This window comes from Phocaeicola sp. HCN-6420 (genome assembly GCF_037890145.1).
In the GTDB taxonomy this organism is placed as follows: Bacteria; Bacteroidota; Bacteroidia; order Bacteroidales; family Bacteroidaceae; genus Phocaeicola.
On record NZ_JBBKBJ010000001.1, the window covers coordinates 230,687 to 346,029 of the forward strand.

Annotated in this window: 114 protein-coding genes, 2 tRNA genes and 4 pseudogenes (2 of these 120 running past the window's edge); 63 read left to right on the forward strand and 57 right to left on the reverse strand. The window is 44.2% G+C overall.

Features of this window, described 5'->3' with window-relative positions:
• Both WKT12_RS01020 and spt read right to left on the reverse strand, forming a co-directional pair.
• Window positions 1–79, reverse strand: the 5' end (the start) of a protein-coding gene (locus tag WKT12_RS01020; protein WP_340318521.1) for a ferredoxin domain-containing protein. The gene continues 455 nt to the left of window position 1, outside the view; the window shows 79 of its 534 coding nt (coding positions 1–79); its start codon is at window positions 77–79; its stop codon lies beyond the left edge, outside the window.
• Between the two features lie 272 nt (window positions 80–351).
• Window positions 352–1,539 (reverse strand): serine palmitoyltransferase, encoded by a 1,188-nt coding sequence (gene spt, locus WKT12_RS01025; RefSeq protein ID WP_340318522.1) that lies wholly within the window; start codon window positions 1,537–1,539, stop codon window positions 352–354.
• Between the two features lie 228 nt (window positions 1,540–1,767).
• Between spt and WKT12_RS01030 the strand changes: the two genes are divergently transcribed.
• Window positions 1,768–2,802: a diacylglycerol/lipid kinase family protein gene (locus WKT12_RS01030; RefSeq protein WP_340318523.1), complete on the forward strand. Its 1,035-nt coding sequence runs from the start codon at window positions 1,768–1,770 to the stop codon at window positions 2,800–2,802.
• Window positions 2,803–2,968: 166 nt separating this feature from the next.
• Here the strand turns inward: WKT12_RS01030 and WKT12_RS01035 are convergent, their stop codons facing one another.
• Window positions 2,969–3,679 carry a tRNA1(Val) (adenine(37)-N6)-methyltransferase gene (locus tag WKT12_RS01035; RefSeq protein ID WP_340318524.1) on the reverse strand — a complete coding sequence of 237 codons (711 nt, stop codon included), beginning with the start codon at window positions 3,677–3,679 and terminating at the stop codon, window positions 2,969–2,971.
• A gap of 197 nt (window positions 3,680–3,876) precedes the next feature.
• On the opposite strand from WKT12_RS01035, the gene lon reads away from it, so the two are divergent.
• From lon to WKT12_RS01050, 3 genes are read left to right on the forward strand one after another with little or no spacing between them, the layout of a single operon-like run.
• Entirely contained in the window at window positions 3,877–6,366 is a 2,490-nt protein-coding gene (gene lon, locus WKT12_RS01040; protein ID WP_340318525.1) for an endopeptidase La, read from the forward strand.
• Window positions 6,367–6,384: 18 nt separating this feature from the next.
• Window positions 6,385–7,515 (forward strand): tRNA guanosine(34) transglycosylase Tgt, encoded by a 1,131-nt coding sequence (tgt, locus tag WKT12_RS01045; protein ID WP_021970665.1) that lies wholly within the window; start codon window positions 6,385–6,387, stop codon window positions 7,513–7,515.
• 12 nt (window positions 7,516–7,527) lie between these two features.
• Complete coding sequence (locus tag WKT12_RS01050; RefSeq protein WP_021970664.1) at window positions 7,528–8,658, forward strand: LptF/LptG family permease; 1,131 nt, start codon at window positions 7,528–7,530, stop codon at window positions 8,656–8,658.
• A gap of 310 nt (window positions 8,659–8,968) precedes the next feature.
• Here the strand turns inward: WKT12_RS01050 and WKT12_RS01055 are convergent, their stop codons facing one another.
• On the reverse strand, window positions 8,969–9,463 hold the full coding sequence (locus WKT12_RS01055; protein ID WP_340318526.1) for a thioredoxin family protein: 495 nt from the start codon (window positions 9,461–9,463) through the stop codon (window positions 8,969–8,971).
• Between the two features lie 291 nt (window positions 9,464–9,754).
• Between WKT12_RS01055 and serB the strand changes: the two genes are divergently transcribed.
• The 12 genes and pseudogenes from serB (at window position 9,755) to WKT12_RS01115 (ending at window position 21,451) form a co-directional block, all read left to right on the forward strand.
• A complete protein-coding gene (gene serB / locus WKT12_RS01060; protein ID WP_340318527.1) occupies window positions 9,755–10,990 on the forward strand; it encodes a phosphoserine phosphatase SerB in 1,236 nt (411 codons plus the stop codon).
• Window positions 10,991–11,009: 19 nt separating this feature from the next.
• Window positions 11,010–12,255 (forward strand): annotated as a pseudogene (locus tag WKT12_RS01065) (DEAD/DEAH box helicase).
• A gap of 9 nt (window positions 12,256–12,264) precedes the next feature.
• Window positions 12,265–13,350: an AraC family transcriptional regulator gene (locus tag WKT12_RS01070; RefSeq protein ID WP_340318528.1), complete on the forward strand. Its 1,086-nt coding sequence runs from the start codon at window positions 12,265–12,267 to the stop codon at window positions 13,348–13,350.
• A 200-nt stretch (window positions 13,351–13,550) separates the two neighbouring features.
• Window positions 13,551–14,633 carry a DUF3575 domain-containing protein gene (locus WKT12_RS01075; RefSeq protein WP_445323108.1) on the forward strand — a complete coding sequence of 361 codons (1,083 nt, stop codon included), beginning with the start codon at window positions 13,551–13,553 and terminating at the stop codon, window positions 14,631–14,633.
• Between the two features lie 70 nt (window positions 14,634–14,703).
• The gene (locus tag WKT12_RS01080) at window positions 14,704–15,591 is read left to right on the forward strand and encodes a FimB/Mfa2 family fimbrial subunit (protein ID WP_340318529.1); all 888 of its coding nucleotides are present in this window, start codon (window positions 14,704–14,706) and stop codon (window positions 15,589–15,591) included.
• A 281-nt stretch (window positions 15,592–15,872) separates the two neighbouring features.
• Entirely contained in the window at window positions 15,873–16,178 is a 306-nt protein-coding gene (locus WKT12_RS01085; protein WP_340318607.1) for a type II toxin-antitoxin system RelE/ParE family toxin, read from the forward strand.
• 10 nt (window positions 16,179–16,188) lie between these two features.
• Window positions 16,189–16,533, forward strand: coding sequence for a HigA family addiction module antitoxin (locus WKT12_RS01090; RefSeq protein WP_021970084.1), 345 nt, complete (start codon window positions 16,189–16,191; stop codon window positions 16,531–16,533).
• Between the two features lie 137 nt (window positions 16,534–16,670).
• Window positions 16,671–17,555 carry a fimbrillin family protein gene (locus WKT12_RS01095; protein ID WP_340318608.1) on the forward strand — a complete coding sequence of 295 codons (885 nt, stop codon included), beginning with the start codon at window positions 16,671–16,673 and terminating at the stop codon, window positions 17,553–17,555.
• Window positions 17,556–17,594: 39 nt separating this feature from the next.
• Window positions 17,595–18,479 carry a fimbrillin family protein gene (locus tag WKT12_RS01100; protein ID WP_340318530.1) on the forward strand — a complete coding sequence of 295 codons (885 nt, stop codon included), beginning with the start codon at window positions 17,595–17,597 and terminating at the stop codon, window positions 18,477–18,479.
• Between the two features lie 189 nt (window positions 18,480–18,668).
• Window positions 18,669–19,484 (forward strand): KilA-N domain-containing protein, encoded by an 816-nt coding sequence (locus tag WKT12_RS01105; RefSeq protein ID WP_340318531.1) that lies wholly within the window; start codon window positions 18,669–18,671, stop codon window positions 19,482–19,484.
• A 75-nt stretch (window positions 19,485–19,559) separates the two neighbouring features.
• Window positions 19,560–21,152 carry a fimbrillin family protein gene (locus WKT12_RS01110; protein WP_340318532.1) on the forward strand — a complete coding sequence of 531 codons (1,593 nt, stop codon included), beginning with the start codon at window positions 19,560–19,562 and terminating at the stop codon, window positions 21,150–21,152.
• A gap of 146 nt (window positions 21,153–21,298) precedes the next feature.
• Window positions 21,299–21,451, forward strand: coding sequence for a hypothetical protein (locus WKT12_RS01115; RefSeq protein ID WP_340318533.1), 153 nt, complete (start codon window positions 21,299–21,301; stop codon window positions 21,449–21,451).
• On the opposite strand, the gene WKT12_RS01120 is transcribed toward WKT12_RS01115, so the two are convergent.
• From WKT12_RS01120 to WKT12_RS01135, 4 genes are all read right to left on the reverse strand, one after another.
• Window positions 21,424–22,980: a sulfatase family protein gene (locus WKT12_RS01120; RefSeq protein ID WP_340318534.1), complete on the reverse strand. Its 1,557-nt coding sequence runs from the start codon at window positions 22,978–22,980 to the stop codon at window positions 21,424–21,426. The two genes, WKT12_RS01115 and WKT12_RS01120, sit on opposite strands and share 28 nt — an antisense overlap.
• Before the next feature lie 89 nt (window positions 22,981–23,069).
• On the reverse strand, window positions 23,070–24,296 hold the full coding sequence (locus WKT12_RS01125) for an acyloxyacyl hydrolase (protein WP_021970077.1): 1,227 nt from the start codon (window positions 24,294–24,296) through the stop codon (window positions 23,070–23,072).
• A 1-nt stretch (window position 24,297) separates the two neighbouring features.
• A complete protein-coding gene (locus tag WKT12_RS01130; protein WP_340318535.1) occupies window positions 24,298–25,263 on the reverse strand; it encodes a hypothetical protein in 966 nt (321 codons plus the stop codon).
• Between the two features lie 47 nt (window positions 25,264–25,310).
• Entirely contained in the window at window positions 25,311–26,129 is an 819-nt protein-coding gene (locus WKT12_RS01135) for a hypothetical protein (protein ID WP_021970075.1), read from the reverse strand.
• Window positions 26,130–26,407: 278 nt separating this feature from the next.
• Between WKT12_RS01135 and WKT12_RS01140 the strand changes: the two genes are divergently transcribed.
• The 7 genes from WKT12_RS01140 to WKT12_RS01170 all read left to right on the forward strand — a co-directional run bounded on the left by WKT12_RS01140 (window position 26,408) and on the right by WKT12_RS01170 (window position 32,814).
• The gene (locus WKT12_RS01140) at window positions 26,408–26,773 is read left to right on the forward strand and encodes a BlaI/MecI/CopY family transcriptional regulator (RefSeq protein WP_340318536.1); all 366 of its coding nucleotides are present in this window, start codon (window positions 26,408–26,410) and stop codon (window positions 26,771–26,773) included.
• 46 nt (window positions 26,774–26,819) lie between these two features.
• Window positions 26,820–28,097 carry a M56 family metallopeptidase gene (locus WKT12_RS01145; RefSeq protein ID WP_340318537.1) on the forward strand — a complete coding sequence of 426 codons (1,278 nt, stop codon included), beginning with the start codon at window positions 26,820–26,822 and terminating at the stop codon, window positions 28,095–28,097.
• 252 nt (window positions 28,098–28,349) lie between these two features.
• Window positions 28,350–28,826 (forward strand): hypothetical protein, encoded by a 477-nt coding sequence (locus WKT12_RS01150; protein ID WP_340318538.1) that lies wholly within the window; start codon window positions 28,350–28,352, stop codon window positions 28,824–28,826.
• A 338-nt stretch (window positions 28,827–29,164) separates the two neighbouring features.
• Entirely contained in the window at window positions 29,165–30,331 is a 1,167-nt protein-coding gene (locus WKT12_RS01155; RefSeq protein ID WP_340318539.1) for a clostripain-related cysteine peptidase, read from the forward strand.
• A gap of 30 nt (window positions 30,332–30,361) precedes the next feature.
• Entirely contained in the window at window positions 30,362–31,249 is an 888-nt protein-coding gene (locus tag WKT12_RS01160; RefSeq protein WP_340318540.1) for a DUF4377 domain-containing protein, read from the forward strand.
• A 144-nt stretch (window positions 31,250–31,393) separates the two neighbouring features.
• Window positions 31,394–31,840, forward strand: coding sequence for a GNAT family N-acetyltransferase (locus WKT12_RS01165; protein WP_340318541.1), 447 nt, complete (start codon window positions 31,394–31,396; stop codon window positions 31,838–31,840).
• A gap of 200 nt (window positions 31,841–32,040) precedes the next feature.
• Window positions 32,041–32,814: a hypothetical protein gene (locus WKT12_RS01170; protein ID WP_340318542.1), complete on the forward strand. Its 774-nt coding sequence runs from the start codon at window positions 32,041–32,043 to the stop codon at window positions 32,812–32,814.
• A 227-nt stretch (window positions 32,815–33,041) separates the two neighbouring features.
• Here WKT12_RS01170 and WKT12_RS01175 read toward each other — a convergent pair whose 3' ends face one another.
• The 14 genes from WKT12_RS01175 to WKT12_RS01240 form a co-directional block, all read right to left on the reverse strand.
• Complete coding sequence (locus tag WKT12_RS01175) at window positions 33,042–35,315, reverse strand: outer membrane beta-barrel family protein (protein WP_340318543.1); 2,274 nt, start codon at window positions 35,313–35,315, stop codon at window positions 33,042–33,044.
• A gap of 117 nt (window positions 35,316–35,432) precedes the next feature.
• Window positions 35,433–35,654, reverse strand: coding sequence for a hypothetical protein (locus WKT12_RS01180; RefSeq protein WP_340318544.1), 222 nt, complete (start codon window positions 35,652–35,654; stop codon window positions 35,433–35,435).
• A 157-nt stretch (window positions 35,655–35,811) separates the two neighbouring features.
• Window positions 35,812–38,373 (reverse strand): DUF5686 and carboxypeptidase-like regulatory domain-containing protein, encoded by a 2,562-nt coding sequence (locus WKT12_RS01185; protein WP_340318545.1) that lies wholly within the window; start codon window positions 38,371–38,373, stop codon window positions 35,812–35,814.
• A gap of 100 nt (window positions 38,374–38,473) precedes the next feature.
• Window positions 38,474–38,902, reverse strand: a complete 429-nt coding sequence (locus WKT12_RS01190) for an acyl-CoA thioesterase (protein ID WP_021970071.1) — start codon at window positions 38,900–38,902, stop codon at window positions 38,474–38,476.
• A gap of 1 nt (window position 38,903) precedes the next feature.
• On the reverse strand, window positions 38,904–39,470 hold the full coding sequence (locus WKT12_RS01195; RefSeq protein ID WP_340318546.1) for an outer membrane lipoprotein carrier protein LolA: 567 nt from the start codon (window positions 39,468–39,470) through the stop codon (window positions 38,904–38,906).
• A gap of 23 nt (window positions 39,471–39,493) precedes the next feature.
• Complete coding sequence (fabG, locus tag WKT12_RS01200) at window positions 39,494–40,222, reverse strand: 3-oxoacyl-ACP reductase FabG (protein ID WP_340318547.1); 729 nt, start codon at window positions 40,220–40,222, stop codon at window positions 39,494–39,496.
• Between the two features lie 8 nt (window positions 40,223–40,230).
• Window positions 40,231–41,697 carry a phytoene desaturase family protein gene (locus WKT12_RS01205; RefSeq protein WP_340318548.1) on the reverse strand — a complete coding sequence of 489 codons (1,467 nt, stop codon included), beginning with the start codon at window positions 41,695–41,697 and terminating at the stop codon, window positions 40,231–40,233.
• Window positions 41,694–44,183: an MMPL family transporter gene (locus tag WKT12_RS01210; RefSeq protein ID WP_340318549.1), complete on the reverse strand. Its 2,490-nt coding sequence runs from the start codon at window positions 44,181–44,183 to the stop codon at window positions 41,694–41,696. The genes WKT12_RS01205 and WKT12_RS01210 overlap by 4 nt, the downstream gene beginning before the upstream one ends.
• Window positions 44,180–44,518: a beta-hydroxyacyl-ACP dehydratase gene (locus WKT12_RS01215; RefSeq protein WP_340318550.1), complete on the reverse strand. Its 339-nt coding sequence runs from the start codon at window positions 44,516–44,518 to the stop codon at window positions 44,180–44,182. The genes WKT12_RS01210 and WKT12_RS01215 overlap by 4 nt, the downstream gene beginning before the upstream one ends.
• A gap of 41 nt (window positions 44,519–44,559) precedes the next feature.
• Window positions 44,560–45,015 carry a beta-hydroxyacyl-ACP dehydratase gene (locus WKT12_RS01220; RefSeq protein ID WP_340318551.1) on the reverse strand — a complete coding sequence of 152 codons (456 nt, stop codon included), beginning with the start codon at window positions 45,013–45,015 and terminating at the stop codon, window positions 44,560–44,562.
• Window positions 44,978–45,229 (reverse strand): acyl carrier protein, encoded by a 252-nt coding sequence (locus WKT12_RS01225; RefSeq protein WP_021970064.1) that lies wholly within the window; start codon window positions 45,227–45,229, stop codon window positions 44,978–44,980. The genes WKT12_RS01220 and WKT12_RS01225 overlap by 38 nt, the downstream gene beginning before the upstream one ends.
• Window positions 45,230–45,269: 40 nt before the next feature.
• Window positions 45,270–46,490 (reverse strand): beta-ketoacyl-[acyl-carrier-protein] synthase family protein, encoded by a 1,221-nt coding sequence (locus WKT12_RS01230; RefSeq protein ID WP_340318552.1) that lies wholly within the window; start codon window positions 46,488–46,490, stop codon window positions 45,270–45,272.
• 16 nt (window positions 46,491–46,506) lie between these two features.
• Complete coding sequence (locus WKT12_RS01235; RefSeq protein ID WP_340318553.1) at window positions 46,507–47,643, reverse strand: N-acetyltransferase; 1,137 nt, start codon at window positions 47,641–47,643, stop codon at window positions 46,507–46,509.
• Window positions 47,644–47,783: 140 nt separating this feature from the next.
• Window positions 47,784–48,680, reverse strand: a complete 897-nt coding sequence (locus WKT12_RS01240; RefSeq protein ID WP_340318554.1) for an AraC family transcriptional regulator — start codon at window positions 48,678–48,680, stop codon at window positions 47,784–47,786.
• 1,005 nt (window positions 48,681–49,685) lie between these two features.
• Between WKT12_RS01240 and WKT12_RS01245 the strand changes: the two are divergent.
• Window positions 49,686–49,767, forward strand: a pseudogene (locus tag WKT12_RS01245).
• 249 nt (window positions 49,768–50,016) lie between these two features.
• On the opposite strand, the gene WKT12_RS01250 reads toward WKT12_RS01245, so the two are convergent.
• From WKT12_RS01250 to WKT12_RS01260, 3 genes are read right to left on the reverse strand one after another with little or no spacing between them, the layout of a single operon-like run.
• Window positions 50,017–50,925 (reverse strand): hypothetical protein, encoded by a 909-nt coding sequence (locus WKT12_RS01250; RefSeq protein WP_340318555.1) that lies wholly within the window; start codon window positions 50,923–50,925, stop codon window positions 50,017–50,019.
• 50 nt (window positions 50,926–50,975) lie between these two features.
• A complete protein-coding gene (locus tag WKT12_RS01255) occupies window positions 50,976–51,488 on the reverse strand; it encodes a hypothetical protein (protein ID WP_340318556.1) in 513 nt (170 codons plus the stop codon).
• Between the two features lie 27 nt (window positions 51,489–51,515).
• Window positions 51,516–52,178: a S24 family peptidase gene (locus tag WKT12_RS01260; RefSeq protein ID WP_022354944.1), complete on the reverse strand. Its 663-nt coding sequence runs from the start codon at window positions 52,176–52,178 to the stop codon at window positions 51,516–51,518.
• 110 nt (window positions 52,179–52,288) lie between these two features.
• Between WKT12_RS01260 and WKT12_RS01265 the strand changes: the two genes are divergently transcribed.
• From WKT12_RS01265 to WKT12_RS01345, 17 genes are all read left to right on the forward strand, one after another.
• A complete protein-coding gene (locus tag WKT12_RS01265) occupies window positions 52,289–52,507 on the forward strand; it encodes a hypothetical protein (RefSeq protein WP_022354943.1) in 219 nt (72 codons plus the stop codon).
• 11 nt (window positions 52,508–52,518) lie between these two features.
• Window positions 52,519–52,713, forward strand: coding sequence for a hypothetical protein (locus tag WKT12_RS01270; RefSeq protein WP_022354942.1), 195 nt, complete (start codon window positions 52,519–52,521; stop codon window positions 52,711–52,713).
• A 66-nt stretch (window positions 52,714–52,779) separates the two neighbouring features.
• The gene (locus WKT12_RS01275) at window positions 52,780–52,995 is read left to right on the forward strand and encodes a hypothetical protein (RefSeq protein WP_302995053.1); all 216 of its coding nucleotides are present in this window, start codon (window positions 52,780–52,782) and stop codon (window positions 52,993–52,995) included.
• Between the two features lie 86 nt (window positions 52,996–53,081).
• Window positions 53,082–55,253 (forward strand): hypothetical protein, encoded by a 2,172-nt coding sequence (locus WKT12_RS01280; RefSeq protein WP_340318557.1) that lies wholly within the window; start codon window positions 53,082–53,084, stop codon window positions 55,251–55,253.
• A gap of 38 nt (window positions 55,254–55,291) precedes the next feature.
• Window positions 55,292–56,185: an AAA family ATPase gene (locus WKT12_RS01285; protein ID WP_302452168.1), complete on the forward strand. Its 894-nt coding sequence runs from the start codon at window positions 55,292–55,294 to the stop codon at window positions 56,183–56,185.
• Entirely contained in the window at window positions 56,178–56,846 is a 669-nt protein-coding gene (locus tag WKT12_RS01290) for an ATP-binding protein (protein ID WP_340318558.1), read from the forward strand. Before WKT12_RS01285 ends, WKT12_RS01290 begins: the two co-directional genes overlap by 8 nt.
• A gap of 32 nt (window positions 56,847–56,878) precedes the next feature.
• Window positions 56,879–57,322: a hypothetical protein gene (locus tag WKT12_RS01295; protein ID WP_118399818.1), complete on the forward strand. Its 444-nt coding sequence runs from the start codon at window positions 56,879–56,881 to the stop codon at window positions 57,320–57,322.
• A 1-nt stretch (window position 57,323) separates the two neighbouring features.
• A complete protein-coding gene (locus tag WKT12_RS01300) occupies window positions 57,324–57,911 on the forward strand; it encodes a helix-turn-helix domain-containing protein (RefSeq protein ID WP_302452166.1) in 588 nt (195 codons plus the stop codon).
• A gap of 2 nt (window positions 57,912–57,913) precedes the next feature.
• On the forward strand, window positions 57,914–58,090 hold the full coding sequence (locus WKT12_RS01305; RefSeq protein WP_302452165.1) for a hypothetical protein: 177 nt from the start codon (window positions 57,914–57,916) through the stop codon (window positions 58,088–58,090).
• Between the two features lie 182 nt (window positions 58,091–58,272).
• The gene (locus WKT12_RS01310) at window positions 58,273–58,806 is read left to right on the forward strand and encodes a host-nuclease inhibitor Gam family protein (RefSeq protein WP_286031950.1); all 534 of its coding nucleotides are present in this window, start codon (window positions 58,273–58,275) and stop codon (window positions 58,804–58,806) included.
• Between the two features lie 152 nt (window positions 58,807–58,958).
• Entirely contained in the window at window positions 58,959–59,246 is a 288-nt protein-coding gene (locus WKT12_RS01315) for a hypothetical protein (protein ID WP_302452164.1), read from the forward strand.
• On the forward strand, window positions 59,246–59,446 hold the full coding sequence (locus WKT12_RS01320) for a hypothetical protein (protein WP_302452163.1): 201 nt from the start codon (window positions 59,246–59,248) through the stop codon (window positions 59,444–59,446). The genes WKT12_RS01315 and WKT12_RS01320 overlap by 1 nt, the downstream gene beginning before the upstream one ends.
• A 186-nt stretch (window positions 59,447–59,632) precedes the next feature.
• The gene (locus WKT12_RS01325; protein WP_302452174.1) at window positions 59,633–60,115 is read left to right on the forward strand and encodes a DUF4494 domain-containing protein; all 483 of its coding nucleotides are present in this window, start codon (window positions 59,633–59,635) and stop codon (window positions 60,113–60,115) included.
• Complete coding sequence (locus WKT12_RS01330; protein WP_204433120.1) at window positions 60,112–60,321, forward strand: molecular chaperone DnaJ; 210 nt, start codon at window positions 60,112–60,114, stop codon at window positions 60,319–60,321. The genes WKT12_RS01325 and WKT12_RS01330 overlap by 4 nt, the downstream gene beginning before the upstream one ends.
• Entirely contained in the window at window positions 60,302–60,544 is a 243-nt protein-coding gene (locus tag WKT12_RS01335) for a hypothetical protein (protein ID WP_302452162.1), read from the forward strand. Before WKT12_RS01330 ends, WKT12_RS01335 begins: the two co-directional genes overlap by 20 nt.
• 342 nt (window positions 60,545–60,886) lie before the next feature.
• Window positions 60,887–61,576: a BRO-N domain-containing protein gene (locus tag WKT12_RS01340; RefSeq protein WP_302452161.1), complete on the forward strand. Its 690-nt coding sequence runs from the start codon at window positions 60,887–60,889 to the stop codon at window positions 61,574–61,576.
• Between the two features lie 3 nt (window positions 61,577–61,579).
• Entirely contained in the window at window positions 61,580–61,789 is a 210-nt protein-coding gene (locus WKT12_RS01345; RefSeq protein WP_340318559.1) for a hypothetical protein, read from the forward strand.
• Window positions 61,790–61,839: 50 nt separating this feature from the next.
• On the opposite strand, the gene WKT12_RS01350 is transcribed toward WKT12_RS01345, so the two are convergent.
• Both WKT12_RS01350 and WKT12_RS01355 read right to left on the reverse strand, forming a co-directional pair.
• The gene (locus WKT12_RS01350) at window positions 61,840–62,049 is read right to left on the reverse strand and encodes a DUF4248 domain-containing protein (RefSeq protein ID WP_204433104.1); all 210 of its coding nucleotides are present in this window, start codon (window positions 62,047–62,049) and stop codon (window positions 61,840–61,842) included.
• A 97-nt stretch (window positions 62,050–62,146) separates the two neighbouring features.
• Entirely contained in the window at window positions 62,147–62,560 is a 414-nt protein-coding gene (locus WKT12_RS01355) for an HU family DNA-binding protein (protein ID WP_340318560.1), read from the reverse strand.
• 243 nt (window positions 62,561–62,803) lie between these two features.
• On the opposite strand from WKT12_RS01355, the gene WKT12_RS01360 reads away from it, so the two are divergent.
• The gene (locus tag WKT12_RS01360) at window positions 62,804–63,055 is read left to right on the forward strand and encodes a hypothetical protein (protein ID WP_340318561.1); all 252 of its coding nucleotides are present in this window, start codon (window positions 62,804–62,806) and stop codon (window positions 63,053–63,055) included.
• On the opposite strand, the gene WKT12_RS01365 is transcribed toward WKT12_RS01360, so the two are convergent.
• From WKT12_RS01365 to WKT12_RS01390, 6 genes are all read right to left on the reverse strand, one after another.
• A complete protein-coding gene (locus WKT12_RS01365; RefSeq protein ID WP_270243228.1) occupies window positions 63,056–63,502 on the reverse strand; it encodes a hypothetical protein in 447 nt (148 codons plus the stop codon).
• The gene (locus tag WKT12_RS01370; protein WP_302995065.1) at window positions 63,499–63,987 is read right to left on the reverse strand and encodes a phage virion morphogenesis protein; all 489 of its coding nucleotides are present in this window, start codon (window positions 63,985–63,987) and stop codon (window positions 63,499–63,501) included. Before WKT12_RS01370 ends, WKT12_RS01365 begins: the two co-directional genes overlap by 4 nt.
• Before the next feature lie 238 nt (window positions 63,988–64,225).
• Window positions 64,226–66,856: a phage portal protein family protein gene (locus tag WKT12_RS01375; protein WP_302995066.1), complete on the reverse strand. Its 2,631-nt coding sequence runs from the start codon at window positions 66,854–66,856 to the stop codon at window positions 64,226–64,228.
• An 11-nt stretch (window positions 66,857–66,867) separates the two neighbouring features.
• On the reverse strand, window positions 66,868–67,296 hold the full coding sequence (locus tag WKT12_RS01380; protein ID WP_204433094.1) for a DUF1320 domain-containing protein: 429 nt from the start codon (window positions 67,294–67,296) through the stop codon (window positions 66,868–66,870).
• Window positions 67,297–67,300: 4 nt separating this feature from the next.
• Entirely contained in the window at window positions 67,301–68,920 is a 1,620-nt protein-coding gene (locus WKT12_RS01385) for a hypothetical protein (RefSeq protein WP_270243225.1), read from the reverse strand.
• A gap of 1 nt (window position 68,921) precedes the next feature.
• Window positions 68,922–69,365 (reverse strand): DUF1804 family protein, encoded by a 444-nt coding sequence (locus tag WKT12_RS01390; RefSeq protein WP_235301629.1) that lies wholly within the window; start codon window positions 69,363–69,365, stop codon window positions 68,922–68,924.
• Window positions 69,366–69,532: 167 nt separating this feature from the next.
• Between WKT12_RS01390 and WKT12_RS01395 the strand changes: the two genes are divergently transcribed.
• The 15 genes and pseudogenes from WKT12_RS01395 to WKT12_RS01465 form a co-directional block, all read left to right on the forward strand.
• Window positions 69,533–70,552 (forward strand): peptidase, encoded by a 1,020-nt coding sequence (locus WKT12_RS01395; RefSeq protein ID WP_270243224.1) that lies wholly within the window; start codon window positions 69,533–69,535, stop codon window positions 70,550–70,552.
• A 34-nt stretch (window positions 70,553–70,586) separates the two neighbouring features.
• The gene (locus WKT12_RS01400) at window positions 70,587–71,462 is read left to right on the forward strand and encodes a hypothetical protein (protein ID WP_302452088.1); all 876 of its coding nucleotides are present in this window, start codon (window positions 70,587–70,589) and stop codon (window positions 71,460–71,462) included.
• 23 nt (window positions 71,463–71,485) lie between these two features.
• On the forward strand, window positions 71,486–71,845 hold the full coding sequence (locus WKT12_RS01405; protein WP_270243222.1) for a hypothetical protein: 360 nt from the start codon (window positions 71,486–71,488) through the stop codon (window positions 71,843–71,845).
• A 3-nt stretch (window positions 71,846–71,848) separates the two neighbouring features.
• Window positions 71,849–72,247, forward strand: coding sequence for a D-Ala-D-Ala carboxypeptidase family metallohydrolase (locus WKT12_RS01410; protein WP_270243221.1), 399 nt, complete (start codon window positions 71,849–71,851; stop codon window positions 72,245–72,247).
• 45 nt (window positions 72,248–72,292) lie between these two features.
• Complete coding sequence (locus WKT12_RS01415) at window positions 72,293–72,679, forward strand: hypothetical protein (protein WP_270243220.1); 387 nt, start codon at window positions 72,293–72,295, stop codon at window positions 72,677–72,679.
• Between the two features lie 6 nt (window positions 72,680–72,685).
• The gene (locus tag WKT12_RS01420; protein ID WP_270243219.1) at window positions 72,686–73,111 is read left to right on the forward strand and encodes a hypothetical protein; all 426 of its coding nucleotides are present in this window, start codon (window positions 72,686–72,688) and stop codon (window positions 73,109–73,111) included.
• Window positions 73,080–73,397 carry a hypothetical protein gene (locus tag WKT12_RS01425; RefSeq protein ID WP_270243218.1) on the forward strand — a complete coding sequence of 106 codons (318 nt, stop codon included), beginning with the start codon at window positions 73,080–73,082 and terminating at the stop codon, window positions 73,395–73,397. Before WKT12_RS01420 ends, WKT12_RS01425 begins: the two co-directional genes overlap by 32 nt.
• A 13-nt stretch (window positions 73,398–73,410) precedes the next feature.
• Complete coding sequence (locus tag WKT12_RS01430) at window positions 73,411–73,947, forward strand: hypothetical protein (protein WP_270243217.1); 537 nt, start codon at window positions 73,411–73,413, stop codon at window positions 73,945–73,947.
• Window positions 73,944–74,426, forward strand: coding sequence for a hypothetical protein (locus tag WKT12_RS01435; protein ID WP_270243216.1), 483 nt, complete (start codon window positions 73,944–73,946; stop codon window positions 74,424–74,426). Before WKT12_RS01430 ends, WKT12_RS01435 begins: the two co-directional genes overlap by 4 nt.
• A gap of 38 nt (window positions 74,427–74,464) precedes the next feature.
• Window positions 74,465–74,722, forward strand: a complete 258-nt coding sequence (locus WKT12_RS01440; protein WP_270243215.1) for a hypothetical protein — start codon at window positions 74,465–74,467, stop codon at window positions 74,720–74,722.
• A 33-nt stretch (window positions 74,723–74,755) separates the two neighbouring features.
• Complete coding sequence (locus WKT12_RS01445) at window positions 74,756–78,226, forward strand: hypothetical protein (protein ID WP_302452089.1); 3,471 nt, start codon at window positions 74,756–74,758, stop codon at window positions 78,224–78,226.
• Between the two features lies 1 nt (window position 78,227).
• The gene (locus tag WKT12_RS01450) at window positions 78,228–78,674 is read left to right on the forward strand and encodes a hypothetical protein (protein ID WP_270243213.1); all 447 of its coding nucleotides are present in this window, start codon (window positions 78,228–78,230) and stop codon (window positions 78,672–78,674) included.
• Window positions 78,675–78,706: 32 nt separating this feature from the next.
• Window positions 78,707–85,567 carry a hypothetical protein gene (locus tag WKT12_RS01455; protein ID WP_340318562.1) on the forward strand — a complete coding sequence of 2,287 codons (6,861 nt, stop codon included), beginning with the start codon at window positions 78,707–78,709 and terminating at the stop codon, window positions 85,565–85,567.
• A 39-nt stretch (window positions 85,568–85,606) separates the two neighbouring features.
• Window positions 85,607–85,858 (forward strand): hypothetical protein, encoded by a 252-nt coding sequence (locus WKT12_RS01460; RefSeq protein WP_302452091.1) that lies wholly within the window; start codon window positions 85,607–85,609, stop codon window positions 85,856–85,858.
• Between the two features lie 66 nt (window positions 85,859–85,924).
• Window positions 85,925–86,059 (forward strand): annotated as a pseudogene (locus WKT12_RS01465) (site-specific integrase); the annotation flags it as partial.
• Between the two features lie 246 nt (window positions 86,060–86,305).
• Here WKT12_RS01465 and WKT12_RS01470 read toward each other — a convergent pair.
• The 4 genes from WKT12_RS01470 to lipB all read right to left on the reverse strand — a co-directional run bounded on the left by WKT12_RS01470 (window position 86,306) and on the right by lipB (window position 88,046).
• Window positions 86,306–86,381 (reverse strand) — tRNA-Lys (locus WKT12_RS01470).
• 44 nt (window positions 86,382–86,425) lie between these two features.
• A tRNA-Lys gene (locus tag WKT12_RS01475) sits at window positions 86,426–86,498 on the reverse strand.
• Window positions 86,499–86,614: 116 nt separating this feature from the next.
• Window positions 86,615–87,091 carry a nucleoside-diphosphate kinase gene (gene ndk / locus WKT12_RS01480; protein ID WP_021971556.1) on the reverse strand — a complete coding sequence of 159 codons (477 nt, stop codon included), beginning with the start codon at window positions 87,089–87,091 and terminating at the stop codon, window positions 86,615–86,617.
• Window positions 87,092–87,377: 286 nt separating this feature from the next.
• A complete protein-coding gene (lipB, locus tag WKT12_RS01485; protein ID WP_340318563.1) occupies window positions 87,378–88,046 on the reverse strand; it encodes a lipoyl(octanoyl) transferase LipB in 669 nt (222 codons plus the stop codon).
• A gap of 190 nt (window positions 88,047–88,236) precedes the next feature.
• Between lipB and WKT12_RS01490 the strand changes: the two genes are divergently transcribed.
• From WKT12_RS01490 to gcvP, 4 genes are all read left to right on the forward strand, one after another.
• Window positions 88,237–89,085 (forward strand): RsiV family protein, encoded by an 849-nt coding sequence (locus WKT12_RS01490; protein WP_021971554.1) that lies wholly within the window; start codon window positions 88,237–88,239, stop codon window positions 89,083–89,085.
• 13 nt (window positions 89,086–89,098) lie between these two features.
• The gene (rsmG, locus tag WKT12_RS01495) at window positions 89,099–89,725 is read left to right on the forward strand and encodes a 16S rRNA (guanine(527)-N(7))-methyltransferase RsmG (RefSeq protein WP_021971553.1); all 627 of its coding nucleotides are present in this window, start codon (window positions 89,099–89,101) and stop codon (window positions 89,723–89,725) included.
• Window positions 89,726–89,743: 18 nt separating this feature from the next.
• Window positions 89,744–90,382 (forward strand): MBL fold metallo-hydrolase, encoded by a 639-nt coding sequence (locus WKT12_RS01500; RefSeq protein ID WP_021971552.1) that lies wholly within the window; start codon window positions 89,744–89,746, stop codon window positions 90,380–90,382.
• Window positions 90,383–90,491: 109 nt separating this feature from the next.
• A complete protein-coding gene (gene gcvP / locus WKT12_RS01505) occupies window positions 90,492–93,341 on the forward strand; it encodes an aminomethyl-transferring glycine dehydrogenase (protein WP_340318564.1) in 2,850 nt (949 codons plus the stop codon).
• Window positions 93,342–93,418: 77 nt separating this feature from the next.
• Here gcvP and WKT12_RS01510 read toward each other — a convergent pair whose 3' ends face one another.
• The 20 genes from WKT12_RS01510 to WKT12_RS01605 all read right to left on the reverse strand — a co-directional run bounded on the left by WKT12_RS01510 (window position 93,419) and on the right by WKT12_RS01605 (window position 112,294).
• On the reverse strand, window positions 93,419–94,297 hold the full coding sequence (locus tag WKT12_RS01510; protein ID WP_021971017.1) for a F0F1 ATP synthase subunit gamma: 879 nt from the start codon (window positions 94,295–94,297) through the stop codon (window positions 93,419–93,421).
• A gap of 5 nt (window positions 94,298–94,302) precedes the next feature.
• Complete coding sequence (gene atpA / locus WKT12_RS01515; protein ID WP_340318565.1) at window positions 94,303–95,895, reverse strand: F0F1 ATP synthase subunit alpha; 1,593 nt, start codon at window positions 95,893–95,895, stop codon at window positions 94,303–94,305.
• A 51-nt stretch (window positions 95,896–95,946) separates the two neighbouring features.
• Window positions 95,947–96,501, reverse strand: a complete 555-nt coding sequence (locus WKT12_RS01520) for a F0F1 ATP synthase subunit delta (protein WP_021971015.1) — start codon at window positions 96,499–96,501, stop codon at window positions 95,947–95,949.
• Between the two features lie 6 nt (window positions 96,502–96,507).
• Window positions 96,508–97,011, reverse strand: a complete 504-nt coding sequence (gene atpF, locus WKT12_RS01525) for a F0F1 ATP synthase subunit B (protein WP_021971014.1) — start codon at window positions 97,009–97,011, stop codon at window positions 96,508–96,510.
• Window positions 97,012–97,025: 14 nt separating this feature from the next.
• Complete coding sequence (atpE, locus tag WKT12_RS01530; protein ID WP_021971013.1) at window positions 97,026–97,280, reverse strand: ATP synthase F0 subunit C; 255 nt, start codon at window positions 97,278–97,280, stop codon at window positions 97,026–97,028.
• A gap of 50 nt (window positions 97,281–97,330) precedes the next feature.
• Window positions 97,331–98,428, reverse strand: coding sequence for a F0F1 ATP synthase subunit A (atpB, locus tag WKT12_RS01535; RefSeq protein ID WP_340318566.1), 1,098 nt, complete (start codon window positions 98,426–98,428; stop codon window positions 97,331–97,333).
• Window positions 98,349–98,837: a hypothetical protein gene (locus WKT12_RS01540; protein WP_340318567.1), complete on the reverse strand. Its 489-nt coding sequence runs from the start codon at window positions 98,835–98,837 to the stop codon at window positions 98,349–98,351. The genes atpB and WKT12_RS01540 overlap by 80 nt, the downstream gene beginning before the upstream one ends.
• Window positions 98,838–98,907: 70 nt before the next feature.
• Complete coding sequence (locus WKT12_RS01545; protein ID WP_021971010.1) at window positions 98,908–99,153, reverse strand: F0F1 ATP synthase subunit epsilon; 246 nt, start codon at window positions 99,151–99,153, stop codon at window positions 98,908–98,910.
• A 17-nt stretch (window positions 99,154–99,170) separates the two neighbouring features.
• A complete protein-coding gene (atpD, locus tag WKT12_RS01550) occupies window positions 99,171–100,697 on the reverse strand; it encodes a F0F1 ATP synthase subunit beta (protein ID WP_021971009.1) in 1,527 nt (508 codons plus the stop codon).
• A gap of 424 nt (window positions 100,698–101,121) precedes the next feature.
• Window positions 101,122–101,532 carry a secondary thiamine-phosphate synthase enzyme YjbQ gene (locus WKT12_RS01555; protein WP_021971008.1) on the reverse strand — a complete coding sequence of 137 codons (411 nt, stop codon included), beginning with the start codon at window positions 101,530–101,532 and terminating at the stop codon, window positions 101,122–101,124.
• Between the two features lie 15 nt (window positions 101,533–101,547).
• Complete coding sequence (locus WKT12_RS01560) at window positions 101,548–102,735, reverse strand: ABC transporter permease (RefSeq protein WP_340318568.1); 1,188 nt, start codon at window positions 102,733–102,735, stop codon at window positions 101,548–101,550.
• Between the two features lie 10 nt (window positions 102,736–102,745).
• On the reverse strand, window positions 102,746–103,390 hold the full coding sequence (locus WKT12_RS01565) for an ATP-binding cassette domain-containing protein (RefSeq protein ID WP_021971006.1): 645 nt from the start codon (window positions 103,388–103,390) through the stop codon (window positions 102,746–102,748).
• 6 nt (window positions 103,391–103,396) lie between these two features.
• Complete coding sequence (locus WKT12_RS01570) at window positions 103,397–104,935, reverse strand: DUF4836 family protein (RefSeq protein ID WP_340318569.1); 1,539 nt, start codon at window positions 104,933–104,935, stop codon at window positions 103,397–103,399.
• A 12-nt stretch (window positions 104,936–104,947) separates the two neighbouring features.
• Entirely contained in the window at window positions 104,948–105,646 is a 699-nt protein-coding gene (locus WKT12_RS01575) for a 16S rRNA (uracil(1498)-N(3))-methyltransferase (protein ID WP_021971004.1), read from the reverse strand.
• Window positions 105,647–105,658: 12 nt separating this feature from the next.
• Window positions 105,659–106,240: a bifunctional nuclease family protein gene (locus tag WKT12_RS01580; RefSeq protein ID WP_021971003.1), complete on the reverse strand. Its 582-nt coding sequence runs from the start codon at window positions 106,238–106,240 to the stop codon at window positions 105,659–105,661.
• Entirely contained in the window at window positions 106,237–107,505 is a 1,269-nt protein-coding gene (locus WKT12_RS01585) for an MFS transporter (RefSeq protein ID WP_340318570.1), read from the reverse strand. The genes WKT12_RS01580 and WKT12_RS01585 overlap by 4 nt, the downstream gene beginning before the upstream one ends.
• 448 nt (window positions 107,506–107,953) lie before the next feature.
• Window positions 107,954–109,405 (reverse strand): ATP-binding cassette domain-containing protein, encoded by a 1,452-nt coding sequence (locus tag WKT12_RS01590; protein WP_021971001.1) that lies wholly within the window; start codon window positions 109,403–109,405, stop codon window positions 107,954–107,956.
• Between the two features lie 9 nt (window positions 109,406–109,414).
• Window positions 109,415–111,415, reverse strand: coding sequence for a type I pullulanase (gene pulA, locus WKT12_RS01595; protein ID WP_021971000.1), 2,001 nt, complete (start codon window positions 111,413–111,415; stop codon window positions 109,415–109,417).
• Window positions 111,416–111,422: 7 nt separating this feature from the next.
• Window positions 111,423–111,992, reverse strand: a complete 570-nt coding sequence (gene ruvC, locus WKT12_RS01600; protein WP_021970999.1) for a crossover junction endodeoxyribonuclease RuvC — start codon at window positions 111,990–111,992, stop codon at window positions 111,423–111,425.
• Window positions 111,989–112,294: a DUF4286 family protein gene (locus WKT12_RS01605; RefSeq protein WP_021970998.1), complete on the reverse strand. Its 306-nt coding sequence runs from the start codon at window positions 112,292–112,294 to the stop codon at window positions 111,989–111,991. The genes ruvC and WKT12_RS01605 overlap by 4 nt, the downstream gene beginning before the upstream one ends.
• 153 nt (window positions 112,295–112,447) lie before the next feature.
• Here WKT12_RS01605 and WKT12_RS01610 point away from each other — a divergent pair.
• Window positions 112,448–113,629: pseudogene (locus tag WKT12_RS01610) on the forward strand (AMP-binding protein); the annotation flags it as partial.
• A gap of 126 nt (window positions 113,630–113,755) precedes the next feature.
• Window positions 113,756–115,343, forward strand: partial view of a UvrD-helicase domain-containing protein gene (locus WKT12_RS01615; protein ID WP_340318609.1) — the start only. Its footprint extends 1,691 nt past the window's final position; 1,588 of the gene's 3,279 nt are visible here — the first part of the coding sequence; the start codon lies at window positions 113,756–113,758; its stop codon lies beyond the right edge, outside the window.

Sequence of the window (115,343 nt, forward strand, 5' to 3'; positions counted from 1 at the left end):
CAGTACGAGCAGCAATCATCATCTGCTGAGCAATCTGCAATACTTGCTCATGGCGGCTGTCTCTTTCATTCAGTATCATATCGCATTAAAGTTAAAACATAACAACAAAAGGGTTATATCCGAGCCCCTCTGCAACGCATCGGACGCTCTAAATATAACCCTTTTTCTAAAATAAACCGTCAGAACGATTTATTTCTTTTTTCCTTTTTTCAGGTCATTTTCATGAATGGCCTCTTCTACTTGATAAGCCGGAGCATGTTTTTTATGCATGCCTTTCGGTTTTTTATTACCTGCAGCTCCCATAGTAAAAACCTCCTTTCAAAATCCTTTAAAAAGTCAAATTATAATTTATTATTTCAATAAATCCAACTGTTTGAAGCATTTAACCAGCTTTTCGATAGCAAAGTCAACCTGCTCTTTAGTATGAGTAGCCATCAAGGCAAAACGTACCAGTGTATCCTGAGGCGCACATGCCGGCGGAATAACAGGATTAATGAACACGCCCTCATCGAAAGCCAGCTTGGTAACTTCGAAAGTCTTGTCCGTATCACGTACATACAACGGGATAATAGGACTTTCCGTATCACCGATTTCAAAGCCAGCCTCACGGAAGCTCTTCAAGGCATAATTGGTAATCTTCCACAAGTTTTCCTGACGCTGAGGTTCAGTTTTGAAAATATGCAGAGCCTCCATTGCTGCAGCAGTAGCAGCCGGCGTATTACTTGCCTGGAATATATAAGAACGGGCATTATGACGCAACCAGTTAATTACATCTTTGTCACCGGCAACGAAACCACCGATAGAAGCCAATGATTTGGAGAATGTACCCATAATCAGGTCAATGTCCTTGGTTACGCCGAAGTGATCGCATACACCTCGTCCGTTTCTACCAAACACACCCAGACCATGAGCTTCGTCCACATAAACACTGGCATTATATTTCTTCTTCAATCGAACAATCTCAGGAAGATTTGCCAAGTCGCCTTCCATAGAGAAGACACTATCCACTACAATCAGTTTGATAGCATCCGGCTCGCACTTCTGAAGCTCTTTCTCCAGAGCTTCCATATCGTTATGCTTATACTTCAGCTGAGTAGCAAAAGAAAGGCGGCGTCCGTCGACGATTGAAGCATGATCGCGGTCATCACAAATAATATAGTCACCACGTCCGGCCAACTGCGGGATAACTCCTTCATTAACGGTGAAACCGGTAGAAAAACAGAGAGCTTCGTCCTTCCCCACGAAATCGGCCAATTCCTTCTCCAGTTCAACATGAATATCAAGGGTTCCGTTCAGCAAACGTGAGCCGGCACATCCGGTTCCGTACTTGCGGGTAGCAGCAATCGCTGCATCGATGATACGTTGGTCGTGAGTCAGACCCATGTACGAATTAGAGCCGAACATCAAAACCTTCTTTCCATCCATCATTACCTCTGTGTCTTGAGCGCTGTCAATCTCGCGGAAGTAAGGATAAACACCTCTCTCCATGTACATCTGAGGTGTTCTGAATTTACTTAGTTTGTCTTGTAATAATCCCATATTCTAATATCTGGTAAGCCCGATGACTTACATTAATTATAATTAACCGGACTCTTTCATGCCGGCAATTTCATAAAAAGAGTGCGCAAAGATAATAATTTTCGTTGTTTTAAACGCCTGTTACGGCAAAAAAAACGTTTTAAACATCATTTCTGCACAAAATGTACCACGGAATAAACAAAATAGTCGTATTTTTGTTTACTGAAAAGACTAAGCTGCTCAGACAAGATGGACCCAAAGAAAGAAATAGTATTTATAGTCAATCCGATATCAGGTACTCATGGAAAAGAGTTCATTCTGCATCAGATAGAAAAAAGACTGGACCATACATTATATAATTATACAATCCGAAAGACTGAATATGCCGGACATGCCATAGAAATAGCACGGCAGGCCGCCGAAGAAAAGAAAGACATCGTTGTGGCCATAGGCGGCGACGGAACAATCAACGAAGTAGGACGTGCCCTGATACACACCGACACGGCTATGGGCATCATCCCATGCGGCTCAGGCAACGGACTGGCTCGCCATCTGCATATTCCGCTGGAAGCACGCGGTGCTATTGAAGTCCTGAACCAGGGACTCATCAAGACCATCGACTATGGCCTGATAGACTCTCACCCGTTCTTCTGCACCTGCGGGGTCGGGTTCGACGCGTTTGTAAGCCTGAAGTTCGCCGATTCCGGAAAGAGAGGCCTGCTGACTTATCTGGAAAATACCTTACACGAGAGCCTTACTTACCGCCCCGAAACATACGAAATAGAGAACGCATCGGGGACGGTACGCTACAAGGCTTTCCTGATAGCTTGCGCCAATGCCTCCCAGTACGGCAATAATGCCTACATCGCCCCTCAGGCATCGCTCACAGACGGTATGATGGATGTTACAATACTGGAACCGTTTACGGTACTCGATGTGCCTGCCTTGTCGTTTCAGTTGTTCAACAAGACCATCAACCAGAACAGCCGTATCAAGACCCTAAAGGAAAAAAAGATAACAATACATCGTGCACAGGAAGGTGTATTCCATTTCGACGGCGACCCTGCAATGGGAGGAAAGGATCTGGAAGTAGAAATTATCTCTAAAGGGCTGAAAGTCATTGCTCCTCAGAAGGGCAAGTCGCCCATTGAGGCCTTCAACGTGCTCCAGCACTTCACCGATTTTATAGGCAGCCGCCCTATTACATCGACCATCACACGCAAGCATAAAGAACTGCTTCAGATTAATCACAATCTGCTGCGCCGGCTTTCGAAAAGAGATTGACGGCACCGGTTCCGGAAAACGTCACCACGATATGAGAAAAACGTCCCGATGTTCTTCTAAAAACATCGGGACGTTTTCCTATTTTTTGTACAAAAACTCAGAAAATTTGTACAAATTTTCAAGAGAACTTCATAACGATTCAAGCCACATGCCTAAATGAAAATAATCACATGTTTAAATAAAAATCTTTTGTAAGCTCGATATATGCCGGACTATATACATGTCGCTCAAGTTCCACGACCAGATGTTCCGTATCACACACAGTTATCTTTCTGCCCAAAGCCAGCAGTACACGTTTGGGTACAGCGTCCGGTTTAGTGTGTATCAAGGTCTTACGCACCGGATATAAATGTACGTCGGCAGCCAGAAGCATAAAGTCGTCGGCAGCATCTGCCGGAATGATAACAGAAAATACGCCTTCTTCGGACAGCAGCTTCTCCACGGCTGCCAGCAGGTCGGCAAAGGTAAGACCGGCCGTATGCCGGGCTGCATTTCTGCGCGCGTCGGGGCAATGAACTTTTTCCACGAAGTAAGGCGGATTGGAAACAATCACATCAAACGTCCCGTCGGCTTCCCGGCACATCTGCCTCACATCCTTGCGGCAAATATCAATCCGTTCTCTCCAGGGAGATGACTTCACGTTTTCTTGCGCCTGTCCTACCGCCTGTTCATCAATGTCTATACCAACGACGGGAGCCTGCGAGCGCTGGGCAATCATCAGTGCTATCAGTCCTGTTCCCGTACCGACATCAAGAATTCTTTTGGCACCGGCAACTTCCGTCCATGCGCCTAAAAGCACTCCGTCTGTTCCCACTTTCATGGCACATCGGTCATGGTAAACAGTAAACTGTTTGAATTTGAAATATGGATTGGGCATATTACTTACAATTCTTATTTTCCGTCAAAAATAAATAAATTATGCAGCTTTCGGACGCAAAAATAGCATTTATTTTGTTAGCCACATTGTATTTGCAACAAATCTGCTTCCGTATTCGAAGCGGAATGTTTAACTTTGTACTCGTTTCTGAGCTTTGTAAAAATACGCTCTCATTTTAAATACACAAAAACGCGAATATGGTAAGAAGAAAAAAAATAGACACAGATAGTTTGATGAAAAAAGCAGGCGATGATGAACTCTCAATGGTTGCCGAAATAGATACTGCACCCGAAAATCTATCTGCCGATGAACTGGAGAAGGAAATTCCCATCATGACGTTGCGCAACATGGTGATGTTTCCAAGCGTGGTCATGCCTGTAACAGCAGGAAGACGCACTACGCTGAAACTCGTACACGAGGCGATGAAGGAAAAGAAACATATCGTCATTGCTACGCAGAAAGTCATGGAAGTGGAAGAGCCGGGACTGGCAGATTTATATCCTGTTGCTGTTATCGGACGCGTATTGCGCGTATTCGAAATGCCGGGCGGAAATACAACTGTAATCCTGCAGGCCAGCAATGTAAAGGTGCATCTGGATGAAGCAACGGAAACACGTCCTTACCTGAAAGGAAAGGTCAGCCTGATAGAAGAACAGATGGAGCCTAAGGATTCGGATGAATTCAAGGCACTCATGGATACATGCGTCGAACTGAGCAACAACTTTATTGATGTAGCCGACCACATGAGTCCCGACATTGCCTTTGCCCTGAAAAATCTGCCGAAGAACCACGTTCTTGTCAATTACATCTGTACCAACTTCCCTCTGTCGATAGAAGACAAGTTCCAGCTGATCAGCGAAAACACGTTAAAGGATCGCCTTTACAGCCTGATACAGATTTTGAACCGCGAAACGAAACTGGCCAATCTGAAACAAGATATCCAGATGCGTACACGGGAAGACCTGGACAAACAGCAGCGGGAATATTTTTTGCAGCAGCAGATCAAGAATATACAAGACGAACTGGGACGCGGTCAGGAAGACGAGATAGACGAACTGCGCGACAAGGGCAAGAAGAAAAAATGGAGAAAGGAAGTGGCCGAAGTTTTCGAACGCGAGGTTTCGAAACTGGAGCGAATCAACCCCCAGTCGCCCGATTATAACGTCCAGCTTACTTATCTGCAAACTTTACTGGCACTGCCCTGGGATGTATATACTACCGATGTACTGAACATTCCTAATGCCGAAAAGATATTGAACAAGGATCATTACGGACTGGAAAAGGTAAAGGAGCGCATCCTGGAACATCTTGCCGTGCTGAAACTGAAAGGAGATTTGAAATCACCGATTATCTGCCTTTACGGTCCTCCGGGAGTCGGTAAGACTTCGCTGGGACGATCTATCGCCGCAGCCCTGAAGCGTAAATACGTACGCATGTCGCTGGGAGGTGTACACGATGAAGCCGAAATACGCGGACACCGTAAAACCTACATCGGAGCCATGCCGGGACGTATCATCAAAAGTCTTATCAAGGCAGAAGCATCAAACCCGGTCATTATCCTCGACGAAATAGATAAGCTCAGCAGCGACCGTCAGGGAGATCCGGCTTCGGCTATGCTGGAAGTACTGGATCCGGAACAGAATAATGCTTTCCACGACAATTACATCGATCTGGATTACGACTTGTCGAAAGTAATGTTCATTGCCACGGCAAACAATCTGGGAACTATCCCTACTCCGCTGCTCGACCGTATGGAACTGATTGAAGTGAGCGGATACATTACTGAAGAGAAAATCGAGATTGCACGCCGCCATCTTATTCCAAAGGAAATGGAAGCTACCGGTCTGAAGAAAGAACATGTAAAATTCACCAAAGCGGCCATCGAGTATATCATAGAGAATTATACGCGTGAAAGCGGGGTACGTGAACTGGAAAAGAAGATCAGCAAGGTAATGAGAAAGATTGCTCTCGAAATTGCCAGCGACAAGTTCGAAGGATTGCACGAACTGAAGCCAGCCGATATCCGCCAATATCTGGGAGTTCCCGAATATTCGCGCGACAAATATCAGGGAAATGATTATGCGGGCGTAGTTACGGGACTTGCATGGACTGCCGTAGGCGGAGAGATTCTGTTCGTGGAAACGAGCCTGAGCAGAGGTAAAGGCGGACGCCTTACCCTCACAGGAAATCTGGGAGATGTCATGAAGGAATCGGCGATGCTGGCTTTGGAATACCTGAAAGCCCATACGCATCTGCTCGACCTGCCGGAGGGTATCTTCGAAAACTGGAACATTCATATCCATGTGCCGGAAGGAGCTATTCCTAAGGATGGACCGTCTGCGGGTATAACCATGGTCACCTCACTGGCTTCTGCACTTACCCAGCGCAAGGTGAAGGCTAATCTGGCCATGACGGGAGAAATAACCCTCCGTGGAAAGGTATTGCCGGTAGGTGGAATCCGTGAAAAGATTCTGGCGGCAAAACGTGCAGGCATCACCGATATTATCTTGTGCGAAGAAAACCGTAAGGATATAGAGGAAATTCAACCGTTATACCTGAAAGGACTGAACTTCCACTACGTAAAAGATATTAAAGAGGTACTTGCCTTGGCGCTGACAGACGAAAAAGTAGCCGATGCCATAGACTTTACTGTAACCGACGAAAAAGAAAAAGAGAAAGAAAAGTAAAAGCCTGTTTTTTAGAATATGAAATTCGAATTACAATATACTGATCCACGTTCGAATGCCCGTGCCGGACTTATCACAACCGACCACGGACAGATAGAAACGCCTATCTTCATGCCTGTAGGTACACTGGGCAGTGTAAAAGCCGTACACCTGCACGAATTGAAAGACGATATAAAGGCACAAATTATTTTAGGAAATACTTACCACCTCTACCTGCGTCCGGGACTTGATGTCCTGGAGAAGGCTGGTGGTTTGCATAAATTCAACGGATTTGACCGCCCGATGCTGACAGACAGCGGCGGCTTTCAGGTCTTTTCTCTTGCCGGCATCCGTAAGATGAAGGAAGAAGGAGTAGAGTTCCGCTCTCATATCGATGGTTCCAAGCACATGTTCACTCCTGAACGTGTGATGGATATTGAGCGTACCATCGGAGCCGATATCATAATGGCTTTCGACGAATGTACTCCGGGCACTGCCGATTACGAATATGCGAAGAAGTCGATGGAACGTACTCACCGCTGGCTGGACCGCTGTATCACCCGCTTTAATGAAACAGAGCCTAAGTACGGTTACCAGCAGTCGCTCTTCCCTATCGTACAAGGTTGCGTTTATCCGGACTTGCGCCGCCGCTCGGCCGAATACATCGCATCGAAAAATGCCGATGGTAACGCAATCGGCGGACTGGCAGTAGGCGAACCTACTGAAAAGATGTACGAAATGATTGAAGTAGTCAATGAAATACTACCGACCGACCGGCCACGTTATCTGATGGGGGTAGGTACTCCGGTAAATATTCTGGAGGGCATTGAACGCGGAGTCGATATGTTCGACTGTGTAATGCCAACCCGTAACGGACGAAACGGAATGCTCTTTACCAAAGACGGTATCATGAACATGCGCAACAAGAAATGGGAATACGACTACTCTCCCATCGAAGCCGACGGAGCTTCGTATGTAGACACAATGTATAGCCGCGCCTATCTACGCCACCTGTTCCACGCACAAGAGCTGCTGGCCCTGCAGATAGCTTCTATCCACAACCTGGCTTTCTATTTGTGGCTGGTGGGCGAAGCGCGTAAACACATCATTGCCGGTGACTTCTCTACCTGGAAACCTGCTATGGTGAAACGCATTTCTACAAGATTATAAAATATTCCGGTAATGAAACTGATAAGCAAACTCCAACTGAAAGAACTTTTAAAAAGGAAATGGCTGAAAAGACTTGACCGCTATATAATTGTCAAGTTTCTGGGAACCTACTTTTTCGCCATCGCCTTGATTATCTCTATTGCCGTAGTATTCGACGTCAACGAAAACATTGACCACTTTATCAATAATAAGGCACCGCTGAAAGCAATCATATTTGATTACTATCTGAACTTTATACCTTATTATACTAACTTGTTCAGCCCGTTGTTCGTTTTTATCGCGGTAATCTTCTTCACCTCAAAGCTGGCGGAAAACTCCGAAATCATTGCCATGTTTTCTACCGGAATGAGTTTTAAACGACTCATGGTACCGTATATGATTTCGGCTGCCATCATTTCGGCCGTGACATTTGTTCTGGGTACGGAAGTAATTCCAACAGGAAGTGTTACCCGTCTGAGGTTTGAAGAGCTCTACAAGAAGAAGAAATCGGCAGACTACGCACGAAATATCCAGTTGGAAGTAGACAGTGGAGTGGTCGCTTATATGGAAAGATATGACGCCTACAGCAAGAGTGGCTATCATTTTTCGCTGGACAAATTCGAAGATCATAAACTTGTATCACACCTTACAGCTCGCCGGGCAACGTATGATACAACCATGTATCACCGTTGGATCATCAGAGATTACATGATACGCGAAATGAAAGGTATGCGCGAACACATCACGCGGGGCGACCGTCTGGATTCTATCATCAATATGGAACCTCAGGATTTTCTGATTACACGTGGACAGCAGGAAACAATGACCAGTCCGCAGCTTCGGGAATATATCACCAAACAAAAGCAACGAGGTTTTGCCAACATTAAAGAATTTGAGGTAGAATATCATCGGCGTATTGCCATGTCGTTTGCCGCATTTATCCTGACATCTATCGGACTATCATTATCGTCCCGTAAGGTAAAAGGCGGCATGGGACTGCATCTGGGTATCGGACTGGGACTTAGTTTTTCGTATATTCTGTTCCAGACTATCTCATCGACCTTCGCCATAAACGGTAATATGTCGCCTGCCATTGCAGTATGGATACCCAATGTGCTATATCTTTTTATTGCCATCTACCTGTATCGTAAAGCACCTAAATAAAACAGTATACTATCTTTTCAGGCATATAATGCTATGGGGCTCACATTTTCCTCGTACATTATATGCCTGAAATATAATCTTCACATCCAGACCTTCTACTGACTCTTGTGTGAAGGGCGTGAAGGGTAAAAAGCCCTAATAAAAATCTTTAATAAAGGCAATAACTGAATATAGAAGGAAAAATTCACTATATACGATAAGATTTGATAGTAAAAAAGAAGTTGCCCACTCCCGGAAAATCCGTACAGAGGGCAACTTTTTGCTTTTTGTTGTATTCAAAAATTTTCTACCTCCACCTTCCTACCCGAAATCAATTCAGGAAAGAAGCCAATTCGGCTGTGGTAACGTTCTTAGCCACAATTATACCGCGGCTGTTTATCAGATAATTCTTAAAGCCACGCCCCAGGTCGTACGCCCGGAAAATCTCCGAATCGGAACCATCTGTTTCTACATAACAGTCGGATTCTGCCAATCCATCCTGCTTTACCGTTGCATTAAAAACCGATGCATAGCGGTCAAAAGAAACAGAAATCAACTTTATCTGGCTATATTTTTCTGCCAGATGCGCCAATGCAGCATTTTTTTCTCTGGACGCCGCATCGTAACTTGCCCAGAAGCTCAATAAAGTGTAACCCTCACGGGCATTGTGCAGATTGAGCAACTGCACAGAATCGCAAAGCATCAACTGAGGGGCTTCATCACCCAGCTTCAGTTTCTCTGCTGGAACGCTCTCCTTGCTAAAGCTCAGAGAGATTAGGGAACCTAAAATTAATACAACAAAAAACCATTTTACACTTTTAATCATGTAATTTGATTTTAGTTAATACTATCCGGGACTGCCCTTTCACAGTGATTTCTACCCGGAACATTGCCTGATGAAGTACATCTTTTTACAAAGAACAAACTTCATTATCTTGAGAAATCTGCCGCAAAGATAATTACTTTTTCTTTCATTGCCTAATAAAGATGCTACTTTTTATGTTTTGCAACATATTTTTATATTTTCATTTTTTAAGACAATTCACAAATCTGTGTGACTTTATGGGTAGAAAAGCAAGAAAACAGTATATTTGCAATTAATATCAGCATTATATACATGGATAAAACAACTACTGAACTCGTACTCATACGTATCAGCGGACTGGATCGTCCGGGGTTAACCGCTTCCATCACCGAAATTCTTTCGGGATACGATGTAGACATAATGGATATTGGCCAAGCTGACATTCACAGCACACTTTCGTTAGGCATTCTTTTCAAGTGCTGTGAAAAAGATTCAGGCAATATCATGAAAGATTTGCTTTTCAAAGCATCGGAATTAGGAATCAACATCCGTTTCTACCCCATTTCACGGGAAGAATATGAGGAATGGGTAAACATGCAAGGGAAAAACCGCTATATTCTGACACTATTGGGACGTAAACTTACAGCTCAGCAAATAGCTGGAGCAACTAAGATTCTGGCAGAACAGGGATTGAATATAGATGCTATCAGACGTTTGACCGGCCGTGTTCCCTTAGACGAGCGTAAGGCAAAAGTACGTGCCTGCATTGAATTTTCAGTTCGTGGTACTCCTCACGATATAGACGAATTGCAAAGAGACTTAATGCGGCTGAGCAGTACACTGGAGATGGATTTTTCATTCCAGAAAGATACCATGTATCGCCGGATGCGAAGGCTGATCTGCTTCGATATGGATTCCACTCTGATAGAAACTGAAGTCATAGATGAGCTGGCAAAACGTGCAGGTGTAGGCAAGCAAGTACAGGAAATAACCGAACGCGCCATGCGAGGGGAAATAGATTTCCGGGAAAGTTTCAAAGAACGTGTTGCCCTGCTTAAGGGACTGGATGAAAGCGTCATGAAAGATATTGCCGAACATTTACCTATCACAGAAGGAGTAGAACGCTTGATGTATGTATTGAAACGTTACGGATATAAGATAGCCATTTTATCAGGAGGATTTACATATTTCGGCAACTACCTGAAAGAACGTTTCGGCATCGATTATGTATACGCCAACAATCTGGAAATTGTAGATGGCAAGCTTACCGGACGTTACGTAGGCGATATTGTAGACGGGAAACGCAAAGCCGAACTATTACAGCTTATTGCACAGGTAGAAAACGTGGATATCGCACAGACAATTGCTGTAGGAGATGGAGCCAATGACTTGCCAATGCTTTCGGTTGCAGGCTTAGGCATTGCGTTTCATGCCAAGCCCAAGGTGAAGGCCAATGCCAAGCAGTCAATAAACACCATCGGACTGGACGGAGTATTATACTTTTTAGGATTTAAGGATTCATACCTCGACGAGCGAGGAAATAGTTAATTTATTTGAGAAACAATATATGAAGTTTTCAGAACTGAACTTAGAAGATAGTGTACTACAGGCACTCGATGCCATGAACTTTCAGGAGTGTACTCCGGTACAAGAGCAGACTATACCTGTCATTTTGGAAGGAAAAGATTTAAATAGGTGTAGCTCAAACCGGAACGGGCAAAACGGCAGCTTATTTATTACCTGTCATCAACCAGTTGAGTAAAGGAGGTTATCCGGCCGATGCCATAAATTGCGTCATCATGTCCCCTACCCGTGAGTTGGCACAACAGATAGACCAGCAAATGGAAGGCTTTTCTTATTTTATGCCGGTTTCAAGCGTAGCCATCTATGGAGGAAACGATGGAGTACGCTTTGAGCAGGAAAAGAAAGGTCTTACATTGGGGGCAGATGTGGTTATTGCCACACCGGGACGTCTTATCAGCCATTTAAGTTTAGGATATGTAGATTTATCGAAAGTTTCCTTCTTTATTCTTGATGAAGCCGACCGTATGCTGGACATGGGATTTGCCGATGATATCATGCAAATAGTTAAATATCTGCCCAAAGAGCGACAAACCATTATGTTTTCGGCTACAATGCCTGCCAAAATACAGCAACTTGCAAAAACGATACTGCAAAATCCGGTAGAAATAAAGCTGGCAGTATCAAAGCCGGCCGAAAAAATAATACAAGCAGCTTATATATGCTACGAAGCTCAAAAGTTAGGTATCATAGAAAGCCTGTTCAGCCAGCAAAAGCCTGAACGAGTTATCATTTTTGCATCATCCAAGTTAAAAGTAAAAGAAGTCGCTAAATCGTTGAAACGAATGAACCTGAATGTAGGAGAAATGCATTCCGACCTTGAACAGAGCCAGCGTGATGCCATTATGCATGAATTCCGTAACGGACGTATCAACATGCTGGTAGCAACCGACATCGTAGCACGTGGTATCGATATAGACGACATCAGATTGGTCATCAATTACGACGTCCCTAACGACAGTGAAGACTATGTGCACAGAATTGGCCGTACTGCACGTGCCAACAATGACGGATGTGCCATTACTTTCGTCAGCGAAACAGAACAAAGCAAATTTAAACAAATAGAAAATTTTCTGGAGAAAGATATCTACAAGATACCTGTTCCCTACGAACTGGGAGAATCCCCAAAGTACGCACCGAAGGAAACTCACAAAAAAAATTCTGCAGGCAGAAACAAAAGCAAGAAACGTACTTATAAAAAACATCCGGGAAATAAGCCTGAAAAAGCATAACTCAATTGTATGAACCACCTGTTATATGAATATTCACTTTGCACGGCATTGGCGCTAATGATTTTTTTCGGCTTCTATTTTATCTTTGCCCAGACGCCCGACAAATCTATTTTCAGAAATTACCTTCGCTCACGCCGTACAATGGGTACGGCGCTTCTTGTACTTTCGGCAAACTATGCAGTGCATCTGTTCTGTGGCATTCGCTTTACCAGCCACAATGCAGCCATTCTGATGAACTTGTCTACCTACTTTTTATGCTACTGGCTTTTCAGTTCTGCTCTGACTTCACTGCTTGACCGCTTTTACATCACGCGCCGACGTTTTATACAACACATAACGCTATGGGTGCTGTTTACAATTCTGGCAGGATGCGTACTGTTTTATCTGCCCAAGGGAACGATACAGAACTCCGCACTTCTATGTATGGCAACATGGCTGTTTGCGTATGGCATCCGGCTGGCACGCCGTCTAATTCTGGCATACCGGCGGGCTGTCAGACTTTTCGACGACACCCATGCCGATGATATTGGTGCATACATACGCTGGCTTTCCATCTTTACATACTGGGCTGCCATTTTTGGTGTAAGTTGCGGAATACTTACCTTCCTTCCAGACCGGTATATTTTTATATGGATTCTTTCTTCCATTCCTTTTTATATCTACCTGTATCATTCTTATATGAACTATTTATTGTTCTACGAACCGATAGAGCGTGCATTGGAAGAAGAAACATCAGAAAACAAAGAAACATTATCCCCCTCTTGTTACACAGATATAGCAGAAAACATAAAAAAATGGTTGGATGAAGATGGTTTCATACGCCAAGGTCTCACTATCAAAGAACTTGCTGAAACACTTCATACAAATCGTACATACCTCTCAAACTATATCAAAACTGCATACCATCAGTCTTTCCGCGACTGGATAACCGCTTACCGCATTGAATATGCTAAACGTCTGATGATTCAATATCCAGAGCAAACCATTGCCGAAATATCCGAAAAATCAGGCTTTTTATCTCTAAGCCATTTTATAAGAATCTTTAGAGAAAAAGAAGGTATTTCTCCTGCTAAATGGCGGAAATCAAGGTTCTGAAACAAAATAATTTTACAGTCTTCCTATAGCCTAAATAACAAAAAATAGCTCAAACGACAACCGGCGGGTTGCCTAAACAGCAAAAATTTGTCAAACGGACAAAACGATTTTTTTTATTATTCCAAGCCAAGGATTAATAATTTTTTTTATTTTACTTTGTCCAATAAGATTGACTAAGCTGTATTAAAAATCAATAATTTATGATGCTATTAAAAAGGTTAATGACTACTGTTTTACTAATGTTTGCACTATTATTGCCAACAATGGCACAGCAGAAAGCAGACACGACCTACACCTTCCGGTTCGTTCCGCAGAAGGATATGTTCTATGTGCCATGGAGTGGAAATAACATGGAGCTTGCCCGCCTGCTAAAATGCATCGAAAGCAACCGAACGGACATTCTTGACAGCAGACTGCCGCTACTGGTTGACGGCTATTGCAAGTCATTGGGCAGCGAAACCGAGAATCTGGCTACGGCGAAAATCCGTTCCAACCGTGTAAAATCGGAACTGATTACACGCGCAGGAATAAAAGAAGAAAACTTCATCACCCGCAACCATGCGACAGAGGGCGATTTCGTCACCGTGCGCCTGACGGTTCCTGTAAGGGAGGCTACTGTATCTGATGCGGAAGCAGAAGCAGAGGCACGACGCAAGGCTGAGGCCGAACGTCTGGCAGCCGAGAAGCGTGCCGAACAAGAACGGCTTGCCGAAGAACAGCGCAAAGCGGAAGAAGCCCAACAAAATACACTTGACGACACTCCGTCGGAAACCAAAATCACAACCGACTATCATTTCTCCTTGCGTGCCAACCTGCTGCGTTGGGCAACCCTGACACCCGATTTAGGACTTGAATGGCGCATCTGCCCGTCGTGGGGCATTGCCGTAAACGGCTCGTGGACTTCATGGACGTGGAGCGACAAAGACCGCCGCTATGCTCTGTGGGAAGTGGCTCCGGAAGTGCGTTACTACATGGGCGAGAAGAAAGTCTGGTATCTGGGTGCTATGTTCAAGGCAGGACAGTTCAACTACAAGCTCTCCGAAACGGGCAAGCAGGGCGACCTGATGGGTGGCGGCATCACCGCCGGCTACCGGCTGCGGCTGAACAAGGCATTAGATCTTGATTTCAACCTCGGTCTGGGCTACCTGAATGCAGACTATGAGAAATATGAAGTCATCGACGGTGTGCGCGTGCGCCGCGGCAACGAAACAAAGGACTGGTGGGGACCCATCAATGCCGGTGTGACATTGGTATGGAAAATTGGTGCAAGCCGAGCGCATTAAAGTTTACTTTAGAATGCCGAGGCGCAGCCCAATTTATGTAAGTTGTTCTAAAAACGGAGAATAATCGAATATGAAAGCAAGACAATATATCAATATGATGGGAATGGCAGCCGCCGTGCTGCTCTCTTCCTGCGTGAAGGACACGCTTTATGACACGCCGCATCCCGACTACGGGAAGATTGCGGTGACAGCCGACTGGTCGGCCCGCGGTGAGGGCATCGACATACCTGCCACATGGACGGTCACCATGGGCGACTATACGGATACGGAGACTTCCGCCACCCATGCTCCCGACCATCTGTTTGCTCCGGGCAGCTACACACTCGCGGTGTGGAACCCAGCTGAAGGAATCACGGTGAACGGTACCACCGCCACCGTTGCCGCCGCCACGGGAAACCGAGCAGGTACGGATGCCTTTGTGAACAATGCTCCGGGATGGTTCTTCACCTATACGGAACAGTTGAGCATCGAGAAAGACAAGGACTATCCGCTGACCGCCGCGATGAAGCAGCAGGTGCGCGAGCTGACGCTTGTCGTCGAACCGACGGGTGATGCCGCCGGACGCATCACGGAGATTGTTGCCCATCTGACGGGTGCAGCCGGGACACTCGACTTCGCTACCGATACCTACGGAGCCGCTTCGAACGTCGTGCTGCCCTTCACAAAGATTACCGAAGGGGCCGATGCCGGCAAGTGGAAAGCCACGGTGCGGCTGCTGGGTGTGACCGGCACGGAACAGTTGCTGACGGGCGAAATCCGCTATGCTGACGGCAACCCGACCTCCACCACGCTGAAAAGCGACCTTACGGAAGCTCTCGCGGCCTTCAACACCGGAAAGGGCGAATCGCTGACCCTCGGCGGAACGCTTGTAGAGACACCGGAAGAAGCCGAGCTCTCCACGTTCGAAATCACGGACTGGACACAGAGATACGGTGGAGACGTAGATGCGGATCTGTAGACAGTCATGCGATGGAACTAAGAAGGCGATCCAATTATGATTTGGAAAATGGACTCTGACTCTACTTACGCGTTCTTTGACATATTGGGAAAACGGGAAACTGATGGCAGACATGCAAAATAAATCCACTTAATTAGTGGACTATTGCAAATAATTTACTTTTTTTGTAAAAAATATGAGTCGCCTCGGCATAGAACAATCTGAAAACTGCGTTTTCGCTTGACTTTGCTCTCGCCTTTCACTATCTTTACCACGTGGACTAACCAGAACATATAGAAATCATATTCAACGAAAAATATTTGCAAGAAATGTATGTTACAGGACATACTGACAAAAAACACCGCTATCAACCGCAGGTGGTGCGCAAATATATCCGCGTAATCGATGTAATGATGGAGACATCCAACGTACAAGGGCTTATGAGATATAATTCGCTGAATTATGAGAAGCTGAAAGGCGACAAGGCTGGACTTTCGTCAGTAAGGGTCAATGACCAGTACCGCATCGAGTTTGAGGAACGGACAAAGGAAGGCGAAACCATAGCTACAATATGCAATATAACAGATTTGTCGAACCATTATAAATAAGTGACAGATTATGATTGAGATACAAGGAACAGATCCGAATATGATTGCCAACAACCTTAAGGCGGCATATCCTACTCACCCGGGTGAAGTGCTGAAAGAAGAAGTTGAGTACCGTAAACTGTCGCAGCGCAGGCTGGCAGAGCAGATGGGCATCTCATACAAGATGCTGAACGATATTCTTAACTGTCGCCGCCCTGTTACGGCTCAGACGGCCATGCTCTTCGAGGCGGTTCTCAATATACCGGCAGATTCGCTGATGCGTCTGCAGATGAAATACAACATGCGGCAGGCTGCCGACAACCCATCGTTCATGGAGCGGCTCAAGGAGGTGCGCAAGCACGCCGCCATGCTTTAAGACCGCTTTATAGGTCTAAGGTTTCCCGTCCCGCCATGTTCCTTTTGTGGAATATGGCGGGACGTTCGTTTTTCCCTTTATGCCAAGGAACGCTTATAAGAACTGATTATTAACAACTCTAACACTTATAAGCAATGATGAAGATAAGACACCTTGCACTTGCAGCGCTCGCCCTCGCACTGGCAGCCTGCAATAACGACAACGAGATTCTGAACAATGACGATCCCGTGGCCGCCCGGTTTATCGCCGACATCGCCCCCGCCACCCGCGCCAACGGAACTACCTGGGACGCCGGCGACCGTATCGGCATCACCGACATCGGTACGCGGTACGACAACGTGCCTTATATCCTGAAGAACGGAACATTTGAGGCAGAAGAAAAGGTCATCTATATCGAAGATGCAAAGACCCATACTTTCCGCGCCTACTATCCGTACAACGCGGCGGGAGGCACCCTCGCAGCCACGACCGATGCCACGGCGCAGCAGAACCAGCCTGCCATCGACTTCCTCTTTGCTTCAGGAGCCACCGGAGACAAAAACAGCCCGGTGGTGAGCTTCACCAACAAAACGAAGGATGGCGGTGCAGACAACTCCTTCCACCACCGCATGAGCCAGATAACCCTTACCTTCGAGGCGAGCGACGGCGTGGATTTCAGTGTGATCAAGCCTGAACGTTACACGCTGGACGGATTGATACTCACCGGTACGTTCAACACGGCCGACGGCATTGCCACCGCAGACGACGGGACACAGACCGGAGAACTGACCATGGAGCTGGCAGACGGCAACCTCACGTCATCGGTCATCCTCTTCCCGCAGACAACTGCATCCCTGCCGTTGACTGTGAATTACAGAAGTCAGAATTATCATGCCATACTCACCGTGCCCGAAGGCGCACTGCAGGCGGGCAACAACTATACCTATACCGTCAAGGTACGCAACAAAGAGCTCGAAGTCAGCGAAGCCACAATTTCACCGTGGCATGATGTGGAAGGTGGCGATGCCAGTGCGGAAATGTAACGCCCCCATGCAAATTAACAATTAAAGACTATAAACAGAATGAAGACAAGATTTTTTGCTTTTGCAGCGCTGGCATTGACACTTGCCGCCTGTAACAACGACAACGAGAACCTGAATGACGGCCCGGTAGCCGCCAAGTTTATCGCCGACATTACGCCCGCTACCCGCGTCAATTCTGAAGGAACCGAGTGGACCGAAGGTGACCGCATCGGCGTCACCGGCGCAGGCTTTACCAACGTGCCCTACAAGAGAGAGTACGGTATGTTCGTGCCTGACGGTACGGTCATCTATTTTGACGACACCGAAACCCATACCTTCCATGCCTACTATCCGTATCAGGCTGAGGGCGGAACGGTGACCGTCAGCACCGCAGCCGACAAACAGGGCACGGGCATCGACTTCCTCTTTGCCTCGGGAGCCACGGGCGACACCCGCAACCCGGAGGTGAGCTTCACCGACAAAACCGACAAAGGCGGCCCAGACAACTCCTTCCAACACTGCATGAGTCTCATCAAGTTCACCTTCAAGGCGGGCGACGGCATCATTTTCAACGGAATGGAACCTGCCAGCTACACGTTGGGCGGGCTGAAGCACGAAGGCACATTCGACACGGCTACCGGCGCGACTGCCGTAACCGCAGCCGCCAACTCGCCGATTACCATGCAGCTGGGCGGTGCCACCGCTTCGCAAGTCATCATTCTACCGCAGGGAGTGACTATTCCTCTTGACCTGAGCGTGTCTTACAACGGACAGAGCTACAAAGCCACACTGAAACTGCCTGAGACACCCACAGCCAATTTCTATGCAGCAGGCTATGCCTACACCTACAACATCACGCTCAATAATAAGGACATCGAGGTGAGCGAACCCACAATTACTCCGTGGAAAGACGGAGATTCGTTCAATGCAAACTCTACGCTGTAAGTTCCACACACCGCTGCCCCGGTGCAAGCGTCAAGCCGGAGCTGCCCATAGACAATATGGTGCGACGGCCGCCTTCGCAGGCGGCGGCAGCACAAAACAAGCGTTCTTTAAAAGATTGTATAGGAAACAGAATGATTATTGCCGGAAAAAGGTTATTTTTGTTAACGTAATCAAAAGAAAAAGAATACTATGGCAAAGAAATCGTCCCTCCAGGTGAAAGGTGCCACCATCAGGACCTTGCAGCATAACGGCATCGACTATATCTGCATCACGGACATCGCCCGCCAGAAAAATCCTACCGAGCCTAAAGACGTGGTGAAGAACTGGATGCGGCTGAAGAACACGCTGGAATACCTCGGACTGTGGGAGCAACTGAACAACCCTGCGTTTAAAGGGGTCGAATTCGACCCCCTTTTAGCAGAAGCGGGCAGCAATGCATTCACCATGAGTCCTTCAAGGTGGGTGGAACTGACCGGGGCTGTCGGCATCCTGTCGAAAAACGGTGCCGGAGGCGGGACGTATGCGCAGCGCGACATCGCGTTTAAGTTTGCCAGCTGGGTTTCCGTGGAGTTCGAGCTGTATCTTGTCAAGGAGTTCCAGAGGTTGAAAGAGCAGGAACAGGCTTTGCTGGGATGGTCGGCCAAGCGTGAACTCTCCAAAATAAACTACCACATTCACACGGATGCCATCAAGCAAAATCTCATTCCGGCGGAAGTGACGGCACAGCAGGCAAGCCGCATATATGCCAGCGAGGCTGACGTGCTGAACGTCGCTCTCTTCGGTATGACAGCACTTGAATGGCGCGATGCCCATCCAGACTTGAAAGGTAACATCCGTGACTATGCAGGCGTAAACGAACTGATATGCCTGTCGAACATGGAAAGCCTGAATGCAGTGCTCATCAACGAAGGATTGTCCCAGCGTGAACGGCTCGTCAAACTGAACCGGATAGCCATACAGCAGATGCGCATTCTGGAAGACACAAACCGGAAGTTGCTGAAATAATCATTTTCTTTCCTTATCATTCTTTTGTTCAGAATGCTTGTAAGTAGTATTGGAAACATAAAACTTAGAAGCGATATGAACTTATTGAAAAATTTTACTTACCCAGCTGCAGCCGCGCTGCTCCTTGCCACGGCTGCCTGCACGACGGACGAACTGGCGGACGGCAACCGTCTGCCCGAAGGACAATACCCCCTTGAGATAGCCCGCATCACCCTTGGCGTGGAGGGCGGCGAGGCGCAGCCCTGGGGCGCACCGCAGACGCGCGTCAGCGAGATTGCGGACGGCACGGGCAGCGTGTTCGACGCGGGCGACCGGTTCGCCGTGCAGATAGACGGCGAGGAAGAGGTCGGCACCTACGCCGTGCAGGACGACCACACCGTCAGAGCCGAAACACCCCTGTACTGGAGCGACCGCAACGACCACACCGTCACCGCCTGGTACCCCGCCACGGACGGCACCATCGACCTCGGCAACCAGAGCCAAGGTCTTGCTTATCTGCTGGGCGGTACGGGCACGGGCAAATATCCGGACCCCGTCACGCTGAACTTCACCCACGCTCTGGCGAAGGTACGCATCACGCCTTCGGACGATGCACTCGGCAAGGTGCAAAGCCTTCAGCTCTATACCTACACACTATGTACCTACGAAAAAGGAAAGACCGGACAGGGCTCGCAAGAGGGCTGGATAGAGATGAAGAAGTGCGAATACACCGAGAACGGTGCAACCATCACCTGCTGGGAGGCGAACGTGGTGCCCGGCTATGAAATCAAGAAACTGAGGGCAAACGGCACCGAGGAACGCAACATCTCCGCCGCCTTCACCCCTGAGGCGGGCAAGTTCTACAATATCACGCTGAATTATGACAAGGGATATAACCTGTCTGCTGACGGCAGGACTTACGAGGTTTACAACGCCGACGGTCTGCTGGCATGGAACAAAGCCGTACAGGGCAACCTCTCGCTGAACTGCACCCTGACCGACGACATCGACCTTACAGGCAAAGAGTGGACGCCGATAGGAGACTACGAGAACCGATACACCGGCACCTTCGACGGCGGCAACCATACCATCACGGGGCTGACTATCAACCAGTATGGAAGCTATGTGGGGATGATTGACTTCCTCGACTCCGGTGGCACGGTGCAGAACTTGACGCTGGAAAACGTGAATATAACCGGCAACAGGTATATGATCGGCGGTGGCGGCGACTGTGTTGGCAGCGTGGTGGGAGACAACTACGGCACCGTGACCGCCTGCACTGCCTCGGGCAACGTCTCCGGCACCTTCCATATCGGCGGCGTGGTGGGATGGAACAACGGCACCGTGACCGCCTGCTACCACGCCTCGGGCAACGTCTCCGGCACCTCCAATGTCGGCGGCGTGGTGGGATGGAACGACGGCACCGTGACCGCCTGCTACCACGCCTCGGGCAACGTCTCCGGCACCTCCAATGTCGGCGGCGTGGTGGGATACAACATATCTGGTACCCTGACCGCCTGCTACTGGAGCGGCCTCCCCGACAATGACAACGGTGGAGCCACGAAGGTGGATGGCACAACCGTTACCTGGCAGAACGCCGTTGATGCCATGAACACCGCCTTGCAGAGTGCAGGTTCAGAGTGGCGTTACGAACTCACTGGAGAATTGCCTACATTGAAGAAACAGTGAACCGTCGGGTGGGAAAAATTCCGCCCGTAACGGAACGATTTCGTAAGCCAGAAGACCCATGATGCTCGCATCAATGGGCTTGGCGAGAAATCGCACTTTCAAGAACGATAACCGAAGTATAACCTCGATAAAGAAAGGAGGACGTGATGGAACACACGGAGAATCCACCAGTGGGTTATATCGGCAAACAATGTCCCAACAAGCTGTTGGTTTCTCTCGTCAATCTGGAACACGAAACCAACAGCCCGTTGGCGACTACATATAAAGAAACTTATTTCGAAATAAAGTATCCGGACTGAATATGCTGCCCACTTTCTATGATGCGCACAAGTTCACTACGCATTTTTTGGACAAGTTCCTGATTTCCGTCTGCCACATTGATCCGTTCACCCGGATCGGACAACAAATTATACAACTGATCTTCAGTCGGATTATTTCCCAGTTCAGTATTGGTCTGTTTATTAATTGCCGGACCATTTGCCGCAGGAATATACTTCCACACACCATCCGTTATCGACAAGTTATTCTGCACATTATGTTCTACCGTCCAAATACGTCCCTTCGCATTAGATTCAAACCATGAATTCAAGTGATTTTCACTATCGGGTGCACTCCCTACCGGAAGCTCGACTCCACACATCGAAGCAAACGATGCAAACCAGTCAACCTGACTAACCAAATAATCCGAAACTCCGGGGGTAATCTGTCCCTTCCAGCGTATAATGCATGGGACACGTGTCCCGCCTTCATAACTGCTATACTTACCACCTCTATACACACCAGTGGCCTTATGATCCCCTAATAACTCTACTGCCCGATCCTGATAACCGTCATCTATAACGGCTCCATTGTCGCTCGAAAGAATCACAATCGTATTATCATCCAGATTCAGCTTTTTCAATGTTTCCATCACCTGCCCCACAGTCCAGTCGAAAGACAACAATGCATCCCCCCGAGGGCCTAACCCACTCTTACCGGCAAAACGCTGATGAGGTACACGAGGCACATGAATATCGTTTGTAGCCAAATAGAGGAAGAAAGGCTCTTTAGACTGCTGACTCTTCTCTATAAAACGGATGGCATGAGCCGTTATACTATCGGCTATGTCTTCATCCCGCCATAAAGCACTCTTTCCACCTTTCATATATCCGATACGTGAAATACCATTGACGATAGACTGATCGTGTCCGTGCGAAGGAAACATACGCAACAGTTCCGGATTATCCTTCCCTGTAGGTTCACCGGGAAAATTCTCTGTATAACTTACATACACAGGATCATTAGGGTCCAGACCAACCCCTCTGCCATTTTCCATAAAGATACACGGAGTACGGTCAGCAGTTGCCGCCATAATATAAGAATAATCGAAACCAAGATCTGCCGGATTAGGCTTAACTACTCCATTCCAGTCCTGCTTGCCGGTTTCATTCCCCAATCCGAGATGCCATTTTCCTACTACCCCTGTCTGATATCCCGCATCCTTAAACATATCAGCAATGGTATAACGTTCGGGGGTTATAATCATGGCTGCATTTCCTGCTGCAATGCCAGTTCCTTCTCTGCGCCAAGCATACTCACCGGTTAACAAAGCATAACGCGAAGGAGTACTTGTAGCAGCGGCACAATGAGCATTTGTAAAACGTATTCCTTCGGAAGCCAGTTTCTCAACATTGGGAGTACGTACAGCCGACGTACCATTACAACTTAAATCTCCATAACCGATATCATCGGCGTAAATAAGTAACACGTTAGGACGCTCAGGCATTTGTTGTGCAAAAGCCGATGAGTAAAGTGACAAAAGACCTATCGGCAGAATTAAATTTTTCATAGTATTTTAAAGTTGGTTATACATTTAATAAGCAAAAGTAAGGATAAACTATTGAACAGAAGAATTTTTAAAGCGATTTTCAAACAGCCTTATCGTTTGGCGTTAAGCCTGACTCCTATTCCCAGCATCAAGTTGTTCGGATCTTTAAACTTATAGAGCTGATACCCGACATGCAAAAATAAATTCTTGGTTATATCCGTTTTCAGGGCAATTATCTGATAAAACGAATTAGTATCTGCACCTTTACATATAATATTCCGTCCAATACCTAAGTTTATTGAAAAGATAGGCATAACGATTTCGGCCCGGGCCGAAAGTCCAACAGCAAACTGTTCCTTAAATGGGGGACGATGAAAACGAATATTTTCCGTATCGATTACCCCACCTGTATTTGCAACGTGATCGGATAAATTCGCGCTTTCATCATATTGTGCATCCAGCGAAAGTCCCGCGCGAAAATAATTGCTGAAATTATACATAGGAGTAAAGTTGAATCCGCCTACGGCAAAAGAACCGGGAACAAGTACCGGTGAATTATATGGCGGAAAGACACCTTTCTTTTTCAATGCACCATATATAATAAGATCATAACTTACATAGGGCTTAAATGTGTCCTTGTTCCGATAAGCAGTATAATAGGCCTTATTGTATAATTCCATTTTTTCCTTATTGCCAAAATAACGTATGATTCCAATACTTCCACCTATCGTATTAACTCCAGAGTTAGGATATCCTGTATTCCCATTCGAATAATGTGTAACTCCGACTCCTGCACGCAAATGAGTACAGGCATCAATCTGCCAGTTAAGCAACAAGCCGAAATTGATATAGGCATTTATTTTCGAGCCAACTACATTATTCATGGAATTTGTTTCTTCATCATATTTCTTCCATCCGAAAGAAGCCCCAAAGTTCCATTCATAGTCGAAAGACAAACGAGGGGTTATGCTGGCAATCCTATATGTTTGAAAGGCATAAACGGCCAGTGGATTGCCTATCTCGGAAGAATTGAAAAAGGTATTATATCCCACTCCAATACCTTGTATTGCATAAGGATAAATACGCCCCCAATAGGTATCGGGCGAGAATTTAAATCCATACTTCACGTGTCCCGAGAAAGTCTTCCTGACAGGAGTTTGTGCAGCATTCGCACCCTTAAAAAATTCATTGGTAGGAAATGTATAAGCAGGCCGGAAATCGACTCCAATTATATGAACTAATCGCTGACTTGTACTATCCTTGCTACTTGCCATGGTATAAACGGACAAGCATAAAAACATACACACAGCTATAAGCCTATTCGTTTTTCTATTCATCTTACTCTTGCTTTTCAGGAGTTATAAAAAATTCGTACGGACGTTTACTATAAATGGCACCTTCAAAAGTTTTCTTCCTTCCGCTAAAAGGATTGGAAGTGTACAATCTATAATTTATCCAATATTGCTCTATCAGATAATCGACAGAAATTTTCCATTTCTCACCGGGAGGAATCGTATATTTCTTCCCGACCAAGCTGGAATTGATGACACTGCGGATTTGCTGGAAATCACTTCCGACTTCCGCTTTTGTATCTTTCAATACGGGTTTTCCATCTATAAAATCAGGAACGACAACCAATGGCAAGGGAGTTCCTAAAAAGCATTTGTACAGTTTTTCTTCGTTCCAACCATCTTTATTCCTGAAAGAGATTTGACGCGGAAAAGATGATTCCATCGGATCGAAGTACCAACTCGTAGGTTGAGTGGACTGAGTATTATCGATCATCACGCAATAATCAGGCTCTAACAGATTGTCGGAATAAGATAAACTCTCCCAATCATACACGATACTGTCGACTTCATATTCCGAAGTCAGAGCTAATGATACAGGAATAGACTTGATTTCATATTCATTACCCACAACTATCTTGACATCAAGTGCTGCCCTATTCATATTATCACCAAAGAAAATACAGAGTTCCCTGCCATTCCTCTTCTCTACCCTGAAGTCACAATATTCGTAACCTAACTTAATTACGGCATTTTCGCCATTCTTTAAAGGCAAACTCCTGCCATCGGGATTCCCCTCAAGATCACAAATCGTTTCCCATACATTCTCATAATCCCCATATATATTCAAAATATCCCAATTGTCCGATTCAAAAACTATCCGGGCAACAGAGTCTGTTTCCGACAATTGTATTACAGGTACCTCTGGTAAATAGTCGTCTACAAAAACATTACTATTACATCCGGCTGCAAATACCCATAAACCCAACCACAATATTTTACATAGATTCTTCATAACAATCAGTATCAGAATTAATTTTCAAACTGTATATTTCTTCAGTTTCATCTTCCGGGTGGCATGATAACCGGTGAACCACCTCGCTTGTCAATAACGACACTTCTTAGTATTTCATACAGTATTCCACCCACATCAATGCCCAAATCAAATTTATTGAATTTATAATAAGGTGTAACAATCGGAATAGTCTGCCATCCCCGTTGTGGATCGTAATATCTCTGCACACCCACTTCCATACCAAACCGGTCTGTAAAATCATAACCGACAGCAGCTCCATACGTATTTCTGTTAAAGCCATAACGGCTATCCGGCGAATAAGAGCCAAAAGCACTTATCCGAAGTCTATCTGTAGGATGATAGGTTATACTTCCGAAAGTTCCCAAAGACTGTCCCACACTCATCGGGAAATTATACTTAACAGCATTCACCCCCGCCTGAATAGAAAAATAATCATTCAGGTCATAACGATAAAAAAGTGAAGCCTGATTAAGCCTTCCCAGCCCGGGCAATGTTTCCTGCATGCCACTACCATAGATATTAGGAAAAATCTGTCCTCCCGTCGTATAATCTCCATAAAATCTGGGTGAAGAATCTGTATAATAAGGAGGTATATAGAAAGGTTTATGCAATTTAAATTCTATTTTCTGATCCTTTGGTATTTCAGTTATTGGATCGCTTCCTGTATTTTCGTTGTAATCAAATGAATATCCGACAGCATCAGGAGAAACAAGACCGTCATCAAAAATTGCTTTCATACTGTCTTTATCAAACTTAAGACTATCACTCTTTATGCGTTCCTGCGCATAAAGTCCCGTACATGATAAATAAAGTACAGACAACAGAGCAATATTTCTCCACTTCATAAGTTTTCATAGTTTGAATTATTAATTCAAATATAAATGAAATAATTTGATTAGCCGCCACCTCCTAATCTATTTTAACAACAAAACAAGTTCAGCCCAACTAATCTGGGAGCGGCACACGAAGTTCAGAAACCTTATTATTTCCCCTGAAACAAACTCTCTTTACGATATGATTATAGAGAAATATTTTCCCGTTTAATATAATTAACTCTTTGAAAAGATAGCATTTACGATAAATTCGTAGATTTGCGAAAAGTTCGTAATAAAACTCATTCAATATGGAAAAGCTAACTTATCAAGAAGAAGAAGCCATGCGCTTTATCTGGAATTTAGGACCGTGTTTTGTGAAAGAAATCGTAACATGTTATGACGAACAGAAGCCTCCTTACACCACAGTAGCCTCGATTGTGAATAACCTGAAACGAAAAGGATACCTGAAAGCAGAAAGATTTGGAAATACGTACCGGTACACGCCATTGGTAAAGCAGGAAGAATATACCAGCAATTCCGTGGGAAACATCGTGCGCAATTATTTTGCCAACTCTTACAAGGAGATGGTTTCGTTTTTTGCCAAGGAACAGAAAATCTCCAAAGACGAGCTCAACGAGATTATCGACCTGATTGAAAAGCAGGAAAACAAATAAAAGTATGGGATTCACGAATAAATATCTACTTTAATATTTCTTTTATATGCTATATCTTCTTCAAGTCAATATCGGATTGATTCTGTTTTACGCATTGTACAAGCTGCTGTGTACACGGGATACATTCTTCCACTCACGAAGATTCATCCTGATGTTGTCGCTTGCATTGCCTTTTATCCTGCCTCTCATCGACATACGGGAATGGATGGAAAGTCGTGATAGCCTGATTATGCTCACTCATTTTGACTATTCGGTAGTGTTGCCAGAGATTGTAGTAGGAAGTAAAGCTGCGGGAACAGGAAATCAGGTATTCATTTTGTCCGAATGGATGAAATACATATACCTTGCTGGAGTAGCAATACTGACCATCAGATTCTTTATTCAGGTAGCCAGTCTGTCTCGTATCATTCTACACACGCCCACGAAGATGATAAACGGTATCTGCGTAAAATGCCTGAAAACTCCTTCCGGACCGTTTTCTTTCTTTGGATGGATTTTCATAAATCCAACCATTGTAAAGGAAAATGAAATTGGTGAAATCCTGACACACGAATTGGCTCACGTAAAACAAAAGCATTCCATCGATATCCTTTTTGCCGAAATAATCAGCATCTGCTGCTGGATGAATCCTTTTGCCTGGCTGATGAAGCGAGAAATCAGACTCAATCTGGAATTCTTAGCCGACAAGAAAGTGATGGAGGCAGGATTTTCCTCTAAAAGTTATCAATATCACCTGCTTGGATTGGCATACAATCACAAGTATGGTTTATCCAATAATTTTAATTTTTCTCATCTTAAACAACGTATCATTATGATGAACAAGAAAAAATCAAATGGTGCAGCGCATATTAAATATGCACTGTTCACCCTTCCGGCCTTTGCTCTACTCGTTGCCGGAAACATCTCCTGCTCGCAGGATGCATCAGAAAAGACAGATGCAAAAGAAGAGGTTGCCACACCAGTTAGTCCGGATGCAGCGGAAACTCCAGCAGAGAGCCCTGCGGAAGAAAAAGCACTCGATGTAGTAGAACAGATGCCTGAATATCCGGGAGGAATACAGGAACTGATGACTTTCCTTCAAGAGAACATCAAGTATCCCAAATCGGCACAAGAACGCAAAGTAGAAGGTCGCGTCATTGTTCAGTTTGTAGTAGAAAAAGACGGAACTCCTACCGAGTTTAATGTTGTACGTTCTATTGATCCAGACCTTGATGAAGAAGCTTTGCGTGTAATGAAAGCCATGCCGAAATGGAAACCGGGTATGCAGAAAGGACAGCCTGTAAGAGTAAAGTACACTATCCCTGTATCGTTCAAGCTTAAGTAATCTCTATTGTTGAGTCCGCTTTAAAATGTTTTTTCAGTTATATGTGAAAGAATGATTTTAAAGCGGACTCATTTTATAAAATGAATCGTCTTCAGTATAGAAGATGAAAAACCTTTGGCCTTCATAAATAAGATAGATAATTTTAAGGCGAATGATTGAGTGTCAAAGTAACAGAATAATTCATCTCTATAATTCCAAATCAATTATAAAAACTATATTTGTATGTTTCTGAATCAAATTGATAAATAAAGTATGGAAATAGTATTAGGAATAGTAACTTCCAGGGAGCTTTCAAGTTTTAGCTTCTATGATGATGCTCTCTATGCATTTAAGAGCGTACTATCAAAGGGGTTACTTGGGTTTAACTCTGATTTAGTGGAAACAATAAGTATAAGGCTTATATGCTTGTCACCTAAGTTCAGTAAATTCTTTCAAGCACATCGTCCTAAATACTATGAGGATAAAACTCTGAAATATAGAGGTTCGGTAACTCCTGAGGTTAGAATGTATAAATGTCTCACGGCAGATTTTGTGGTGGATTTCGAAGGTTATTTTAAATTGACTACGAAAGAAGAATGTCTTAGATATTTGGCCCTTTCATTCATAGACTTTTTAAAGAACTTAAAATATCCGGGCAAATTGAAGAAATTCGAAAAAGAGAAACTACTTCAGGCTGTAAAAGACATCTTTATAGAAAACGCCATCATATCAGAGCAGGATGGCGTATAGTTCACCTGAATTGAATCTATGCAATCATTTGACAAGCCGTGTCACCTTAAATGCGAACATATCAGCAAGCAGTAAACCACTAATCTCGATGATATTATTCTCGTAAAGTTAGAAAGATAAGTGTTGATTATATACCAATAAGTCAATTATAATATCTACATTTGTATTGTTAGAATTAGGCCTTGATAGTCTTATATGATTTATGTCTCGTAACGAAATCAAATTTCTTCAGGAGTATAAGGAAAAGGCACACCGTGAACTTTGCCATGTGCGTGATGAACAAAAAACAAAAGGGAAAAAAGTAAATATTGAATTATAAATCCAAAAATCGAAGTCTTATGAAGATAAACAATCTAATGTTATTTATACTATCCATATTCTTGTTTATCTCATGCGATAAAGAAGAATTTGAATTAGAAGTTAATAACCAAAGAACCGTCTTTATGTATCTCCCATGGTCAACTAATCTGACAAGCTATTTTTATAATAACATTTCTGATATGGAAGAAGCTATACAAGAAAATGGATTAGACAACGAAAGGGTTATCGTATTTTTATCTACAAGTTCTTCTGAAGCGGAGATGTTTGAGATAACTTTAAATAACGGTTCGTGCAAAAGGAATGTATTAAAAGAATATGTAAATCCTCCATTTACAACAGAAGTCGGCTTGACTAATATCCTCAGGGATATGAAAACATTTGCTCCAGCTGAAAGCTATTCAATGATTATCGGTTGTCACGGCATGGGGTGGCTGCCTGTGGTACAAAGCCGTAGCAAAGCAAAGGAAGAATTTGTTTATCACTGGGATTATGAGAATGTTCCTATGACACGCTTTTTCGGTGGATTAACAGCCGAATGCCAAACAGATATAAGTACTCTTGCCAAAAGCTTATCCAATAACGGATTGTTTATGGAGTATATTCTATTTGACGATTGCTATATGTCATCTTTGGAAGTTGCTTACGAACTGCGCCATGTAACCAACTATATGATTGCTTGTCCGACAGAAGTGATGGTTTTTGGTATGCCATATTCTACAATGGGCAAATATCTCTTATCAGAGAATCCTGACTATAAGGCAATATGCGAGTCTTTTTATCAGTTTTATTCCAACTATCAATATCCTTATGGAACACTGGCTGTAACAGACTGTTCTTATCTCGATGAACTAGCAGAACTGATGAAACAGATTCACTCCAATTATTCTTTTGATAGTACACAAACTTCACATATCCAGCGCATGGATGGTTACTCTCCTGTGATATTCTATGATTTTGGCGACTATGTACAGACTCTATGCGGTACAGATACAGAAGTATATAATGATTTCACAACACTAATGGAGAGAGTTGTCCCTCACAAGACACATACCGAAGAATTCTACACCGCATCAAGAGGGCCTATTGCAGTGGAAAAATATTCAGGAATAACGACCTCCGAACCAAGTACAAACAGTAAAATGGTGGATTACCCTCAAACATCATGGTATGTTGATACACATTAAATCTTTAAAGAAAATATAAGTTTAAGCAATATGAAAACAAAGAATTTATTGGAAATACTGATGTGGTTCTTCTTTGCTTGCAGTTTGATGAGTTGTCTTAAAGAAGACGAAGAAGGCAGAAAAATAACGGACTACAAAGAATACGTTCTGACTGTGGCATCGGAAATGAAACCGGGTGTAATGTGGTCAGAAGGACGTGATTATCTGAAAGAAGTATATCCCGTAAAAAAGGAAAATGCGGAAGAATGGGAAGCCTTGGGATATATTGACGGATTTGAATTTGAAAAGGGATATGAGTATAAAATAAAGATAAGTGAAACAAGTTATTTGGATCACAGCATGGGGCAACCTGCCTGGACGGAATATGACTTACTCGAAATAATATACAAAGAGAAAAAAGATTCCGAGGGGTTACCGAAACACTTTATTCCGGAAGTATTCTATAAAGACAAATTCCTTCCAGAGTATAGATATGCGGCAGAAGCTGATAACAAAGAGGTGATTGAAGAGGATTTGAGGAATAATTCTATTCTGCCATTGGATTATCACTATTTATACTATGGGAACAGTGAAGGACCGAAATGGTTTGCAATAAAAAACGACATCAATGCATTAGGTCCTGGTCTGATAAAAAGGACCGATAAGACTCAAGAAGAACTTCCCGAAGTGTATAAGATACTGCCACCGGAAGGACAAGTAAATGGTTTCATGGTATGGTCTTTTCTGGATGAAGACGGGAATGAGACAAGCTATCCCTCATTTGATGTATTTGTGGGTCCTGCTGCCAAATCAAAATCTGTCGATTTAACTCCCAATATAGTATATCTATATAAGGACTTGACGGAATACTATAAAAGGAAATATCCCGAGGCTGGAGTAAAAGCGGTCGTAGTATCTTATACTATTGCTATCAACTAAAATAAAACCTCCGAAAGGGTAACTTGCCGGGGCATCAGTTTACAAAAAAGTTTGTAAAAAACATACCGTGAACTATGCCGGGTACATGACGAGCAGAAAACAATAACGAAAGCAAAAGCAGATACAGAGCTGTAAAATAGTAACATGGAAATAAGACTTATTACTTCTAACAAGAAACAATTCTTGGATTTGCTGTTGTTGGCAGATAAGCAAGAGAGCATGATAGACAAATACCTGGAACGTGGTGAGATGTTTGCTCTCTATGATGATGGTCTTAAGGCAATCTCTGTGGTTACGTGTGAAGAAGGAAGTATCTACGAAATAAAAAACATAGCCGTTTATCCCTCTTCCCAACGCAAAGGATATGGGAAACGGCTCGTTGATTATCTTTTCGAATATTATCAGGGGAAATGTTCTATCATGTTTGTCGGTACGGGAGATACGCCTTCTGCTCTCTCTTTCTACAAACATTGCGGCTTTCGTATCTCACATCGACTGAAAAACTTCTTCATAGACAATTATGATCAACCTATTTATGAAGACGGGAAACAGCTCACCGACATGGTATACTTACGAAAAGACTTTTCATAATTCATGTTAGATATAGTCTGTAAAATATATAAATTCCCCTATTAGGAGGCCGTCTCAAAATAGAATTGCAAAAGTAAAAATCTTATAGATTGAAACTTAGAAGTAAAAAATCTCCTGCTTTTAGTCCTGTAATTGAATGAAATATATTGTTCTTCATAAATACTTTATAGTACCTTTATGTATTAAAAAATAATAGCTGTATGAAAACAAAGAATTTATTTGGAATACTGATGTTATTCCTATTTACATTAACCTTTATCAGTTGTGAAGAAGATACCGATAATGACAAACAGATATTTCACCTGTCATTTGAAAAAAACTATTACGAACGTCCTTTAACGGGGGCAAAGAATATCATGATAAGAGGAGGCAACAGAGATTATACTATAGATGTGAAAAACTCTGATATATTAGAAGTAACAGTAGATTTGTCTAGCCCTATGGGAATGGGTAATTTAGAAATACATCCCAAACAGACTGGAGAAACAATAGTAAAAGTCCATGATAATATTGTAAATGAGACTATAGAACTGAGAATAAAGATTGTTGATAACTATCTGAATTTAGTACTCGCCAATCCCATGCAATCGCCATATAATGAAGGGGATGAATTTTTCCTCATTAACAACGAATCAAGAAGTTTCTATTTGTACGATGATGATCAAGACTTAAAGCAGACCGGTAGTTACAATTTTATTGTAGAGAATAGTGTACCGTACATGGAATTAACCTTCAATGAGAAATTTGATAATAAATCTGTATATAAATATGACCTGACAGGTACAAGTGAAAATACCTTTTTTGCTTTAAAGATATTATTAGGATGGGATTGGCAAGAACAGATTGAAAGCATGAAGACAAAGGAAATCTCTCCTGCCACCATGAATGCTAAAGACATAGAAACAGGAGTTCAGTATTATTTTGTTGTCGGAAATCATGATATGCCAGAGAATATTTTAGGAACAAGCGATTAGGATTATCTTTGGTCGCTTTTATTTTTCCTAGCTTGAAATAGGTCTTGTCTCCCTTTTGCTGCCCCATTACGGGGATCATCACTCCCAGCAAAAGGAATTCAAGACCATATATCGTTGGACATTGTTCATTCGGCGTTTTCTATTGATTATCCATGTTCAATCGCGACATTTCACTTTCGGCCGCACTCTGATTATTCATTTTCTTTTCTGTGCGGAAGCGATAAGTTTTAGTGTCCGAATCGTGATGTATCCACTCCCTTCACTTCCTGCTTTTTATATCCACCCAAACGATATATAAAATTTAGAGATACGGTACGGCTGTAGAATGAGCTGTTCATATCCAAATACTGCCCTTTGAAGCGAACTTTCATATTCGGCATACTGGAATTAAAGATATCACTGCAACGTGCTGTTAGCGAACACTTGTTCTTGGCAAAGTTCCATTTCATTCCGGCAATAAGATTGAACGTACTTGCAAGATCCAGTGTACCCTGAATAAAAGGTGTCTGTATGTTACCCGTCAATTCAAACGAAAGGTTTTTGCCTATCTTGAAAGTATTGTCAAGTGTTCCGATAAATAACCATTTCTTTCGGTCGAAAGGTATGTCAAAGAACTGGTTACATTTTTCCCGTGCCTGCATTCCTACAAGTGTAAGTCTTGCATCGTACCAGTTTCTAAGACTGAACGGTAAAATGACATTTGCGCCTATCATACGCATATAATTCCAGTTGGTATTTTTGTATATCAATGCCAAACGGTCGGTAGCTTGATAGGGAGACTGGGCAAAGTAATCGGATGTATGTTTATAGAACAGACCAAATATATACTTCTGTTTTAATATATAGTTTCCATTCAGATTATAGGTTGTCATAGGCCGTAAACCGGGTGTTCCCTGAATTTCAGAATATCCGTTCAGGTAGGTGACTGAAGACTGCATATCCCAATAACCGGGATACGTCTTATCTGTTGACAGGGATAGCTGGAAAATATGTTGCGGGCTTTTCAGATATGTCAGTGAGGCTTGCGGATAGACTGCCCATTTGTGATAGTTCCCGATCGTGTAATATTCTCCCGTTGCAGAAACAGAGAACGAAGTACCGGTCGCCCAACTCTTACTCAGCGAAAAATAAAAATTAGTTGTCTGTTCTTCCAGCTTAGCGTCAGTATTTTCAGGTTTTATATTACCCGTCACATCGTCATAAGTCTGAAAATCATAGTTATTTGTATAGCGATACGATACGCCGTAACCTATGCCCCAGTTATTTGCCAGACTATGTTTCTGGTCTGCATAAACAGAGTAGCGGTCAATACGCTGCCCACCGGTCAGAGTATAAGCGTTCTCACTCTTATCGGCAAGCTGTGTTAACATGGCCTGAGTGTTATCGGATGTATAATGGGTATAATCACCACCAAGTTCAAGTCCGAAACCGGAACTGTATTGCAGGGCTATGTTATGCATCTTGTTTTCCGTAAACTTATCGAGAGTGGACTGCTGAAAACTTCCATCAGCTATGCTACGGCCGTATCTGTCGGGAGTAAAACTTCCCGTATAGGCAACGTTCAGATGATTCTTTTCATTGATGTTGTACTCCAGAGCTGTTCTTACATTATGTGTCCAGTTTTTAGTACTTAGTTTTTCATTCTGAGTTATTTCATAAACCCTATCACCCAATGTATGTCTGGAGAACAGGTCTGTATATTCCATTATTTTGACATTGTCGGCTCCATACATTACATCCAAAGTTACTTTAGGTATGGACAAACGGAAATTCCCGTTTGCACCACCACTGCTAAAATACCTGTTCTGATAATAGGTACTCAACTCTCCCTGAAATGAATAGTCATTCGAGCGTTTCATCACCACATTGATAGCAGCTCCACGTACATGAAATTCAGGAGGAGCACTATACACGACTTCTGCTTTCTCTACACGATCCACCGGTGTATTGCGCAACAATGTTTCCAGTTGGTCCGCTGTCATGGTGGTAGGCTTACCGTTTAGTATAATGGTAAGGGAACTTGCTCCGGCAAGAGAAAGCGCGCCGTTACTCTCTTGTACTCCCGGCAGTTTGGATATAGCTTCGTATGTGTTGTTTACAACCTGTCTCTCCGAAAGTACCGAAAGGTCATAGCCCAGCCGTCCGTCTTCTACTTTAACCAGCGGTCTTTCTCCCTTTATTACCACTTCCTCCAGATTATAGTCTTTCGGTTCCAGCGTAATAGTACCGGCATCACGCGCCTGCCCCTTTACCTGCTTGGTCTGATAAAGCAGATGCTGAACAATGAGCTGATACTTTTCCGGCTCCGGTTCAAGCCTGAATGTACCGTCGGCCGCAGAGATAGCTGCCCCCAGATAGGTTGAATCCGGAAGCTGCATAACAATGGTAGCACCGTCCACCGGCTGGTTACTCGTGTTTATTATTTTTCCTATTACCTGACTAAAGGCATAAACAGGCAATGCTATGAATAGCGATAAGCCGATTGATCGTTTTGATTTCATTACATCTATTTCTTACAATCGTTTCCTAAAAACAGCCTCTCTTCTTTCACGGTTTCCTGCTTTACCAGTTTTCCGTCGACAAAAGTAAAAGCGGTTGTTACGATAAACCATGCACCTTTATACAAACTCTTCTTTGTAGAAAAACTTTTCTTCCTGCCGGTTGTCATCGGTGTAAGAAATATCTTTATTGAAAGGCTCTCCGTATGCCTTTATAAAATTCCTTTTATTCGTACCTAAAGTGATGGTATCAGAGCTGAATCTGCTGACTTTCTTTGAAGTGTAACAACCGGTGAAAAGGAACAGACTGGCTGTTAATATCAGAAAAGATCGTATCTTCATAGTCCTATACATTTAAATGGATGTTTATCTAAAAAATCCCCACTACAAATGTATAAGATTATATCAGACAAGCTTACAATTTTTCTTTTTTTAAGAAAGCAGAAAATACATGTAATTTGAAAAGGCAATAAACACAACGATAGTCAATAAGACGATCTTAAAAGGATAATCTCATTGTCATACGTATTCCTGACTTCTGGATGTCCGGATGATTTCTATAATTTAATCTCCAGACATAATCAATCCGTAAGAACTTGAAAATATTTTCAATTCCTACCCCAGCTTCCATGTAAGGTGCTTTTCCCATCAGAAAAGAACCTTCAGGGAATTGGTATAACCCTTCCTTATTTAAAGCAGCCATAGGATTATTCTTGTCTGTCAGATTTCCCCACAGCCCTCTGAACGTAAATACTTCTCTCCATTTAAGTTTCTTGACCAGAGGAATCCGGTTCAGCAAATTTCCATTCATATAGTATGTCAAATCCCATGAAGCATACTCATCATTCAAAAATTCCAAAGCATTCATATTAGTATAGGCTTCAGGTTGTATGGTATAAGTTAAATTGGCATTAGGAAGTATCAACAAAGGATATGGCACCTTGCTCCATACCTTTCCTGCCTTAACAATAAAATCTATATAACCAAATGCAGAGAACCAGAAGCGTTTTTGTATGCCAATATCAGTTCGCTGAAAATCATAAGAAGATCCCAGCAATCCCTTTTTAGCCATTATATGACTCAAGTTGAATATCAATGCATCGTAAGTAATAGGAATACGTTGAGTCCGGGTTTGATAATACTTTTCATCTTTCCCGTAACGGAACCGCAGTTCTAATGCTGTAAGGTCATAATGATTGACAGGACTCAAAGAACCGTCAGCTTCAAACCTGTTAAACTCGGCAAACGGAGTAGCATATTCCCGCTGATTACGGATAATAGCTTCGTAAGATATTCCATTATAATGTTCCCGCGTATAAGTAAGTTCAGCCTTTCGCAAATAAGTAGCAAACTTGTCTTTCTTACGACGAATAGCCAGCATCATATTATCCTTACTTGTATACATGTACTGTTGCCCCAGTTTATTCAGGTCATACATATATTCCATACGAATGGAATGAATCGGATACTCCAGCCTGTAATCTTTACGGTCGTTAAAAGAATATTCCAACAGAGCATCATATTTAATTTTACGGTCTTTGGTGCCATAAGCTAAATAGCCATCCCCAAACCATCTTTTACTAAGTACCGGAGTTGTTCCTCCACCCACTCGGAAACGTGCTCCCTCAATTGTATTCCCATTAAGCGTAGAGTTCATTGGGCCTAAATCGAATTTATTTTTGGAGGGCTCTTTATTTGTAGGAATATATCCTGATACCAGAACACTTATTACCTTTTCCGTAAAATAAAAGACTGGGACCGAACGCAATTTTGCCATTAAGTTGCTTACAGAATTCGGATTCTTCCGTACAGCTTCCACAGGTCGAACCATTTTCCAGTAATTGTCCGATTGCCTGTAAGCATCTGCACTGACAATAGTGGGTGCGCTTTCCTGAAAGACCTTAGCTGTTTTTGTATCAGGTGCATGAAACGAATGGTTGCGATAAATACTCAACCTCCTTGCATACATTCCTTTCGATTTCTCGCTCAACTTAAAATTTACTTTAATATCATCTTTGGTCATCAGACGGGTACTGTCTGCCGTACGTTCAAAAGTCTGCTCAATCGTCATATGTGAAACGAAATTCAGATTGATGTCTTTCGGTACGTTTAGTATAACCTTCTTGACAAAATAGGTTGAATCAAGTGCTACATACAGATGTCCGGTAAATCCAAAGGTTTCCGAATTGAAAGGAACGAACCCTAAATCAGCACAAGGTTGTCCAGCTATATCCAATGTATCGAGTAAATAATATTTGTAATAATTAGGACCGATAGCAGAAAGCGGACTAACAAATCGCTGTAAAAACAATTGTACGTCATTTTTAAATATATCTACTTCATGGAAAGCTTCTCCCAGGAACTGCCGGACTCCATCCCGTGAAAACATTTCGTCTACGCCCGACGACTGGCTGCCCTCCACTACATGCTTTTCCGACTTTGGATGCTTACGATAATACACCGTTTCAACCAATTCTTTTTCAGATACAGGCAAAATAGTAGTTCCATCGGTCAATGTATCTACAAACTCTTCTACAAAGCTGAATTTATTTTTCTTGTTGGGCTTAGAAGGTTTGGGCGTATAATCGTTCATTGCAAAAAGAATCTTCTCATAATGTTCATAGCTGAAATAATCTTGCGAATAGGGACTGTTAAGATTTTTTCGTTCAATTATATTCCGGACAAACCGGACTGCAGGATTATCTTTCTTCTCATATTTTTCCCTCTGGGGCTTAACCACCACTTCCTTAAGATAAACCCCACTGGGTGATAAGGAAATTGACAGGTACGACATTTTTCCCGGAACCAGCTTCATCTTATATGACTCATATCCCAAATAGGAAACGACCAATGTTTTTTCCCCTGCCGGGACATTTAAGGAAAACTGTCCCTTATCATTTGTTGTGGTCCCCAATGTACTTCCTTGAATAAACAACTCAGCATATGGCAGTGCTTCGCCTGTTATCGAATCGGTTACAATACCTTTTACAGTAATATTCTGTCCGTACAAGCCGGACAGAAACAAAAGCAGAAGAAATAAACAATAGATTCTCTTATTCATGATGCATTTACAAATCATATTTCTATTTATAACCTGAAATAATTATCGGCACAGCTTCTAATGGAAATACCCCCGTACATCAAACATAATCATATATATATCACTCATCCAACATCAGATATTTCTGCTGCCACGCCTGATAGTAAGCAGGAAGTTCGGTCATCAAGTTTCCCTGAGGATCAATAAATAACTGAATCGTACTTCCTTCGGCACATAATGTATGGTCACTGTCACGATATACCTGATAAGTATAATCCAGCCTTGCCCCCAGTTTATACACATAATGTGTATGGATTTCTACTTTGTCATTAATGAAAAGAGGTGCGTAATACCTTACCTTTACCTCATACACAGGCGCATAAATTCCGGCACGCTGCATGTCAGCATAACCAATACCCGGATAATGACGACCAAAAGATTCTCTTCCATCTTCAAAATAAGTGAGGTATGTTCCATGCCATACCCTACGCATGGAATCAATCTCACTAAACCTCACTTGTACGCAACAAACATCTTCAAGTTCTTTCATTTCAGTTCACATTAAAGACCACTGTATTAAAATGACTGTTTACCGCATAGTCTGACAGCGTATACAAAACATAATTTTCGCCCCTCTCGTTCATGCGTAAAGTTTTCAACTTATGACTATGAGCATCAAGAGTTATTACAAACGAAGTAAACGGCATGCGCCTTTTGGCTTTTGCATCCAGCACCGGAGTTATCTGGATAATTTCTCCTTCTTGTTTCACCTGAATAGTTGAGTTCTCAGCGACTTCCGGTAAAGATGTCTGACAAACAACAGCCTGCAAGACTTTTTGTAACGTGCCAAACAGTTCCTGCATTTTACCTTTTGCCACATTTTTCTTTCCGTTTTCCATCATGATATAAGTACTGCCATTCATTAGCAGCATGTCCTTATTATCACTGAAAATCATGCATATCTTATCGGGCTGCTGAAAATAAAAGTGCCCAGAAGTAACAACATCTTTTGCAATAAGTACGTTATGGCTGGTACGTGTAACATTGGCAAGCAATGTCGTTATGCCAGATTGAGCAGACAGTTCTGTAGTAAAAAAGATAAAAACTATCTGCCACATGATGTATTTGTAAATTCCCCTGCTCATGCGTACAGTCCTCCATTGACAGATATGACATCTCCGGTTATATACCCCGCTACATTCGAAACAAGGAAACCTACAACTTCAGCCACTTCTTCCGGTGTACCAAAGCGATTGGCAGGTATAGTTTTCCGTAATGCTTCTTCATCCAGCCCATCTACCATATCTGTTTTGATAAAACCTGGAGCTACTGCATTGACGGTAATATTTTTACAAGCCACTTCTTTAGCCAGCGCCTTGGTTGCTGCTATCAAACCTCCTTTGGCAGCCGAATAGTTTGTCTGTCCCTGTATGCCACTCAGACCACTGACACTTGCCATGTTGACAATACGTCCATATTTACGTCGCATCATAGGTTGTAAAAGCTGCTGAGTGACATTGTAAAAACCTTTGAGAGTAATATCAAGTACCTGATCCCAATTCTCTTCCGGCATAAGCGCGAGTATATTATCTCGTCTGATGCCGGCATTGTTTACCAGCACTTCAATGTAACAGTCTGGATGAGCATCCTGCCACTCGCCAATTGTTTTTCGGACTTGTTCGCCGTTACTCACATCGAACATCATAATTTCCCCGTCCTGTCCTGCTACTCTTATCAATTCTAACGTCTTCAGAGCTTCCGGTAAATTATTGACACAATTCACGATTACGTAATAGCCCATACACGCCAGCTTTACACACACGGCACGCCCTATTCCCCGGCTGCCTCCGGTTACTAATGCATATTTCATAAAAACAATTATTTTAATTGGTTATACATATATTCTTTTCCAAGTATCTCAGCACAAGTATACATGGCAGTCATCGTTACCCCATGTATTCCGTGCAACACTAAATTCTGCCCTGTAAGCAACAAATTATGCAGAGGAGTCCGCGGCGAAAGTACAGTCATCATCGGATTGTGGTAATCTTTCCGTATGCCATAAGCCGAACCTTCCGGAGTTCCCGTATAATCACGGTAAGTCAACGGAGTGCTGACATAAAATTGTTCAACCATCTTTCCGAGCTCAGGAATAAAATGTTCGGCCAGTCTGATACACTCCGCTGCCAGCCGTCGCTTCATTTCAATGTATTCTTCTCCCCGATGTCCGACGGAAGTTTGTGCCCATCGAGAACATTTATCCCATGACATTGGAGTTAGCAAGTCTATTTGCCGCAAATATTCACCGCCATCTTCCGGCAGACGGGCCGTTATCAGAAGTCTGTCTACAGACGGATTATCCTGATAAAAAGTCCATACATCACTTTGTTTATAGATATACTGATTCCAGTTAAAGTATTTTATCTGCTGAGGCTTAACAGCCAAGGAAACAGTAAGCATGCCAAACGTGTTATCCAAGGCTCCGATACGCTTAAGGTAAATGCCTCTCATAACCTTACTTTGCTTTATCCAGCTACAGGTTACGGCGGGATGTACGTCGCTGATAAAACATTCTGCTTCATAAACTTGTCCGTCCGAACAACGGGCACAGACTACTTTTCCATCTTTCTCAACCAGTTCTTCTACGGCAGCCCGACAGATTATATCGCCACCCTGTTTACGGATATCCCCTATTAAGGAATCAACAATAAGAGAACCCGGACCTTTTAAACGCCAGCTACTCTCAATAAAACTGGCGTTTCCATGCAAAAAAGTAAACAACGGCAAGGAATCCTTCCGCAACTCCAACTTCAGCGAAGTTGCACTCAGCACATCAACCAGCAGTGGATTATGAAATGTTTTTACCAGATAGTGCCATGCGCCGGTTTCAAAAAGAGCAAAAGATGATGAAGCCTGATCCGACTTTAACAGGCTTATCTGTTCTTGCTTTGTCTGTTTAAGTAAATGGATATATTGTGCCAGAGCCTCCTTCTCAGCCGGAAAGCGTTCTTGCAGGTTCTCCATAAAGTTTTCATATCCCTGCAAAAAGGAAAAATTCTGGTTGCCAATTTGTATTCTGTCAAAAGCTTCATCCATTTTTTCCCAAGGAAGATTTTCCAGTCCAAGCATCTTAAACGCTGCATACAGAGATTGTCCCTCTTCAAGTCCTCCTACATAATGAAAGCCTGTATCGAATGTAAATCCGTTACGCTTATAGCTCTGAAGGCAACCTCCCGGTTGTGCTTCTTTTTCGAGTACCAGCACACTTTTGCCTGCTTTCGACAAAATGTGAGCACACGCCAGTCCGCCCAGTCCGCTTCCAATAATAATTACATCGTACTTCATTGCTGTTTTCTTTTTTGAATTATTCTGAATACGGCGGGCTGCACAACATACGATAAGACTACCGAAGAAATCAGTCCTACCAAAGTACAGAAGCCAACTGAAGAAATGGCCGGATGTTTGGCAAACAGCATGGAGCCGACAGTAATAATCAGGATAACTGCACTGAAAAAGATAGCAGTCTTATGATATTTCAATAAATCCGGATTCTGCCCTTTATCTAAAAGTCCGCTCATGATAAATATGCTGTAATCTACTCCTATTCCAAAAATAAACGTAGATATGACCACATTAATGAGATTAAACTGCTTGTCGAAGATAACCATGGCGCCCAATACGATAAACCAGCTCAGTAATATAGGCATAAAGCCCAGTAAGGCATAACGAATATTCCCGTGAAAATTTAACAACAAAATGACAAATACAAAAAGCATGGAAAGCCATTGCAACAGATTGAAATCCTTATTCAGCTGGGTAAGAGTATCTGTAGTATAATAATACGTATCAAGTACCAGCAAATGAGGCAAGGAAGCTACGGCATCACAAATCCGGTGATAATCACTGTGACTGCTTCTTATGGAGTCATTGGCACATCTGACAGACGTAAAGCAAAGATACTCGCCATTGTATGACTGCTCCATCAAGGTCGACAAGTAACCTTGTGGAATAATTCCAGCCTTGTAAAGCGCATCCGGTTTATAGTCGGCTGTCACCCAGTCAAAGAAAGGCTGAAATGCCTCCGGACGTAATCCTGCCTGGGGAGCCGTTTCCTCTATCAACTTCCGTACAAGCTGCAAACGCTGGCTCGTCCAAAAGTTCTTCCATGCATCAATACGTTGCTGCTGTACGTCAAGCGGGACAAAAAGCATCCCGGTATGGGTGTAGCTCTTTACCAATCCCTCTTTTTGCAAAGAATCCAACTTGCTATTTAATCCCTCAAAACGATGAATCGCCTCTTCCATCGTATGCCCGGAACTTGCAAAATACTTTTGCTTATCGCCTGTATAAGTTTTATTCCGCAGTAAATTTTCCGAATAGGAAGTAATTTCCGATTTATAGCCGAGATCATGCATATCAGCATCGAACCGGGTTCCTCCCTTTATATAAAATGCAATACATACCACTGTAATAATTAGCAATACAGCAATAAGTGGTTTACTGCGATCGAAGGGGAAAGCATTTATTTTTTCAATAAACAAGAATGCCCGCTTATTGATTTTATTTGCAGCAGGATTAAGAAACTGAGGTAAATATAAAAGACAAAACGCCGTAGTACCGACAATACTTAGTGAAGCGAACAAGCCGAAATCTCTCAGCAATTCTGTTTGCACAAAAACAAGTCCCATAAAAGAACCGATAGTCGTAATGCACCCCAAGCAGACAGGCCGTACCTGATCACGCAACATCTGTTCCGGATTGTTGACAAATTTATAATGCGTCAGCACATGAAGTACATAACTGAAGGCTACACCCAGTACAACAGCTCCTATTCCAAGCGCAAGCAAAGAGAACTCACCTCTGATAAAATACATACCTGCCAGTCCGAACAATACGCCAAAAACCAGCGGCAGCAATAAAAGAGGTAATGTATCATAATTGCGGAAGCAAAATAAAATAAACAGCAATACCAGTATCATAGCTCCGGCAATTGTCGTCTTCAAATCAGACTTTATTTGCGATGCGTTATAAAAGCCGCTTGCCGGAGTTCCATGATAACATATCTTTACATCAGGAACAGAAGTAGAGAATGCCTCTATCTGCTCATTCAGCATCTGGAATAAAGCTGATCCCTGCCCTGTATTCGTTGCCGAATAGCGGGGAGTAAGGAAAGCTACACACACTGTAGAATCGGGCACGAAGAAATGTCCATCAATAATTTTATAGCCACTTCCACCTCCTTCTACCAAAGGCTTGAAGCGGGACATCAGTTCCTTGCGCAGTCCCAAAGGATCTACTTGTATTAATTCGGGATACATACTGCCAAAAGAAGAACTCAGATCCCTGCGGTTCTCTTCCATCTGCCGCTCCAGATGAGAAGTGGTCAGCATTGTATCGAGTCCAGCATAAAAGCTTGTATCAATGTAAGCAGGCAAATGAGTTTCCAAATAATCAATGGCATCAGGCAACAATTCATCCGGCAAACAATAAAAAATATCCTCCAATGTCCGGGACGAGGAATCCGATACAGCATCCTTACGCAACAGAGAATCAACAAAAGCATCACATGTTTCTACAATGTGTGCCACAGAAGCTCCATTTTTCCCCTCAAAAAGCAAGAAAGTCTTATCCTTTATTTTCAGATTAGCAAAAGCCAGCTTGGTACTTCCATCTTCGTTGGTAGAAGCCGGAAGCAACTTATTTATATCTTCTTCCAAATGAATTTGAAAGGCGAAGAAACCGCAACATACGAACCAGATAATCATAGAAATCCAGCAAACCGCACGATGGTTGCGAAAATAGTGATAGACCTTTATACAAAATTCTGTCATACCGTCATTATTCCTTTAAAATCAGCATAAACTCTCGTATCATCAGCTATTCGGGCTGTTACCTTAAATCCTTCTTCCACCGGACAGATATCCATCGTAACATTTACCTCCGAACATACGGAAGGGGTTGCAACCGAAAGAAAACGGCATTGCCTGATAGTATGAATAGACATTTTCTTCCCCATCAGGCGCATGGCACATTCCTTTATGGTTTCGATATGGCAGACACCCGGACAAACTGGATGACCGGGGAAATGACCACGATAGATATCGCAATCGGGCAACAGACGGATGCGGAACGTACCTTTCATTCCGCAGACTGTTGCATCTTCCATTTGATAATACTTGTTTTCGAGAAGCATCTTGTACAGATTTTTTAAGTGTTAGGAGTGATATATATTTTCATCTGAAGTTCTGCAATGCGTTCATCCGATACCCATGACTCGCCCGTTATGCAGGCAATGTCGCCAACTACTTCTTCACGCGTCACAGTGGTCTTCAGAGTTTCTCCCACACACGCAGAACGATAACAATGAAAGTTACGAATCTCACCAATATAACCTACCGGAACATACGAAGCACCTTCTTCGCGAACCAGATAACCGGCAAGTGCCGAAGCAGACTGAGCAATATGCTCAATCACTCCGGCTTCTGCCAACGTTCCATCAGATTCTAAAAAATAATTATCCGGCAGAATAAGAAGAAGAGTAACAGCCGTTTCTCCATTCACGCTCAACAGTTTATCGACCATCTTAAAAGGTGAACGTTGAGGAATCAGCTGCTCAATGTCGTAGTTATTCATTTGCAGATAGATGAGATTCAATATAGTCATACAAATCGTTAAACGTCTTGATATTCCGCAAGTCGGCTACCGGAATCTTAATCTTATATGTGTGCTGGATAAGAGCCACCAGATCCACCAGACTCAAGCTGTCCAACGATAGTGTATCGCGCACGTTAGCATCAGGGCTAAAGAGTGCAGATTCTACTTCAAATTCTTCAGATAATAATGCGTTTACTTTTTCAATAATGTCATTACGTGTCATAATCAGTATTATTTTATTATTACGGTTATATATTATTTAGTTATATATTTTTTACTATCAGAGTGGAGTTTGTACCACCAAACCCAAAAGAATTAGACAGGAACATGTTGAATCCGATTTCACGCGTTTCAGGCAAGATATTCAGACAAGCAGTATCCTCGTCCGGACGTTCAAAATTGATATTTCCCGCGATGAAACCACTTTTCATCATCAGTATTGAATAAATCAGCTCACTGGCTCCCGCCATCCACATTTCATGTCCGGTCTGACTCTTGGTAGAGGTTACCGGTACCCGATAATCACCAAAAACACGAGCAATAGCCTGCGCTTCACGAGCATCCCCGATACGCGTAGAAGTAGCATGAGCATTAACATAACCTATCTGACGCGGATCAATTCCACCATGTTGCAGACAAAGCTCAAGAGAACGTGCCGGCCCATCTACATTGGGAGTAGATATATGATTTCCATTACCGGAAAATCCCCAGCTTACGATCTCGGCCAGAATAGGTGCTCCCCGCTTGACGGCACACTCGTAACTTTCTACAACGAGCGTTGCAGCTCCGCCCCCGGGTACCAATCCGTCACGGTCCACATCAAACGGCCGGCTGGCTTTCGACGGTTCGTCTTCACGAACGGAAAACGACTGAATGCCATCGAAAGCGGCTACTCCGTAAAGGTTGGCTTCCTGTGCTCCACCGCATACAATACAATCCTGCAATCCGTCGCGAATCAACAGATAAGCCAGTCCTACAGCCTGCGAACCGGAAGCGCATGCAGCCGAAGATGTCAGATTAATTCCTCTCAACCGGAACAGACAAGCCAGATTCATGGTTACCGTAGAATTCATAGACTGAAAAATAGCTCCGCTTCCACATGCAGCCGTATCCTTGTATTCACGGAAATTATCCAGCGAACGCATCGTTGCCTCGGCTACAGAATCGTTGCCATAAATAAGTCCGATTTCATGGCAGTCTATATAATCCTGGTCAAGCTGGGCGTGCTCCAACGCAGCCCGTGTAGCCATGTAAGCATATTGAGCTTCTTCGGGCATAAACTGACGAAAATTTCTTGAAACAAACGGCTTCAGGTCAGGCCGCTGTATTGAGGCACATAAGGCGGAACGAAATCCCGCATCCTTACGCTCCTGACTAAATATAATGCCGCTTTTCCCGGCGTATAGCGCATGGCATACGTCGGCAAGTGAATTACCCAGGCATGACCAAATTCCCATACCTGTAATCACAACTCTTCTTTCCATATTGTTATCGTTAATTTTATAATTTTTTCTTGTAACACCTTCTTCGCTTTGTATAAGCAGGATGCAACGGCCCCCACTGCGAAAGTTCCTTCACGTTATCTTCCAACTGAGGTCCGGTTTCGGCATAGCGGAAATGATATTGGTTATAGATGGGAATCAGATCATCGAAAAACAGGGCATTCACTCCAAGTCCCTGATAATCGGGCCGTACGGCGATAAGCAGCATATCTACCTTTTCCTCCCTCTTCCATTTCAAGGCTTTCAGCAAATGATACCACCCGAAAGGGAACAACCGGCCTTTTGCTTTCTGCAAGGCATGGGAAAGGCTTCCCATAGTAATTGCAACGCCTACAATTTCTCCTTTATCATTCTCTACAACAGGGATAAGACGTTTGTCAATCAAAGGCAGATAACGATTCACATATTCGTCTATCTGCCTGTCCGACAACTCTGTATAACCGAACAAAGGAGCATATGCCTGATTCAACAGTTCAAAAACCTTTCTTCCGTATCCTCTCTTATAGATATCTGCATGAGTCAGTTTACGGACGGTCAGGCCAAACATTTCTTTCGAAAGCCTTGCCACACGTGCGTACTTTTCCGGAACTTCTTTGGGAATTTCGATACATACCTGAATCCAGTCTACTTCTTTCTCATAACCCAACGCTTCCAGATGGGCAGGATAATAAGGAGGATTATAAATGGTAATCATGGAACTCAGCTGGTCGAAATCTTCTACCAGCATACCTTCCTTATCAAAGTCGAATATTCCCATCGGACCTTGTATCTGTTCCATCCCATGTTCCTTGCCCCATGTTTCCACAGCAGAAAGTAACGCGGCAGATACCCTCCTGTCGTCTACAAATTCGATAAGTCCAAAACGTACATTACGTGTATTCCATTTTTGATTTGCCCGATGATTGATGATACCTACAATGCGACCAACGGCATTTCCTTGTGCATCGTACGCCATAAACGGCATAATGTCCGTAAATTCCAATCCTGAATTTTGCGAAGGGTTGAACACATTGTAGATATCCGACTCAAGATCGGGAACATAGCAGGAATTACCCGCATACAACTTATACGGAAGTTGTACAAAATCTCTCAAATCTTTTTTTGTAGAAACTTTTCTTATATCGATTTCATTCATAACACAGTACCATTCTTTTACGTTATCAATCTGTCTATAACAACGGATATCTTCCGGCCACAACTTCAGGCCCAGACGTCATTCATAGACAAATCCGTCTTTCTATACCAGCTTTTGGGAATCACACTCCCCGGCAGATTTCACCTGTCCCTGCCTCGTTTATCTTCTTGAAACTGCTTGTTTCTATATGCCTTAGGCGACATTTTCAGGTGGTGTTTTACATACGTTCCAAAAAAAGAGAGGCTTGGAAAGTCCAATTCGTTTGAAATTTCCTTGATGTTCTTTTTGGAATCCTGTAATAACCTTATTATATCTTTCACCATACGCTGGTTAATGATTTCAGAAGCAGTCTTTCCACACTGCTGCTTACACACATATGTCAAATATTTTGGAGTAGTATTAAGCAGATTGGCATAATAGGAAACCTTCCTGTTGCACGGATATGATTCACTCAATATTTTAAGAAATTCCGGAAACAAATAATGCTCCGGCTTATTGCCGCACTGCAAATCAGGAGAAAGATAAAGCAGCGTCTGATACAGATCATAACTAAACGCATGAAGCAGTGCCAATAGCCGTTCCTTCTTATAGCGGTATACACCGTGAAAATTCAGGTACGTTTTTAAAAGATCATAGTACAAAAGGAACATCTTTATCTTTTGAGAATGGAGATGCCAAACCGGACATTTTTCTATAGCCTGTATCAGGCTCCAGCTTTCCGAAGTGGTAAATGCACATATCATATCTATGATTCGAGAAGAAACGACAATGACTCTCCATTCAAAATCGGGACTGAGCATATTAGGGCTGACAATGACATTCGGAAAACATATTCCCATATCATTAGGAAGTACATGATATATTTTGTTGTTCAATCTGAAACTACCTTTTCCCCTTAAACAAAATCCTATAATCCAGCTGTTCTCTATTTTTACAGTTTTGCCCTGTATATACTTCAATGTGTCTATCAGGAGTACGTCGTTTTTCATGTATAGTGTTTCCGCCGAAGAGAGTATTTCTACATTCAAGTTTTCCATATCAAAAGCATTTTCGACTTAATTTTCGTACAAAAATAAAAAGCGGAATTTAGGATGTAGTGTTTTGTTTTTCTGTTTTAGTTTTCGAATTTCCTCCATGGAATAAACAGAACATTTTATAGGAAAAATCAATATAATGAATGATTAAAAGTCTGTTTTCGCCTTACACGTAAAAACTTTAAACAGCTAATAATTAAGATAAAAAGGGAATATATCACTTACACATCATTACATTTACAGCCGATGTCACCAACAGCCATCAATCACAATTTACAAAACAGGTATTACTTGTTTGGGGATATACAATGCAGAAAAAAAGACTTTTAAAACCATGACAAAAGACTTATCAGAAACTTTTTTGATGAAAATGTACGGGCATCAGAACGAATTGTGTAAGATAGAACGGCGGTAAAAAGTTGTTGTGGTTTGTTTATCAACGAGTTAAACGAATACGGGCTTTCATGCAAACGCAAAACGAAATGTGACATTACTTTACATCGGCTTTACATCTAAACGGCCTAAACGCGGGCTTTAAATGCGTTTTTGTTACATCACCCTATAAATATCACCTAAACGGGGCTGGAATAGGCTGTAAAGGCTTATTTCGGCCTTTTTTTATGCCTGTTTATGTGTTTAGAAATCTGTTTAAGTACCCATTTAGACGGGAAAAACAAACGGTTTCAGAATCTCTTTCTTAAATGTTAAAAAAGGGGTTGGGGATACCTTTGGGGATACCAGTTGGGGATACCCTTTTTTATTTATTTTACGCGCAAAATAAAAAGTTGGGGATACCTTTTTAACTGGTTTTAAGTCGTGTATTTGGTAGGAGATTACTTTTTGTGTGTGATATTAGTGCGTTTTAATCTGTATTTTGATATAGATAGTATTATATATTTTCTCATTGATTATGTTGTAAAATTAATGTAAGTTGCTGATTTATAGTGTTTATTTGGATGATAATGCGTATTTTTACGGTGAAAACGTGTGTGTGCGTGTAGAAATGATGCAGAATAGTTCAGCAGGTAGAACAGCAGGATAAAATTCGCTTCCCTGTATGGTCTCCGGTTCGAGTCCGGGTTCTGCCCCAATACTTTTGTGAATTTGCGTTTTTATAGGTATTTGGTTTAAGGTGAACGCTCCCGGTGAAAGTCCGGGAGCTTGAGTTATGATTAAAAATTATTTACGGTGGCTTAATATAGTATTGGACCTAATGAGTTTGTCCATAGAAAGAATATGGTTGTGTGTCAAAGGTATGTCTTCTTATATAATCTTGTTCTTTTTATCTGTTTACCGATTTATATTCTATATGGTTTTAATACTATTTCCATATTTAATTCTATTCTTTCTTGGTGTCTTTCTCAGAGATGTCTGTCAATAATCCTTGAGATGAAACAGAAGAAGTAAGAAGCTTATAATCTATTTTATTTTCTTCTTTTTCTTCTAAAAGAGCAGATGGATGAATTTCCCCTCCTAATTCAATTAGCTTTGTTAAGTCAGATATTGCAGCCCTTATTCGTCCGATACGTTCAGGATCTGAATCTTGGCCTTTATAGTATTCTTTTTCTACATCCTCTGCCAGCCTGGCCATTTCAGATTGAATAATCTTTTCATTGGTCTCTTTTATTGTTTTCATTATTTCATTTCCCATAGAGTAACGCTCATACTCTTTAGCCATAAGTTTAATTCCATAATATTTTTTAGCGGCATAGAATGCAGCTTTAGCTAGTGCTATTACTAATGCTGCCGCACCACTCGTTACGACAGATATCGTAATCCACGAAGAGCCATAGTCTAATTGTTTGAATTTTACCTGTTGTCCATATTCAGATACTGTTTGTGATAAAGCTTTGTCTATGAGGGTACATATTTTAGACAATGCTCCTATATCTTGAACTACAGGCAGTTTTATGTTAATAATATCTTCAGAATCTTCCGTTGGTACATATCGGTTTATCCATTCATACATTATACCAATGGTATATTTCATTTTATCGAGTTCTTTTTTATAATTAGTGTATTGAGTTCCATCCAAGCTAAAACGGTCTCTTAAACTTTCTATTATTTGGGTATATATATCGATTTTTAATAGTGAATGTTCTAAAATACCGGAATCGAGCAAGGCTTTTATAGCCTTTTTTGTTTGCAATATATTGTCTAAATAGTAGTAGCTCCCGCTGGTTGAAAATTTGGGGTCAAAGTTTTCGTAAGCTATATTAATATATCGTTTTATATCAAGTAGTCTCATATTGTTCTTTATTTGTAATAAAATATCATTTGTGAAGTCACGTTATAAAATTATTTCCATTTCACAGCCTCATCAAGAAATTGTTTCAGTTGTTTTTTTGTTGATTCCATTCGCACAGAATCTGGGGATGAAATATATACAGAAGTTGCATTACTTTTAGTAATATCTCCATCAGCTCCAACTATATATGTATTGATGAATAAAGAATCCCCGAAATCTGTCGAGCATAAATAAGCATGAATAATCTTTTTACCTATATAATGCGGAGTAAATTTAGATTTAAGTTCTTTCATTTCTTCGTAATAGCCTATAGTTTCATCATGAATAAAAGCTGAGTCTAATTGTGCTTGGGCCTCTACAAGTTCTTGATACTGTTTAGTATCTTCAACCTTTGACATGGCACTATCAGTTGCGGAGTATGCAATCGGTTCATAAATCCATGTCTCAGGTAAAGAGGATTGAACAAAATCTGATATTGATTTTTCTATTCCTTCTTCAGATGTATTATTACATGAGCAAAAAAATAAAAATGCAGTGAAAAGTATATGTGTAAATATTTTCATACAAACTTTAATCATTAATGTACATAATTAAAAGAACTTCCTGATACTTCCCAGAACAGCATATACTTTTAGAATCATGCTGATGGGGATTTCCTGTTCACAAAACTCCTCGCTTTTATTAGAAGGAATAAGCCGTACATAACCTTCTTTTTGGCTTAACCTGACTCTTTTCACAGTACGATATTCCTCTGTGACAATACCGTATATTTCTCCTGCAGGAAGATATTGGATAGGTGTCGTTACTTCGCGTAAGGCGATAATGTCACCATTGCTTATCTCCGGCTCCATTGAGTGTCCGGTAAGGTTGCACCATACTACTCCTTCCTGATTGTAGGGAGGATAATTGATATAGAAATCAGGATTTCGTGTCTGATCATTCACAATCACATCAAAACCACCTATAAAATCTACATTAAAGTAGGGGGCTCCTTCGTAGATTTGGTTCACGGATGGAAGTTCGTCTTCTTTTTTGTCCTCTGAGCGGAGCATGTTTCCTTCTCCGAGAAGAAGCCAATCTGGTGATAAATTGGGATATTGGGTCAATATTTTGACTATTTTATCAGAGCCAAGTTCACTTTTCTTTGCGTCTCCTTTAAAGTTTGACGCAGAGACTCCTATAAGAGTGAAGAAATCAGTCTGTTTTATCCCTATTTCTTTTATAAAAATCAAAATTCTGTCTTTTGAAGTCATAATTTTGGCTATTTAATTTGTTTTGGTCAAAATATTGTCTACTTTTGCAAAGTATTCCAATAGGAACACGCCCTAAAGGTACAAAATAAAGACTATAAAACAATAGAATTATGGCAGAAACAAGAAAACTCATTAAAGCAAGCGGTGAACTTCAGGAGGAAATCGCCGCAAAACTGAAAGTAACAACCCGTTCTGTTCGTTCGGCTTTGGCATACGATACCAATAGCCCTACAGCAAGACTTATTCGTTCGTATGCCTTGAATCATGGAGCAAAACTCTATGAGCTGAAGGAAATGGAAAACCCGTATGCGGAAGTTATTAACCTTTAAAAACAATCTGTATGAATCTTACAAAGTACTCCTCTAAGAACATCGAATCACAGCTTGAACATGTATGCGAACTGATAGACTTAGTGAAAGGTGATAGAGGATTTCGCGAGGCTGTTCAAGACGAAGAGTTTTGTATGCTAATAAAGATGCAGGCGCAACTGTTCGAAGAAATTAAGAAAAGAGAAAAATATCAACCAACTGCATAAATGATTGCTCATTGCTATTCCGGTTTGTGAAAATAGGGATGGCACCAAACTCAAAATCATAGAATCATGAAACGAATCAATACAACCACACGCTATCTGCTGCTGATACTGGTAGCAGCCATACTGAACCGGCTGACAGACGGCACAATGAACCTGATCATAACAACCTGCCTCTGCCTTGCACTCATACCTGCTGCAATACGGATGGACAAGGAGGATAAAGAATACCAGGAATGGATGGATGAAGAAAAAAAGAAGCGGGAAGCACAGAAAAAGGAATAAATAACACACGGCTTGCAGAGCTTCACACATTCAGGATAACGACTGTAATTTGACATATTGGGCTGTTTTCAATAGGAATTGGGAATATGGTAAAAAGAAGGAGTGAAGCGGCTGCCATCCGGGTTCAAGCCCCGGAGCCGGACTACAATCTTAACGAATTAATCATGGAAATGTACGGAAACACATTATGCGTCAGCTTTACGGAACTTGTGGGGAGCGGACTTATCAGCCAGCCCACCTATAAGAAATACATTCGTGAAGGCAAGCTTACCCTCCTCCAGCGGGGAGGTAAAGGACGCGAGGCACTGATTGCCTACCGCTCCATGCCGGAACGGCTCCGTGCAGCATACGATGACACATTCAAGAATGCATACGAAGAAATGAAACAGCGTGAGCAGGAAAAGTACATCAACACACAGATCCGCTTCGATGCCGATGCGGTACGATTCTTCAAGGAGTTTGAGCCACGTATCGAGCCTTATAGACAGTTGGAATACATCTTGAACGCCCAGGTGATGAACGAAATGGTGCGAACAGAGAAGGCACGCAGTGTGGAACATGCCAAAGGAGGCTTTGCCCGCCGTGCGGAAACATGGAGCAGTGTGCAGATCTGCTGTGAGCGTCTCCGCGAAATCACAGGACACACGCTTCCGAAGAATCCGGCCCGCCTGCGCGAGAAGTTCAATGCTTACAAGCGTGAGGGATACGTGGTGCTGGTTAGCGGTAATCTGGGCAACAGTGCCGCACGCCGCATCGGAAAGGCTGAAGGTGCTCTTCTGCTGAAGCTCCGCCGGAGCAAGTTTCCTGTCTACACAGATATGCAGCTCTTTGAGGAATACAACCATCAGGCGGTGCTTCGCGGACTGAAAACCATCAAGAGTCCTACTACGATGCACACGTATCTGAATGATCCGGCGGTGATGGTGTGGTGGTATGCCGCGGTAAATGGCGAAAGGGAATTCAAGAACAAGTATATGCCAACCTTCGATACGGTAATGCCGTCCATGCCTAACTCGCTGTGGTATTCAGACGGTACGAAGATAAACCTTTACTACCGTGCGTACGATGACAGGCAGAAGCGATGGGTGGCACGAACAACGGATGTGTACGAGGTGATGGATGCCTGCACGGAACTGTTCCTCGGCTACTTTATCGGTGACGGCGAAAACTTCTACAACCAGTACATGGCGTACCGTATGGCACTGCAGACATGGAAGGTGAAGCCTTATGAGATAGTGACCGATAACCAGGGAGGACACAAGAAGCTGGCTTCGCAGGGATTCTTCAAGAAACTCTGCCATCTTCACAAAACCACGATGCCGCACAACGGCCAGTCCAAATCCATCGAGTCCGCTTTCGGACGATTCCAGCAGCAGGTACTTCACAAGCTTTACAACTTCACCGGTCAGAACATTACGGCCAGGAAGCTTTCAAGCCGTGTGAACATTGACCTGGTAATGGCGAACATTGACCAGCTTCCCACGCTGGAGGAACTGAAACAGCAATATGCCGACTGCCGCGAAGAATGGAACTTGATGCAGCATCCTACCAGCCCCACCGGCATGACACGCAGGGAAATGTACACCGCGATAGAGAATCCGCAGGCACAGCCGCTTGATGACTATGAGGCACACGAAATCTTCATGCTGTTCTCTCAGGCTCCGGTGCAATACACCAAGGAAGGTTTCATTTTCCGCATGAACAAGCAGGAATACAGCTACATGGTGTATGGCGATGACGGACTGGTAGATATGAACTTCCACCTGCAGAACGTGGGCCGTCAGTTCCTCTACCGCTACGATCCGGAAGACATGACCCGCATCGAGCTATGGGCGGTGACTGACACGGGAGCCAAGTATGCGGCCATCGCTACACCGAAAGTCACGATCCATCGTGCCACTCAGGAACGCACCGAAGAGGAAAACGCTTATCTGTTTGCCCAACTGGATGCCAACCGTCGCACTCGTGCAGCCATGCACATCGCCCAGGAAGACCTTTTCATGGAGGAAGCCATGGGCGAAGCATACACCCAACTTCGGATACCGCGTCCGGTGGCCGTGAGCGAAAAGCAGCTTGACGGATACCGCGAAGAAATGAAGCGTGGCACACTGGAAGCTCCGGTACCGATGCCCGAAACGGATATTCCGGAAGAGCCTGTACTGGCAGATGAACCGCTGACCTTCGCCTCATCAGGAGACTGGACAAAGAAAGTATCGAACCTGACGTTTGATGAACTGGACAGCTTGGGAAAATTCTAACGATTTGATTAAACAATACTTAAATACCTATTAAAACAATGAAAGGATTAACAACAGAAATGAAAGAACAGGTGCGCAGCGCACTGATTGCCTACCGTTCCAATTACCCTACGTTGAACCGTGCCGCAGAAAGTTTGCAGGGTGTAAGTTCGGCCACCGTGAGCCAGCTTTGCAACGGGAAGTATGAACTGATCAGTGATGAAATGTTTATCCGTATCGCTTCGCAGATAGGCTTTGCCTTCGACTCATGGAACCTTCACGAAGGAAAGACTTTCAAGGAAATCACTTTTGCGCTGAGTGACGCACAGGCATACAAGAACGTGACATGGATTGTGGGTGATGCCGGATGCGGAAAAACCACGGCAGCCATTGAATACCGCCGCACGCACCGCAACGTGTTCTACATCCTTTGTTCGGAAGATATGCGACGCTCAGACTTCGTTCGTGAGATAGCCAAACAGGTCGGCGCACCTACCGACACGACCAACCTCCGCGATATGCTGGAGAATGCCATCAGTATGATTTCTTTCCTGGGGAATCCGCTGCTGGTGTTTGATGAAGGCGACAAGCTTACTGACAGCGTGTTCAACTACTTCATCAGCATTTACAACCGTCTGGAAGGACACTCAGGTATCGTGTTTCTCAGTACGGATTACATCAAGCGCCGTATGGAAGCCGGTCTTCGCTACAACAAGAAAGGTTACAAGGAAATAAACAGCCGAATCGGACGCCGTTTCTTCGATGTGTCTCCCACAGAACAGAATGACATCTACGCCATCTGTCAGGCTAATAACCTGACCGACCGCGCCGATATCGAAGAGGTGCTGAAAGATGCCAGGCGAAGCGACAACGACCTTCGCCGCGTGAAACGATGCATCCACCGTCAGAAACGTATTATCGAAGCAAGAAGGAAAGGAGGAAGCAATGAATAGAGAGGATACTACACCGCCCCCACAGAAAAAGAAGTTCACCTTCGACCGCAACGCGAAAGGGGTTCGTGAGCTTCTTTCCATGAAGTTTGACGTGATGGATTTCGATGGTCCCTGGTACGATGCATTCGGCACTCCGGAACGCCGTGGAGTCTGGATCATCTGGGGAAACTCCGGTAGCGGAAAGACCAGTTTTGCCCTCCAGCTCTGCAAGTATTTGTGCCGTTTTGGCCGTGTGGCATACGACAGCATGGAGGAAGGTGCCTGCCGCACCATGCAGGATGCCATCCGCCGAACCGGGATGATGGAAGTAAACAAGAAGTTCCTGCTGATCGACAACGAGAATATGGATGAACTCAGCATACGACTCCGCCGGCAGAAAAGCCCGGACATCGTGGTTATCGATTCCTTCCAGTACACACGAATGACGTACCGTCAGTACATTGACTTTAAGGAACAACATAAGCGGAAGCTGCTCATCTTCATCAGCCACGCCGAAGGCCAGTTACCCAACGGACGTGCCGCCAAAGGAGTGACGTACGATGCCTCGCTGAAGATCTACGTGGAAGGCTTCAGGGCCTTTTCAAAAGGACGCTTTATCGGTCCCGTAGGACATTACGATATCGTGCCGGAGAAAGCCCGGCAATATTACGGAGAAGAATAATCTTTTCAATTTACAATTCATAATCAGAATACATGAGAACAATGATGAAAGACCGTCCAATCACACCGCAGCAGGTGAAGGCACTGCACGCTCAGTTCCGGAAAATGGGATTTGATGATGATGACCGCCATGGTTTTATCAGCCAGTTCACGGAAGGAAGAACCGACAGCACCGCCGGACTGACCAAAGAAGAAGCCGGACTGTTGCTAACACGGTTCAACCGTGAGGAAGCTGACCGCATCCATCGTGAGGCACGCAAAGTAGTGAAACAGATTTTTTCCCTTTCGTTTCATATCTCCTGTCTGAACAAGAATTACACGAACGAAACGGAAGCGGATTTTGAAATGAACAAAGCGAAGATAAACCAGTTCTGCCGTACACGCAGCAAGTTCCGCAAGCCTCTTACGGAAATGTCGCTGGAGGAACTGAAGGAAGTGAAACGACAATTTGAGGCAATGGCAAGAAAGGAGGAATGATATGAGAAAGCAATCAGAAATAAATCGTGCAATAGCGTATCTGGAAGAACGTAATTACGATCCGATATGTCGCATACAGAGGGAAGTTTTAGAAGAAAAACGCAGCGAATCATGGGTATTCAATCGGTATGTGCGCGACGTTCCGGAAGACGAGCGCAACGAAACTCTTTTCTATGCCGCACGCGATGCAGCCCAGTTCCTTGCCGGAAAGATTGGTATCAGTTCCATCTGTCCGGATCTGGAAGACGGACCGGAAGATGAAGAGCAGGAGGAAACAATTACCCTGAGCCTCTCGGAGTACAAAAAGCTTCTGCGCCGATTGGATCGTGTAGAAAGAAGATTAGGACTCAGGGTGGGTTCTTTAGAGAAAGTACCTAGAAAAGATATTTCAGAAGCACCGGATGATTTGATAGGTCAGGCTGACGCATGCAGATTAATAGGATGTGGAAAAACAACTATAAAAAGATGGGCTAACAAAGGGCTGATAACAGGATATCAGAAAGGACGTAGCGTGTATTACAGCAGACGCGAGCTGATTGGTAGCCCGGTAGTGAAAGATTACAAGGACAGTAAATCAAACAAGGAATAATCATGGAACATACAATCGAACAAATTCAGAATGACATTATGAACCGCATGCAGCAGTTTGATTTCGGCGACCGTGTAACGATACTCCGTGAACTGGAAAACTTCTGCGGACAACAGGCTGATGAGACCATGAAACTGGAATACGATTTGGCGGCAATGGAGGACATGAGGGATGAATAGGAAGAAATACATCGTATGGAGGATCATTTATTCTTTCCACGACAGACCGAATAAAAGCATCCGCTCATGCTGGCGAACCGACAACTTGACGGATGTAAGGAAATTGGCACAAGGGATTAATCCAGAAGCAAAAATACGTTTGTGTTATACAGAATTTAAATAACGATTAAAACTCAATTAAAATGGCAACAAAAAGAACCAAGAAAACAGTAATCAGCGGAGTAAGCCGCGAACAGTACGAACAGGCATTTGCCGAGTTTGCAATGGCCGACGCAAAGGCCCAGTCACTTACCGCGAAGATGGATCAGGAGATGACTAAGATCCGAGAGAAGTACGCCGACCAGCTGGCCGAGCTGAACGAAACGAAAGACCGCACCTTTGAAGTGATGCAAACCTACGCCACTGAGAATAAGGATACGCTTTTCAGCAAGAAAAAGAGTCTGGAGTCGGCACATGGTATCATCGGATTCCGCACCGGTAACCCGAAGTTGAAGAATCTGAAAGGCTTTACCTGGGCCTCGGTTACAAACCTGGTAAAAGAATTCCTTCCTGATTATATCCGTACCACAGAGGAACTGGCCAAGGACAAGCTGCTGGCTGACCGGGAAGTTCCTGAAGTGGCCGAATTATTCCCGAAAATTGGTATTCAGGTGGTACAGGACGAATCTTTCTATGTCGAACCAAAGAAAGAAAGCGATGCAGTCCAGACGGCCTAAATACACGTATGAACGACGTGGTCCTCTTTGGATTGTGTATCGCAATGAATACACCCAGTCCACATGTGAAGGCACTCCCATAGCGGAGTGTCATTCACCGGAGGAAGCACGAGAAAAGGTTTACCAATTAAATGGATGGAAGAAAAACAACCATGGCAGAACTAACCTTTAATTCACCCATCCGGCGCGACAAGTGGCCGCGCTGGATGATCAAGCTTCACGAATATCTTACCCGAATATATGACAGACCTATTCCGGAAGTCGATTATGACGATTACGACAGGCTCAGACGGATAATATTAGAAAAAATAGTCATACTCCGGAAAGGGATGATACTGAATAGGACTTCGATATTCGTGTACATCGTAAAAGGAGACAGCGGATATGGAGTTGTTATCCTTCGAAACAACAAAGTAGCAATAACCTATTACCTGGAATAATGAACAATCGCACACAAATTATCCTGTTCACCGCATTTTCCATCATCATCGGGCCGCTGATTATAATGGGATTCATTCTGAAACTTGCAGGAAGAATGCTCGATATACTTGGCTGGCTGTGCTGGATGGAACCACGCATGGCGCGGAAAGGATGGAATGAATTAATCAGAAAAATAAAAGAATCATGGAGCACAAATTAGGAGAAACATTCACATGGAACGGACATACGCTCGAAGTAGCCGAAGTGGAAGATCCGGAAAATGCTTGCAGCGGATGCTATTTTTTGAGCACGGCATAAGCTGCTACGGGAACGGACTTGAATGTATGGACGATTCAAGAAGAGACCACACTAACGTAATATTTAAACAATCAACAAAAACAGAAGAATTATGATGCACAACTGGTTTACATGCAAAATCCGTTATGAGAAAACGATGGAAAACGGAATGCAGAAGAAAGTAACAGAACCCTATCTGGTAGATGCGCTCAGTTTCACCGAAGCCGAAAGCCGTATCATCGAAGAAATGACACCTTTCTTTCAGGGAGAGTTTGTAGTTGCAGGTGTAGCAAGAGCAAATTATGAAGAAATTTTCCCAAGCGATGAGGAGTGTGCCGACCGCTGGTTCAAATGTAAACTCTGGTTTATTACACTGGATGAAAAGAGCGGAGCAGAAAAGCGTACTGCCAGCAACGTACTTGTACAAGCTTCCGACCTTCGCGACGCCATCAAGAAGCTGGACGAAGGAATGAAAGATACTATGGCTGATTACGTGATAGCTTCCGTATCAGAAACCGCCATCATGGATGTGTACCCATACGAAGCAGAACCTGATGTAAAACCCGAATTTGAAAACGCAGATAAGAGATGAATACAGAGAAGACTTATATCCATCGCCGCGTATGCCTCTGCCGCCAGTGCGGAGGAACCGGCTCAGTAACCGTGTATGCAGAGAAAGATGTGCGCCGGGAATATCCCCAGCAGAAAGTGTGTCCGCAATGTCAGGGCAGCGGACGGATCTGGCTCAGCGGAACAGTAATCAAACAGATTGAACCCTATGCAGAACCAGAACCTTAATCTGTTCAAGCCTCGCAGGGTGGCGGCAAAGATTCATTACAGCATGATCAGCCAGTTTATGTTCATCTGGGTGAAGTGGAACCGCCCCTGCGATCTGAAGGTGCAACGATCACAGCAGAACCCGGAATTACAGGGTATCTGCTTTGATATTGAGAATAATGACACACTTGACATGATTCGGGAACTGAAGCGTGATTTGAAGATTGAAATTATAGACCTTTAATAACCACTATCCCGGTGCGGCCTGACCACCTATCCGGGAACAAATTTCGGGATATTCCGAAAAAAATCGGGCAAGCGTGCTTGGATAATAAAAAAGAATTTGCATATTTGCGGTGCTCTAAGATTTTTGAATAACAACAAGGACAGCGAGTTCTGTCCGATTGCACTGCATCCGGGCATTTTTTATGCCTGTATGCAAACCGTCTATAAGATGGCGGCATCTAACCCCGCGCATACGTTGTAATGGCGTAGGCAAGTCCTTGTTGTATGGTCTTAGAGCGGCGGGTAGTGGATGCCGTTCTTTTTTATCATCCACACAAATGCTCATTAAAAATACAACATTATGTGTAACAAGAAAAATGAAGCCCCGATGACCGGGCAGGTTGAAGTGTTCAACTTCAGCCAAGAGAAAGCACCAATTCGTGTGCAGTTAATCAACAGTGAACCGTGGTTTGTGGCAAAAGATGTGTGTGAAGTGCTTGGCATAGCGAATCACAAAGATGCTGCGTCACGTCTTGATGAAGATGAACGGCGTGGGGTCGGCATTACCGACCCCATCGGAAGACCACAAACAGTCACAGCAGTTTCCGAGAGTGGTTTGTACTCTTTGGTATTCCAGAGCCGCAAGGCAGAGGCGAAGAAGTTCCGCAAATGGGTAACGAGTGAGGTGTTGCCGTCCATCCGCAAGAAAGGATATTACGGTATATACAAGCCGAAAACAGATTTCATCGACGCGCGAGATATTCCCTACGAAACACGTATGTTCAATAACAGTCCAGTACGTTGCGTAACCATAGATAATGAAACGTGGTACAGCATGAACGACCTGCATGCGGCAATGGGAAGCCGTACCGAAAGTACACAAGCTGCCAAGAAGCTTAACGCCAAACAAACATTAGCAAAGAAAATCCTTCTTTTTGGGGCAAACAATCCCGGATGGTTTGTAATGACACGCGGAGCAATGCTTCTGCTTAGTGCAAGCCGTAAAATGAACAACGTGAAACAGATGGAACTTGAATTCAAGGAGGACTGACCTATGGCAACAAAATTCAATTATGAACAATGGGAAAAGTATCTGAAGATAGCAGATTTTGAAGAAACCGTAGATTCGCTAGATAATATCCTTTTTACCGCAGTCATGAGATTGCTTGACATGGATGGTGGATGTCCGGTGGAACAAGACCAGACCGATGTGTCGAACGTGCGTTTCCTGCTGGAAAGCCTTCGTAAGTGTATCAGACAATAATACAGAAAAAATCCCCGACACCGAAAACCGATGCCGGGGATTGCTGTATATTATTCACCTGGTTCTCCAAGGAAATGACATATCGCTTCGTGCTGCAAGGGAGTCAGGCTTCGCTGTCCCTTATGGAAATGCAGTTCCGTAAGCCGTTGCTGTAAGTCTTCGTTCAACACTATCCAGCGGCGAAGCTGCGCTACGGCACTCCGGGTACTGGATTTAGGGAAATATTGCTGAGCCAGGTCTGTAAGGTATATCGCTTTCATATAGGTAAAGATACGAATTATTTTTTGTACTGCAAAAATTACCCTGCGGTAAACGTCCTGTTTCCGCAGGGTAATAGATCATTTTTCCGGCGGTAAATTATTCGCCTTCCAGCTCCTTATACGATTTTACCTTCTTAAACTGAAGGTTCTCCAGTGCCAGCGTGCTTTGCAGTCCCAGTCCCGGACGGAACTGAAGATGAACCTGACGGATGTAACTTTCGTTGAAGTCTTCCGACGTTTCCGAACCGTTGCTGCGTATCTGAGCCTGGAATGCTCCAAGATTCTCCAGTTTTACGATTTCTCCTTTGGCGATGTGGCGGTTTATCTGCTTGATCAGCGCACGGATCACGTTCAGCACGTCACCGTCGGTCAAGGTCGTACTGTAGGCGATATCATCCGCCAGCTCGTTGATTTCGACTGTTCCGCTCGCCTGTGCCTTGGCGTAATACTTCGCAGTGCCTTCCATATCTCCCGGCTTCTTGTAAGCCGCAATAGAATAGTTGATAGCCATGTGTCTGTCTTTTTTAAATGTTTGTAAAAATGTGGTTAACTTGTCTAGACAGTGCAAATCTACGGCTGTACAGGTCCGGGCTGTCGTAAAAGCAGTTATTATGTGCGTGAATAAGATAATGTCCGCATTTTTTTGTAATTTTGCGATAAATCGTTGTCTATGGATTCTCAACTGGAGCTGTTCCCGTCATATAAGCTTTCGCTATCGGAAATGACCCGAAAAGTCACTCTCCCACTAAAGCGTATGGCATCAGATAGAAAAGAACGTCTGATGCTACGCAACCGTGCGATGGTGGCACGCAAATATTATTGGGAGGAAATCATGCGCCGCCGTCCTGACGACGTGACTGTGATACTGGCTGAACATGAATTTTTTGTAGACGAACGTACCATCCAGAACGCGCTGATGGAAAACGCGGATTTCTATACAGATCTTTGCCGCCGTAAAGTGACGGCACGCCAGCTTCAGAAAATGTTTCCTACGTGGAAATTCTGATTATTCGATTACAGCCGCTTCAAATGCCATTTCATATACTTTCAGTCCGTCTTCCCTTTTCAGAGGTACACAGCTTCGGCGCATGTATGGTTGCTGGAAATGATCAAACCACCGCCCATGTATCGTTTGCTTTATCTTTTCCAGCAGGTCAAAACGTTTCAGAGCAGTATCCCGTACGGATTTCGGGGTACGGGTGTTCAGACTTGCACAATCATTGAAGGCAATGGTAAGCACAGCTCGCAGGGTACAGCGTTGGGGCACTGTCCCCATGGAAGACAGGTCACGTGTGTCGGGCATGGAAAATTCTACCAGACAACAAGGCCATGCCACAGGCGGACGTTCATCGGTGTAATAATCCAGCTGACCTTCGTCAGCATCAATCCAGCGGAGTTCTGGCACTTCCGTTTCAAGCAGTTCGAGCAAATCGCTCATGTATTCTTTCTTCATTTCAATATGGATTTAAAAAGTTGTTCGCTTACTGTCTTTAATTTACGTTCCAGTTCCGGACAGTTACCCATGAACTGTCTTTGGGGAATGTTCATTTTCCGTATATGACTTTTCACCTCGACAGTCTTTCTCTTTTTCTTTCCTTGTTTTTTCAGATTACGGGTGTGAGCCTTTACCACCACGCTTCCGGTAAAACCTTCGTTGTGAACCTGTGCGTAAGGGACCTTGCTGTTTCCGGCGGCAATGACCACCTTCTTTGGGGTTACCCTTACTATACGCACACTGCCTTGCAGTTTACCGCTGCGTACCAGCATAGTCCCTTTCTTCGGCTTGTATTTCGGACTCAGTGCCGGCCATGGTTTACCATCGAAAGACTTTTCTGAGAACCTGGTCCTGGAATATTCCTTGGCTTCTTCCGCTATCAGTTGAGGAAGCGCGCTCATTGCCTGGGCTATTTTTTTTGCAAATTCATCGTTTGTATTCATTTGTTTTTCAATTAAACAAGTGGTTTAAAATTAAAAACATTATCTTTGTAACGTTCTGACAACCGGACTAGATGGGGTCCTACCTTGGTTTGGCGGGGGGCAGCCGCAAGAAATGGAAAGACGCAAGGTTCGGTCAGAGTAATTCAAGTTGAGGTATGACACCGGCTATCCAATCCGGGCGGGCGGAGAACCACGGGATGGTTCTCCTTTACGGGCCGGACGGACGCAAGGACATACTTCAGCGTTTTTTTATGAGCAGTCCCCACCGGCGTTTATCCCAGATGTTCTTTTTCATATAGGCTACGGTCTTTCCTTTCAGATTAGTCTGCATGACGTACCATGTTTTCAAAACCAAAGCTTCACCCTCTATCTTGTAGTTTACTGCCACCACCTCATCGCGATAGAATTTCAGCAGGCAGTAGGTATCAAGCTGTTCTGCCTTTTCGAGCGAGTTCTTCTCTATCTCGTTGTTCAACCATACTTCGTCAGGATCCATCAGCGTATCGAGCATGGCATTCCACAGTGCGATACGGTTATCTCTTCCTTTTGCGGTAGTATGACCGAAAAACTGTTTTTCGTATATGACTACCTTCCGTCCGTCGTAATCGGTCAGCGAAATCACACCATCTACAGCTTTTTCTTCCCAAAGCTGTTTTTCATTGCGCTCCACACGGGGCGGCATATCGTCCTGAGCGTTGTCCTTCATCTGCTGTACGGTGGGAAGCTCCCAGCGGTCGGCGGTCATCTTTTTCAAATAGGATGCGGCCTGCTGCGGGAACTTGCGGATGTACATCTGGTCGGCAGTAAATATCTGTGCGGTGTCGCAACGGTTAACTCCCCATCCTTGGGCTGCCTGCATCTTCCATTCTTTGGTAGTCAGAAAGTCCAGTACCCTCTGCCGCATAGCAGACAAATCCTCACCTTCTACCTGAAATGTCATAAGCCCTCGTACACGGCAACGGCAGTTCCATCCATTCGGAGGATATATCTTGTTCCAAAGTTCGTCATTAGCCGGAAGAATCACTCCATGCAGTTTTTTATGTTCCTCACGTACACGGCCATCGGCTACGGTGAGGTATTGCCAGTAAGGGAAGACAGTCCTGTTCTGTACCAGTCTGCGGTACTGCGAAGTGGCTTCTGCTGTCAGTACGGCAGTATCGTATTCGGTTTGCTGCCACGTCCGGTTAAAGGCTTTTGTCACCTGCTGTGCCTTTTCCATAAATTCATTGTAACTTCCGCTTTCCCGGAACAGACGGTTGAGTTCCTGGATTTCCGCAAGCGTCTTGGCAGCACTGAAATGATATAGATTGGTTTCCATGGCAGTACGGAAAACATCATCGGGAGCATTGTAGGCAAAACCGGTATCAATGTTTCTTACGCCTGATTTAAATGATGTTTGAATTGCATTTAAAAATTCTCCGGAAAAGAACCTGAAAAGATCAGGTGAGAACAGTTCCTCACCGTTCCACACTTCATCGGCTATCTTTTCGTCAAGATCCGAATCATCCCTCATGCGGACTGCGCCAGCCCCGGCTCCCGTCGGGGCTTCTGCGAAAAAACCTTTTATCCATTCCCAAAGACTTTGTTTGTCCGTATTGCGTACAGGAGGCTCGTTCCCTTTTTCCGGATCTTTCTTCGGCTCCTGAACCTCTTCCGTACGAGGTTTCTTATTCCCGTTTGCAAAAGGCTGCTGTACGGATTCTGCCGGATTCAGGCTTTGCAGAATGTCCTCATCGTTTTTCGGTTCCGGTATGCCAAACTTCTCGTATACCCATGAGCGAGGAATGGGAAGTATTTCGCTCAGTGTTTTCAGGTCTGTTACGGAAAGTTCATCCTTCTTGTCTACAAAAGAGAACTTTCCACCACCTGCCGGATACCCGCGTTTCTCCAGTAACGGCACAAAGAACTTGTTCAGCATGCGGATAACAAAACGCCGGTCGCTGCGGTGCTTCTTTTCCTGTACGGCCAGATGTACCTGGCTTTGGCTGAGTGATGAACCGCTTTGCGTAGTCATGGTTTGTCCCAGAATCGTAATCAGTATTTCTTCGTTGCACGCTTTCCGGAAATCATCGTAAAGGGCTCCGTTGGTTGTTCCGCTCATCAGGGTGGTTTCTATCTCACTTTCTTTTGGTACTACCATATAAGGTGCGGAACCGGCCGTCTCGAATGCCTCAATCAACATCCTGCGGCTGGTATCGTCCAGTGAGTTATACTTACCGATACGGATGGGCATACCGAAAAGCTCGACAAACTGTGCCCAATCGCCAAAACCGCCCCGCTTATATATAACATATGGAGCGACTTTCAGCAAAAGCCCCAGATCATCATCGCGTCCCCACTGGATAATCATATCGTCACCGGCATAGCTGATTCCGTCACTGTCTCCCTGCTGTCGTACGATGACCTTTTCTTTGGGACGGATGTGTTTCCGTGGAATGGAGTTGAAGTCAAATTCCGGAGTGAATGTAAATTCATCCACAGATATACCCCAAAAGCGGCTCCACATGATGCTTTCCAGCAGCCGCTCGAACTCCAGCGAATTGATAAGGTTTTCCATCACATCGGACTGCTTTCCGTCTTTTGTGATAAAATTAATATCGGCATCGGTAATCGCCTCTATACGCTTGTTGATGGCATCCGTCACGGAACCGTCAAGCAGAATACTGGAGTACAGGTCATACAATGGGAAACGGATGCCTATATCGGCTGCACGCAAAGCCGATTTCCAATTCCCTATGTCATTTATTTCCCGTCTGGGAGGCGTAAGTACAAGAGTACTGTAAATAGGGGTAGGCAAAGCCTTGCTTACTGTTGTCGGATCAGGCATGGCAGCCTTTCCCCTATAATTCTTTTTATTTTTCTTTGCCATAATCGTATCGTTTAAAAATGATTGTCCCGCTTTCGGTTACTTCCGTAATCCATCTGGCAATGGCATCCCGGAGCATGTCCGCAGTCCGTACTGTCCGGTTTGGCAGGAAGATTAGGATTATTACGGTTCTGGTTGTTCTCCAGCCATTCTATTGCCCGGTTATACCGTTTTTCACGCAGTTCCATATCCACTCCGGCGTTGCAGAGGTTGACGAAGTGCCATGCCGCGATATCTTTTACGAACAGCAGCAGGATAGCGTTTCGTGCGCTGCCTGTTGCGGAAAAGATAGCTTGTGTATCGTATTTGGTAAGATAACCGGATGCTTCCTCTATGGCGGCATCAATGGCAGAAAGCATAATCGCCTCATCGCCATGACTTATAGTTTCAATGTTTTCCTGGTAGATATGTGTGTACATATCTTCTGTTGTCAGGTATGCCATAATCTTAGAATCTTTTTTTGTTTGTATGTCTTTTACCGTACCAGATACTTCCCGTTTCAATCTTGGCTGAAAGCTGCTGGCACATGTAGTATCCTCCCTCCACTGCATCAGGTCCGTCAGCCGGTGACGGGAGTCCGTCATCAAACAGATTAAACTGTTCCTGAAGCCGCAACATGTGAGGATTGTCTTTTTCTTTAATATTAAAAACCAGTCTTCCGGCACGGTGCAACGGTTCAAGATTACCTTCGATGCGGGCAAACTTCTCCGGTTTCTTCCGTTCGTCCGGACTGATATTAATGTAAAATCCACGTTCTTTTCCCTTGTTCAGGAAAATTGGTTTGAATACCTGCTCGTAAAACGGGTCCTGAAGGGTGTTGTTCTCAATGAAGCAACGCAGCTGGGCACGCTCCTTCACATAGTCTTGGAGATAGTAGTACCAGTTCACAAATTCATCGTTAGTGACATGCTGAAGGAAACAGGTGTACACATACAGCGTACCTTCATACAGTCCGCACAGGATGTTTGCCTTGAAGGAGTTTTGTGCGGCTTTCTTGCTGACCTTGTTACTGTATGCCGGGTCGCCGTAGCTGACAATGTATTTCAATTTATGTACAGGCGGACATTCTCCCCATTTAATTTCATCGAAATAATGTCCTTCAATGACAGGATTATTGAAACATTCCTTCTGACCGGCTGCCAGACTGACCTGAGCCAGCACTTCATCTACGGCTTCTTCACTGTTTTTTTCGGGCCATACCGATTTTCCGTTCCGATAGTCTTCCTGAGGGTCAGGATGGTTGATGTCTACCATACGCAGGTTGATGATGTCCCAATGTCCCAGCGGCTTTTCACGGTCAGCCAGTTCACGGGCCTTGTTTCCGGCACGCACCACGCAACAATCCTTGGCAATTATATTACCCGTCCAGATGGTCAGTAATGCCTCACTGATGGAACGGGTGAAGAATAAGGCATTCTCAAACCATCGCCACTTGTTGTTCAGCACTTCGATGTTCCGGCATTCCTCGTCGGTATCGTAGTCGTCCATGAGCAGCAGGTCAGGCCGCACTTCATCCAGCTTCACACCACGCGGAGATTGTCCCCATCCCATAGCCATAAACGAAGCCCGGTTTGACAGGATGAAATAATCTTCCGTCCATTTAGTTCCTCTCATGTCCCCGTAGAAGTATCGCAGGCGTTCGTTTGCTTCAAACTGCGCCCGGTACACATTGAGCAGTTTGATAGCCGCATCACTGGTAGCAGAAGCAAGGATTATCACCCGCTTGTTCTTTTTCACAATCACAAGGTATAGTACGGTCATCATTACAATGGTACTTTTTGCCAGCTCACGCGCCCACGAAAGTACCTCGTACCAGTTACCGTCGGAATGGTTTATGATACGACGAATTGCCTTCTTCTGGAAGCCCGCGAACTCATATTTGGCAAACTTATAGAAGAAGAATTTCATCCATGCTATCGGATCGGACTCCAGCTCTTTCAATTTTCGGGACTTCTCTGCATCGCTCATGGTAAAGTCCACCGCAGTCAGTGTGCGCACCTGTCGCAGGAATTCCTCCCAGTCTTCCACCAACTGCTTGTTCTTTCCGGTCAGTTTCTGTCTTGCCATATCATTTCAGTTGTGTCTTAATGAATTCGTCAAACTCGGATGAAATATCGATTGCCTTTTCCGGATTCCGGGCACGCAGCCATGTCAGGAACTTCTTGCTTACTCCGATAATGTCTGCGATGCCGAAATCGCCCTCCATTTTGGCGATGGCCGCAGACAGTTTGTTGATTGTGTCTGCCTGGGCAGGTGTGGCATATTTAGTATCCGATTCGCTGATTGCCTTGTTTATCTGGGCTATCTGCATATACAGATGTCGTATCTGTTCCTCACGGGTGGAGGTGACAGCCGCACGCAGCATCTCCCAGTTCTCCTTTTCCGCCCATCTTCCTACGGTTATACGGCTTACGCCCACTTTCTGCGCAATATCCTGAAAAGTCATGCCTTCCTGCATGAACAGCAACTTTGCCCAGTCCTTTTTCTGTTGGTTTGTCAGGTTGTTTGTCATGTCCGTTCGTGTTATATTTTAAAACAAAGGTAGACAGTTCCGATGAATTGTACCAATCGGTTTGTAATGCTTTCCCTATTTATGTAACTCCTTACATTACAGAATGTAACGCTTACAACCTGATTTGCCTGATTCATTTTTTCACCCGAATTTTGCGATAAACAAGCATGAGCACAATGAACAAATCATACAAATTCACAGTACACGATGAATCGGTCAACACCTACGGCTTCCGTATGCTGACTGATGGAGCCAACCTGACGGAATTTGAGAAAAATCCCGTCATACTGTATAACCATAACGACTGGGAAACGCCAATAGGCCGTGCTGACAGGGTATATAAGGAAAACGGAACCATAGTTGCAGAAATCGTATTTGATACAGCCGACCCGAAAGCCGCTGAGATAGCCGGTAAGGTAGAGCGTGGATTTTTGCGTATGGCATCTGTAGGTGCATGGCCTCCGGAAGAGGCTACGGACGATGAACTTATGAAACTGGACGGACAGACCGGACCGACCATTACACGCTGGACACTCCGTGAAATATCAATTTGTCCGATTGGAGCGAACCACAATGCTCTGGTCATGTACGACCGTACAACAGGCAAACGGATTGACCTGTCAGACCGGAGTACGGTCATACGTCTGGCTGACAATATTAAAAATATGAATCTCAACCCTAAAAAAGAAAACAATATGAGTGTGATTACACAAATGCTGCGCCTGTCCGACTCAGCCAGCGAACAGGCAATTGCCGAAGAAGTGCGCAAGCTCATCGCGTTGCGTGATCAGTATCAGTCGGAAATAGCCGGATTGAAAACAGAAAAAAAGAATTTACAGCTAAAACTGGACACCTACGAACAAAAGGAACGTAAAACCAGAAAGGCACAGGCTGTCTCTCTGGTGGATGCAGCCGTAAAAGACGGACGTATTGATGCTTCCGGACGTGATGCATGGCTGAAAGATCTGGAGAATGATTTTGAAAATGCTTCCGTACGTCTGTCTTCCATTACCAGACGGCAGGCTGTAGCCACACAGGTTATTCCCGAAGGAAAGTCAGGAGCAATAACCCTGCGTGACATGACTTTCCAGGATATTCTGAAAGCCGACCGACTGAAAGAACTGAAGCAGGATAAGGAACTCTACCGTCAGAAATTCCGCGAAGCCTACGGACATGAACCGGCTTAAACCATTTTTACAAACTATTTAAAACAGACAAAACATGGCAGGATTAAACAAAGAAATCTGGCTTCCCGGAATCGAGGAGCAGTTTATCCCGGATACCTCGTTCGTTGCAGAAGGTAGAAATCTCGATGCATGGACAGATAACGGTTTCCTGAACCTTCAGGAAGCGGGTGTAAATCCGGAAGTAATTGAGAACAATGAAGTATGGCCTATTCCTATTGTAAGACGTGAAGATATTCCACACAAACTGGAGATGAAACGCTTTGATACGGAAAATACCGTACACATCAACGCTATCGAAGTGGAGGAAGCGGCTGGTAAGCGCGAAAGCGTCATACGCGGACACCGTGTGTCTTTGCAGACTAAGTTTGCGAAGATGGCAGGATATAACTGGTCACCGGCAAAAAATACGGAAAACACTCCGGTAAATGTGGTCAGCACAGGAAACAAGAGCAGCATCAACAACACGTACTATGCCTTTACTTATGAAGAACTGCTGAAACTGGATACCCAATGCAACCTGATGGATATGCCAACAGAAGGCCGAATCCTCCTGCTTCATCCGTGGCACGCAGCCGACCTTCGCAAACAGGATCTGGAAATGTACAAAAGCTTCTTCAACGGCAGCTCAATGTTTAATTTCAAGGTATATATCACCGCAATGACTCCACGCTACAATGGGGAAAACGGACAACGTGTAGCATATGGAGCTCCTGTAAACAGTACAGACGCTATTGCCTCAACCTTCTTCTATAAGGAAGCGGTAGGAGCAGCAAAAAGCAATTTCGACATGTACTACCGTCTTAATGATCCGGAATACCGTGGTGACGTTATCGGCTTTAACATGCGCGGACTGGCACTGCCTACTACCGGAAAATACCTGGGAGCTATTGTAACTAAAAAGCATGAGTAACAAACCTTTAAAAAGATAGAACTATGAGTTATCTGAATAGTAAATCAGGACGTACATTTGATTTTACCGCCCCTTACACGGAAGAAGGAGAACGCTGCCAGCGTATTCCTTTTCCGATTGCAGTAAACCGTAAGCCAACCGACAGTTCACACATTACGCATGACACAAATCCGCAGGTAATGACGTTCGACAGTGCTGCTTCAGCAGGTTCTTATACTGTAAACACACTGGTACAGCCTGGCTCTTTGTTGATTGTAAACAACGAGCATGCTTCAAACAAACAAACGATAGGTGGCGTAGAATGCGCCGCAAACGACAGTACTGTACTGATGTGGACCGGAAAGAAGTATGTACAAATATCTAATGCAGGAGTAGGAGGATAAGTCATGAAACACTTTACAATGGGAGAACTTTGTGCCAGTACCACCGCCGACGCTCATGGAATCAAGAATACACCGCCTCTTCAGGAGGCGGGTAACTTGAAAGCCCTTGCCGACAATGTGCTTGACCCGCTCCGTGAATGGTACGGAAAACCGATTACAGTCAATTCCGGTTACCGCTGTCCGCAACTGAACCGGCTGGTAGGAGGTGCGGCAAGCAGCCAGCATCTGAAAGGAGAAGCTGCCGACATTACAGCAGGAAGCAAGGAAGAAAACCGTAAGCTCTTTGAGTACATCCGTGAGAATCTGCCTTTCGACCAGCTTATCGACGAAAAGAATTATTCCTGGGTGCATGTATCTTACAAGCGTGACGGAAAAAACAGAAAACAAATATTGAAACTATAACCATGGCGTAGTACGCCAAATGCTACGCCAATAAAGCACAACAAAATGAAACGGATTATCTTATTTTTCAGCCTGTGCCTGATTACAACACTGGCTTCTTTTGCGCAGACCCTACTTCCGGCTGCTGAACCTGAAACATCGTTCCTTATCGATCTGGGTAGCTTTACCGGAATCGTAGCCCTGATTTCTACATTAGTGACACAGATCATGAAAATTATTCCGGCTGTTTCCGCAAGCAAGCTGGCTAAAATTTTGATTTCATGCGGCGTGGGCATGGTGGTATGTATCCTTGCCTGGCTGTTGCAGCTCACTCCGTTACTTACAGGCTATATCTGGTGGCAGGTGCTGATTTACGGACTGGCGGCGGGACTCAGCGGATGCGGATTCTATGATGTGATTAAGGCTATCGGAGCACTGTTAAAAAAAGAGTAGAGCATTATGGATTGGACCCTGCTACAGTCACTATGGGACTGGCTTCTTCCTGCCGGATGGCTGGCTACGGTCATTGCCTGGTGGCGTGACAGGAAAGTATACCAGGTCCGTGCAGTAAAAGAAACCGAAGGCACTTACAAGGCTCTGTATGATGACCTCAGTGCCACGGTATTGGAACTAAGCAAACAACTACGGAAACAAAACGAACGGAATATCAATCATGAAACGGCTTTACGAAAACTGCATACTTGCAAGTATGCTGACCGCTGTCCTGTCATTATCTTCCTGCGCCAGCAGCAGAAAGGCCAGCTCGGAAACCGTCCGCTCGGACAGCCTCCGAACGAGCGTAACCGAGCAAACAACTTACGAGCCGGTCCCGAAGAGGACGGCGACCTGCTCGGTGAGTGCGGAGCAGTGGCTGAACCTGAGTAAGCTTCCTGCCGGATTCGGGCTGAGCTATCGGAACGACGGTCTGAGTATTGACATACAATCGGACGGAGAAGGTGGCGTGAACGTCACGGCAACAGCCGACAGCACAGGAAGACAGGTGACCGTGACTCGTACGGAAACCGACCACCGCATCCGTGATGAAACTGTGAACAGTGAAGTAAAGGAAACACGCCCCGCAGCCCAGGGATGGCTGACAGGAACAGCCCTGACCCTGCTGGGAATTATCCTTATTTGGCAACTGATTAAATATCATTTAAGCAAACATTAAAAACGACAAAATTATGGCAGATAAAAGCAACGGACTGATGTATGGTGTGGCCGCCGTAAAGTTCAAGACACCGGAAGGCGAGGAAAAGACGTTGGGCTGGCTGGATGAAAATGGGATGCAGCCGGCAGGAAATGCGCCTACCTTTATGGATGTGATGGCCGCACAGGTAACAGACGGACCCGTAGACAGCATCATGACCAATCCGGGAAGCGATGCATTCACGATGAACCTCATCAAGCTGGATGCACAAAGCATGGTCGATGTATTCGGTGGAAAGAAAGAAAAGGATGATTCTTATACTCCTCCGGTTAAGTTTGTAGCAAACGGTGTGCTGACAATATCCATGCATTCCGGACACAGCTTCCGCATATTCAATGCCCGTCTGAGCCGTAACGGCTTCCAGAACGGAATCAATATGCAGAATGTACTGGCAATGGGTATCCGTGTGGACATGCTGAAACCTACAGACGGAAAAGACAGACGCTACCGTACTTATCCTCCCGGTGTAACCCCGGATGAAAGTGATGCAACCGCAGATGCAGCAGGATGATGAAGACACAGGATATAGAACTGCTGGCAGGCATCTCCCTCAGTGACGGGGGAATCAGCCTGCCGCTTCATACGGTACTGCGGAAACATCCGTTCCGCATCACGATGAAGATACCTACCACACGCAGTCTGCTACGTGTCAGCAAACGTTACCTGCGCATCGGCGTTACTCCGGAAGAATATGATGCATATAATCTGGACCAGCGAATCCGGTTTGTCTACCTGCATGGGAAGGATATCAGCCGGATAGTGGCATACGGGATTGTTCGAGGACCGATACTGGGAAGGTTACTTAACCGCCCGGTGGCATGGATGCTTCGGGAACTGATGACACCCGATGAACTTTCCTCCGCCTGGCGACAGATACTGAACAGTACATCTACCACGTCTTTCGGGATTATTATCGCATCGGCAGCAGCACTGAACAAGATGCAGCCCTTAGCGAGCCGGAACGAGAGCGCAAACGAAACGAGGAGTTAAAGAAGGGACATACGGAACCTTCGCATAGCCTTTTCGGCGTGATAGGTCAGCTGGCCACAGAAACAGGTTGGAGCATTGACTACATTTTGGACAAAGTAAACGTTGTAACCCTGCAAATGATGATGGCAGACATGCCGCACTGGGTTCCACCGCAAAAGCCGGACATGATGCAGCAGATCCGTGAAATGGAGGAACGGGAGAAACAAAGAAACAGTCACAAACAAACAGAAAATTTAAATGCGACAAAGGGAATGAACCCGATGGAGTTCTTTACCCACTATGCGGTCAAGGACTGATTATTTATTTTTTATCATTAATTCATTGAAATCATGGCAGTACCTGTACAGCTCGAAATATTCATGAAAGACCTTACCAAAGCCGGATTACAGTCGGTTGGTAAAAATGTGGATGATGTGGAAACTCAGACTCGACAACTGATTTCTGCATTGCAGCAGGTAATTGCCGCACAAAAGAAACAACTTGAAGTAAATAAGGCTGCAGGTCTTAGCTATACTCAGGAGGCCGCCAACATCCAAGCTCTTACCGGACAAGTACGCGGACTGGAAGCTGGACTGAACAGCCTGAAAAAAGCAAAGGAAGAAACTGCAAAAACGCAGGCAATTGACATCGACACCGAAGCCGTTACCCGCAAGACCAACAATTTGAAAACGCAGTTCAGCCAGGTAGCTAGAGAGCTGCCTTCACTTGCCATGGGACCGCAGATGTTTATCCTCGCTATTTCCAACAACCTTCCTATGCTGGCAGATGCCATTGCCGATGTGCGCAAGCAGAACGAACTTCTGGCCGCATCCGGACAAAAGGGTGTGCCTGTATGGAAACAGCTGGCTGGTGCAGTATTCTCATGGCAGACGGCGCTGGTAGCCGCTATATCGCTGGGTATTGTGTTTGGAAAGGATATTGCGAACTGGGTAAAAGAGCTTATCAACGGGAAAAAAGCTATTGACAACAATAAAGAGGCTTTGGAAAATTATAAAAAGGCCATGCTTGATTCTCAGCAGGCAGCACAGGAAGAGATTGTGCAACTGAACTTACTATATCAGGCTGCTGTAGACAGTTCCAAAGGTATGAATGAACGCATATCAGCAGTAAAGGAGCTGAAAAAAGAATTTCCTCAATACTTCAAGAATCTTAGTGATGAAGAGGTGTTAGTGGGAAAAGCTGCTGACAAATACAATGAACTTGCCACAGCTATTATGGCATCAGCAAAAGCGCAAGCTGCAAAAGAGACACTGATTAAGAACAGTAAGGAAATACTGGATCTTGAATCAAAAATAACGGAAGAATACAAAAAACAAGAACTTAACGAGGTTAAAAGGACGGAGGCTGTAGGCAAGTTGAAGGAAGGACAAAATAGAACATTCCTTCCTGTAAGCAATGATGTAATTGATGCTGTAAACCGAGATTATGACAGATTCTTCAATCAGAGCGAAGAAAAGATTACTGAATGGAGAAAGAAAATATATGATTTGACCAAGTTTAATAAAAGCTTGGAAGATCAGGTAAACATAGAAGACCTTCTTTTTGAATCAAACGGAGGAGGTGGCGAAACCGGTACAGGTTCCGGAAAGACCGACTACGCTTCCCAGCTGGCGGATGCACGCGTAAAAGCACAACAAACCACAGAGAAACTCCGTATTCAGATCATGCAGGAAGGTATCGCCAAACGAAAGGCTTTGGCAAAACAGGAGTATGATGAACAGCTAGCTGATATCGACAAGCAGGAACGGGACACGATTGCCAAAATGGATAAGGCACGAAAGCAAGGTGACAACATCCCACAGAGTCAATATGATGAAGTGAAAACGGAAGCGGATGAACAAAGGCTTTTAGCGGAAAAAATATTAGCGGAAAAGATATACCAGATCAATAAAGAATATCTGGATAAGACACTGGACGCTGAAATAGAATATAACAAACAATATGGGACCTGGCAGGAAAAAAGAGAGGCTGTAGCTTTGGAGTATACTAAAAAAATTGCCTTGGCACAAACTGAAGCCGAAAAGAAGCTTTTAAAAGAAAAAGGGAAAGAAGCTGTTGCCGCTGTAGATTTTGAGGAGTTTAAGGAAAGTATCAATTGGGAATTGATTTTTGGAAATCTTGACAAGGTAGCGAAACAAGAGTTGCAGAAATTACGCGCACAACTGGAACAATTCCGCCAGTCGCCGGAATATAAAAACATGGCGATTGATGAGCGTAAGGTCTTGGATGAAGCCTTAAATGAAATCCAGCAGAATATAATTGAGAAAGGCGGATTGCTTGGAAATTTGCCGGAGCAGTTACAGGTATTGGCAGAGGCACAGAATGAGTTGGAAAAGGCACAGTCGGAATACAATAAATCCCTTATTTTGGGGACAGAAGCAGAGAAAGAAGCGGCTTTGAAGAAAAGAAATCAGGCTCAGGCTAATGTCGTCAACGCTCAGGCTAATGTTAACGCGGCCGCTGATCTGACCGGACAAAGATTCTCTAAAGTTACAGACAGTATGATTCGACTTAGCGAAGCAAGAAGTGACCTCTCCCAACTAGGAAATTCTATCGGGACACTGATAGACGCGTTTTCTGACGCAGACTCGAAAATAGGCGGTATAGTAGGTTCTATTATCGGAGTTTTGGAGCAGTTGGGAGATCAGGGAATATCCGGCTTTGTCGGAGGCATATTGGAGAATGTCAGTAATTTGGCCGGACATATGTGGGATACAATTGGAAGCTTTTTTGGAGTAAAAGGGCTTGGAGGTATTTTTTACGGCGCGGATTATTCTGAATATGAAAATATGAAATCTCAATATGAAACCTTGTCGGACATTTGGGATGAGCTGATAGACAAGAAACAACAATATATCGATATCAGTTATGGAGAAGAAGCGGAAAAAGCTTATCAGGAATCAGTTAACCTGCTGAATCAGAAAATGCAGCAGGCATATGCTCTTGCTGAAGCACGTAAATCTGCCGGCAGCAGTATGGGCTCTCATAGCATCGCATATCGGCAAAACCGAGATTTGGGTGGATATGCCTCAGAATTATATAAGTATGTAAATCAGAATGGTAACTATAATGATATAACTAACGCTTTGTTGGGGGCGTCAGCCGATCAGTTACGTAATGTCCGTGATAACATGTGGGCATTTTGGGCTGGACTGGACGCTGAATTCCGTAATGCCTTGGAACAGATTATCGCCTGTGATGACCAGATTGATGATTTGGGTGAAAAAATGAATGAAGTGATGACAGGTGTTGATTTCAGCAGCTTCCAAAACAGCTTTGTAGATATGCTGAATGATCTGGATTCTACCAGCCAGGATTTTGCTGACAACTTTGAAAAGTATTTGCAGAATGCAGTATTCTCATCACTTATTGCAAACAAATACAAGTCAAGGATTGAGGCTTTATACAAAGATTGGACCGAGAAAGCGGATGGCGGTTTAACTACTGATGAAGTAAATAAGCTCAGACAAGATTATCAGAATATAATAAACGATATGTTGGCAGAACGGGAGCAGATTATGAACAGTTTCGGCTGGGAAAGCTCATCCTCCGGTAGTAGCCAGTCGCCCGGAAGCGGTGCGCTGACTACAATGAGCCAGGACAGCATATCTACCTTTGAGGCAATAGGAAGAAACATGCAGACGCATCTGGCCAATACAGACAAATTCGTACAGGAAATCCGTAACACACAGAAACTGGATAGCCAGACGCTCGCAACCATAGCATCGCATACGGCATACATTGTGCTGATATACGACTTGATGGAAGACTTGAAGTTGAACGGAATACAGTTGAAATAATATGGACTTGACAGGATACCTTACAATCAACGAAACAGACGTATGGACGGAATACGGTGCGTTCCTTGGCGAAACGGAAGCGGGCGGACATGTGAACATGGACGCTTTGCTCCGTATGCCCAAGGCGAAGGACATTACCACAGTAGACTTCCGCGAACGGAACGGAGTGGAGTTGCCTCAGAACCCGAACGTGAAGCTGAACAGCATCGAACGTACCTTGCAGTTCTTTCTTCGCGGGAACTCGAAAGATGACCGGCTGGACAAGTACCAGCGCATGATGACGCTGATCACGTCCGGAATGCTTGCCATCGCCGTAAAGAATTACCGAACCTACAATATGGTATATCAGGATATGCCGGCAGAACCGGACTGGTACGAAAGCTACGAAGGCAACCGTTTCTATGTGCTGTTCTCCGTAAAGTTCCTGGAGCCGCAGCCTTCCGTTTAGAAATTGATTAAATATAGATAAATGACGATAAAATGGAACTGAAAATATACGATAAAGCAAATAACCTTCGACTGACAGCCAGCCCGAACACTTCTTCTTCTGTCACAGAAGAGATTGGCGGGGAATGCAGCGTATCTGCATCGTTCACACACACGGAATACATTCCGCTGGATGTAGATGATTACATAGAACTTGAAGGCGTGCGTTATAAAGTAAAGTCCCGTTATCGTCCAAAACAAAAGAACACACAGACTTACGAATACAGCGTGAAGTTCTATGCGCCGATACACGATGCGGAAGACACGCTGATGCTGTTCCAGGAAGGCGGAACCACCTCTGAATTCAGTTACGACGGTGGTCCGCGCGAACACCTTCAGCTTTGGATTGATAACATGAACCGCCGTGCAGGCGGAAATCTGTGGAGCATCGGAACAGTGATTACCGCAGATAACAAGACTATTGATTATCGGAATGTGAAGTGCTGGGACGCGGCTTTCGGCAGCAACGGCATCGCCGCCACATTCGAAACGGAAATGTGGGCGGACGGTTATGCGATAAATCTCTGCAAGGCAGAACGCGGCGAAATGGTAGAGCTTGGCTACCTTCAGGGGCTTACCAATCTGGCACAGGAAGATAACGGGGAAGTGAAATTCTTTACCCGTCTGTTCCCGCTGGGCAGCACACGTAATATTGACGCGACAAAATACGGATATTCCCGTCTGCAACTTCCTGATAGATCTATATATGTAGACAAGAACGTCGACCTGTACGGAGTGAAGGAAGAAACGGAAGAAACAGCCTTCTCGGAGATATACCCCAAATACATCGGTACTGTTTCCTCTGTACGTACGGAAGAGAAAACCAGCGAGGAGGGACGGAAGTACACCGTATATTACTTCAAGGACAACGGTATGAACTGGAATCCGAAAGACTACGAGATTCCGGATCTGGACTACATGTTGAAATTTCAGACAGGCGAGCTGGCAGGGCGTGGAACTGACGGCTCTTTCCAGGCTGCGTGGCACGAAGACACAAGGGAGTGGGAAATCATCAACGTGTATCCAGATGATACGACTCAGATTCCGGGCGGTGCAATTATCCCCCAGCCGGGCGACCAGTATATTCCCTGGAACTTCGCCATGCCGCAGGAATACATCACCGAGGCAGAACAGGAATACAAGCAGGCTGTAGATGATTATCTTAATACTTATAGTTTCGATCCGAACAAGTACACAGGCACCACTGATCGAAACTACATCGAGAAGAACCATACCCCACTCCACATCGGATGGAATGTGCGCCTACTATCGGACCAGTATTTCGGAGCCATCGGCGGATACAAGGACACCCGTATTACGAAAGTGCAGCGCAAGCTGAATGACTTGTGCCAGGCTACGATTACCTGTTCGGATGAAGTCGGTACAGGATGGAAGTCTTCTGTAGATAACTCTTTGGATTCATTAAGGTATGAGGTGGCCAAACAGGCAGAACAATATGTGTATGATATAATCAAATCTTTTGAGACAAAAACTCCTAGTGACAATAATGTCTTTTCTGCATTAAAGTCATTGAAAACACTTCTTCGTAAGGACCAGTCTGATAGCACAAATTTTCTGCTAAAGTTACTGGGAGGAGCAGAGTTTGGAGTGTTTGCTTCTGGAATTTCCGGAGCAAATATCGATGCGCAAGGCGCAGCAGAATTACTCTCACTGGTATTGCGTGGTGCGTTGACGATAGGAGAATATAAAAAAGGCTTGAAAGGAGCCAATATTGACGAACAGGGTGTTGCAGATTTACTTTCTATACTTGTACGAAGCGGAATAGAATCAGCTAATTTCTCTACTGGTGCGTTAGGGGCTGGATTCTGTCTGAAGAAAGACGAAAACGGTGACAGTTATCTGGAGGTAGACCGTATGCTTGTCAGAAAGGTAGCCACATTTATTCGGTTGCTTATACAACAGATAAAGCATGTTGGCGGTCAGATTATTCTGACTCCGGCATCTATGTCTTGCGTTAAGATAGAGGATAAAGGAGATTTCTATCGTTGCTATTTTGAGAACACGGACGGAGAAAGAACAATAGAGCAGGAATTTGTTGTCGGTGACTTGGCAAGGGCACAGACTTTTAACGTTAAGGAAGGTGTTAATGAGAACGTCACTAATACCTACTATTGGCGTGCTGTTGTAGGAACAGGAGATAACTATATAGACCTTTCTAAAACCGATTGCGATACAGGTTCTACTGAACCTAAGGCTGGCGATGATATCGTACAGTTGGGTAATAAGTCTGATGCTACACGTCAGGCAGCTATTATCTTGTCTGCATACGGCAATGATGCACCGTATTTTAAATTGTATCGTGGTATCAATTCCTATTCTTTGGACGGAAAAGAATTTGCTTCATTTTCTCGTTCGGAAGTAATGATTATTGCCGATGCTATAAAATTTAGTTCGGGAGAAAGCGTAAAGGACTATATCGACAACGCAGTAGGGGAAGTCAATACAAAAGTAGACGATGCTATATCTGATTTATCTGAAAACATTTCATTTGTAAATCAGTTATCTAAGGATTTAGAAGCTGTTAAAAACCAAATAGACGGTGCTATTGAAACATGGTTTTATGAACCAGTTCCTACATTAAGTAACGAGCCTGCTGTAAATTGGACTACAAACGAAGACAAGAACGTACATTTAGGCGACTTGTATTATGACGGAAACGGAAAGGCTTATCGTTTCCAGATGTCAGACACTTCTTATGTATGGCAGGTAATAACCGATTCTGATATCACAAAAGCTTTGGCTGACGCTAAAAAAGCGCAGGACACGGCAGATGGAAAGAGAAGGGTATTTGTGACTACCCCGTCTAATGCCTCGGTGTATGATATTGGAGATTTGTGGGTTAATGCTACATACGGAAGCTACAAGAATGATTTGCTTCGATGCAAGACTGCCAAACAAGCAAATGCTCAGTTTTCTATTGAGCACTGGGAACTTGCTTCTAAGTATACGGATGATACTAAGGCAAATCAGGCTCAGGCTGCGGCAGATGCAGCTAAACAAGCAGCTGATAGTGCACAGCAGACAGCCAATAACGCCGTTCAAAGCGCGGCAACTGCAAACGCCTTATTGTCTGATATAGCAAATGACAACAAGCTGACTGCTCAGGAAAAGCAGGAAACAAAAAAAGAATGGGATATTATTGTTTCTGAAAAGCCTAAAAACAATGCAAGTGCTGACAAGTACGGAGTAAGCAGGACTGCTTACGATACGGCTTATAATACGCTAAGTGCTTATATAACACCGTTGCTTTCAAGTCTTTCAACAACAAGTAATATATCAGGAGCTGCATTCAGAAGCAAGTTTAAGGATTACTACGATGCTCGCACCGATTTATTGAACGCTATATCAGCAAAGGCTAAATCCCTTGCAGATGCTGCACAACAAACCGCAGATGCGGCACAAGAAAAGGCTAATCAGGCAATAAAGGATGCTGCCAACGCAAAAGCGGCAGCAGACAATGCACAAAGTGATGCTGATGAAGCTAAGAGCCGATTAGATAGTTGGGCTTCTGACGGTTCTATTTCTCCAACAGAAAAGCAGTCATTGAAAGAAGAAATAGCTAGAATTGACGCAGACAAGACACAGATTGCAAACGGATATAGTAAGTACAATCTAGGTACTCCTACAAATTACAACAATGCACACACGACTTATCGTGCTGTGTTGGTAACTCTTACGGCTTCATCTCCTGAAACAATTGCTATTCCTTCTGATTTTGCTACAAAGCAGACAACGTATTATACACAGAGAACAAATGCTTTAACCGCTATCTCAAATGCGGCACGTGATTATGCGCAAGGTATAGCCAACGATTTAAGTTCTTATAAGAAAACGGTAAGTTCACAGTTTGAGCAGACCAACAACAGTATTACTGCTGCTGTAACTTCTTCTAAAGAATACACCAATAATGCTATTAATAATATTCAGATTGGTGGAACTAACTTATTTAAAAATACAAAAGGAGGCGGTGTTTGGTATGCTAATAATTGGGGAACAGGAAAATATTCTCTAGATAATCAATTTGCAAATAGTGGTAATATAGGAGGTCAAAAAGTAGAAACAGTAGTAAAAGTTACAAAAACGCAAAACGGAACTAGTGATATAAAAACAGCATCATCATGTTATTCTAATATATCAAAAAATGCAATAAAAGATAAAGTTATTGCTGTTTCTTTTTATGCAAAGGCTGATGATAGCATAGACTTAGATATGACATTAACAAATCCTGCTAATCAAGGAAATTCTTCAGCAGTTACTAGCAAAAAAAGAACTATTTCAAATGTTTGGGATAAGTATGTAATTTATTATAAAGTTTATCCAAATCCAAGTCGTGATGGTCTTGTATTATTTTTTAGTCTTAGCACAATAAATGTAAATGTATACCTAGCTTTACTAAAAGTAGAAATAAGTGATAAGGCAACTGATTGGTCACCTGCTCCTGAAGATGCAGAAAACGCTTTGACTGAATACAAAAAAGAGGTAACATCACAATTCAGTGTATTAGAAGGTGAAATTAATAGTAAGGTTTCTTCTACTGAAATTACTACTATTAAGCAGGAAATAATTAATACTGCTGCGAGCGATGCAACCAAAAAGGCGAATGATGCAAAGACTTCAGCAATAAGTACTGCCTCTGCTGACGCAACTTCCAAGGCAAATAAGGCAAAGCAGGACGCTATATCTACTGCTGCTACAGATGCTACCAACAAGGCAAATAAGGCTAAGAATGATGCTATAACAACAGCCGGACAAAATGCAGACAAGAAGTACGCAACGATTACGACTGTAAAATCTATGCAGACAGTCATAGAACAGCACTCAGAAAAATTATTGCTAAAAGCCGAAAAGACAGAAGTTACAGCCGTTCAGAACAACCTGAATCAGACTAATAACAATTTGTCAGCGCTGACTACACGTGTAAGCAAAGCAGAAGTCGCGTTACGACCGGATAATATTTGGATTGGTATTTCTTCTAAGGTTACAAGTGTGAGCAAGATAACCAACATTGTTCCTGACAGTTGCTTCGATGATGCTAATTATAGCTTGCTTTATACCGGAGGTTCACGAGTTAGTGCGGCAACTGCCAACAATAGTTGTCCTACAAGTTATTGTATGAAGTCTACTCAACGTGATGTACAAGCTAAAAATTATGTTTCTGTTGCCGAAGGAGAGAAATATTACATTTCTGCGTATGTAAATGCTCAATTAGCTAATCATACTGTAACAGTTGGTCTTATACTAAAAAAATCCGACGGTACTACAAGCTGGCATAATAATGGTTCTTCTGTTGCAGCTAAAACTAGCGGATGGCGAAAACTATCAGGTTATATTACAATTCCCGCTGGATATACAAAAGCCGGTATTTGGTTTCAAATTGATGGGGGTTCAAACTTTGGTTCGGCATACTTCACCAAAGTATATGCCTACAAAGTAGATGAATCTGTTAATCAAAACTATGCTCTATTGACTAGTACAGAAAAGAAGCTGACTACATTTAGCAATATAAGCAATCAAACATGGAGCGTTTATAATATAACAGGACTTAAAAAAGGAGATATAATTACAGTTTCTTTTGAGTATGAGGCAAGCAATCTTAATTTTAACACCACAACAGAACATACAGCAAAAATAAATTGCCAATTTGGTCCTTTGTACGGATGGGCTGGTACTACTTTTGATTTAAGATCTAATGGTTCAGGTAAATACATATCAAAACCTATAACTATTGGTGGCACAGCAACCGAAACAAATGAAACTAATATCTTCTTTAGATTAGATTACATTTCTTCTGTACTACAAAACGGAAGCCCGATAGGTTACTTCCGTGTTTGGAATCTCAAAGTCGAAAAAGGAGAAAGGTCAACACCGTGGAGTGCTGCACCTAGCGATTATTCCACAACAGAAGAGATTAAGACAGGAATTACCGTTAAAGAGAACGCCATAAGTATTTTCGGAAAAGATGTATCTTTACAAGGAAAGATTACATTCAGTTCTCTTAATAGTAGTTTGCAGAGCACAATCAATAATAAAGCTGACTCAGGCGATGTCACTTCTAGTATAAATTCCTCCAAAGAGGATTTAGCTAAAAAGCTTGGTTATGCCAGCTATGCTGATATGGTTTCCGCAGCAACAGCCGGAAATACAATCATTGAGGGAGGACATATTCGTACAAGTCTGATTGAAGCGGATGCTCTTGTAGTAAAAACACTTAATGCCGTAAATGCTAAAGGTATAAATACTTTAGTAGATAAAGAAGGTATAACATTAACGGATTCTTCTACAAAGAATGTTTTATTGAAAACAGAAATTATAGGGACAAGTGCAGCGAGCTATGCAGGTTCGTTAGTTCTTAAAGGAGGATTTAGTTCCGGACGTTTCCAAAAAGCTAATCTTAGTGCTTTTAGCCTTACTATGAGCAGTGATGGTGGTGGAACATTCGACAAGTATAGTATTAATTTATCCCAATATGGTTTACAAGTATTTACCAACAGTAAGGGACTTTCAAGACCTAGAATACTTTGGTGCGGATATATTTCATCTTCGGGAATAATATCGAGAGAGTATGGTAATTATACAAATGTTAGCGTGAGAAGAAATAGTACAGGGACTTATACTGTTACACATAATTTAAATATAAGTGCTTATTATGTGTTAATAACGCCTAAAAGAGATTCGTATTTTCCTATTGCTTGCGTAAAAGAACAAACAAGTACATATTTTAAATACGCCACGGCATATAACGCACCATCAGGTGGAATATATGGGTTAACAGACGGTGATTGTTCTGTATTTATAGCAATAATACATAGCCCTTCTGTTATAAAAGATGCCTGAAATAAATAATTTTTGTATATTTATAAAAACCATTTAATTATGAAAAAACTTAATTTTAAAGCTGTCCCGACAAGGGACATTGAAGGAAACCTGGAGCCTAGAGATATATCAAAAGAACTAGGAAACTTTATTTATCGTGAAACATCAGATTTAGGCGAATTAGATCTCGCCCAGAGGATTTACAAGGAAGGCGAGATTGAAGCCTCCGAAGAAGAAATTGAGATTGTCAGAAAGTATATCAACGGCGGATATAAGGCATTTGTAAAGAAAGCCTTTGAAGAAATGTTATAATGTAATTATGAAAAAGATAAGAATAGGTAAAGATATACACATTATCTGGAAATAAACGATAGGAAGTTGCGTCATGTGCTGGATGCGTTCCTATTCTGTTGCTATGTCGGTTTGCGTTTCTCTGACTTCTGCCAACTTATCCCCGCGAACTTCATTCGAGTAAACGGAAAGAAATGGCTTCACTTCAAATCAATCAAGACAAATGCTATTTAAAAGGATGAGATAAAGATTAAGAATATGTTTTTAACAATAAAAATCACATTTCGTTTTGAGTTAATAAGCGTGAAAATATCACATTTCGTTTTTGGAAATAATCACATTTCGTTTTGAGGCTTGTAAATGATTGATTTCCGCCCGAAAGTACCACCGTACTTCAGGGTAGACAATAAAAAAAGTCCTGAAAACCGGTCAAGTTTTCAGGACTTTCCAACGTTTCGCCTCACGGCCTGGTACACCCTCAGGGATTCGAACCCTGGACCCACTGATTAAGAGTCAGTTGCTCTACCAACTGAGCTAAGAGTGCATCCACTATAAATTGTCAAATTTCCCGCGCAACTTTCTTGAAAGTACACCCTCAGGGATTCGAACCCTGGACCCACTGATTAAGAGTCAGTTGCTCTACCAACTGAGCTAAGAGTGCATTTCCTTTCGTTTGCGGGTGCAAAAATATAACCTTTATTTGAATTGACCAAATAAAATGCAGGTAAATCTTACATTTTTCCTGCATTTTATTTTTGCCATTTTCATAAAACGTTGTTATACAAGCTTATACTCATCTTCATAATAAAGGTACTGCAATGCACTTTGTTTGTATTCGAACAGTTCTTCGGGGCGGAAAAAGCGATTAACCTCTTCGGTTGCCGTCTTGGGAGAGTCGGACGTATGGATAATGTTTTCCTGAGAACTTACACAATAATCCCCACGAATGGTACCGGGAATAGCTACACGACCGTTTGTTGCCCCTGTCATCGAACGCACAATCTGTACGGCATCTACTCCCTCGTAACAGCATACTACTACAGGAGATGCCATCATGGAATCTTTTACACGCTGGAAAAAAGGCTTTCCTGCCAGATGGGCATAGTGTTCGTTCAGTAAATCGTCGGTAAGCTGCATCATTTTCATTCCTGCCAGCCGGAGGCCCTTGCGCTCGAAACGGCTGGTAATTTCGCCGATCAAGCCACGCTGTACGGCAGATGGTTTTAATATAACCAATGTTTTTTCAAGACTCATAGTGTTTTTCCTTTTTTAAGTTTAACGGTTTCAAAGATAAATCTTTCTGTAGGAAAACAAAAATTTTGAGAAGAAAAAAGCCTTCGTGCACGATTTCTGTCGCATTTACCGGCCGCCTTACACCCTCTTTTCAGAATCGTATCTGCATGTTTCGCCGAAAACGTCTCGACGTTTTTTTAAAATTTGTACAAAAAATAAAATCTTTTGTACAAATTTTCCAGCATTCATGCCGACGAAAGATCCATTGCTCCGGCACAAGCTTCGGGAAACATCACAGCACAGATTTTCAACGACAGCCGGATGCGTTCAGACACGTGCAGAGCTCCTTTTCCAGCCTGCTCCGTACCTCGGAGAGATCGACCTCATGCCCCACTTCCCGGGCGATGGACGTTACTCCCTTATCTATAAACCCGCAGGGATGGATGTAACCGAAATAGCGCAAATCGGTATTCACATTCAGGGCAAGTCCGTGCATCGTCACGAAATGACTGCTCCGCACGCCTATCGCACAAATCTTGCGTTCGTCTTTTGTTCCTGCGGCAAGCCACACGCCGGTAGCTCCGGCTACCCTCCCCGCCTCTATGCCATACGAAGCACATACGCGGATGACGGCTTCTTCCAGTGCATGAATGTAGTCTTTCAGTCCCAGATGAAAATCTTCAAGATTCAGTATCGGATAACAGACAAGCTGTCCCGGTCCGTGATAGGTAATATCTCCTCCACGGTCGATATGATACAATTCCGCACCAATCTGCTTCAACTGTTCTTCGCGCAGTAGCATGTTCGTTTCCTTGCCGTGGCGTCCCAGTGTATAGACATGCGGATGTTCACAAAAAATCAAGCGGTTCTCGTAACTGTCGCCACAGGCACGTGCACGCACCAGTTCGTTGAACAATTCTGTCTGACGATCCCACGCTTCACGGTAAGGGACCATACCCCAATATTCTGTTTTCATAGATAGTATTTAAAATGAATTTCTTTGCTTTTATACAAACTTACACATTTTTTGGTTCGGCTCTACGGCTCTTCTGCAAATCTTTATCAAAATGACAGAAAGAACTTTTCTTTTCTCGTGCTTTATTCAAGAACTTGTGCTATATTTGTCGTATCGGAAGATTAAAATCACCATACTAAAAAATAGTATCATGAAGTCAACAAACATTTTATTTCCGTCGCTGGTATTAGGCATTGCAGGCGGATTTGTTTTTTCGGGCTGTGTAGAACAGAAACAGTCGCCGACCGCCGAGATTGACACGCTGAAAAAGGATACAACGGTATATCTGCAAGCCGGAAAGGAAACCCCGTCGTGCAAAATCAGCATCAGTTATGCTTATCTGAAACCTGCTTCGGACAAAGACTCCGTTTCCCTGCTTATTAATTCGGAAATACAGAAAGAGGCTTTCGGGCAACAGTATGCCGCTCTCTCTCCCGAGGCTTTTGTAACGACGCTGACAAACGATTTCATCCAGAACTACCATACGGATGTGAAGGATCTGTTCGAAGCCGACATGCACAACGGCATGAAGGCGGAAGATGTTCCGGCTTGGTATAATTATGAATACCAGATAAGCACCACGCTGGAGGCCGGATTAGACAGTAGTGTATGGAATTATTCTGCTGTCAACTTCCAATATACGGGAGGTGCACATCCCAACACGTATGCCAAGTACCTGAACTTCGACGCCAAGACAGGTAAAGTGCTTACTGCCGACGAGGTGTTCTCGAAGGAAGGTCATGCCAAAATCTGCTCGCTGATACTGAAAGAGCTTATCAAGGAAACCAACAAGAAGATGGAAACCGATACCATCACCAGTGTGGAAGGGCTTCAGTCGGTGGGCATCCTGCTGGATACGGATATCTATATTCCCGAGAACTTCCTGCTGGGCAAGGACGGTGTGACATTCTATTACAACCGTTATGAAATTGCTCCCTATTCGGCAGGCGACTTCAGTCTGACCGTTCCCTACGATGAAATTAGTGCTTATTTAAAATAATTGTTTCGCATACATGGATATTATTCTGAAATATTTTCCTGACTTAACTGATACGCAGAAAGAACAGTTTGCTGCTCTGTACGACTTATACACTGACTGGAACAGTAAAATCAACGTCATTTCGCGCAAGGATATCACTAACCTGTACGAACATCACGTGCTTCACTCGCTGGGCATTGCCAAGGTGATACAGTTCAAGCCGGGTACGAGTGTCATGGATCTGGGTACGGGAGGTGGCTTTCCGGGCATACCGCTTGCCATTCTTTTTCCCGATACGAAGTTCCATCTGGTAGACAGTATCGGAAAGAAAGTCAGGGTTGCTACCGAAATTGCCAACGCTATCGGACTGAAAAACGTTACTACCCGACACTGCCGTGCCGAGGAGGAAAAACAGTTGTTCGACTTTGTGGTGAGCCGTGCCGTCATGCCGCTTACCGACTTGCTGAAGATTATCCGCAAGAACATCAGCAGCGAACAGCATAACGCACTCCCCAACGGACTGATCTGCCTGAAGGGAGGAGAACTCGAAAGAGAGGTTATGCCGGTGAAGCATCAGACGATAGTGACCGACCTGAAGGATTTCTTTTCGGAAGAGTTCTTCGAAACCAAGAAAGTAGTATATGTCACTGTAAACAAGTAATAAAACACCGAAAATAAAATGAAGATAAAACGCTTTGAATTCAACATGTTTCCCGTCAACTGTTATGTCCTTTCCGACGAAACAGGGGAAGCTGCTATTATCGATGCCGGATGCTATTATCCGGAGGAGCAGCAGATGCTGAAAAAATACATCGACGAAAACAAGCTGACCGTAAAGCATCTGCTGAATACGCACCTGCATCTGGATCATGTTTTCGGCAATCCGTTTCTCTTGCGCGAATTCGGATTGAAGGCAGAGGCATGCCGCCAAGATGAATTTCTGCTGGAAAAGCTGGCAGACCAGTGCCGCATGTTCGGCTTCCGCCCCAATGAAGAGGCTGTGCCCTTAGGACATTATGTGGAAGACGGCGAAAAGATTCGTTTTGGGAACACCGAACTGGAGGCGATTCATGTGCCCGGCCATTCTCCCGGAGGCATGGTGTATTACTGCAAGGCAGACAATTGCCTGTTCAGCGGTGATGTCTTGTTCCAGGGCAGCGTAGGACGTGCGGATTTGGAAGGAGGCGACTTCGGCGAACTGATAGAGCATGTTTCCAGCCGCCTGCTGACTTTGCCCGACGAAACGGTTGTTTACCCGGGACACGGTGAGTCCACTACCATCGGAAAAGAAAAGATGGATAATCCGTTCTTTAAATAAAGGAACAAAATTCATTACCACGATTCGTCTGAAACGCGCCGACGTTTTTCCATAAACATCGGCACGTTTTCACACTAAAATACTTTTACCTTTATAATACCTTGAAATCATGAAAACAGATGTTTTTGCCAATCGCCATATTGGCATTACCGAAAATGATCTTCCCAAAATGCTGGAAAGAATAGGAGTAAAGACATTAGACGGACTGATTGATAAGACCATTCCTGAAAAAATCCGACTGAAGGCTCCACTGGATTTGCCTCCTGCCATGACAGAACGGGAATTTGCCGAACACATCAGTAAGCTGGCTTCGATGAACAAAATATATAAATCGTATATAGGCACAGGCTGGTACGACTCGATTACTCCGGCTGTGATTCAGCGTAATGTATTCGAAAATCCGGTATGGTATACTTCGTATACGCCTTATCAGACGGAAATCTCACAAGGACGACTGGAAGCGCTGCTTAATTTCCAGACGGTGGTAAGTGACCTGACTGCCATGCCGCTGGCCAACTGCTCGTTGCTGGACGAGGCGACTGCGGCTGCAGAAGCTGCAACGATGATGCATGGATTGAGAAGCCGGGCACAACAGAAGGCGGGTGCCAATACGTTGTTTGTCGATCAGGAAATATTCCCTCAGAATCTTGCCGTTATCCGTACCCGTGCCATTCCGCAAGGTATGGAAGTAAAGGTGGGTAGTTACAAGGAACTGGAGTTCACGCCTGATATATTTGGCTGTATCGTACAGTACCCGAACAACAGCGGTAACGTGGAAGACTACCGGGAGTTTACGGAGCGTGCCCATGCGGCTGGTTGCAAGGTAGCCGTGGATGCGGATATTCTAAGCCTTGCCCTGTTGCTTCCTCCCGGTGAATGGGGTGCCGACATCGTATTCGGAAGTACGCAGCGCCTCGGTATTCCGATGTTCTACGGTGGTCCTTCGGCAGCTTATTTCGCAACACGTGACGAGTACAAGCGTAACATGCCGGGACGTATCATCGGACTCTCGAAAGATAAGTATGGGAAAATTTGCTACCGTATGGCTCTACAGACGCGTGAACAGCATATCAAGCGTGAGAAGGCTACGTCGAATATCTGTACGGCTCAGGCGTTGCTGGCTACCATGGCTGGCTTCTATGCGGTGTACCACGGTGCTGAAGGTATAAAAGATATTGCCAAACGTATTCATAGTATCGCCAACTGGCTCAACAAGCAGTTGCTCCGTCTGGGATATACGGAACGGAACTCGCTTTTCTTCGATACGCTTCGTCTGGGATTGCCCGACCATGTATCGGCTCAGAAATTGCGTACTATCGCACTGAGCAAGGAAGTGAACCTGCGTTATTACGACAACGGGGATGTGGGTATCAGTATCGATGAGGCTACTACCGTGGCAGATGCGAATCACCTGCTGATGATTTTCGGTATCGCTGCCGAGGAGCCGGTACACGAAACGGAGGATATTCCGGAATCGTCTTCTCTGAACCGTGAACTGCGCCGCCGTTCGTCATTCCTCAGCCACGAGGTATTCAACCGTTATCATACGGAAACCGAAATGATGCGCTATATCAAGCGCTTGGAACGTAAGGATATTTCGCTTGCTCACTCGATGATTTCGCTGGGCTCGTGCACCATGAAACTGAATGCTGCTGCCGAAATGCTCCCGCTGAGCAATGCTGCATGGATGAACATGCATCCGCTGGTTCCGGAAGATCAGGCACAGGGATATCATACACTGATTGAAAATCTTTCTCGCCAACTGCTGACGATTACAGGATTCGAAGGGATTACGCTTCAACCGAATTCGGGTGCTGCGGGAGAATATACGGGTCTGCGTATTATCCGCAGTTATCTGGAAAGCATCGGACAAGGTCATCGTAACCTGATTCTTATTCCGGCTTCGGCACATGGCACCAATCCGGCTTCGGCTGTACAGGCTGGATATGAAACATTGACATGTGCTTGTGACGAACGGGGAAATGTGGATGTAGAAGATCTTCGCCAGAAAGCGGAAGAGCATAAAGATCAGCTTGCTGCGCTGATGATTACTTATCCGTCTACCCACGGTATTTTCGAAAGTGATATTGCCGAGATTTGTAAGATCATTCATCGTTGCGGTGCTCAGGTATATATGGATGGTGCCAACATGAATGCGCAAGTTGGACTGACTAATCCGGGTACTATCGGTGCTGATGTGTGTCACCTGAATTTGCACAAGACGTTTGCCAGCCCTCACGGCGGCGGCGGCCCGGGTGTAGGACCGGTATGTGTGGCCAAGCATCTGATTCCGTTCCTCCCGGGACATGCACTCTTCGGCAACGAACAGAATGAGGTTTCTGCTGCTCCTTACGGTAGTGCAGGTATCTTGCCTATTACGTATGCTTATATTTGCATGATGGGGGCTGAAGGACTTGAAAGGGCTACCAAGACAGCAATTCTGAATGCAAATTATCTTGCAGCCTCGCTGAATGATACGTATGGTACGGTTTACCGCGGAACCAATGGATTTGTAGGACATGAGATGATTCTGGAATGCAGAAAGATTCACGAAGAAAGTGGCATCACCGAGAATGATATTGCCAAAAGACTGATGGATTACGGTTATCATGCTCCTACTCTCTCCTTCCCTGTGCATGGTACATTGATGATTGAACCTACGGAAAGTGAAAGTTTGTATGAGTTGGATAATTTTATCGAAACCATGCTCAGCATCTGGCATGAAATAGAGGAAATCAAAAGCGGTGATGCTTCGAAGGAAGACAATGTGCTGGTTAATGCCCCGCATCCGGAATATGAAGCGGTAAGCAATAAGTGGCAGCATATGTATAGCCGCGAAAAGGCAGTATATCCTACGGAAAGTGTTCGCGAAAATAAGTTCTGGATTAATGTCGCACGTGTAGACAATACGTTGGGCGACCGCAAGTTGTTGCCTACCCGTTACGGCAGCTTCGACTAAAGAACGGATAGCCACAAAAAAATATCGGGACTGCCCTTCCGGACAATCCCGATATTTTTTTATTTATGCTTTGACCGTTACGCCATCGTACCGCCGATAATATCGAGCAATTCGTTCGTAATAGCTTGCTGACGACTCTTGTTGTAAATCAGCGTAAGCTCCTGAATCAAATCGTTTGCGTTATCGGTTGCTATCTGCATTGCCATCGTACGGGCAGCGTGTTCTGCTGCATTCGAGTCAAGCAATACGGTATACATTTTCATACGTAATACTTTGGGCAACAATTCCTGCATCACCTTTTCTGCCGATGGTTCAATAATATAATCGGCCTGCATGCCTTTTTCCTGTTCTTCTTCAGCAGAAGTCTGGGCAAGATTAATAGGCAAATAGGTTTCACGTGTCAGTATCTGAGTAGATGTCGACTTAAAGTGGTTGTACAGCAATTCGACGTGCTGTATCTCACCGCTCACGAAACGATCCATCACTTCGGCAGCCAGATCGGAAGCCTCCTTGTAATTAGGCTTTCCGCTCATGTGCTGATAATCTCCCATCGGCGTTATACCTAACTTCTTTACGGCATCTGCGACTTTACGTCCCACCGGATATACAAGTATGTTTTCCTTTCCTACCTGCCGGATATACTCTTCAAGCATCTCAGACAAATGACGGATTATATTCACATTAAATCCACCGCACAGGCTACTGTTCGATGCAAATACCACAATGGCAATCTTCTTCACATCACGTTTCACGACGAAAGGTGACTCCACACTCAGCCCTGAATTCAGAAAGTTAGTAAGCATGTGATGCAGTCTTCGTTCGTAAGGAAGCATGTTCTCTATTGCCTCCTGAGCTTTATGCAGCTTCGAAGAGGCAACCATTTTCATCGCCGAAGTAATCTTCAGCGTTCCATTTATGGAGTTTATTCTTCCTTTTACTTCTTTCAGTGATGCCATGACGATTATTTTTCTTTAAATTGTCCGGCTGTTTCTGCCGCTACTTTTTCAATCAATGCTGTTACTTCATCGTTGATCTTACCACTTGCCAGTACATCGAGCACATCAGCCTGATGGTTGGCACGCATATTGGTAAGGAATGCGTCTTGGAATGCACGCACTTTACTGATAGGAATATCGCGCATCAAACTGTGGGTTCCACAATACAGAATAGCAATCTGCTCTCCTACCGGCATCGGTGAATACTGCGGCTGAATAAGCAACTGGTTGTTTTTACGTCCGCGGTCGATAGCCATTGCAGTTACAGGGTCCATATCGCTGCTGAACTTAGAGAAAGCTTCCAGCTCACGATACTGTGCCTGGTCTATCTTCAATGTTCCGGCCACCTTCTTCATACTCTTGATCTGTGCACTACCACCTACACGAGATACTGAAATACCTACGTTAATTGCAGGACGGAAGCCCTGGTTAAACAAGTCGGTTTCCAAGAATATCTGACCATCGGTAATAGAAATTACGTTTGTCGGGATATAAGCGGAAACGTCTCCGGCCTGTGTTTCGATGATAGGTAACGCTGTAAGCGAACCTCCGGCTTTAACTTTTCCCTTCAGGCTGGCAGGAAGATCGTTCATCTGTTCTGCAACTTCCTGCTGGCTGATGATTTTTGCAGCACGCTCCAGCAAACGAGAATGCAGATAGAAGATATCACCCGGATATGCTTCACGTCCTGACGGACGACGAAGAATCAAAGATACTTCACGGTATGCAACGGCCTGTTTTGAAAGGTCATCGTATACAACCAATGCATGACGACCGGTATCACGGAAGTATTCACCGATAGCAGCTCCGGCAAATGGAGCAAAATACTGCATGGCAGCAGGATCGGATGCCGTAGCAGCTACTACTACTGTATAATCCATTGCTCCCTTTTCACGCAATGCGTTTACAAGGCTGGCAACGGTAGAACCTTTTTGTCCTACGGCTACATAGATACAATATACCGGATTTCCTGCTTCATAATTAGCACGCTGGTTAATAATCGTATCGATAGCAATCGCTGTTTTTCCTGTCTGACGGTCACCGATAATCAACTCACGCTGTCCTCGTCCGATAGGAATCATGGCATCAATTGCTTTCAAACCAGTCTGCAAAGGCTCGGTTACAGGCTGACGGAAGATTACTCCCGGCGCCTTACGTTCCAGAGGCATTTCAAACAATTCGCCCCCTATCTCACCACGTCCGTCAAGAGGTACACCCAGAGGGTCAATAACACGTCCCAACATGCTTTCGCCTACATTAATAGAAGCGATACGTTTGGTACGCTTTACAATCATCCCCTCCTTAATCTGGTCTGTAGGACCCAAAAGCACAGCTCCTACATTATCCTCTTCCAGATTCATCACAGTACCCATGATACCGTTTTCAAACTGCAAAAGCTCGTTGGCTTCTGCATTGCGCAAGCCGTAGATACGTGCTACACCATCGCTGACCTGTAGTACCGTTCCCACTTCGTCAAACTTCAGTGAGTTGTCGATACCTTGCAACTGACGCAGCAGTACTTCCGATACTTCGCTGGGTTTTATTGTATTTCCTGGCATAACTTTTTAATTAAAAATGATAAATGAAGCAAATAATCTTTCTCCATTTACTTAAACAATTCTTCTGTTTCTCGCAATAAACTGTTGCTTAACGCGCTTCAACTGATTAGCCACACTGGCATCCAGGCGATAACCTTCCAGCTCAATAATATATCCTCCTATCAGTTCCGGATCGATATGTGTTTCCATCTCTACCTTTCCCTGAGTACGGCTCCCTATCAAGTCGACCAAATGCTCTTCCAGACGTTTGGAAGGTACGGCTGTAGTAAGCTTTCCCACGAGGATATTTTTATCTTCACGATACAAATCAATATACGACCACAACATGAATTGCAAGAATTTTTCTCTTCTTTCATCGAGTACCAAAGCGAAGAAACGCATCAACTCCTCACTGACGTCCTTGCCTCCCGATGCTTCACGTAATAATTCACATTTACGTTTAGCGTCAAGTACCGGATTTTCTATGGCCCGACGCAAATCGGGGACATTCACGTAATTGGCAGCAAGTGTTTTTACCTCTTCATATACCCGATCTTCTACCTTTTGCCCTTCAGCATATGCCAACAAGGCTTTTGCATAACGCATAGAAACAACTCCTGTATTCATGGTACGTTATTTTTTAGTAGATTCGATCATTTCATCAAGCATGCGGTCAATAAGTTCTTCCTGTTCCTTGGCATCAGCAAGTTTGTTTCGCATAATCTTCTCGGCAATGCCAACAGAAAGTACTGCGACCTGACGGCGGATATCGCGAATCGCACTTTCCTTTTCCGTTTCAATCTGTTTCTTGATTTCAGCCATCAAGCGATTTCCTTCGGCAATTGCACGATTCTGCGCATCTTTAACAATACGATCGCGCGTAGCAGCTGCTTCGGCAAGGATACGTGCCTGCTCTTCGTGTGCCTGAGCAAGTACCTTTTCACCCTCAGCCTTTACGTTTGCCAATTGTTCATTGGCTTCACGAGCAGCTTTCAGCGAGTTATCAATATATGCTTTCCGGTCCTCTACCATCTTAATGATTACCGGGAAGCCGTACTTTGCCAAGACAAAGAATACGACTCCAAAGACGATAATCATCCAAAACAGTAGCCCCGGATCCGGAGTTAATAATCCCATAAACTAATGTTTTATTATAAGAATAATGTCAACAAACAAACAACGATGGCAATCAAGGCAACACCTTCTACCAATGCAGCTGCAATAATCATGTTCATACGCAGATCACCAGAAGCTTCCGGCTGGCGAGCCATAGCTTCCATTGCCGATCCACCGATACGACCGATACCAATACCTGCACCCAATACTGCGATACCTGCGCCAATAGCAGCACCTAACTTACTAATACCAACTCCTGCAGCAGCCTGCAATAAAACTGACAATAACATAATCTTTTAAATTTTTAAATGGTTATACTTTTTATTTCTTATTTTTTTTGTTAAGCTTCGTGGCTCTTTACACGCGACAATCCAATAAAGACAGCCGACAACATGGTGAACACGTAAGCCTGGATGAATGCAACCAGAATTTCCAATGCATCCATAAAAATACCGAATGCAACGGCAACTACCGTCATTGAGCCATTAATAACAGGACCAGCTTTCACTGTAATGAAGATAATTGCAATCAAGCTCAATACAGCGGCATGTCCTGCCATGATATTGGCAAAAAGACGAATCATCAATGCAAACGGTTTTGTAAAGATACCAAAGAATTCTATCAACGGCATCATAGGAACCGGAGCCTTCAACCAAGTTGGAACATCCGGCCAAAATATCTCCTTCCAATATTCCTTTGTACCATAAATATTGGTGAGCAAAAATGTTATAAGCGCCAGCACCATTGTAATGGCAATGTTACCTGTCACATTCGCTCCTCCCGGAAATATAGGAATCAATCCCATCAAGTTATTTACCAGCACAAAGAAAAAAGCTGTCAGCAAATAAGGAGCATATCGTTTATAGTCCTTACCGATACAGCCTTTAATCACATCATCGTATATCATCAGGATCAGTGCTTCCATCATACCTACACCACCACGGGGAGCTCCTTGCTCAACCGGATGTTTCTTGTACCAGCGTACGCAACTCATCATGATGATAAGCAGTACTGCACTGTTGATAAACAATCCCATTACATTCTTTGTAATAGAAATATCCAACGGACGGACTTCTTCACCAGCAGCATTGCGTTCTACGATTTTACCGTCGTACGCTCCGCCACGTGCAATGTACAGTCCTTCATATTCCCCTTCTTCCAGACGAGAAGAACAAAATACATGCCAGCCTGTACTACTATGCACAATTACTGGCAAAGGAATACTTACAACAGTATTGCCCAATGTAGCTATATGCCATTCATAAGCATCGCCAATATGACCGAAGACCAATTCGTTCACATTTACATCTCCTTCCTTGTTTTCTACGGAAGAAGTAGCAGCAGCGACTGCCGTCGAATCAGCATTTTGCGCCATCAGCATTCCCGTCGTCCCCATCAACAGAAGCAGAAACAGTGCTATGTACCGTATTTTTTTCATTGTTTACTTTTTTACTATTTTTCAGTTTCGTTTCAAACCAGAGGAAAAAGCGAGTTTCAAATATCAGAAATGCAAAGAAGAAAAACACATAAGTCAGCATGAAAGCCACGACTTCGTGTCCGATAAAGAATGCATAAGCAACCAGTATCAAGGCACTTAAAATGAATTTCAATACTTTACACGACAAGTAACACATCACCAGTTTTTCCAGTCCCATACGATAGTAGAACGAAAACATTTCTATGTAAAACAAACCAAACAGATAAAAGAATATTGGAATAGCCGGGAACCACAAAAAATACCGTTCTGGTATAAATATATGATACACTACAGCCACTAAAGCTGTCAATACGACTCCGATAAGAGTCAACTCTCTGATAAACTTTTTTCTGATGGTTAACAAGAACATAGTATCATGCAGTTTTTCTCAATTGGAAAACTACCAAAAACATTTAGGTTCTACGCCCGCCGTACTTTTCTCAAAGTTCGACACAGACTGATATCTGGTTATTGTTTATGTCGGCAAAACCTCCTGCGACTTCTAAAGTCTGAGTTTCTGTTCCCGACGTATAACTCAATTTTCCCGCCACGAGTGACGAAATAATAGGTGCGTGATTCACCAGTACCTGAAACTCTCCCAGTTCTCCCGGAAGGGTCACCTGCGATACTTTCCCGTCGAATAACATACGCTCGGGGGAAACGATAACTAAATGCATTTCTTTCATAATTCGTTGAGTTTTCTTTACCCTTTGGCAGCTTCAAGCAATTTCTTTCCTTTTTCGATTGCGTCTTCTATGGTACCCACATTCAAGAAAGCCTGTTCAGGCAGATAGTCGACTTCACCGTCCAGAATCATCTTGAATCCCTTGATGGTATCTTCTATAGAAACCATAACACCCGGAACTCCCGTAAACTGTTCGGCTACGGCAAACGGCTGAGAGAGGAATCGCTGAACTCGACGAGCACGGTTTACAGTCAGACGGTCTTCGTCCGAAAGTTCATCCATACCCAAAATAGAAATAATATCCTGCAACTCCTTATTACGCTGAAGAATCTGTTTTACACGCTGAGCTGTTTCATAATGTTCCTTGCCGACAATCAGCGGATCAAGGATACGAGAAGTAGATTCCAGCGGATCTACAGCCGGATAAATACCCAATTCCGTAATCTTACGGCTCAATACAGTAGTAGCATCCAAGTGCGTGAAAGTAGTAGCCGGAGCCGGGTCGGTCAAGTCATCGGCCGGTACGTATACAGCCTGTACAGAAGTAATAGAACCATTCTTGGTAGAAGTGATTCGTTCCTGCATCTGTCCCATTTCTGTTGCCAGTGTTGGCTGATAACCTACCGCAGAAGGCATACGTCCCAGCAAAGCCGAAACTTCAGAACCTGCCTGAGTAAAACGGAATATATTATCAATAAAGAAAAGGATATCACGCGGACCATTCTCACCTGTCTGACGATCACGGAACGATTCTGCAAGAGTCAGACCAGACAATGCTACAGACTGACGTGCACCAGGAGGTTCATTCATCTGTCCAAACACCATGGCAACCTGTGATTTCTCCACTTCCGAATAATCCACCTTCGACAAGTCCCAGTTTCCTTCTTCCATACTCTTCAGGAACTCATCGCCGTAGCGGATAACTCCAGACTCAATCATTTCACGCAGCAAGTCGTTACCCTCACGAGTACGTTCTCCTACGCCGGCAAAAACAGAGAAACCGTTGTGCTTTTTGGCGATATTGTTGATCAACTCCTTGATAAGTACGGTTTTTCCAACGCCCGCACCACCAAACAATCCAATTTTACCACCTTTCAGATAAGGTTCCAAAAGGTCAATAACCTTAATACCTGTGAAAAGGACTTCCTGTGTCGTAGCCAGGTCTTCAAATTTAGGCGGTTCACGATGGATAGGGAAACCTCCCGTTTTATCCAGTTCTTTCATACCGTCTATCGTTTCACCGACAACGTTCATTACTCGTCCCTTAATTTGAGGACCAACAGGCATTGTAATAGCCTGTCCGGTAAGCATGACTTCCATTCCACGCTGCAATCCATCCGTACTGTCCATTGCTACGGTACGCACAGTATCTTCACCGATATGCTGCTGCACTTCCACTACCAGCGTACGACCATCATTTCTTTTGATCGTCATCGCATCGTGAATTTTCGGCAAAGCATGCTCCGCATCCACGCCGTCGAATTTGAATCGAACATCGACAACCGGACCGATTACCTGCGAAATGTGTCCAACGATTTTTGACATAAGCTTAATCTTTTATTTTATAATTAAAAGTTCGTTTTGTAGTCCTGAAAAATCTACTCTTTTATGTTTTTCGCAATAGTTTAATGTTTAACTATTCCGTATGGCAAATTTATACAATAATCTGCCAACAGTGTACTCCTAAGTAACATTTTTTAGCCCTAAAACCATGTTTTCTGACACAAATCAAGCTATTTTGAACAGGTCTTTTTACACTATAAGACATCTATAAACATTTGTTCACATATAATACCCTGGCTTGGTTTTCCTTCCTTTTTTCTCGACATTAGTAAACAAACGAACTATATTACACAAAAAAGATATCCCGACAAAACATAGTCTGTCGGGATATCCATAAAAACTTCATTACAAATGCAAAAACTTATTCTACGGGCGATTTTCATCCACGCCACAGATGCAACAGGATTCATCCTATCAGCGTTGCAACAATTTTACGAGGCCCGCCATAATCACGGAACTCGCAGAGATATATTCCCTGCCATGTTCCCAGATTCAGTCTTCCGTTTGTCACAGGAATCGTAAGCGAAACCCCTGTCAGGCTGCATTTGGCATGGCTTGGCATATCATCACTTCCTTCGTCTGTATGCTGATAATAACTTTCATTTTCAGGTATCAGGCGATTGTATATCCGTTCCATATCACCGCGAACTGAAGGGTCATAATTTTCATTGATGCTGAGCGCGCAACTGGTATGCTTCACAAAGAGATTCAGCAGGCCTGTTTCCGGCAAAGCAGGCAGATGCTTCAACACTTCTTCTGTTATCAAATGAAATCCTCTGGAACGAGCCTTTAGCGTAAATTCTACTTGTTGTATCATCTGTATTCCTCCCTCTTATTTTCTCAGCCAGATAGCATTTATCTTGCGACGTATGATTAAAATATTCAAAGCCGATACTCCTATAAAGATTATAACACCCGTCACGACAGCAGGAAGCACACTGCCACTTCCGGCATCAGGGTATAAATTCATGACAGTATCCAGATAAAGCGAACGAACAACCATTACCGCTACAATTCCCAACGCCAGCACAACAAGATTCAATACAATGGTCAGTAACTGATATGGGCGTGCTACACGTGCAGGGCTGTAACCTATCAACAATAAGTTTTCCAGCTTTGTAGAATTTTTCTGCAACAACAGATAGATACTCAATATCAATATGTAGAACGAAAGTACACTGATAAGCAGTCCTACCGACAATACTATGCCAATCACCACCTTCAGAAACCAACTTGCCTTACCGGCATCAAGGCTGTTTCCTTCAGTTTCATATCCCTTTTGCTGGAAGAATTTGGCAATCCGTTCATCCGTCGGATTATTCACCTCCACAATCAGGCGTGAAGGCTCAACCTTCTCCCCGGTTCCATAGGCTGCATTTGCCCAGTTAATAAACGTTTCCGGTACCAGAATTGTATTCAACCGATTGGAAAAACCCACGATATTTCCCTTCAACTGCTTTACCTGACCGTTACCCATAATACGGATATCCAAGTTCACCATTCCCATGACACCCTCCGAAAGCTGAGGAAGATTCCGGCTCTGCGCAAAGCCGAAATTATACAAGTTCAGGTAATTACGCGGAATAATGATAGGCACCACATCCGACGACGGATCAAACTTCCATTTATCCAATTTCACATCAACAAACTCATCGGGCACAGACTCGAAAAACATATCGGTAGACATGCGTATTCCCTGCATTCCCATACCGGCAGAAACCTTGAATTGCGACGGAAGAAAACGTCCTACGTTCTTGGTAAACGGCTGTTCCTCTATTTCTGCGATATCACCTGCCGAGAAAGTACTGCTCTTACCCACAATAGCTCCCAGCGTACTAACCTTCTTACTAAGGATTACAAAATCTTTTTTAATAAAGCTATCTCCCTGAGTAAACACGGGCAATACATCCCGATAGAACTGTATACCCAGCAAAACGATAATCATGCCACACAAATTGGCAAGGAAAAATCCAGCCAGTTGCGACACGCTGATATGTTGTCTTAATAATTTCCAAACCATAACTCCATGTTTATAAAGAAAGTACCCTGTCGTAGTTCAGCGGAAGATGCTTTCCGATAGATGTAACGATTATACCTGCTCCCTGCTTGCCAGCTTCTTCCTGCAAAATCTCAGCCATCACCTTTCCGTTTCCGTCATCCAAATGGCTGACAGGCTCGTCCAGAAAAATAAAATCGAAAGGCTGACACAATGCGCGGACAAAGGCAACTCGCTGCTGCTGCCCGAAAGACATTTTTCCAATCCGCTGGTTCCATTTGTCGGCTATGCCCAGGCGCGAGAACCACTCCTCCACCTGATTACGCTTACAATGCCCCGTCAGAGAATTTTTCAACTGTATATTCTCCCATGCGGTAAGTTCCGGGAAAAGGCGCAACTCCTGAAACAACATACTCAGCGAGCGCTTTCTGATTTCCACCCAACGACTGACCGGATAGTTTTTCACATTCTCCCCGTCAAAGCAAATGATACCCTGATAATCCTTTCGATACCCGTAGATAAAACTACAGAGGGAAGACTTACCCGTACCCGAAACGGCTTCCACCAGATAAGTCTTCCCCCGCTGAAATGCGACCTGACGATGCCACACATCAGAGATAATGCTATCTCTGCCGGAAAACACTTCCGGCAGAGTTTGTTGTAATTCTATTGTTTCCATTCTTCTTTAATTAAAAGCCTCCAGCAAGGACTGAAGGATATTTTTATCCTTATCGGTTGTTACAAGCTCCAGATGAGCAGACTTACAGTCGGCCGACTCTATTGTCATATAATCCAGACAACCCAATGCACCGACAGCCGAAGCATACTGATTATTGCTGCCAAGCAACTGCTTTGCCTGAGCTGTAACCGATGCGAAATTCATTCCGACAAAACATCTCTTACCAGCCACTTTCTTGCCCCACGCACAATCTCTCAGTGACAAGCCCGAAACCCGTGCATCCACCAGATTGGCATCATTGGTAAAATACAGGCGATTGTTTCTCACGCCGAACCAGAAACTTACAACACCCGGACGCATTCCCAGCATCTGACCGTCCTGCATACGGAATTCATAATCGTTGACACCACGGTTCAACAGCTGCATTTGTCCGTTGGTCATAGCCAAAAGCGGCTTCAAGTCCTCGAATGTCTGCAAGAACTCACTGTTTGTCACATCAGCATAGGCGATGAACCCGTTCTGCAAAGGATTCGTCAGAGCAACAGCCATATCACCTTTGATGGAACTGAAAATAGCCTTGAAATCAATCGGCATGATGGAGCTCTCGAACTGCTGGCGGACCGTTGCATTTTCACACAACAAATCGTATATTTTTCCACCATCCATATTCCCGGTCATCCAGAAGAATGTATTGGCAGGGAAAGCATCCAGATAAGTTCCTTTCACCGGATTGGTAGCCTGCAACTGTTTTTCCGTCATCGCATTCACCAGCTTATCCGTCGTCATGTCCTTCACATCCATTACAACCTTCCCTTTTTCAAAGTTCACAGCCGAAAGGTATTTTACATCCTTCAAATTCATGCTGGCAGAAGTTCCCATTGTAAGAGGAGCGACATACTCGCTTGGAATCCAGTCGAGGGAAGTCAACAGTACAATATCCCCCTTCGTTTCCTTCATATGCTGAAAGTCGGAAGTCGCAGCAAAACCGTCTTTTTCAGTTTGACGGAGCAACATCGAAGCCGAATGAAGCATATCTTTTGCCTGTCCTCCCTTCAGGTCGAGCATAGCAAGGAAGGCATCATCCGTATATGCAACCAGTACATTACCCATTGCCGTCCACATACAACCGTCAGCTTCCACAGGCTTTTCGCATACCTGCTGGTCGTGCAAAGCTTTCAGCAAGTCTTCCAGTTTTCCATCATCCGACACACGCATGACCAGTCCTGTAGACACACCGCCCGACCCGACAAAATAATATACCTTTTCCGTCAGGTCAAGTCCGCTTTCCGAAGGATCCTTTGTCACCTTGTCTATAAGTTCACCGGCACCTTCTGCCCCGCTTTTCAAGGCATTGCTCAACCGTGCAACCACCGGTGCTTCTTTATCACTACTCAGTCCGCTTTTATCGGCCATCGACACCAGGTCGACCGACACCACTACTGCTGCATCCTTCGGAAGAACATTTTCATAAACATTTTTCTTGCTGCACGATGCCAGCAGCATAACCGTCGCCAGCAGGCAGCCAATTAATACGTTCCGATTCATAATCTTCGTATGTTAACTATTAAACAAATTCATAGTATGTACCGCCACCAGTGCCGCCGTTTCCGTCCGCAGGCGCGATTTACCCAGACTGACGGGCTGGAATCCCAGCGATTCTGCCTTTTCTACTTCCTCACGGCTGAAATCTCCTTCGGGACCAATCAGCACGACAGCATCCTCACCCGGCTTCAGCACATCCTTCAGCAAGGGCTTTTCTCCCTCGTAACAGTGAGCGATAAACTTCTGCCCGCTGAATTCCCGCTGCATGAAACGCCCGAAATCTTCCATTTCGTTGACAATCGGTTTCCGTGCCTTGAGCGACTGCTTTACTGCCGAAACTACAATTTTCTCTATACGTTCAGTTTTTATGACCTTGCGTTCCGAGTACCGGCAGTTCAAGAAACTAAGCTCGTCAAATCCGATTTCGGTAGCTTTCTCCACGAACCACTCTATACGATCCATATTCTTCGTAGGCGCCATAGCCAGATGAAGATGCCCCTTCCAGAAAGGTTCCTGAGGAATGGTTTCCGTCACTTTCACCTGACAGCGTTTGCCGGTTGCCGCACTGATAACAGCCCGGTAGAAATATCCCTTACCATCGGTCAGCATCACCTCGTCGCCTACCGTCAGGCGCAATACACGCAGGCAATGTCCGGCTTCCTCTTCAGGAAGTTCCGGATTTACAGCGATGTCCGGAGTATAAAAAACATGCATATCTTTCTATTATTATGGTTGATTTGTATTCTTTCCTTTGCCCTCACGTTTTCTGATTTCATCGCGCAATTGCGATGCACGTTCATAGTCCTCTTGCTCTACCGCCTCTGCCATCGCCTTTTTCAGCGATTCCAAATCGATGGTATTGACCGAAACCGTATATGTTGAGCCGTCGGGAGAAATATTGCGCAACTGCTCTTTTTCCAGAATATCTTCATAGACATACAGCGGAAACTTCTTTCGGAGTGCCAGAGATATGACATCCGTAGTCCGGGCATCCACCTGAAATTCCGTTCCGTCTTCGCGTTGCACATACAAGTACGAGCTATAGATACCGTCTTTCACCTCATAAATCAGCCCTTTGACCGGCGTCAGTCCGCCTTCCTTCATTACAGCCAGCATCAAATCGTGCGTAAACGGACGCGGAGGAGTGTACGACATCTGCCCCATCTTGATAGCCTGCGCTTCCTGCTTCCCTATAATCAGAGCCAGCTTGCGGAAGTGTCCGCCAAGTTCTTCGAGCACCAGTGCAAAGGAGTCCGAAGGCTTGAGTACCGCAGACATATCCAAAACTTTTATTTCTATCTCATTCATTTTTCAGGAACTTCATGTTTATATTTAAAAACAATGCTGAACATAATAGCCACTACCAGCGCATAGGCTGCAAAGATAAACCACGCATGGCTCCATCCGGCAACTTGTGGCTCGGTACTGCCGAAGTCGACAAACTGATTGACCACCCACTGAGCACTCAAAGTACCAATTGTAGCTCCCAGTCCGTTAGTCATTATGATAAACAATCCCTGCGCGCTGGAACGTACGGTTATGTCCGTTTCCTTATCAACATACAGCGAACCCGAAACATTGAAGAAGTCGAATGCCACACCATATACAATCATGGAAAGAATAAACATCCATACTCCCGATCCCGGATTGCCAAGTCCGAAGAGTCCGAAGCGCAATACCCATGCAATCATGGCAATCAGCATAACCTTTTTAATGCCGAAACGTCCCAGGAAGAAAGGAATCAGCAAGATACAGCACGTTTCGCTTATCTGAGAAAGCGAAATCAGCAGATTGGCATGCTGCACGCCAAAAGTATCGGCATATTCAGGTATCGAACCGAAACTGGTGATAAACGGATTGGCAAAGCCGTTGGTTATCTGCAAAGAAACGCCCAGCAGCATCGAAAAAATAAAGAAAATAGCCATCTTACGCTCACGGAACAGCAAGAAAGCCTTCAGTCCCAAAGCCTCAACCAGCGATTTCCGCTGTCCGTCTCCGCCACGGCTGACCGGACACTGAGGCAAGGTATTGGCATATATTGCCAGAATAACACCCCAAGCAGCACATGTAAAGAACTGCATGTAGTTATCCTGAAATTTAAACAAGTCGACCAGCCACATGGAACAGATAAATCCGATTGTTCCACATGTACGAATCGGAGGAAATGCCTTGATGGTATCCAGTCCTGCCTTGTCGAGCGCTGTATATGCCACAGAGTTTGACAGCGCAAGCGTAGGCATATAAAATGCAACACTCATGGAATAAAACGCAAACAGTACCGGAAACGAAACAGCATCGCCTGCCGTCATTCCGTAATATCCCGCTCCTACCATAAACAGGGCGGCAAGCAGATGGCTCAACCCCAGCAGACGCTGCGCCGGGACCCAGCGGTCGGCAATGATACCCAGTATGGCCGGCATAAACAGCGAAACGATACCCTGCATGGCATAAAATATTCCAATATGGCTACCCAGACCAATTTTGGTCAGATAAGTACCCATAGACGTAAGATAAGCTCCCCATACAGCAAACTGCAGGAAGTTCATAATGATCAGTCGAATCTTGATATTCATAGTTTTCATATATTAGTTGCATACAAAGGGTTTATGCACCCTCTATCAAAAATTAAACAAATATAGGAAAAGAAACGAAAAGCCAAAAACATTTTTCAGCAGATTTTACCTTCATTTGCTTTTACAAAGCTGACAAACGATGTACAGAGGTATATCCAGCTATCGGTTTATTCGTACCAGTTTGTCAAGAGAAAGTAAAAGAAACAACAGCGTGCTGACGAAAAAAGGCGGGCAGGTTTTCTGATGTTTTTGTACAAAAAACAATAAAGTTTGTACAAAACAAGAAAAGAATTTGTACAAAAGACAAGGGGAACGTCTTCGGAAAATTTTAAAGGGCGGGCAGGCATCGTGGAACAGATGCAGACAAAGTCGGGCAGGCCACTGCATACGCCCTCCCCGACGACTCTGTCGTTTGACCGAGAGAGAAGGGCGTATGAGGCCATGACCATTAATGATTTCGCACCAGATACAAGCTATGGTCAATACATGCTGGAAGCTCTTCCTTATAGTGTGTGACCATGATCAAGGTTTTGTCCTTACGCTTGCAGAAGGCTTCGATGACATCCTTCACCATACGGCGGTTGTGCATGTCCAGTCCGTGCAGCGGCTCGTCCAGAATGAGCAGTTCGGGATCCTTCACAAAGGCTCTTGCAAGCAGTACCATGCGTTGTTCGCCGCTGGAAAGTTGCAGGAAATTCCGGTCTTTCAATTCCTTTACGCCAAAGATATCCATCCACCATTCGCATACGGCACGGTCTTCTTCACGCGTTTTCTTATACAGCCCGATGGAGTCATGCAACCCGCTTGCTACAATATCAATGGCAGGCAGGTTCTTCAGATAGGCACGGTGCATTTCCGGACTTACGTATCCGATGTGTTTCTTTATCTCCCAGATACTTTCTCCGCTGCCTCGTTTGCGCCCGAACAGGGATATATCGCAGGCATAACTCTGCGGATTGTCTGCGCAGACCAGACTGAGCAATGTCGACTTTCCGGCACCGTTATCGCCACTCAGTGCCCATTTTTCGCCGCAAAGTACCGTCCAGTCGAGATCTTTCAAGATGGTACGTTCTCCGTAACGGATGCTTACTTTGTTCAAATCGACAATGTGTTCGGCGTGATACAAGTTATCGGAATAAGGTAAATCGAGGATACGCTGATATTTTTCTTCGGGCAGTACATGGGCAGGCACCGTTTCGCGTACGGACAAATACTCCTGAAGCGTCATCTTCTTTCCGCAAGTGCGGTCGGCTACAGGAATAACATGGGTAATAAACGTCGGGATGTCGTCTGTTTTCGACAAGACCAGTATGACCTGCAAAGGCGTTACTTCCGTCAGTTTACGCAACAAAGTATGCAGCAGGTCGCGTGTCTTGGCATCAAGCCCGATAAACGGATTATCCATAATCAGCACACGCGGATTGGTCAGCAGCGTTTTGGTAAGCTGGAACTTGCGCAGCTCCCCGCTGGACAAAAGGATGATGTGCTTGTCGAGCATGGCTTCTACGCCAAACAGATCGTAAAGCACCTTCCGCAGTTCTTCATTCTTACATGCAGGCAACAGGTCGCGCACCACGGGAGTTTCGTCCAAATCCTGCGAATTCCAGCGCTGTTGGTAATAATATGTCCCGTCGGCATCGCCATACGAATCGCGGAAAGTAATGTACTTGATATTGTCGCATACCAGATTCGAGTCGGAAGGAGAAAAATCATACTCCACTTCGTTCATCAAGAGCGGATAACGTCCGATTATGGTATCGACCAGCAAACTTTTGCCGGCCCCGTTCGCTCCTACGATAGCCACATGTTCTCCCTTGGCTATTTGCAGGTTGATCGGTTCTTTCAACCGATACAGAGGGTGTCTGGTCACCCCGTCTTTAATTGTAATGATATTTTGCATTGTTGTATATTACTGATGGATAATCATGGCCGACCGCGGGCTGACCGTAATCTGGTTTCCGGCAATGATTCCCAGTCCCAGCACCAGATCAATCTTTCCGTCTCGGCATGCTATCCAATATTTACCTTCGGGAATGTTAACCTTTATCGGTTCTGTACGTGCATTCAGCACTACTATTGTATTCAGCCACTTATCTCCGCAGGGACTTCCCTTGATACGGAAAGCCACGACATTGGTAGCCGGTACATAAATAAACTCAAGATGCTTGCGAATCAGCTCAGGACTTCCCATACGGAAAGCCGGATGTGCCTTACGCATACTGATCAATCCTCTGACATAATCGAACACTTCACGGTACGTCGTCTTGTTCCGCCAGTCGATTGCATTGATTTTGTCCGGCTGATTATAGGAATTGGCAACTCCTTTTTTGTCGCGCAACAGTTCGTCGCCAGCAAAAATGAAAGGAACGCCCTGTGAAGTGAACACAGCCGTTTCCGCCAGTTTCTGTAACGCCTTCAGTTCCGGTATAGAAGCTCCGGGAAGTGTCACCTTCAACCGGTCGGTCAGGCACAAATCGTCGTGGCAACTTACATAACTGATGAACTGAGAAGGAGTATTTGCCCATATCTTGGGTACACGGCGTACCGAATCGTTATTAATCTGCGGATGAGCGATTCCTCCTACAATACCGAACTTCACTCCTATTTCATGTCCCGGACGTCCGATTATGAAGGCACCCTTGTCGTCATTTCCGAACGGGCCGCGCAGACTGTCGCGGAACTCATCGCTGAAAGCTGCAATACCGGGCATCTGATAGATATTGTTTTTCATGGCAAGTTCGGCTTCAGGCAACTTTGGAGACTTCGATGCCCATCCTTCTCCATATATAAATATGGTAGGATCTATCGCATCGAGTGCCTTACGGATTTCCTTCATGGTAACAATATCGTGTATCCCCATCAGGTCGAAGCGGAAGCCGTCAACATGATATTCCTGCGCCCAGTAGCATACCGACTCAATCATAAACTTACGCATCATAGCACGTTCGCTTGCCGTTTCGTTGCCGCATCCGGAAGCATCGGCAAACTTTCCGTCGTCTTCGTGGCGGTAAAAATATCCGGGTACAGTACGTTCAAAATTACTTCCCCTCGTCAGTGCCGTATGATTATACACGACATCCATAATCACCCGGATGCCCGCCCGATGCAACGCCATTACCATCTGTTTAAACTCGCGGATGCGCACATCGGGTTTATACGGGTCGGTGGAATACGAACCTTCGGGAACATTATAATTCTTCGGATCATATCCCCAGTTATACTGCGGCTTGTTGAGCTTGGTCTCATCGACCGACGAGAAATCGAACGAAGGCAACAAGTGCACATGCGTTATCCCCAGTTCTTTCAGATGGTCGATACCAGTTTTCTCTCCCAGATAAGTATGTGTACTGTCTTCTGTCAGAGCCAGAAACTTTCCACGATTCTTGATACCCGATATCGTATCGATAGAAAAGTCACGATGGTGCATTTCATAAATAATGATATCGGAGAAACTCTTCAGAGGCGGACGGGTATCCTTTTCCCATCCTTGTGGATTGGTTTCTTTCATGTCGACAATGGCAGCACGGTCGCCGTTCACACCTACAGCCTTCGCCATGAGACCGGGAGTATCTCCCTGCCACACATCGTCTATCTTTACATTGAATGTATAGAAGCGTCCTTTCAAGTCGCCGCTCACCACAGCCTGCCACATTCCGTCGGACGCCTGTTGCATGCCGATCATCCGGTAAGCTGCCCCTCCTTGTCCCTGTTCATATAACAGGACACGTACTTCCTGAGCCGTAGGAGCCCACAGAGAAAAGCGGGTTTCGGCCGATGAATATACCATTTCCTCCCATTTTCCCTCGTATACGGGGTAGTCGTCGAAGGAATCGTATGAACTTCGTTGGATAGGATTGCAGCCAACTGTCGTTGCAATGGTCAACATAGCTATAAGGTGTTTTACATTCATTGTTCTTTTATTTTTTCACTTTATCGGGGTTTTTCTGTATATAGTCTTTCCAACTGGAATAAGCTTTTGGCATAGACGGCCGCCCCATTTGCAGGTAATGACAATACGCAGCTCCCAACGCATCGGTAGCATCCATAAAAGGTCCCATCTCCGAATCGGGAATATGCAGCATGCGTTTCAACATATCTGCAACCTGTTCCTTGCTGGCCTGACCGTTTCCGGTTATCGCCATCTTTATCTTCAGTGGAGCATACTCCGTAACGGGAATATCTCTGCACAAGGCTGCTACAATGGCAACACCCTGTGCTCGTCCCAGCTTCAGCATCGACTGAACGTTTTTCCCAAAGAAAGGAGCCTCGATGGCCAGTTCGTCGGGCAGATAAGAACTGATGATACCTTGCACCCGCTCGTAAATATGCTTCAGCTTCAGGTAGGGGTCACTGCATTTTCTCAGGTCGATTACTCCCAGCGTCATCACCTGTGGCTTTACTCCCGTTACTTTCAATACCCCATATCCCATGATGTTTGTACCGGGATCTATGCCCAGAATAATCTTTTCCTTTACGGGTTGTATCACCTGATTACCTCCATCAATGTAGGGAAACCAACAATTTTATCCTTGAACACTTTCATCATTTCTTCGTTCAGATGCGCTCCTTGCTTGGTATGCCAGTGATGAAGGGCAGCACTGTCTTCCACTTCCCACTGCAAGGAAAAGCATTCGCTGTCTTGTTCCTTATGACTCAATATTCGCAAGATACGGGGATTACGCAGTTCGCCCGACTTCTCTACCTCGGGAATATAATATTCATTCAACCAAATAACGAAGTTTCTCGCATCGTTTATCTCTACATGAAAAGTTGTATTATAAATCAACATACTTAATATATTAATGGTGTTTTTATCCGCAAAGTTAGTAATTATCGCCTATTATCGTTCCCGGCGGGGAAAATAATTCCGCGATTATACCAGTTGTTCGGGCAACTTTTATTACTTTTGCGCACATTAACACGATTAGTGTGCAATGAAACAATGGAAACAACAAACAGTTTAATACAACTTATAGAAGAAAGCATCCGTAAAAACTGGAATCTGGATGCAATGACAGACTACAAGGGAGCCACTCTACAATACAAAGATGTGGCACGCAAAATAGAAAAAATGCATATTCTGCTGGAACATGCAGGCATAAAGAGAGGAGATAAAATAGCACTTTGCGGCAGAAACAGTGCCAACTGGACTGCAACCTTTCTCGGTGTCATTACCTACGGAGCAGTGGCTGTACCCATCCTTCACGAATTTAAAGCAGATAACGTACATAATATAGTAAATCATTCAGAAGCCCGCATGCTGTTTGTGGGCGATCAGGTATGGGAGAACTTCAATGAAGCTGCTATGCCTCATCTGGAAGGTATCATCGAACTGAAGAATTTTGATCTGGTAGTTTCACGTTCGGAACAACTGACTTATGCGCGTGAGCACTTGAATGAAGAGTTCGGCAAGCGCTATCCGTGCCGTTTCCGTGCGGAAAATGTTTCGTACCGCCGCGAAGGGGCTGAAGAACTGGCCGTCATCAATTATACTTCGGGCACGACAGGATATTCCAAAGGAGTAATGCTTCCTTATCGCAGTATTATATCAAACATCGAACATATCCATAAAAAAGTCAATCTGCATCCCGGCGACAATGTTGTATCAATGTTACCGTTGGGACATATTTTCGGTCTGGTTTTCGATTTTCTGTATGGCGTTACCGTAGGAGCACATCTGTGGTTCCTTACACGCATGCCTTCACCCAAAATCATCGCTGAGTCGTTTGCCGAAATCCGTCCGCGTGTCATTGCCTGCGTTCCGCTTATCGTCGAGAAGATTTTCAAGAAAAACATTCTGCCGAAAGTAGACAACAAGCTGGGTAAGCTGTTACTGAACCTGCCTATCATCAGCGACAAGATAAAGGAACAAATACGCATCCATGCAATGGAAGTATTCGGAGGAAACTTTATTGAGATTGTAATTGGCGGCGCACCCTTCAATCCGGAAGTGGAAGCCTTCTTACGAAAAATCAACTTTCCGTACACCATTGCTTATGGTATGACGGAAGCTGCTCCGCTTATCTGCCACAGCCGCTGGGATGAAATCACCCGCATCAAGCTCTACCCCGAAGAGTTTGAAAAGACGGCTAAGAAAAGCATCAAACGTTTCCTGTATCAGGACATCAAGGAATAATCATTCAAACGTGCCGACGTTTTCCTTTAAATCCGCCCGGATTTTACTTAAAACGTCGGCACGTTTTTTTTTACTTTCACTTGCTCTTTTCTCCATCTGTTATTTCTTTTTCCTATCTTTGTTTCTACGAACAGGAAACAATGTAAAAAAATGACAGACTATCCACAATTACTTGTCTACAAAGCTTCGGCAGGTTCAGGAAAAACATTCACCCTTGCCGTACAATATATCAAACAACTTATTGAAGACACGCATGCGTACCGGCGTATTCTTGCCGTAACATTTACCAACAAAGCTACGGCCGAGATGAAGAAACGTATTCTGGAACAGCTCTTCGGACTTGCCTGCGGACTGAAAAGTTCGGACAGTTATCTGGCAGAGTTGTTGAAAGCGACGTCAAAAAGCGAAGCCGAGATACGCCGTGCAGCACGTGAAGCTCTGACAAACATCATCCACGACTATAGCCGATTCCGGATAGAAACCATCGACTCATTCTTTCAGTCGGTCATGCGTAACCTCGCCCGCGAACTGGAGCTGGGTGCCAATATGTCCATCGAACTGAACAATGCGGACGTACTTTCCGACGCGGTAGATGCCATGATTGAGAAGTTGGACCGACGCTCGCCAGTACTTTACTGGTTATTGGAATACATAGAAGAACGTATTGCCGATGATAAACGATGGAATGTATCGAACGAAATCAAAGGATTCGGGCGAAACATTTTCGATGAAGGTTACGTGGAAAAAGGTGCCGGACTGAGGAAAAAGCTGGCCGACCCTTCTTTTATCCCGACATACCGTAAGCAATTACAAGATATCCGTACAGAGGCACTGGAAGAAATGAAAGGATTCAACGAGCAGTTCCTCGGCGTACTGGATGTAAACGGACTGACACCTACCGACCTGAAGAACGGTGCCCGAGGCATCGGAAGCTATTTCAATAAGATAGGCAACGGCTCTTTAGGAAGCGAAGTGCGCAACGCAACCGTAGAGAAATGTCTGGAAAGTGAAGACAACTGGACTACAAGAACTTCTGTTTACCGTGATACAATCCGTTCGCTGGCAGCCAGTGAGCTGATTCCCCTGCTGAAAACAGCAGAAGATTTCCGCCCCAAGAATAATATGCTGGTAAATTCCTGTGACCTTTCTCTGCGCTATCTGAACAACCTTCGTCTGCTTGCCAACATCGACGAAGAAGTACGTTTGCAAAATCAGATGCACAACCGTTTCCTGCTTTCGGACACCAATGCCCTGCTTCACGGACTGATTCGCGAAGGAGATGCTTCGTTTGTATACGAAAAGATCGGCACAACCATTGATACGGTTATGATTGACGAATTTCAGGACACCTCACGCATGCAGTGGGAAAACTTCCATTTGTTGCTCGAAGAAAGCCTTGCCCAGAAGGAAGGCAGCCTCATCGTAGGCGATATCAAGCAGAGCATCTACCGCTGGAGAAACGGCGACTGGAAAATTCTTGCGGGACTGAACGAGGATAAGACCTTGCGCGTACGTGAATGTACGCTCGGAACCAACTGGCGAAGTGAAGCACGTATCATTCACTTCAACAACGAAATATTTACAGCAGCTTGCGAAGTGCTGAACAAGCGGTACGAAGAAGAAATGGAAGAGCCTTGCATCCAGCTCCAGCATGCCTACAGCGACGTGTGTCAGCAAACTGCAAAAAAGGAAGAAAAGGGCT

What these genes read in the sequence shown, in the direction of transcription:
- spt (WP_340318522.1), bottom strand. Translation starts at nt 1,539, where the DNA reads ATGGGATTATTACAAGACAAACTAAGTAAATTCAGAACACCTCAGATG.
- WKT12_RS01030 (WP_340318523.1), top strand. Translation starts at nt 1,768, where the DNA reads ATGGACCCAAAGAAAGAAATAGTATTTATAGTCAATCCGATATCAGGT.
- WKT12_RS01035 (WP_340318524.1), bottom strand. Translation starts at nt 3,679, where the DNA reads ATGCCCAATCCATATTTCAAATTCAAACAGTTTACTGTTTACCATGAC.
- lon (WP_340318525.1), top strand. Translation starts at nt 3,877, where the DNA reads ATGGTAAGAAGAAAAAAAATAGACACAGATAGTTTGATGAAAAAAGCA.
- tgt (WP_021970665.1), top strand. Translation starts at nt 6,385, where the DNA reads ATGAAATTCGAATTACAATATACTGATCCACGTTCGAATGCCCGTGCC.
- WKT12_RS01050 (WP_021970664.1), top strand. Translation starts at nt 7,528, where the DNA reads ATGAAACTGATAAGCAAACTCCAACTGAAAGAACTTTTAAAAAGGAAA.
- WKT12_RS01055 (WP_340318526.1), bottom strand. Translation starts at nt 9,463, where the DNA reads ATGATTAAAAGTGTAAAATGGTTTTTTGTTGTATTAATTTTAGGTTCC.
- serB (WP_340318527.1), top strand. Translation starts at nt 9,755, where the DNA reads ATGGATAAAACAACTACTGAACTCGTACTCATACGTATCAGCGGACTG.
- WKT12_RS01070 (WP_340318528.1), top strand. Translation starts at nt 12,265, where the DNA reads ATGAACCACCTGTTATATGAATATTCACTTTGCACGGCATTGGCGCTA.
- WKT12_RS01075 (WP_445323108.1), top strand. Translation starts at nt 13,551, where the DNA reads ATGATGCTATTAAAAAGGTTAATGACTACTGTTTTACTAATGTTTGCA.
- WKT12_RS01080 (WP_340318529.1), top strand. Translation starts at nt 14,704, where the DNA reads ATGAAAGCAAGACAATATATCAATATGATGGGAATGGCAGCCGCCGTG.
- WKT12_RS01090 (WP_021970084.1), top strand. Translation starts at nt 16,189, where the DNA reads ATGATTGAGATACAAGGAACAGATCCGAATATGATTGCCAACAACCTT.
- WKT12_RS01095 (WP_340318608.1), top strand. Translation starts at nt 16,671, where the DNA reads ATGAAGATAAGACACCTTGCACTTGCAGCGCTCGCCCTCGCACTGGCA.
- WKT12_RS01100 (WP_340318530.1), top strand. Translation starts at nt 17,595, where the DNA reads ATGAAGACAAGATTTTTTGCTTTTGCAGCGCTGGCATTGACACTTGCC.
- WKT12_RS01105 (WP_340318531.1), top strand. Translation starts at nt 18,669, where the DNA reads ATGGCAAAGAAATCGTCCCTCCAGGTGAAAGGTGCCACCATCAGGACC.
- WKT12_RS01110 (WP_340318532.1), top strand. Translation starts at nt 19,560, where the DNA reads ATGAACTTATTGAAAAATTTTACTTACCCAGCTGCAGCCGCGCTGCTC.
- WKT12_RS01115 (WP_340318533.1), top strand. Translation starts at nt 21,299, where the DNA reads ATGGAACACACGGAGAATCCACCAGTGGGTTATATCGGCAAACAATGT.
- WKT12_RS01120 (WP_340318534.1), bottom strand. Translation starts at nt 22,980, where the DNA reads ATGAAAAATTTAATTCTGCCGATAGGTCTTTTGTCACTTTACTCATCG.
- WKT12_RS01125 (WP_021970077.1), bottom strand. Translation starts at nt 24,296, where the DNA reads ATGAATAGAAAAACGAATAGGCTTATAGCTGTGTGTATGTTTTTATGC.
- WKT12_RS01130 (WP_340318535.1), bottom strand. Translation starts at nt 25,263, where the DNA reads ATGAAGAATCTATGTAAAATATTGTGGTTGGGTTTATGGGTATTTGCA.
- WKT12_RS01135 (WP_021970075.1), bottom strand. Translation starts at nt 26,129, where the DNA reads ATGAAGTGGAGAAATATTGCTCTGTTGTCTGTACTTTATTTATCATGT.
- WKT12_RS01140 (WP_340318536.1), top strand. Translation starts at nt 26,408, where the DNA reads ATGGAAAAGCTAACTTATCAAGAAGAAGAAGCCATGCGCTTTATCTGG.
- WKT12_RS01145 (WP_340318537.1), top strand. Translation starts at nt 26,820, where the DNA reads ATGCTATATCTTCTTCAAGTCAATATCGGATTGATTCTGTTTTACGCA.
- WKT12_RS01150 (WP_340318538.1), top strand. Translation starts at nt 28,350, where the DNA reads ATGGAAATAGTATTAGGAATAGTAACTTCCAGGGAGCTTTCAAGTTTT.
- WKT12_RS01155 (WP_340318539.1), top strand. Translation starts at nt 29,165, where the DNA reads ATGAAGATAAACAATCTAATGTTATTTATACTATCCATATTCTTGTTT.
- WKT12_RS01160 (WP_340318540.1), top strand. Translation starts at nt 30,362, where the DNA reads ATGAAAACAAAGAATTTATTGGAAATACTGATGTGGTTCTTCTTTGCT.
- WKT12_RS01165 (WP_340318541.1), top strand. Translation starts at nt 31,394, where the DNA reads ATGGAAATAAGACTTATTACTTCTAACAAGAAACAATTCTTGGATTTG.
- WKT12_RS01170 (WP_340318542.1), top strand. Translation starts at nt 32,041, where the DNA reads ATGAAAACAAAGAATTTATTTGGAATACTGATGTTATTCCTATTTACA.
- WKT12_RS01175 (WP_340318543.1), bottom strand. Translation starts at nt 35,315, where the DNA reads ATGAAATCAAAACGATCAATCGGCTTATCGCTATTCATAGCATTGCCT.
- WKT12_RS01180 (WP_340318544.1), bottom strand. Translation starts at nt 35,654, where the DNA reads ATGAAGATACGATCTTTTCTGATATTAACAGCCAGTCTGTTCCTTTTC.
- WKT12_RS01185 (WP_340318545.1), bottom strand. Translation starts at nt 38,373, where the DNA reads ATGAATAAGAGAATCTATTGTTTATTTCTTCTGCTTTTGTTTCTGTCC.
- WKT12_RS01190 (WP_021970071.1), bottom strand. Translation starts at nt 38,902, where the DNA reads ATGAAAGAACTTGAAGATGTTTGTTGCGTACAAGTGAGGTTTAGTGAG.
- WKT12_RS01195 (WP_340318546.1), bottom strand. Translation starts at nt 39,470, where the DNA reads ATGTGGCAGATAGTTTTTATCTTTTTTACTACAGAACTGTCTGCTCAA.
- fabG (WP_340318547.1), bottom strand. Translation starts at nt 40,222, where the DNA reads ATGAAATATGCATTAGTAACCGGAGGCAGCCGGGGAATAGGGCGTGCC.
- WKT12_RS01205 (WP_340318548.1), bottom strand. Translation starts at nt 41,697, where the DNA reads ATGAAGTACGATGTAATTATTATTGGAAGCGGACTGGGCGGACTGGCG.
- WKT12_RS01210 (WP_340318549.1), bottom strand. Translation starts at nt 44,183, where the DNA reads ATGACAGAATTTTGTATAAAGGTCTATCACTATTTTCGCAACCATCGT.
- WKT12_RS01215 (WP_340318550.1), bottom strand. Translation starts at nt 44,518, where the DNA reads ATGGAAGATGCAACAGTCTGCGGAATGAAAGGTACGTTCCGCATCCGT.
- WKT12_RS01220 (WP_340318551.1), bottom strand. Translation starts at nt 45,015, where the DNA reads ATGACTATATTGAATCTCATCTATCTGCAAATGAATAACTACGACATT.
- WKT12_RS01225 (WP_021970064.1), bottom strand. Translation starts at nt 45,229, where the DNA reads ATGACACGTAATGACATTATTGAAAAAGTAAACGCATTATTATCTGAA.
- WKT12_RS01230 (WP_340318552.1), bottom strand. Translation starts at nt 46,490, where the DNA reads ATGGAAAGAAGAGTTGTGATTACAGGTATGGGAATTTGGTCATGCCTG.
- WKT12_RS01235 (WP_340318553.1), bottom strand. Translation starts at nt 47,643, where the DNA reads ATGAATGAAATCGATATAAGAAAAGTTTCTACAAAAAAAGATTTGAGA.
- WKT12_RS01240 (WP_340318554.1), bottom strand. Translation starts at nt 48,680, where the DNA reads ATGGAAAACTTGAATGTAGAAATACTCTCTTCGGCGGAAACACTATAC.
- WKT12_RS01250 (WP_340318555.1), bottom strand. Translation starts at nt 50,925, where the DNA reads ATGAGACTACTTGATATAAAACGATATATTAATATAGCTTACGAAAAC.
- WKT12_RS01255 (WP_340318556.1), bottom strand. Translation starts at nt 51,488, where the DNA reads ATGAAAATATTTACACATATACTTTTCACTGCATTTTTATTTTTTTGC.
- WKT12_RS01260 (WP_022354944.1), bottom strand. Translation starts at nt 52,178, where the DNA reads ATGACTTCAAAAGACAGAATTTTGATTTTTATAAAAGAAATAGGGATA.
- WKT12_RS01265 (WP_022354943.1), top strand. Translation starts at nt 52,289, where the DNA reads ATGGCAGAAACAAGAAAACTCATTAAAGCAAGCGGTGAACTTCAGGAG.
- WKT12_RS01270 (WP_022354942.1), top strand. Translation starts at nt 52,519, where the DNA reads ATGAATCTTACAAAGTACTCCTCTAAGAACATCGAATCACAGCTTGAA.
- WKT12_RS01275 (WP_302995053.1), top strand. Translation starts at nt 52,780, where the DNA reads ATGAAACGAATCAATACAACCACACGCTATCTGCTGCTGATACTGGTA.
- WKT12_RS01280 (WP_340318557.1), top strand. Translation starts at nt 53,082, where the DNA reads ATGGTAAAAAGAAGGAGTGAAGCGGCTGCCATCCGGGTTCAAGCCCCG.
- WKT12_RS01285 (WP_302452168.1), top strand. Translation starts at nt 55,292, where the DNA reads ATGAAAGGATTAACAACAGAAATGAAAGAACAGGTGCGCAGCGCACTG.
- WKT12_RS01290 (WP_340318558.1), top strand. Translation starts at nt 56,178, where the DNA reads ATGAATAGAGAGGATACTACACCGCCCCCACAGAAAAAGAAGTTCACC.
- WKT12_RS01295 (WP_118399818.1), top strand. Translation starts at nt 56,879, where the DNA reads ATGAGAACAATGATGAAAGACCGTCCAATCACACCGCAGCAGGTGAAG.
- WKT12_RS01300 (WP_302452166.1), top strand. Translation starts at nt 57,324, where the DNA reads ATGAGAAAGCAATCAGAAATAAATCGTGCAATAGCGTATCTGGAAGAA.
- WKT12_RS01305 (WP_302452165.1), top strand. Translation starts at nt 57,914, where the DNA reads ATGGAACATACAATCGAACAAATTCAGAATGACATTATGAACCGCATG.
- WKT12_RS01310 (WP_286031950.1), top strand. Translation starts at nt 58,273, where the DNA reads ATGGCAACAAAAAGAACCAAGAAAACAGTAATCAGCGGAGTAAGCCGC.
- WKT12_RS01315 (WP_302452164.1), top strand. Translation starts at nt 58,959, where the DNA reads ATGGCAGAACTAACCTTTAATTCACCCATCCGGCGCGACAAGTGGCCG.
- WKT12_RS01320 (WP_302452163.1), top strand. Translation starts at nt 59,246, where the DNA reads ATGAACAATCGCACACAAATTATCCTGTTCACCGCATTTTCCATCATC.
- WKT12_RS01330 (WP_204433120.1), top strand. Translation starts at nt 60,112, where the DNA reads ATGAATACAGAGAAGACTTATATCCATCGCCGCGTATGCCTCTGCCGC.
- WKT12_RS01335 (WP_302452162.1), top strand. Translation starts at nt 60,302, where the DNA reads ATGCAGAACCAGAACCTTAATCTGTTCAAGCCTCGCAGGGTGGCGGCA.
- WKT12_RS01340 (WP_302452161.1), top strand. Translation starts at nt 60,887, where the DNA reads ATGTGTAACAAGAAAAATGAAGCCCCGATGACCGGGCAGGTTGAAGTG.
- WKT12_RS01345 (WP_340318559.1), top strand. Translation starts at nt 61,580, where the DNA reads ATGGCAACAAAATTCAATTATGAACAATGGGAAAAGTATCTGAAGATA.
- WKT12_RS01350 (WP_204433104.1), bottom strand. Translation starts at nt 62,049, where the DNA reads ATGAAAGCGATATACCTTACAGACCTGGCTCAGCAATATTTCCCTAAA.
- WKT12_RS01355 (WP_340318560.1), bottom strand. Translation starts at nt 62,560, where the DNA reads ATGGCTATCAACTATTCTATTGCGGCTTACAAGAAGCCGGGAGATATG.
- WKT12_RS01360 (WP_340318561.1), top strand. Translation starts at nt 62,804, where the DNA reads ATGGCATCAGATAGAAAAGAACGTCTGATGCTACGCAACCGTGCGATG.
- WKT12_RS01365 (WP_270243228.1), bottom strand. Translation starts at nt 63,502, where the DNA reads ATGAAGAAAGAATACATGAGCGATTTGCTCGAACTGCTTGAAACGGAA.
- WKT12_RS01370 (WP_302995065.1), bottom strand. Translation starts at nt 63,987, where the DNA reads ATGAATACAAACGATGAATTTGCAAAAAAAATAGCCCAGGCAATGAGC.
- WKT12_RS01375 (WP_302995066.1), bottom strand. Translation starts at nt 66,856, where the DNA reads ATGGCAAAGAAAAATAAAAAGAATTATAGGGGAAAGGCTGCCATGCCT.
- WKT12_RS01380 (WP_204433094.1), bottom strand. Translation starts at nt 67,296, where the DNA reads ATGGCATACCTGACAACAGAAGATATGTACACACATATCTACCAGGAA.
- WKT12_RS01385 (WP_270243225.1), bottom strand. Translation starts at nt 68,920, where the DNA reads ATGGCAAGACAGAAACTGACCGGAAAGAACAAGCAGTTGGTGGAAGAC.
- WKT12_RS01390 (WP_235301629.1), bottom strand. Translation starts at nt 69,365, where the DNA reads ATGACAAACAACCTGACAAACCAACAGAAAAAGGACTGGGCAAAGTTG.
- WKT12_RS01395 (WP_270243224.1), top strand. Translation starts at nt 69,533, where the DNA reads ATGAGCACAATGAACAAATCATACAAATTCACAGTACACGATGAATCG.
- WKT12_RS01400 (WP_302452088.1), top strand. Translation starts at nt 70,587, where the DNA reads ATGGCAGGATTAAACAAAGAAATCTGGCTTCCCGGAATCGAGGAGCAG.
- WKT12_RS01405 (WP_270243222.1), top strand. Translation starts at nt 71,486, where the DNA reads ATGAGTTATCTGAATAGTAAATCAGGACGTACATTTGATTTTACCGCC.
- WKT12_RS01410 (WP_270243221.1), top strand. Translation starts at nt 71,849, where the DNA reads ATGAAACACTTTACAATGGGAGAACTTTGTGCCAGTACCACCGCCGAC.
- WKT12_RS01415 (WP_270243220.1), top strand. Translation starts at nt 72,293, where the DNA reads ATGAAACGGATTATCTTATTTTTCAGCCTGTGCCTGATTACAACACTG.
- WKT12_RS01420 (WP_270243219.1), top strand. Translation starts at nt 72,686, where the DNA reads ATGGATTGGACCCTGCTACAGTCACTATGGGACTGGCTTCTTCCTGCC.
- WKT12_RS01430 (WP_270243217.1), top strand. Translation starts at nt 73,411, where the DNA reads ATGGCAGATAAAAGCAACGGACTGATGTATGGTGTGGCCGCCGTAAAG.
- WKT12_RS01435 (WP_270243216.1), top strand. Translation starts at nt 73,944, where the DNA reads ATGATGAAGACACAGGATATAGAACTGCTGGCAGGCATCTCCCTCAGT.
- WKT12_RS01445 (WP_302452089.1), top strand. Translation starts at nt 74,756, where the DNA reads ATGGCAGTACCTGTACAGCTCGAAATATTCATGAAAGACCTTACCAAA.
- WKT12_RS01450 (WP_270243213.1), top strand. Translation starts at nt 78,228, where the DNA reads ATGGACTTGACAGGATACCTTACAATCAACGAAACAGACGTATGGACG.
- WKT12_RS01455 (WP_340318562.1), top strand. Translation starts at nt 78,707, where the DNA reads ATGGAACTGAAAATATACGATAAAGCAAATAACCTTCGACTGACAGCC.
- WKT12_RS01460 (WP_302452091.1), top strand. Translation starts at nt 85,607, where the DNA reads ATGAAAAAACTTAATTTTAAAGCTGTCCCGACAAGGGACATTGAAGGA.
- ndk (WP_021971556.1), bottom strand. Translation starts at nt 87,091, where the DNA reads ATGAGTCTTGAAAAAACATTGGTTATATTAAAACCATCTGCCGTACAG.
- lipB (WP_340318563.1), bottom strand. Translation starts at nt 88,046, where the DNA reads ATGAAAACAGAATATTGGGGTATGGTCCCTTACCGTGAAGCGTGGGAT.
- WKT12_RS01490 (WP_021971554.1), top strand. Translation starts at nt 88,237, where the DNA reads ATGAAGTCAACAAACATTTTATTTCCGTCGCTGGTATTAGGCATTGCA.
- rsmG (WP_021971553.1), top strand. Translation starts at nt 89,099, where the DNA reads ATGGATATTATTCTGAAATATTTTCCTGACTTAACTGATACGCAGAAA.
- WKT12_RS01500 (WP_021971552.1), top strand. Translation starts at nt 89,744, where the DNA reads ATGAAGATAAAACGCTTTGAATTCAACATGTTTCCCGTCAACTGTTAT.
- gcvP (WP_340318564.1), top strand. Translation starts at nt 90,492, where the DNA reads ATGAAAACAGATGTTTTTGCCAATCGCCATATTGGCATTACCGAAAAT.
- WKT12_RS01510 (WP_021971017.1), bottom strand. Translation starts at nt 94,297, where the DNA reads ATGGCATCACTGAAAGAAGTAAAAGGAAGAATAAACTCCATAAATGGA.
- atpA (WP_340318565.1), bottom strand. Translation starts at nt 95,895, where the DNA reads ATGCCAGGAAATACAATAAAACCCAGCGAAGTATCGGAAGTACTGCTG.
- WKT12_RS01520 (WP_021971015.1), bottom strand. Translation starts at nt 96,501, where the DNA reads ATGAATACAGGAGTTGTTTCTATGCGTTATGCAAAAGCCTTGTTGGCA.
- atpF (WP_021971014.1), bottom strand. Translation starts at nt 97,011, where the DNA reads ATGGGATTATTAACTCCGGATCCGGGGCTACTGTTTTGGATGATTATC.
- atpE (WP_021971013.1), bottom strand. Translation starts at nt 97,280, where the DNA reads ATGTTATTGTCAGTTTTATTGCAGGCTGCTGCAGGAGTTGGTATTAGT.
- atpB (WP_340318566.1), bottom strand. Translation starts at nt 98,428, where the DNA reads ATGAAAAAAATACGGTACATAGCACTGTTTCTGCTTCTGTTGATGGGG.
- WKT12_RS01540 (WP_340318567.1), bottom strand. Translation starts at nt 98,837, where the DNA reads ATGTTCTTGTTAACCATCAGAAAAAAGTTTATCAGAGAGTTGACTCTT.
- WKT12_RS01545 (WP_021971010.1), bottom strand. Translation starts at nt 99,153, where the DNA reads ATGAAAGAAATGCATTTAGTTATCGTTTCCCCCGAGCGTATGTTATTC.
- atpD (WP_021971009.1), bottom strand. Translation starts at nt 100,697, where the DNA reads ATGTCAAAAATCGTTGGACACATTTCGCAGGTAATCGGTCCGGTTGTC.
- WKT12_RS01555 (WP_021971008.1), bottom strand. Translation starts at nt 101,532, where the DNA reads ATGATACAACAAGTAGAATTTACGCTAAAGGCTCGTTCCAGAGGATTT.
- WKT12_RS01560 (WP_340318568.1), bottom strand. Translation starts at nt 102,735, where the DNA reads ATGGTTTGGAAATTATTAAGACAACATATCAGCGTGTCGCAACTGGCT.
- WKT12_RS01565 (WP_021971006.1), bottom strand. Translation starts at nt 103,390, where the DNA reads ATGGAAACAATAGAATTACAACAAACTCTGCCGGAAGTGTTTTCCGGC.
- WKT12_RS01570 (WP_340318569.1), bottom strand. Translation starts at nt 104,935, where the DNA reads ATGAATCGGAACGTATTAATTGGCTGCCTGCTGGCGACGGTTATGCTG.
- WKT12_RS01575 (WP_021971004.1), bottom strand. Translation starts at nt 105,646, where the DNA reads ATGCATGTTTTTTATACTCCGGACATCGCTGTAAATCCGGAACTTCCT.
- WKT12_RS01580 (WP_021971003.1), bottom strand. Translation starts at nt 106,240, where the DNA reads ATGAATGAGATAGAAATAAAAGTTTTGGATATGTCTGCGGTACTCAAG.
- WKT12_RS01585 (WP_340318570.1), bottom strand. Translation starts at nt 107,505, where the DNA reads ATGAATATCAAGATTCGACTGATCATTATGAACTTCCTGCAGTTTGCT.
- WKT12_RS01590 (WP_021971001.1), bottom strand. Translation starts at nt 109,405, where the DNA reads ATGCAAAATATCATTACAATTAAAGACGGGGTGACCAGACACCCTCTG.
- pulA (WP_021971000.1), bottom strand. Translation starts at nt 111,415, where the DNA reads ATGAATGTAAAACACCTTATAGCTATGTTGACCATTGCAACGACAGTT.
- WKT12_RS01605 (WP_021970998.1), bottom strand. Translation starts at nt 112,294, where the DNA reads ATGTTGATTTATAATACAACTTTTCATGTAGAGATAAACGATGCGAGA.